Genomic DNA, 115,343 nt, shown 5'->3' on the forward strand with positions numbered 1-115,343 from the left:
AAAGTTTGGGTGATGTCTGTATTTGTAGAATGGCCTGTTTCAATTGCAATACGCTGCGGATCATTCATCATGCGTTCAGCAAGATTGATGATGCGCGGTGCAAAAGTTGCAGAGAACATTAATGTTTGCTTACGGTTTGCAGCCAAATCGCTGATGGCTTCAAGGTCTTCAGAGAAGCCAAGATCAAGCATGCGGTCTGCTTCATCGACAATTAAAGCATCCACTTTATCAAGTTTGATTTGACGGCGGTTAACAAGATCCAATAAACGGCCTGGAGTTGCAACAACAACTTGCGCGCCTTTTAATTGCTGGATTTGCTTGCCGAAAGGCATGCCGCCCATGATTGCAGCAACACGCACGCCTTTCATGTGGCGTACAAATGCAATCGCGTCTTGACATACTTGCTGTGCAAGTTCACGTGTTGGTGAAATAACCAAAATGTTTGGTTGAGTCACAGCCTTCATGCGTTCTTTGAAAGGCAGGAAGGTATCTTCGCCAGCTAAAGCATTTAAAGTTGGGAGTAAGAATGCAGCTGTTTTACCAGAACCTGTTTGGCTCGATACAAGAAGGTCTTTACCTTCCATTGCTGCAGGAATTGATTGTTCCTGCACAGGAGTTGGTGTAGTAAAACCAAGAGTCTCAAGTGCTTGTTGCAGCGACTCGTCTAAAGAAAAATCAGCAAAAGTTTTGCTCATAGAGATATTCACCCTAATGTGGGTGCTCCATTAAATATATGGTCTGATGGACATCGGCAAAAAGCGGCACAGCAATAATCGCTGAAAATATAGAATCAGCGGCGATCCGAGAACGACGATGCGTATAACGCACATTTGATAACAGCCGCAACCTGAAGGAATCGCTTAAGCGATTGGGTGGGGCGCGAAATATTGTCCTCTCTTTGGACCGGACGCGCATACACAATATAGAAGAGAAATGTTCAGGTAATGAACGTAATTTAGTGCGTGGGCGGAGTATAGCAGAATTTAAAATAATGTCACGAAGTTTTATTGTTTTTTCCTGTGACTTATTCTTTGGGCCCGTTTTGCAGGAGCAGATTCAGCTTTTAATTTTCCAAAAACAGCAAGTATCCCAAATGGCAGGCCTACCATAAGCATCAAATGAATAACAATAATTTTAGCAGGATAATGATCTAAACTGCTAACCATCCATTGCTGAATGGGCTGATATAAATAAACGGCATAGATCCCGCACCAAATCAGAAACCCGAGAAAAAATCTCCACACTTAGTCTGTGCTTGGCGCTTTATCCAGCATTTTAATCATGCCCTGTTTTTTTTTGAATTACCATCACACGGTGTGCATACATAGAAGAATTGTTCAGTCAATTATAAATATTTTCAATGCCATACATCTATTTTTAACGATGAATTGCCAACGCATGCAATCAGCTCTATATCCAGTAAGAATCGTGATTATTTTATTCATCCGCTAATGAAGACATGCAAAGCGGTGTTAAGGGAGAATTCTTTCATTCACATATCGGCATTTTCAACGCTCATCCCAGCTGCTGAACGATTTGACAAACGACAGCCTCGGAAGACTGATTGGTCAAAATTGTATAACAATTCAACTTACGGTAAATTTCAAATCTTTTTCTGACTTTCAGCTCTTCTTTTTCAGCATCTGAATTTAAATACGGCCTTGCGAGCTGTCTTTCCACAATAATTTCTATGCATTCATCCAAATTCAAAGAAGGCACCAGCAAAAAAGTGGATGGATTAACTTCAATATCTTGTTTTAGCTGCAAATAAGCAGAAATAATATTTTCAGGATAGGTCATAAAGCCTGAAGAACAGACTACTACCATCTGCGTATTTTCATCCATACCCTGCTTTAAATGCAGATACAATTCAACATTGCGCTTTGCATACGCAGCATAGCCATACAAATCAATATATTCAGCAATATCACCCGCATTTTCAATAAAACATTCATCCAGATCAATGCATGGAATATTCATTTTGATTGACAGCAATTTGCCCGCAGTGGTTTTCCCTGCACCTCCCAAACCGATGAGATGAATCATCAAATAGCACAACCTGTTTAAGTTCGCTCTGTTATTTTCAATATCGCACAAAAAAGCCTTCATTTTCATGAAGGCTTTTAAAAATCAGTCTACGAAAGCATAAATTACTTCGCAGCGTCGCCCCAGGCAGGAACAACCGCCTGCATCAACGGTTTCAGCATTTTCATAGAACATGCGATCACCTGACCGTTGTCCATAGACTCAGAACCGCCGCGTGCATCAACAACAGTACCGCCCGCTTCTTTCACAATCAGTTCGCCGGCTGCGATATCCCATGGCTTTAAACCCAGTTCAAAATATGCATCATAGCGGCCTGCCGCTACATAAGCCAAGTCCAGGGCTGCAGAGCCTGAACGGCGGAATTGCGCGCCCGCTTCAGTGACATTCAACAAGGAGTTAAAATGGTTTTTTGCGTAAGAGACAACTTCGCCATTGCGGACTTTACGGTAAGCATGGCCCACACCCATAAAGGTATTTTCTAGGCTGTCTTTGACATTCACACGAATACGGCGCTGATTCATCATTGCACCGCGGCCGCGGCTTGCAGAGAATAGTTCATCTTTTACAGGATCGTAAATCACGCCATGCTGCGTCACACCTTTGTGCTGCACTGCAAGGGAAATACAGAAATGAGGAACACCGTGAATAAAGTTTAATGTGCCATCAAGCGGATCGATAATCCAGCACCAGTCAGCATCGTGGCCATTGCCTTCTTGCAGGCCAAACTCTTCACCCAGGAAGCTGTGGTTTTTATAGCTTTTTTTCAGCGTTGCAATCGTTAATTCTTCTAAATAACGGTCTACACGTGTAACAGGGCCATCAATACCTTTTTCTTCAACTTGCAGATCGAGTTTATGACGATTTTGATGCGCTTTTAAAAGCTCTTGACCGACTAATTGAGCCGCACGCGCAGCCATCACCACCATAGGTTCCATTGAACACCCACTACAAATTTGAAGATATTGATAAAGAATAATGCATAAAAGCCCGGATATTTTAGCAAATATCCGGGCTTTTAGGGGAAAAATGTTTCTAAAATTTTTAAACGGCTTATGGCGCGATGTTTATAACTTTCAGCCACGCATGTTTAATTGAGTTTTCAATACCTTGCGCATCCAAGCCTGCCTGCTGCAGCATTTGGCTGTGTGTTGCCTGGTGCAGGAACTCATCCTCCAGCCCCAAGTTGCAGATGGGTTTGACAATGTGCGCCTTAGCCAAGTATTCATTCACCGCACTGCCCGCACCGCCCATGACAGCATGCTCTTCCACCGTCACAAACAATGCCGTATCGTCCGCAACCGCATCAATCAGCTGTTCATCCAGAGGTTTGACATAACGCATATTCACCACACGCACAGCCACATCATGCTGTTTTGCAAATGACTGCGCCGCCTGCAATGCGGCCTGCACCCGGCTGCCAAAAGCTAAAACAGAAATGCAGTCGCCGTATTGCTCATTATAAACCGCCAGAATTTCCGCCTTGCCAATCTCCATCGCAGTCAGCTTATTCTGCATTTCTACGCCTAGGCCATTGCCGCGCGGATAGCGCACCGCTGCTGGGCCATTGTATAAATAAGCGGTATGCAGCATTTGACGGCATTCATTTTCATCTTTTGGCGCCATAATCACGATATTCGGAATCGTGCGCATATAGGCATAATCATAAGCGCCCGCATGCGTTGGCCCGTCTTCACCCACTAAACCTGCACGGTCAATGCCAAAGGTCACATCTAAATTCTGCAAAGCCACATCATGCACCAGCTGGTCATAGCCGCGCTGCAGGAAAGTCGAATAAATGGCAACCACAGGCTTTAGGCCTTCACACGCCATGCCGGCGGCCAACGTCACTGCATGCTGTTCTGCAATCGCCACATCAAAATAACGTTCAGGATACTGCTGCGCAAACTTCACCATGCCAGAGCCTTCACACATGGCTGGCGTAATGGCAATCAGGCGCTCATCCTGCGCGGCCTCATCACACAGCCATTGTCCAAACACATCTGAATATTTGGGTGCCGTATTGGCCACTGCAGGCGCATTCAGTTTAGAGATCGCATGATATTTTATTTGATCGGCTTCGGCAGGCACAAAGCCTTTGCCTTTTTTGGTATAAATATGAATTAAACGCGGGCCAGAACGCTTTTTCAGCGCATCAAACACTTGCGCCAGCTGATTCACATCATGGCCGTCAAATGGGCCGAAATAGTCAAAACCCACCGCTTTAAATAAATTGTCCGCGGCATCCGTCGCTGCGCTGTGCAGGCGCGAGTTATAGGCCCATTCAGGATAAGGCTGCACAAAAGCGTCGCCGTCTTCTGAAATATTGACCGATTCGCCGCGCTCCCAGAGCGCAGCCAAATGCTTGGCAAAACCGCCCGTGCTGCATGAGATTGACATATCATTGTCATTCAGCACCACCATCAGGTCAGCATTGTGCGCAACCGCATCATTCATCGCTTCAAAAGCCATGCCTGCAGTCATCGCGCCATCACCGACAATCGCCACGACATCGCACGGATCTTTCTGGTAGCGCCGGGCCAGCGACATGCCCAATCCAGCTGAAATTGCCGTCGATGAATGGCCGACGCCAAAGGTGTCAAATTCTGATTCTTCCCGCGCCGGGAAAGCCGCCAAGCCGTCTTTAGAGCGGATGGTGACCAGCTGCTCACGGCGGCCTGTCAAAGCCTTATGCGGATAGGCTTGATGCCCCACATCCCAAATCAGGCGGTCATTCGGCGTATTAAAACAATAGTGCAGCGCAACAGTCAGCTCAATTACGCCAAGGTTTGCGCCAAAGTGTCCGCCGCTTTGCCCCGCTGCATACAAAATGAATTGACGCAGTTCGTCCGCCACCTGCTCAAGCTGGCTGCGCTCAAGCAAACGGAGCTGCTGCGGATGATCGATCGTATCCAGCAGCGGTGTATTGGGACGTTGAGACGGTATTTCTGTATACAGCATAATATGGCAAAGCCTTCTAAAGCCTGGCAAATTCTAAGCTAGGTCAAATGGATATCCGATCATATCGTCGGATTGTATCACCTGCAATCAGCCATATTTCTAGCGTTGCAATTTTGAACAGCACTCAAAAATCGGGTGTTTGTAGAATGGTGGAGATTATCCTGAATAATCTTACTATTTATCAACTATTATCGTTCGCTTTATACAAAAAAGAAAATCTTCTGCATAAATTCATAGTAGCAATTCTACCAATGTCCAAGCATTACGCTATACTTTAGCCACTTTATGAACGAAAAAACGGGTTTGACTGTGCCTATAGAATTTGTCGCAACATCGAGATTACCTACTGCATTTGGTGAATTTAAAATTACGGTATTTCAAGATCCTCAAACCGGCGAAGAACATGTGGCACTCTCTAAAGGGCTGGAAACCGCGCCGCAAGGGCCAGTTCTTGTGCGCATTCATTCAGAATGCTTAACCGGTGACGCCTTTGCCTCGTTAAAATGCGACTGCGGTCCGCAATTGCAGGCCACACAGAAACTGATTAATGAAGCCGGCCAAGGGGTAATTTTATACTTGCGCCAGGAAGGCCGCGGCATTGGCTTAACCAATAAAATCCGCGCCTATGCGCTGCAGGATCAAGGCCACGACACCGTAGACGCCAACCTCATGCTGAACCTGCCGGCAGATGCGCGCCGCTACGATATGTGCACGATCATGCTGGATCATTTGCAGGTGAAAGAAGTGCTGCTGATCACCAATAACCCGCTGAAAATTAAGGCGCTGACTGATCTGGGCATCAATGTCGTTGACCGTGTGCCGCTGACCGTCGGCCTAAACCCTTTCAATGAGCAATATTTGAAAACCAAACATGAGCGCATGTCGCATATGTACGATAAGGATGATTTTTAAAAGCCCTCTAAATTCTCCATAAATTAATCCCTCCAAATCTCCCTTTTGCAAAGGGAGGCTTTCCCCTCTTTGCTAAAGAGGGGTTAGGGGAGATTCAAATCGTCATCGAAAAAATCCGGTTCCCCGGCACTTTGCGCTTTAAATGCAAATCAAAGGCCATGCAGACATTGCGCACAAAAGGCTTGCCCTGCTCGGTCACCTGAATGCAGTCTTCTGTCATTTCCAGCAAGCCATCCTGCTGCATTTCTGCCAGCTGTGCCAAGACTTGAGGCAATTCAGCAAAATATTGTGCTGGGGCACTCCAAGACGTGTTAAAGCTACACATCAAATTTAAAATATGCTGGCGGATGATCAAATCTTCCTGCGACAGCACATGCCCGCGATAAACCGGGATTTCATCCTGTTCCAGGCGCGCATAATAATCTTCCAGTTTCTTTTCATTTTGCGCAAAACTGTACCAGCTGTCGCTGATGGAAGACATGCCAAGCCCAATCATCACTTGAGTTTTAGAGGCGGTATAGCCCATAAAATTGCGGTGCAGGCTGCCCTCTGCAAACGCTTTCGCCATTTCATCGGATGGCAGCGCAAAATGATCCATGCCGATTTCATGGTAGCCCTGCGCCAGCAATTGCTTTTTGCCTTCCTCATAGCATTGACGCTTCATGTCATCTTTCGGCACATCGGCATCTTTAAAGCCGCGCTGGCCATTGCCTTTAATCCAGGGCACATGCGCATAGCTGTAGAACGCCAGGCGGTCCGGCATCAAGCGTCGGGTCTGATGAATGGTCTGCAGCACATCTTCCAAGTTTTGGAACGGCAGGCCAAAGACCAAATCATGTGAAATGGAGGTATAGCCGATCTCACGCGCCCACTGCGTCACGCGTTCTACATTTTCATAGGGCTGAATGCGGTGAATGGCTTTTTGCACAGTTTCATTGTAGTCCTGCACGCCATAACTGACCCGGCGGAAGCCTAAGTCATACAGCGCCTGCAAATGCTCCCGTGTGGTGTTGTTCGGATGCCCCTCAAAACTGAACTCATATTCTTTGGCGATTTCCGCTTTGGACAAAATGCCGTCAATCAGCTGCGTTAAATGCGCTGGCGAGAAAAAAGTGGGCGTGCCGCCGCCCAAATGAATTTCTTTAATCACAGGCGTATCCTGCAGGAGCCGGCAATACAAGTCCCATTCTTTCAGCACGGCCTGAATATAAGGCTGCTCCATCTCATGCTTTTTAGTGACTTTTTTATGGCAGCCGCAAAAGGTGCACAGGCTTTCGCAAAACGGCAAATGGATATACAGGCTGATGCCTTCAGAGCAGTTGGATTCGTCAAAGGAGCGCTTCAGGGTCTGTTTCCAAAGCGCCAATGAAAAGGACTGCTCATCCCAATACGGCACAGTCGGATAACTGGTATAGCGCGGCCCCGGCACATTGTACTTTTGAATCAGTGATTTTAACTGCTGCATGCGCGCCGCCCCATCGCTCAAAATAAATCTTTCTCACCCTATTTTGCGGAGCTTCATTTTTGAATTCAACCTAGCCTTTTAGTCGGATTAAAGCGCCCTCATCTGTATTCCTAACCCGCGAATCGCCAAATATTCAAGCATGCGCATCAGTAAAAATTCCTTAAGTTTTTGCTGAATCTATGCTTTGATGTTTACAGTTTTTGATTTTCCTTTTGAAGGTCCAGATGCAGCATCCAACTTCCGCAGATATTCAGCGTGTCCGAGATTTCCTTACCGGCCTGCAAGCCCGCATTTGCGCTGCGCTCGAACAGCAGGAACGCGCTGGCGGCGGTTCAGCCGAGTTCATGATTGATGACTGGGAACGGCCTGAAGGCGGCGGCGGGCGCTCGCGTGTCCTGCAAAACGGCGCCGTGATTGAAAAAGGCGGGGTGATGTTCTCGCATATCAATATTTCCAAGCTGCCCGCTTCTGCGACTGAACGCCATCCGAATATTGCCGGCGCCAAAGCGCAGGCCATGGGGGTTTCATTGGTGATTCATCCGAAAAACCCCAATGTGCCGACTTCGCATGCCAATGTGCGCCTGTTTGTAGCGGAAAAAGAAGGCCAAGACCCGATTTGGTGGTTCGGCGGCGGTTTTGACTTGACGCCGTTTTACCCGAATGATGAAGATGTGCGGTCATGGCATCAAACTGCACATGACCTGTGCGCGCCTTTTGGCGAAGCGGTCTATGACGAACACAAAAAATGGTGTGATGATTATTTCTACTTAAAACACCGCGATGAACAGCGCGGCGTGGGCGGGTTATTCTTTGATGATTTAAACCAGTGGGATTTTGAAACCTGCTTCCAATATATGCAGGCTGTCGGAAACGGCTATTTAGAAGCCATCCTGCCAATCTTCCAGCGCAATCAGGACAAGCCTTATAGCGAAGCGCAGCGGGAATTCCAGCTCTACCGCCGCGGCCGCTATGTCGAATACAATCTGGTTTATGACCGCGGAACCTTGTTTGGCTTACAAACAGGCGGACGGATTGAATCCATTTTGGTCAGCATGCCGCCGCTGGCGGGCTGGTCCTACCGTCCAGAATGGGATGAACATTCTGCAGAGAAAAAACTGACTGACTATTATTTAAAACCGCAAGATTGGCTCGGCAAGCTGAAATAAACATGCGCTGCTGCTGACCCTAAAAGCAAAAGAAAAACCTCCATTTCTGGGGGTTTTTCTCTGCAGCATGCATACAAGTTTTTACACCGGCTGCCAGCCGTTCACATCTTTTATACCGGCTTTGCAAAGATTAACGCGTCAACACAAATTCCTGACTGGAACTCCTGTTAATTTTTCAACAAATTCACCCTTTATTTTTTGGCTCGTGTAGTATCAGCATAGACACAGAAATGACATGTAAAATCTGTATATTTCCTCTCAATTGCATGAGGCAAAGCATAATGAATACGAAAAAAATCAGCTCCGCTGCCCTGCTGTTTTGGGCCTTTATTGCCGCCATGATGGGGTCCATCAGCACTGCTGTTTTCTCAGAAAGCGCATTCAACGACAACTTTGCATTTACCAGCATGGCGCTTGCGCTGGCAGGCATTCTCATCAGCGCAGCATTTTTAATGGTGGATGCGGTATTAGCCGTATGCAATCCCTAGCAGCCGCAGACCGCCTTCCCTCCTAATTTCAGATGAGCGCTTTAGCGCGCCCGCAATTTGCCGTATATTGATGCACATTTCTCCACATGGATTTTGTGCGATGAGCAAGCAATTCGCCGTTATTGGCAACCCAATTGAACAATCCCGCTCACCGGAGCTGCATCATGCCTTTGCGGCTAAAACCGGTGTGGATCTGCACTACAGCAAACGCTTAGCGCCGCTGGACGGTTTTGACGCCAGCATGAAGGCATTCTTTGCGCAAGGCGGCGCCGGCATGAATGTCACAGTTCCATTTAAAGAACAGGCTTTTGCGGCCTGCGCCGTGTTAACTGAACGCGCCAAAATCGCCAAGGCCGTGAATACGCTATGGATGCAAGACGGTAAATTACATGGCGACAATACTGACGGGCAAGGCCTTGTGGATGCCATGAAGGCGCTGGGCTGGAATCTGGAACACACAGACATTTTAATTATTGGCGCAGGCGGCGCAACCCGCGGGGTGATTTATCCGCTGGTACAGGCTGGCGCGAAAAAAATTGTAATTGCCAACCGTACCCTTGCCCGTGCAGAACAGCTGGTTGCTGACTTAAAAGATGCCGTGCCTGCAGCTGAGTTAAGCGCTGCCGGCCTGGATGCGCTGCAAGGCCATTTTGATATTGCCATTAATGCGACATCTGCCAGCCTCAGCGGTGATGCCCTGATTCTGCCCGAAGCGCTGCAATTCAAGCAGGCCTACGAAATGGCCTATGGCAAACCCTCAAGCTTTTTAGATCAAGCCAAAGCGCGCGGGGTTCCTGCTTCGGAAGGCTTTGGCATGCTGGTGGGTCAAGCCATTGAATCCTTCCGCATTTGGAATGGCGTTAAACCCGACTTAAAAGATTTTTTATAAATTTTAGCCAAAAAAAGAACCTCTGCGGAGGTTCTTTTTTTCAGTGCCTTATTTTGGAAGATACGTCATCACATCGTGATACACTGCGCGGTAAATGCCATCATCAAATAAATCGAGGCTATTCTCGTCTAAATTTTGAATCGACTTTTCTGACAGCTGATGTTTCAAATCATCAGCAAACGCTTGCGCAAATACCTGCGACGCCTTGTCTAATTGGAGCTTTTGCTCAGCACTCAGTGAATATTCATCTGCAAATGTTTCTGCATAATAGCTTGCAAAAACCGCTTGCCGGGTCTTGTGCTGCTTCATCCTTTGATTCCAAAGCTGCTGTACTTTGTATTCTTCGGTCGCTTGATTGACAATTTTATTTACTGAATAGCCCAGGTCATCAAAACTGTCGGGATTTTTTAACTGATGCTTCTCTGCCAACTGGTTTAACCGCGTCAATGACGCGCCTTTAGGCTTCGGTAAATCCTCATTGAAATGATAAGCCGAAAGTTCTGCAATTTCATTCAGCTCTGCCGCAGAATAATGTTTGCTTAACTCAGACTGTTTAATGGCGGCATACAGTCCAAAAACGGCTTGATAGCTTTTCAGCCATGAACCTGTCCGCTTATACGTGTCTAACGCAATTTGGCTTAGATATTCATCTGCCGTTTTTGCATCAGCGTCATTGGCAGACGTCGACGCTTCCGCCTGGCCTGCACCTAAAGAACCCAGCAGGCCTTTGGACGCACGCTCGAGCAATGAGCCTTTAGAAACCTCCTCAATCGACTTGGCATTTTTTAATACATTGCGGTCAATCGGTTTGGCCCGGCCATAATTGGACACTTGGTTATGGCTCATAAACTTAAACTGACCCATTTTTTCATCTTTAATCAACAGGTCATAATCCAAAGCTTGCAAGCGCCCTGCCTGATCTAAAGCCACATCCATCGTGAATGCGGTTGCATCACTCTGATCCTGCTTTAAGGCCTGCTGAATTTCAGTATCATGCTTTTGCCACAGCTGCTTAAAGCGATGCACATCGGTCAGCTGTTCAGACTGGTACACCATAAATATCGGTTTTAATTGTTCTAATGCCGTCAATTTGGGATGTTCTGGCGCTGCTTGCTCTTCCGCGGCCTGTTCCAAGGCCGGCTTAAAGACATCAATGCCGTACCATTCGCGACACAAGGTAAAATAACCCGCAGGTACTTTTTCCGCCTGGGTTAAGGCCTGACAAGCGTCATCCGATAATCCAGACGCTTCTAGCGCTTCTGCATGAGCCACAGAGTCTTCACGGGATGCATCGCAGGCATCCTCAGATGCACACGCGGTTGCAGCCATCGCCGCATCGGCAGCCTCATCGCGCTCACCCGATTCTTCTTCCTCAGCTTCTGCGGCATCCGCCTGATCTGAAGCAGCCTCTTCATGCGCGAACATGGCATGGGCTTTGGCCTGTATCAGCGCTTCTACACGTGTTGCTGAATCATCGGCAGCCGCGCTCAGCTGATCTTCTGTTTCATCATCGGAGGACCGTATTTGAGCCGCATCATGAGCAGGTGCAGACACTGCCTCAGCCTGAGCAATGGCCGCATCTTTCGACAGCTGCTTTTGCCCTTTGACTTGTGTGTCGTAATAAGGCGCATTGACCCATTCAAACAGACTCATTTGCAGTGCTAATTGTTCTAAAGTACCTTGATAACGGATTTTACTGCTTAAGCCCTGCTGCTTTTCAGCTGCGCTTAAATTGATTGCCGCCACTTGGTCTGGCGTTGCCAACGCATAAGGCAATGCATTTAACTGTTTAAGATAAAGCGCTAAATTTTTAAAATTGACCTGATTGAATTCATCTTTATATTTTGAAAAATCGACATAAGCATATGACGTCTGGCTGTCACGATTGACCATAAATGGTATAAAGGCAAAGTAGTTGGTGTACAGCTTAAAATCATTCAAATCGATAATCATCGGCAGCTGCGCCTGCACCAGCAGCGTCGGCTTTTGATATTTTAGGTTTAAATTTAAATTGGCCATTTTCTGACGATAATGCACCGACCCATCATAGCTGAATTGGAGGTCATTCAAGACATTCAGCAGGCTTTCCGCCACACCGGCACCTGCGCTGCCACGCCCGCCAGTCAAGAACCCATCCTGATCCTGCTCTTTGGCAACTGCGTCATATAACTGTTTGCGCTCTTTCGAACTCAATTGCAGTTTTTGAGTTTTAATCAACTGATCTAATTGCTTTTTTAATTCCGGATTCAACCCGGACGGCTGCCGCTGCGCCGGACTCTGCTTTTTGGATGCCGCGCTGTCATTCAGCTGCGCCTGAATAGAAAACTGTCCATTCACGTCATAGCTGCTGGTTTCAAAGACGGCATTCATGCCCGCCGCGGCACGCTCACCCAAAGCCTGTTCAGTTGCTGAAGTGGACTTAATGACATGTTGTGTACAGGCGCTTAAGCTCAGGCCCAATACGCAGAAGGTTAAATATTTTAGACGCATAAATTCTTTTTAATACCCAGTTTATTTAGACTTTAATTATGAAAAATTAAACAAATGATCAATTGCTACTGTAACAGAAGCATTCTAAAGTAAAGCTAGCCTTTCATACCAAATTCGCATTTCTGACAATTTTCTCAGTCTGTGGCATCAATGTAATTTGATCATTATTGTGAATAATCAAATCATCGATTCAGATAATCCAAAACTATTTTTAAATTAGGATTAACATTATGCCTGCTTATAAAGCTCCTTTACACGACATTCGCTTCTTGATGAATGAAGTACTTGATTATCCGGCACATTACCAAACCTTATCTAACGGTGAAGCTGCGGATGCTGATACTGTAGATATGATTCTTGAAGGCGCTGCCGATTTTTGTGAAAATATTTTGTCGCCATTGAACCAAACAGGCGATGCTGAAGGCTGCCACTTTGAAAACGGTGAAGTGAAAACCCCGAAAGGCTTTAAGGAAGCCTATGACCAGTTCGTGCAAGGCGGCTGGCAAGGCCTTTCTTTTCCTGAAGAATTTGGCGGTCAAAACCTGCCTCAATCGCTGAACTTGATTAAGTCAGAAATGATGGGCACAGCCAACTGGTCATTCCAAATGTATCCTGGCTTGAGCGTCGGCTGCATTAACACCATCATGCAGTTTGGTACAGAAGAACAAAAGAATCAGTATTTGCCGCACCTTGTCGCTGGCACGTGGTCAGGCACTATGTGCTTAACCGAACCTCAATGCGGCACAGACCTCGGCCAAGTAAAATCTAAAGCCGAGCCAAATGCTGACGGCAGCTATGCAATCAGCGGCACAAAGATTTTCATCTCTGCAGGCGAGCATGACTTAACCGATAATATTGTGCATATTGTCCTTGCCCGCCTTCCAGATGCGCCTGCTGGCACCAAAGGCATTTCGCTGTTTATTGTGCCTAAGTTTATGGTGAACGCCGACGGTTCTGCGGGTGAACGCAACCCTGTGACTTGCGGTTCAATCGAACACAAGATGGGGATCCGCGCTTCAGCGACTGCGGTATTGAACTTTGACAATGCCAAAGGCTTCCTGATTGGCGAGCCTAACAAAGGCCTGCACGCAATGTTCACCTTCATGAACACCGCGCGTATCGGGACGGCGATTCAGGGCATTGCGCACGCTGAATTGGCATTCCAGGGCGCATTGCCATATGCCAAAGACCGCATGTCTATGCGCGCGTTATCGGGCAAAAAAGACCCCGATAAAGTGGCTGATGCCATTATTCACCACGCCGATGTGCGCCGCATGCTGCTGACGCAAAAAGCGGTTGCGGAAGGCGGCCGCTCGATGATTTATTACGCTGCGCAAATTGCCGACAAAATGGCCGATGCCTTAACGCGCGGCGACACCGCGGCCTTTGAAGCGCACGATGATCATCTTGGCTTCTATACCCCTATTCTTAAAGGCTTCTTGACTGAATTAGGCTATGAAGCAGCCAACCACGGCATGCAGGTTTACGGCGGCCACGGCTACATTAAAGAATGGGGCATGGAACAGATTGTCCGTGACTCACGCATCTCTACACTGTACGAAGGGACCACTGGCGTTCAGGCGCTGGATTTAATCGGCCGTAAAGTTCTTTTAACCTCAAAGGGCAAAGTGATTCGCGACTACACCGCTGAAATTTTAAAATTCTGCGGCCAGCATGCGCGCAATAAATACATGCGCCGTTTTGCCTGGGACTTGACTAAGCTTTGCGCACAATGGAATGCTTTAACCGTCCGCATTATGCTGGCGGCGCGTAAAGACCGCGATATCGTTTCTTCAGCTTCAACGGACTTCCTGATGTTCTCAGGCTATGTGATGATGGCGTATTTCTGGGCGCAGCAAGCGGCAGTCGCATCTGCAAAATTAGCGGCTGGCGAAGGCCAGGAAGTTCCTGAGTTCTATAAAGCGAAAATCAAAGTGGCTGACTTCTACTTTGAACGCATGCTGCCGCGCACGCAAGGCCATGCAGAAGCCATGGTCAATCCGTCTAAAACCATGACCTCTTTAGCTGCTGAACATTTCAGCTTTGATTACTGAGTTTTAAATTGCTGACATAAAAAAGGGCGCCTCGGCGCTCTTTTTTTCTGCAGGATCTTTCCCCTCTAAAATCTCTTCATGCACTCAAAGCGCTGTTACATCTTTATAATAGATATTTTACCTTCTTATTCATCAGCACCAATAAACAGCCTGCGGCGGCAGAACACAGTAAAACAGCAAAGCTGAATAATGTTTGCTGCCCGATAAAATAGCTTTTCAAGTGATAGATAAAGAACGGATGAATTAAAAATATCGCAGTCGATAGATTGGCGATTTCCTTATGGCTGCTGAGCATTTCCCTATTCAGGCAGTATGCGACGATAGCTGGCGCAGCAAAATACAGCGAAAACATCTGGTCTAAGCTTTCTTTTTTACTGATCAAAAAGTAATTCAATAAAGACTCAAAAATCACAAGCCCAATTAAAATAACAATATGCCAGCCTTTTATATCAAATTTATCAATGGTGAGAGCTTTATATTTATGCATTAAAAAACCTAAAGCCATAAATGGAAAGCTCACGGTTAAAAAATTTCTATGCGTGGTGTACTGATTCAGCTTCCAGTCCCAATAGCCGCTGAACCAATGCAGATTGCCGGCTTGCTGAATGGCCACACCGGCAATAAAGAATAGGCTTGCGATAATCCACAGTTTTTTTCCGCTGATGTTTCTTAAGAAATATAACAGCCCGCCGCCCCAAAGCACCCCAACCAAATACCACAAGACAAAATATCCATTGTAAATTGTTGAAATATTGTAAGATAAATTAGGAGACCACCAAATCGGACAATAAAAAGCCATCCACAGAGCATATAAAATAAAAACTCTTTTCAGCCATTTTTTAAATTTATTAAAATTATCGATATATAAAAAATAATATCCTGTAATCACCAAAAATACAGGAACGGCGATTCTAAAAAGGCCTTGCGCTAAACTATGTTCAAGCAGGCTTGAATAATCATAAAAAATATGGGTATGCAAAAAAACCACACAGACCGCTAAAGCCAATTTAAGAAGATCAATTGAAATATTACGCTGCATATTTATATGCTCTAATGACTGCATGGCAAATATGCCATTTATAACAACTCTTCCAGCACCGAATTTAAAAACACATGGCCCTGCTCTGTGCATGCAATCCGGCTCAAATCATTTAACATCAACTGGCGCTGGCGCAGCGGAACGAGCTTTTCATTCAATTCCGCTAAATCAAGGCCTGTCCGCTCTGCGTACAGGCTGGCGTCTACGCCGTCATTTAAACGCAAGGCATTCATCATGAACTCAAACGGCAGGTCTGCATCTTCAATGCGCTTAAACTGCAAATGCTCTGCCGGCACCTTGGCTAAATAATCTTTCGGCAAACGGGTTTTCTGAAAGCGGTATACGCCATCAGGCTGAGTCACTTTGCCGTGCGCGCCGGCGCCAATCGCCAGATAATCGCCAAATTGCCAGTAATTCAAATTATGCGCAGACGGTTTTTCCTTGCGCCATGCAGACACTTCATAATTGACAAAGCCTTGCGCGGTTAAATACGCTTCGCCCTGTTCTTGGATCTCTTCCAAAACATCGTCTACCGGCAAAACCGGCTGGGTTCTAAAAAAGACCGTATTCGGCTCAATCGTCAGCTGATACCAAGAGACATGGGTCGCGCCGCTTTCCACCGCCAGTTTCAGATCCAGCAGGGCCTGTTCTAAGGTCTGTTCAGGCAGGCCATGCATTAAATCGACATTGACCCGCGTAAAACCGGCTTCTTTCGCATGCTGAATGGCGGAAACAGCGTCATCGTCAGAATGAATCCGCCCCAATTTTTTCAAATGATCGGCATTAAAACTTTGCACACCGATGGATAGGCGGTTAATGCCTGCCTCTAAATAGCCAGCAAATGGATCATGCTCTACTGTGCCGGGGTTGGCTTCCAGCGTAATTTCACAATTTTCCTCAAATGCAAGCAGCGCCTTGAGCTGTGCAAACAGCCATTGATAGCCTTTGGCTGAAATTAAAGACGGCGTTCCTCCGCCAATAAATACGCTGTGAATAGCGCGGCCCTGGGCAAAATCAATCTGGGTTCTAAAGTCTGCAACCAGCGCCTGCAGATATTCCTGCTCCAAATCCAAAGACAGTTTGCCGTCTGGCACCGCATGCGAGTTAAAGTCGCAGTATGGGCATTTGCGCACGCACCACGGCATGTGAATGTATAACGACAAGGGAACCAGTGCAGGATTTAATTCAGACAAGGACAGCGCTCAAAAAAAACAATTCATATATGAATGCATTTTAACATGAGTCCATCAACACGCTTACCTATTCTGCAGCCCAATCCGTTAAACTGAATAAAATTAAATAAAAATCAGGGGCGACAGAATGAAAATAACCTCCCATCTGCTGATGCTGCTGCCGCTTGCCATGGGGGTTGGCATTGCCATGACCATTCAAACCGCCATCAACAGCCAATTGCGGGAATATTTGTATTCGCCGCTGCAAGCCGCCCTTTTATCCTTTTTGATTGGTACAATAGCGCTGGCTGTCTTGGTGTTTTTTCAATCCGCCGAAAAACCGAATGTAGACGCGCTTAGGCAAATCCCGTGGTTTTTATGGCTGGGCGGATGCTTAGGCGTTTACTCCATCAGCGTCAGTATTTATACGGCGCCGAAATTAGGCTTTTTAAGCCTGTCGGGCCTGATTATTTTCGGACAAATTGTCATGTCGATGATTGTCGATCAGTATGGCTGGCTCGGCACAGAAAAAACACCTGTTAACTGGCAGCGACTTTTAGGTGGCGTGGTGATTTTTACCGGTGTGCTTCTCACTTTACAGCGCTAAACCATCATCCTAAGCACATGATGAAATGAGTGATTTTTGTGTCAAATGCTGCATCTGCAACAACCAACTCTTATGAAATTAAAAAACTGTTTCACTTGATGCTTCCCATTTTAGTGACTCAGTTTGCGCAAGCCGGCTTTGGACTGATTGATACCATTATGGCCGGGCATTTATCCGCAAACGATTTAGCCGCCATTGCGGTCGGTGTCGGGCTGTGGATTCCGGTCATGCTGCTGTTCAGCGGCATCATGATTGCCACCACGCCGCTGGTTGCGGAAGCCAATGGCGCGCGTACGCCGGAAAAAATTGCCATTATTGCGCGCCAGTCCTTATGGGTTGCGCTGATTCTAGGGATTATCGCCTGTTTAATTTTGCAAATGGCGCCATTTCTGCTGCCTGTTTTAGGTGTGCCGGAAGCGCTGCTGCCTAAAGCCAGCTTATTTTTACATGCCATCGGCTTAGGCATGCCTGCCGTGACCATGTATGCGGCTTTGCGCGGCTATTCAGAAGCCTTGGGATTCCCCCGCCCAGTCACGGCTATCAGCCTGATTGCGCTCTTGGCGCTGATTCCGCTGAACTTTATCTTTATGTACGGCTTAGGTCCAATTCCTAAATTAGGCTCTGCCGGCTGCGGCTTTGCTACGGCGATTCTGCAATGGCTGATGTTCTTTGCATTGGCGGCCTATGTGCTCAAAGGCCAGGTTTATCAAAAAACTCAGCCCTTTGCGGTTTTTGAACGCATCGACAGCTATTGGGTAAAGCGGATTTTAAAACTGGGGCTGCCGATCGGCTTGGCGATTTTCTTTGAAGTCAGTATTTTCAGCACCGCAGCGATTATTCTCAGCCCGCTGGGCGAGATTACCGTCGCGGCGCATCAAGTAGCCATTTCAATTACTTCACAGCTGTTTATGATTCCCATGTCCTTAGCGATTGCCTTAACCATCCGCGTCGGCACCTATTATGGCGAACAGAACTGGCTGGCCATGCGCAAAGTGCAATTTTTAGGCTTAATCACTGCGACCGTACTGGCGCTGGCCACCATGAGCCTGCTGTGGCTGCTGCGCTATGAGATTGTCGCGCTGTATACCAGTGACTATGACGTGGCCAAGGTGGCCGTCTATTTAGTGCTGTTCGCTATCGCTTATCAGCTGATGGATGCATGGCAAGTCAGCGCCGCCGGCTGCCTGCGCGGCATGCAGGACACCAAAGGCCCGATGTGGATTACCATGATTGCCTATTGGATTATTGCCTTCCCTGTCGGCATTTATCTGGCGCGCTTTACCGATATGGGCGCAGCTGGCGTTTGGACTGGCCTGATTGTCGGCCTGACGGTGGCATGCGTACTGCTTCTCAGCCGCTTATTTATGAATAACAAACGGCTGATCTCCAGTTAAGCCATCCTTGACATGAAGGAGCTTGCAGCAAGCTCCTTCATCAATAATTGCATCATCTGAACAGGCATTTTTCAGAAAAAGCATAAAAACTTAAAGCTGATCAACCGCCTTTTTTAAGCCTGCCGGCATTTCAGACTCATCCTCTATCTCTTTCATAATCACCTGCCCCACTATCACATCCGCACCATTGAACGTCATGGTCGGCGAACCATACAGCTCATATCCTTCATTTAAGGCCTTGGTGACCCGGGCGCAGAAGTTCACATCATCTTTGCCAGTCAGGTATCTATACATTTTCATTCAGCATTCACTTCAATATTCCGCTTCAGCCTATTCTAAGCTGCGCTGTGCATAATGGAAAAAAGAAGCCGTTAAAATCTGTGTTTTTATGATAAAGAATCAAATAGAAACATAGATTTAACATTTTAAAGTAGGCAGCGGATGGATAAGCGCCTATGATCAGAAGCATATTTAAAAATTCAAGCTTGAGGCATCACTTATGGCAAAAACGGCAAGTACACCCGGCCGCCGCTTTATGAAACTTGCCAGCATGACAGCAAGTATTGCAAGCAAGACAGTTTCCAATTCGATTAAAAACCTAACTGCCGATGAAGAGCAGAAAAATGCATCCCGCAGCAAAATGTTTCAGGACATTGGCCTGCAAATTGCCGACACACTCGGCGAAATGAAAGGCGCGGTGATGAAAGTGGGGCAAATTGCCTCTCAATACAAAGACATTTTCCCGCCTGAAGTCGCCAAAGCCATTGGAAAACTGCAGCGTCAGGCGCCGCCCATGCCCTTTGCAGAAATTAAAGCGCAAGTAGAAAAAGAACTCGGCCAGCCGCTGCTCAGCATCTTTAAAAGCTTTGAGGAAACGCCTTTTGCAGCTGCCTCCATAGGCCAAGTGCATAAGGCGCTGCTGCCTGATGGCCAGCAAGTGGTGGTCAAAGTGCAATATCCCGGAATCGATGAAGCCTGCGACAGTGACTTAAAGCAAGTCCGTTTAGCCTTGCGCCTGATGGGTGTGCTGAAAATTGACCGCAAGCTGCAGGAGCGCTTATTTAACGAAATTCAGGAAAGCTTGGATAATGAGCTGAACTATGAAATTGAGGCGCAAAATTTAGAAGTTGCCCGCGCTTTCCATGAAAAACTCGATAGTAAAATCATTATTCCAAAAGTCTATAATGATTATTCGTCACGCCATGTGCTGACATTAAGCCTTGAACAAGGCGAAAGCATTGAAACCGCCAGCAGCTGGCCGCTGGAAACCCGCAATGCCTTAGGCCGCCGGCTCTTCCGCGCGCTGGGACAGGAAATCTTTTTCTTGAAGCGTTTTCACTGCGACCCGCATCCCGGCAACTTTGCTTTCCGGGAAGACGGCACAGTGATTATTTATGATTTTGGCGGGGTGAAAACATTGTCCAGTGACATTGTGCATCACTTTAAAGAACTGATTCAGGCTGCCCGCGACAGCAATATTGCAGAAATAGAAAACCAGCTGGATGCGCTGCATTCCCTGTCAGAAAAAGGCAAATTCCCTGCCGAGCTGTATCAGGCATGGCTGGAAGTGCTGATGCGCCCCCTGACTACGCAGTATGATTTTGCTGAAAACTCTGCGCACCATGACGGGATCAAATTGGTGAAATCGTCCTTGAAATACTGGGATGTCTTTAAGCCTTCGCCAGATACGCTGATGGTCAACCGCACTGTATCCGGCCATTACTGGAATATGATTCATTTAAAAATGCAGGACAATTTATCAGATCTGTTTGATGAGCTGGTGCCGCCGCGCGCATAGGCCTGTATGCAAGCCATGCCCGCAGCATCAGCAGGCAGCTTAAGATCGGCTAATGCCCCGTTACAGAAATTAACTGGGCATGATTTGATTTTTTAATTGTTATATTATAACATTTCATTAACTCAAAATAACCGGGAGCCTCCGCATGCGTGCCAACATTCATCCAAATTACCGTGAAGTGCTGTTCCATGACACCAATGCCAACGCGTTCTTTGTCATTGGCAGTACCTTAGAAACTGCACAGACGCGTGAGCATGAAGGCAAAACATATCCTTATGTGACTTTGGATATTTCCAGCGCATCTCATCCTTTTTATACAGGTGAACAGCGTCAAACCAGCAATGAAGGCCGTGTCGCCAGCTTTAATAAGCGCTTCGCGCGTTTCAAACGCTCACAATAAGTTCATATTCAGTTAAGGTTTTGCTTTTAAAGTAAAACTATTGAGAAGCCTAAGACCCCTCCTCCAGCTTAGGCTTCTTTTTTTATGTGCAATTTCTGATAGCCGCGCAAATTTTAAAGCCCATGCCAAAACATTTTTTGAATGCGGCGCTGTATTTTTAATTTTTCAAAATCGCCTGAAATAAGTAGAAGCCCAAGCTTAAAAGCATGACGCCAATCATTAAGCTGGAAAATGCATAGCCCAAAGCCATGCCATTTTGCCCCTGCCGCAGCAGCTGAAAAGTTTCTAAGCCAAAACTGGAAAATGTGGTGAATCCGCCCAAAATACCCACCATTAAAAATAAGCGGGCTTCCTGCTGCAATACAGGATATTTTTGCGTGAATGCGAAGAATATGCCTGCCAAAAAACAGCCCAGCAGGTTGACTCCCCATGTCGTCCAAGGAAACAGGCCATTCGGCTTAACCAGCCAAACACTCGCTGAGTAACGGCAGCACGCTCCGATAGCGCCGCCAAGGGCAACCAATAGCCAATTCATGATGATTCCAAATTTTTTATGAACAGAAATACGCCTGAACCTGCAGGCTATTCCACCACTATAACGCAAAAAATCAGCGGATTTCTAATGAATCTGAGACTGAAAACTTGCTATATTGCCCCTGTTTTTACTTATTTATTCTACGGATTGAGAAACTCATGGCTCAAGAATTATTGAACCAGCTTCAAACAGGTGAAGCTAAATTTGCAGATGTCATCGCCTTCATTGAAGCGCGCTATGCGCATACGCCAACAGCATTCAAAAATGGCCAGCAGGCCAATGGCGCCAATGAAAACCAAGGCAGCGCGAAAGTATTTTCTTTTGCCCAATTGAATGGCCTAGACCAAGCGCAAACACTGAGCCTATTTGCAGAACACTATGCTGCCGTATTGGCAACGCCAGAAGCTGCAGATCATCAGAATATCCGCCAGTTTATGCAAAATGGCTGGGATGGCATTCAATTTGAAGGCCAAGCGCTGACAGTGAAATAATCCGCCCGCCGTATTGTTGAAGTTCGACTGCTCATTGATACGAGGAAGCCAGCAGGGATGCTGGCTGTTTTTCTGTGATGCATGAATGCATCACAGAAAAACAAAAGGCTTTTGTTACTTTTGGCCGGGCAAAAAGTAAAGTCTCTTTCCTATCAGATCTCATAGCCCCAATGAGAACCAATAGCACTGACTGAAGCCAAAATAAATCTAATGATTTAAAGCAATACATTAAGAAATTCGAACTCGGCATTTCCACTCATCAATTGCTGTATTTTCCCAAGCGCGCGCATGCTTCAAATGTAGCTGCTCTTGGCCGGCCTGCAAGGCTGTAAAGCGGTAAATTTTCTGGCCGCCTTTGCCCACTGTCGGCACTTCGGTTTTCGTTTGATCTGACTCGTAAATTTCTTCCATCTTGAACAGTTTTGGATTCTCTGCCACGGTCCAAACATAGCCTGTGCTCGGGTTCTCATCCAAAATCACTTCAATGGTCTGGCCGCGGTCCATTTCCAGCAGCGCAGGACAAGACTGCTGTCCGGTAAAAATATGGGTTTTGCCATCTACAGTTGAACTCATGCTGCTGCATCCCGCTAGACCTAAGCCCAGCACTGCCGCCAGACTTAGCGCTTTTAAATTCATAACCTTAACCTTTGTTTTTCATCGCTGCTGAATTTTGATTTTTGTTTAATACGCCTTAGCTTTTGACCCGTTCAATCCATTGAATGGAATCAACACGGAACACTTCGCACGCGCCATCGCCGGTATCGGTTGGGGTCAGTGAGGAAGTCCACACCAGATCTTTATCTTTGATTTCCACCAAATTGCCTTGTAAGCGCACCAAGTCTCCGCGTTTAACAGTTTTGATTTGCTTGGCAATCTCAGGGTTGGACGGAATGATGTGCATATTGGAAACCATCATCATGGCCTGCTTTTCAGGCACAGGCACTTTGTCCATCCGCCAGTTTAAGTAGCGGTCATATTGATTGACTGTAATGTGGCGCGCAATTTCAGGTTCAGCAAACAAGCCCCAGCTCACCGCATAATCAATCGGCGAAAACTTTGCCTGCTCATCATTGGTATACTGTTTAGACCCTAAAATACGGAAATCGCCCTTAAAAGGCTGAAGTACCGAAATAGACTGGTCTTTGGCGGTCGGCGCCAAACCCTTGGCAATATTGTAATCTGCCGATGCATGCACGCCCGAATTCAGCAGCAGCGCAACAGCAGCTGCACTGAGTAAAATACGTTTAATCATCGGCTTACCTCTTCTGTCTTTGCATTTAAATTGCGCGTTCATTGCTTTAGCCTCTTCCGCTTAATAACGCTGCGGGCAGGATCAGATTCATCCACCTGACATTACATACGCCAAATTAAATACAGCTTAAATATATAGCTTGAGCATAGTTGTAACTCTATATTACGCAAGAATTCTGAAGAAACCTTAGCGTCTTGGTAACAATATGAAAGAATCCGTCAGCGCAGGCTTAAACTCAGCCGCAAGTTCAGCTAAGCTTTGGCAAACAGCAATAAAAAAGAGATTCAATGATTTATAAATTTTATCAGCAGCACATTTTCCCTCATGTGCTGAATCAAGTGATGCAAACCCCGAGCCTGATGGATAAGCGCCGCGAACTGCTGCTGCCCATTTCAGGAAAGGTTTTGGAAATTGGCTTCGGCACAGGCCTGAATCTGCCATTTTATCAGCAGGTTAATACGCTGTATGCTTTAGAGCCGAATCCGGATATTTATCATCTCGCCCTGCAGCGGCTGCATGAAACGCCTTTTCACGTGCAGCACATTCAAGCCAGCGCGGAAAAATTGCCCTTTGCAGACAACAGCCTAGATCATATTGTCAGCACATGGACGCTGTGCAGCATTGCCCATTTAGAGCAGGCGCTGGATGAGGTGTACCGTGTACTGAAAGTGGGCGGAACCTTTCATCTGGTAGAACATGTTTTGCATAATGAACGGCCGAATATTCAGCGCCTGCAAAATCTGCTGACGCCGATTCAGAAGCGCCTGGCCGATGGATGCCACCTCAACCGCGATATCGAGCGCGCATTAAAAGATGCAGAGCTGGAACTAAAAGAATGCCTGTACTTTGATGCCGCCGGCATTCCTGCCATCGGCCAGCGCATGCTGCTGGCCCGGGCCATTAAACGATAAAACATCAAACACTTATACAGCTGTTATTTTAAAATCTGGATAAACGTGATTTTCACAATAGCGCAGTGCGGTCTGGGCGGCGCAATGCTCATGCCTGTGACGAAAAGCTTCCGCGTTTTTAACTGCGTGACCTCGGCATATTGCCCTTGCAGCTCTACGCGCTGTCCCGCTTTTAAACGGCGCAGCTGTTTGGCAATATGTTCATTAGATGCTACCGCGCTGATATTCATACTGTCCGCGCGGACGTCATCCGCGGTTAAGCTGGAATTGGGCTGCAGCGTAAAGGTATAGCAGCGGCTGTGCTGGTCAAAATCAACCTGTTTCAAATGCTGAGGATTTGCCAGCGCCCCTTGAGCCAGCAGAACATCAACATTGCTGAGATAAGCTAGGTCATTGAATTCCCCTACCCATGCAGAAGCCTTATACAGCGCACGGCTATGCGGCGCATAAAAGCGCTGCGCGGCAACGGTAAAGCGCCCTGAAAATTCACGGCGCGCTTCGACGTGGAAATTTTTCAATACGCCAGGCTGCTCCAGATGTGGAATTTCCCTGAAATATTCTTTCCAGCCCCAAATCAGCGCCGCCAGTGCAGCCAATGCCCATATTAATTGCTTCATCTTGAACTTCGGCTAGTCATCAAAATTAATCCGAATCGTTTCAAAGCGGATATTCCCGGCGGCAATGGCCTGCGCAATCGCCTGCTGGCCTTTGGTTAAGCGCGCGCCGCCGCTTTTAATATCAATCAGCACGACTTCAATGTCTTCCGCCAAGCCATCGCCATCGCGGTAATCGGTATAGCCGTCAAAGACAATATAGTCCACAGGATCGCCGAGAAATTTAGCGTCACTCGGCAAATACTGAAATTCAGGCAAAATCGGCGCCAGCTGCTCGGCCATTTTGCCTTTCAATACCGCGCGGCTGGTGTTGACGCTGCGTTTCTGCGCTGCAGCCAAAGCCTGCTGATGCTCCAATTCAAGCTCTGCAATGTACTTTTCATATTCTGCCCGCACCCGCCCATTGCGTGTATTGCTTAAAATCAGCGTCGTCAGCACCACACCTATGCAGGCGCCGATCAGCATTGCCATCCATACGGACATGATCTTTTTTCCTAAATTAAAACATGCATCTTTGAATTGCGCTGCGACTTTTGTCATGACCCCTATTCAGCGCTGAAAAGAATGATATGCTAGGGCCGAGCAGAATAAAATCATTTAGGGTCATGAAAACAATTTTAGTTGCCAATCAAAAGGGCGGGTGCGGTAAAACCATCACTGCGATCAATCTTGCATCAGCATTGGCGCAAAAAGGCTATAAAGTGGCTTTGGCCGATGCCGACAATCAGAAATCCGCGCTGCAATGGCTCAAGCAGCGCCCCGATACGGCAGCGCCTATTCAAAGCTTAGACTGGCGCCATGAAAAATCGATTGGCGATACGCCTAAAAATACCGAATATTTGATTATTGATGCCCCAGGCGCGCTGTCCGGCGAACATGCGGAACAGCTGGTCAGTGAAGCGCATGCCATTATTACCCCGCTGCAGCCTTCTTTCTTTGATATCGACTCGACCCGGCGCTTCCTCAAGCATTTGCAGGAGATTAAGCGCATCCGCAAAGGCAAAGTGCAGATTCTGCTGCTGGCGAACCGCGTTAAGCCCAACTCCGCAAGCTCTAAAGACATTCAGGAGTTTTTCAATAAAATTGAGCATGAGCCGGCTGCCTGGATTTCAGAACGTACCGCCTATGGCCAGCTGGCGATGCATGGCCTGAGTATTTTTGATAAAACTCAAAAGAATTATTTAAGCATGCAGGCGCAATGGCAGCCGCTTTTAAATGCTATTATTGATGATCCAAGCAATTGGTTTTAATGCAGAATCAACGCTATAGGCATTGAACGGATCAATTCATCCAATACTTACCAAGCTCTCATATTCGAGTGCTTTTTTTTCAGTTAATATGGGTTCCCGGCCCAAGTCAGTGATCATGAATTCAGTGCACCAGTACGCGCCTACCTTACAAAAAGTCTTATTGTTTGGGCTGTTTTTTGCCCTGCTCTTCCTAAGCTTCAGTGTGCTGAAATACTTTATTGTGCCTGTCGTTTGGGCAGCCATTATTGCCTATATGACTTGGCCGCTGTATCAGCGGGTTTTGCGCACGTGCAAACAGCGTTCCACCCTCAGCGCAACACTGATGATTTTACTGGTGGTTCTGGTGGTTGGCCTGCCGGTCATTTTTGCCATTTTCCTGCTGCAGCATGAAGGGCGAAACCTGTATTATGAATTGCAGAAACAGGTCTTTTCCGGCCATGTGAATGTGCCTGACTTTATCCGCCAGCTGCCGTTTATCGGCAAAGAAGTGTCGCGTACTTTGCGTGAATTGAATAATGATCCGAACAGCATTATTCAGTCTGTACAGCTGTGGATTCAAGGCCATCTCAATTACGGCAAAATTCTGCTGAATGAAGTAAGCAAAAATATCTTCAAACTGTGCTTTGCCGTCATGTCGCTGTTCTTCTTTTACCGTGACGGTCAAACCATTTTAGGTCAAGTCAGCAAAGCCTTGGAAATGGTGATTGGGCCGCGCGTGCATCACTATCTTTCAACGATTTCCGATACCACCCGCGCTGTCGTTTACGGCGTCGGCCTAACAGCGGTCGCTCAGGCGGCTTTGGCCGGCCTCAGCTATTTTGTTGCCGGTGTGCCTAACCCCATGCTGCTGACCATTGTGACTTTTGTACTGGCGCTGATCCCTTTCGGCCCCCCAGTCGCCTATACTTCGGTTTCGCTGTGGCTGTTTTCACAAGGCCAAACCATAGAAGCGATTGGCGTCATGGCCTGGGGCGTTTGCATCGTGAGCACCGCCGACAACGTGATCCGTCCGCTGGTGATTTCTGGCGCAACACAAATTCCATTCCTGCTGATTATGTTTGGCGTACTGGGCGGACTGGCCAGTTTCGGCATGGTGGGCTTATTTGTCGGCCCTGTGATTTTGGCGGTGCTTCTGGCGATTTGGCGTGAATGGCTGCATGAGACCCACATTGAGCCAGTCATGATGCCAAAGGCAACCATGGCGCATGACTTCGATTCTGACTTGGATGACATCAATTCTCCGCCCAAAAAATAGGTGAAATTGACGATGCGCAGGCGCTCATCCGTTACAAACCTGTCACGGAAATCTCATGGCATTTCTAATTTTGATCTGTTTCAATCATTTAGTTCATATTAGAAAGGATGCCCAAAGATGACGCCATCTTTGCTGAAATTCAAACTGAGTGCAGCCTGCACACTGGCTGCCTTATTCGCCGCGGGCTGTTCAACCACTGCAACCATGCCTGCAACAGACCATGAACAAACTGTGACCATGCATGCAGTAAGCGCGCAAGGGGTTGGTGCAGAAATCGGGACGATTTCACTGCATGACAGCCCTGCTGGACTGGTGATCCGCACCAGCCTAAGCCAGCTGCCGCCTGGCCCGCATGGCTTCCACATTCATGAAAAAGGCTCTTGTGACCCTGCCATGAAAGACGGCAAAGCCGGCGCTGCTTTGGCGGCAGGCAGCCACTACAACCCCAATCACGCGCCCCATCACGGCAACCCGCTGACTGGACATTTGGGTGATTTGCCCTTGCTGAATGTGGCCGCAGACGGTACAGCCAAAGTGACTCTGCTGGCGCCGCGCATTAAAGCCGCCGATGTGCAAAATTTAGCGATTATGGTGCATGCGGGCAGTGACAACTATTCAGACTCCCCCAAACCGCTTGGCGGCGGCGGTGACCGCATCGCTTGCGGTGTGATTCAATAATTCAGGCAATATTCTTTTTTTCAGGATGTTCTGTGGATAAGTCTTCAGTTATTCACAGCCCAAACAGCGGATGATAAGTCCGCTGTTTTTTTATCATTCAGCCCCTGCGGCATAGATGCTTAACTCCAGATTTTTGATGTTTTTCTTTCGATATTAAATTGACAGTTTTTACAAATCAGTTCAGGCTTACTGCATAATAAATTTGGCCTTGATCCTTCAGCCGTGAACAGCGTCCGCCAGTGGTTTCAGCCTTTCCAATCCAATGCAATGCTTATTTATTGCCTGCAGATCTGCATTGTTTTAAGCGGGACCACCCTCGGCTTATACTTTTTAGGCCTGCATCAGCTGATTGTTCCTGTGACTTTAGGCGCGATCGCCACCGCCCTGACCGATTTTGACGACAGGCTCAGCATCCGCCTGCGCAATTTGGCTTATGTCTGCATCCTGTTTTTCAGTGTCAGCAGCATTCTAGATTTTCTGCATCCCTATAAATTCCTCTTTATTTTATACCTGTCGATGTCCAGCGCCTGCTTCATTTTAATGGGCGCGCTGGGACAGCGTTATGCAGCGATTTCCTTTGGCACCATTTTGCTGTCCATTTACACTATGTTTGGCCTGGGAGAATACACGCAGTGGTATTTCCAGCCCAGCTGCTTTGTTCTTGGCGCGCTGTGGTATGGCTTAACGGCGATTCTGTTTTACCTGATCAAGCCGACGCTGGCAGTTCAGGACAATCTATCGCGCTGCTTTGATCAAATTGCAGAGTTACTGAATGCCAAGGCCCAGCTGTTTGATCCAGATAATCAAGACAATGTTGAAGCCCTGCTCTATGGCCTATCGATTCAGAACAGCGCCGTGGTGCAAAGCTTGAACAGCACCAAAAGCTCTTTATTGACCCGCTTGAAAGCGTCCCGCGCCAACAGCAGCACCATTTATTGGCTGAATCTGTATTTTTTAGCGCAGGATATTCACGAGCAGGCAAGCTCCAACTATCTGCATTATGAACAGCTGCATCAAAACTTCAGCCGTACCGACCTGATTTTCCGCATTCAGAAAAATATCCGCCTGCAGGCCTTGGCCTGCCATGAACTGGCGCAATGCATTTTACGCAATGACATTTATCAGCCCAGCGCCAAGGCCAGTCTGGCGCTCAGCCATCTGCACAGTTCGATGCAGGATTGGGTGCGGGATAATCCGCATAATATTGAAGTTAAAAACCTGCAATTGATTTTAAATAATTTAGACAGTGTGCATGAACGCTTTCTGCATCTGAATGAATTGCAGAACCGCCAGCAGCAGCGCTATCAGCAGCATATCGACAACCTGAATTTATACGATGATGATATTCATGGCTGGCATGACCTCTGGCTGAAATTAAAACAGCATTTAACACCGCAGTCGGCGCTGTTCCGCCATGCGGTGCGCATTGCCTTTGTGTTTGCCGTCGGCTACAGCATTTCCCTGCTGCCCTTTGCTCAAAATGGCTACTGGATTTTGCTCACCAGTTTATTTGTCTGCCAAATGCGTTACTTTGCCACAAAAAGCCGCTTAAAAATGCGGACTTTAGGCACGATACTGGGCGTAATGCTGGGTGTGCCGATTTTATATTTCGTGCCCAGCATAGAGGGGCAATTGCTGCTGACGGTCATTTTTGGCGTGAGCTTCTTTTACCTGAGCGCAAAAAAATACGCCATGGCAACCCTGATGGCCACTTTAATGGTGCTGCTGATTTTCAATTTAAAGGGCGCGGGCTATGCCATTATTTTGCCCAGAATTGCAGACACGCTTTTAGGCTGCCTGACTGCCTGGTTTGCCGTCAGCTTTATTTGGCCGGACTGGAATTTCCGCAACATCTCCGCCACCATTAAAAAGAGCGCGAATGCAACCCTGAATTATTTTGATGCTGTGGTGCAGCAGTATCAGCATGGTCACGACAACAGCATTGCGTACCGCCGCGCGCGGCGCGCAGCGCATAATGCGCAGACCGAGCTGGCCAGCATGATTTCCAGTTTAAGCACCGAACCCAACCCAAATCCGGAACTGATTCATTACGCTTTCCGCTATTTGGTGTATAGCCATAGCCAGCTCAGCTATATTTCAGCGCTGGGCAGCCACCGCGAAAAAGTACAGGATGCACAAGTGCTGGACTTAATGCTGTGGTGCAAAAATACCTTAATGCATGCATTGCTGCATCAGCGCACGCTGCCTGAGCCGGAAATTCAGCAAAAACTGCTGGAAATTCAAAACTTAAACACCCAAGCGCAGCTCAGCAGCCGGCTGCAGCTGGTCTTAAAGCAAATCAGCCTGCTGCTGGAAACCTTACCAGAACTGCTCCATTTGCAGGCCGAACTGCTGCGTCAGGACATTCAATAAAGCGCGTATTCAAAATCACGTTAAATGATTTCTGAACTGAGCAGCGCCGTGATTTTTAAAAATCTGCAGCATAAAAACCCAGCGCCAAGCTTGGTTTTAATAGCTGATTCTTATCATAATCGTTCAATAAATACGGTTCTTTTTCAGCTTTAAATTCAGTACACTCAAGGTTCATCCTCATTAAAGCAGTGACCATGAATATCCAAACTTTACGCATTGTTGGCGCACTCGAAGGCATTTCTTTTCTGTTGCTGCTGTTTATTGCCATGCCCATGAAATATTGGCTGGATAATCCGATTTTGGTTAAATACATCGGCATGGGGCACGGGCTGCTGTTTATTGGATTTCTTGCTGTGCTGTTTGCCGTGTGCGAAAAGCAAAAATGGTCTTTAAAAATGTTTTTACTGGGTTTGATTGCATCTATCCTACCCTTTGGGCCTTTTGTTTTTGATGCAAAATTAAAAAAAATTGAACAGCCTCAGGCAAACGCTTGAGTCTGATCCAATAAAAAAATCCCTCATTGATTGAGGGATTTTTTATGGCGAGTGTTAAAATTCCCCCTCCGCCTTTCTTTGCTGCAAGACGCTGTTCAATACACCGCGCGGAAAACTGAACCACAGCGCAATAAGGGCAAAACATGATACCCCGTATGCCCAAATATGGAAGTGTTCATACAGCACACGCACCAGTTCGATCACGATAAAGAAGCAGAACATCATCAGCACGGAAACGGCAGCCGCAACAGTGCCTTTTGAGACTTCAGAAGACATTAAGGCAAAGCGGTACAGAACTGAAAAACTGATGCCTTCGCCAAAACTGACCAGCGTCATGCCTAAAATAGCGCTATATAAAAAGTATTGCGGAAAAACAGTTCCCAGCAGCACAGCAGCCGTGCCGATCAGCATCAGCGGCAAGCCAATCAAGACGGTTTTGCCTAAAGGCAGCTTGTCGATGATTTTAATCAGCACGATATTGCCGACAATCAATCCGCCCAGCACAGGAAACTGCGCCAAACCATATTGCATGCTGCTAAGCCCCAGCTCTTCGACCAGCATGACTGGAGACAGCGCAATCCACAGCATCAGCGGCATCGCGACCATCGGCAAGCCTAAAGTCAGGCCCAAAAAACGCTTATTTTTAAAGACCCGTTTAAAGTCATCTAAAATATAGCCTATTGGCTGCTTAGGCATGCTGCGCTGCTGTTTCGGCATTTTGGCTTTCAGGCCAAACCAGCTTAAAAAAGACAGCAAGGCAATGCCGATAAAGCCCCAATGCCATGACACATGATCAATGAGAAATGCGCCCAGCACCGGCCCCAGCAAAGGCGCCAGCAGGGAAATATTCGCCATCAGCGCCATCACTTTAATAGCATCACGCTCTTCAAAGGTTTCCTGAATAGCCGCATAGCCCACAGCGGAAATGACCGACAAGCCAAAGCCCTGCAAAAAACGCAGGGTTAAAAAGCTTTCAATGGTATGGGTCAGCAAAATGGCTAAACAGCACAGGGTAAAAAATGCCACGCCGCCCAGCAGAACCTTCTTGCGTCCAACACGGTCAGACAGCGGGCCTAAAACGGCCGCAACACAAGCGCCGCCCAGCAGATAAAAGGACATGGATGATGGCGCCCAAGAACTGCTTACGCCAAAATCTTGGGTAATGGCAAGCATTGCAGGCTGGACTAAATCGTTGCCGATATAGACGGAAAATTCAAATAAAACCAGCGCCAATGGGAACATTAAGGTGGCACGGCTTAACTTTTCAGTATGTACGTTTTGCATTGTTATCTACATATATGATGCGTACAGGATTGGACTTGGCCTATTTTCAGGGAGAGACACGTCAGCCCAATGACAAGCACTGTAATAAATAATTAAAATGTGGAGACCGCGGGAGATCCGCAATGTTTCGCGCCGTATTCACAGGACGCTTAAAAGAAATAAAAATTCAGGGTGAAAAATAAAAACTTAAGCCTGTACACCCGCAGATTTAAGTTCCTGTATTTTAGCAGTGTTTGCCCAGCTTGTATTGTAACTTTTGTTAAGCCGTCATCCGTCAAGGCCGAATAAACTGATTCTTTTTCAGGTCTTCGTAGGCCTGCAATATTTCATCAAAATGATTCATCACAAAATAGCCCCGCCCATAAATCGGTTCGTTTATTGGAGCAGCGCTTAAATATAAAATTGCGCAATCCCGCTGGGCAGTCAGTTCAACCTGTTCACCGCGGCTCGACATGACCGCCATGCCTTGATCTTCTAATTCTTGTTCTTTTGCCTGAAAAGCGGCTCGGCCGGAACGCATATAAATCAGCGTGGTGTCGCCCTCTTGCGCAGGCAGCTGAAGCGTGTGGCCTTTGCGCAGGAATATATCGTAAACCTGCATAGAGGTATGGGTTTGCGCAGGGCCAGTTTGCTTTTGATATTCCCCTGCAATCACACGGACATAGCCTGCAGCATGGGCTAAATCCACTTTGGGGATGCTGGCTTTGTCTAGGCTTTGGTAGCGCGGCGGATTCATTTTGTCTTTGGCCGGCAAGTTGACCCACAGCTGCAGCATTTCAAAGGGCCCGCCGGTTTGAGAAAAAGCTTCGCTGAATACTTCTTTATGAATGACTCCAGATGCGGCTGTCATCCATTGCACATCGCCAGCAGCAATAATTCCACCGCCGCCTGTAGAGTCGCGGTGTTCCAGTTCTCCTTTCAGCATGATCGTAACAGTTTCAAAACCGCGGTGCGGGTGTTCATCAACCCCTTTGCGCAATGCGCTGGGCTTTAATGTGCCGGGGCCTATATGGTCAAGCAATAAAAAGGGGGAAACAGTATTGCCCAATTCATAGTGGGAAAAAATCGAGGTGACTGGAGCAAAGTCACCTACCGCTGATTGAGTTGTGGTGTTATGAATAAAGGCGAGCATTTTCATTCAAAAAAATCACCTTGAGGAGGAGTATCGACTACTTCTTGTATAAATTTATTCCTATATATAGGCTCTACTGGTCGGCCAAGAAAATTAAAATTTGGAACTTCTAAATAACCAAGTACTTGAAAATCTTTACCTTCCGTTATTTCAGCTCGTAATTCCATCAATATACGCCCCAAAACATTTACTCCAATTAGTAAACCTTCATCAGTACGTTTAGCTCCCCAAAAAGAATCTCTACGAGATTCTTCGACAATATATTTTTGATTAGAGTACAAAAGGGATGCGCTAAACTTTTCATAGTTGGCTAATAATTTAGCTCTAACAGACCATTTCATAAGTTTAATTTTAATTTCCTCAAAATCAGGTCTTATATAATCTTTGTACGGTTTCCCTACCATTTTTGCGGTCATAGGACTTTTTTCAGATAATATTTTTTCTTGAATATCAGGCCTATCAGTGAATTTTAAAGCTTGATACAAAGCTTCAGAGGATCTTACTAACGTATCGTTCACAATAATAGGAAATCCAGCAGCCATATTGGAATATTCGCCCCATTGTTCGTGGGTTTTCTTAAAAATGGCTAAATCTTGAGTCTTAGGGTTATAAATCCTTTCAGCTAATTTATCCATGACTATAAGTTCTCCTAGGCATTAAGGGATACCATTGGCTACTCATTGGATGACACAAATCAATACTTCCCCACCAAAAAATTAATGGCGTATTATTTGGGCAATTCCTATAGTTAAAAACTAATCCACCAAAACCATAATCATAAAAATGACTTCCTAAAGGTCTAGTTCTAGTATTTATAGTTTGTATTTTATCCATTATTAAATAGCCATATTTCAATGATATATACTCAAAAAACTCTCTATCAGACTCATTTAAAAACATTTTTTGTGGCTCAAAAATTGCTCGGTAAGTAACATTATCAATTTTTCGGGTTGATAAATCAGGCCTATCAAAAAGTATCTCTTTGGGCCATAAATTTTCCGAATAATTTCTGTAAAACTTAGTATTTTCTAGCAACCATTTAGCATCTTTATAAATAAAACTATAAGTAATATTGATTTTTTTTATTTTTTTTATTTCTTCAATTTTTCTATTTAAGTTTTGTTCAATTCTATACTGTCCACTTTTGTACCATCCGATTACAGCAATATATAAATGGCTATCAACTGATAATCTATCTAGCCAAGGTACAACATCCTGTACAACCCTACCTCCACTAAAGATGTAATCGTCAATATACAAATATTGGTTGTTTCTTATATTTAATTTTTTAAAGACTCTTAGATTTGTTAATCTTGTTACAAGACTTTGCTGACTTTGACCATTTCCCTGTATATTTAAAAAATAAGGTACAGTTCCATCCCTAGTAAATTTATCTACCCAAAAAATTTCTTCTAAAAATTGATTTTCTGTAGTTTTAGTAATATAAAAATTAGATAAAAAGTGTGAAGTTATTCTAATAATGTCTAATCTTTCACTTTCGCTAAATTGTTGTGCCCATTTGATTACATGGTTAGTTAAAAACTCCTCTTTTCTGTGGTTTACCTCATCAAAGTATTCATAGTCCATTAATATATTAGCTATAATTTTTACGTAATTTTTCATAAGTCTCCTAAAAGTAAAAAGCGTATAATATAGATACGCTTTTAAAGACTTTCAACTTAAAAATCAAACAATATTAAGGGCATTTCGCCGTTTGGAAAGTCTTGGTATTTTTACCGCGCGCGCACTGATATTCTTTTTGTGTGCTGGTACGTTCCCAATCACCTTCTACATGTTTAAAACGGTAAATCGTGCGGACTGAACGTACAGAATCATCCATTAAGCCGGTTTCAGTCACTTTCACTTCTGCCGCCGTTGGCGATTCAACACTGTTAAAATACTGACGGATTTCGACCGTCGACAATTCTTTGCGTAAGTCTGAACGCTCTTTCAGCACTTGCGCCAGCGGCGTATCCGTATTTCCAACTTTATGCACAATTTTCTGTGTGGTCGCACACCCCGAAAGAATCCCGACACACAATGCAGATGCTGCCAATATTCGAAACATAATTCTGACCCCAACTTAAAATTTCCAACTCATGATGCCGTTTTTATTTAAAAAATACTATTTCACAAATGTAAGCCATTTTACAGCCATAAAAAAAGCGCATCATCCGATGCGCTTTTCCGCTCAATCTTAACAATTAAAGATCGAATAATTTGCCTGGATTCATAATGCCCTGCGGGTCAAACACTTTTTTCAGCGCTTTCATGTATTCAATTTCTTCTGCTGAACGGGTATAGCCCAAATACGGCTTTTTGGTCATGCCGACGCCATGCTCTGCAGAAATTGAGCCATCGTATTTTTTCACAATGTCAAATACGTACTTATTCACCACTTTGCATTTATCAAAGAATTCGTCTTTGCTTAAATCCGCAGGTTTCAAAATATTTAAATGCAGGTTGCCGTCACCGATATGGCCAAACCAGCAAATTTCGAAATCAGGGTAGTTCTGCGCCACAATTGCATCAATTTCCTGAATAAATGCAGGAACATGCGTAATCAGCACTGAAATATCATTTTTGTACGGCGTAAACGGCGCAATTGACTCAGAAATGTCTTCACGCAAGCGCCACAAGCTGTGCACTTGCTCTAGGCTTTGGCTCATGACGCCGTCCAGCACCCAGCCCTGTTCCATGCAGTGCTCAAAAATTTCCATCGCCTTGTCCATAATCGGCTCAAACGGCGCTTCAAACTCCAGCAATACATAAAATGGGCATTCTGTTTCAAATGGACGCTGCACATGGCCATTGTCCAGCACCTTTTGCATGGCCAGTTCGCCAAAGAACTCAAATGCAGTCAGGTCAATTTTAGCTTGGAAGGCGTGCAGTACAGGCATCACAGCATCAAAGTCAGGTACGCCCAATACCATCACTTGCAGGTCCTGCGGCTGGCGCTCAAGCTTAATTTCAGCTTCCGTCACCAAGCCTAAGGTGCCTTCACCGCCAATGAACAAATGCTGCAGCGCATAGCCGGTCGCGTTTTTAATCATGCCTTTGTTTAAACGCAGCACATCGCCTTTGCCCGTCACCACGGTTAAGCCCAGCACCCAATTGCGGGTCATGCCGTATTTAATCACTTTAATGCCGCCGGCATTGGTGCCGATGTTGCCGCCAATCTGCGATGAACCTGCAGATGCAAAATCAACCGGGTAGTACATGCCCTGATCGGAAGCATAGTTCTGCAGCTGTTCAGTCACCACACCCGCCTGCACGCGAACCATTCGGTCTGCTGGGAAGAACTCAAGAATCTGGTTCATCTTGTCCATGCTCACCACGATTTCGCCATTGGCTGCGACTGCGCCGGCAGATAAGCCTGTACGGCCGCCAGATGGCGTGATGGCCACATTAAATTGGTTCGCCAGTTTTACAATTGCTTGCACTTGCTCGGTCGATGATGGAAAAACGATGACCGACGGGTTTGGGTCGAAGTGCTTGGTATGGTCACGTCCCCAATTTTCGAGACTGTCTGCATCAGTTTTAATGCGGTTTTCGCCGACAATAGCGGTCAATTGGGTTAATAACTCTGGGGTTAAAGCGACTGGAGCATTCATCGTTTTCAGACCTTGCAAGAAGTAAAACAAGTTGTAAATAGCCTATAAATCATTCAGTTGTGCACAGCATGGCGCCAGCACCAGATGAGGCAGACGTGAGCAGAAAAGAAACAGAAATCTGATCCGTTTTTCACGTGCGCACATTATAAGGCATTTTTCAGCAAAACCCGCAGAAAAACCTGTTTTTACAATGACGCCTTTGAAATTACAGGCTTATTTAGAACGCGCGCGGCAATAACGGTCACATAATTTGTCAAAATACCTCACACAGCGGTCATAAAGGAAATGTATATCCCGCATTGTCCTATGCTATTATACCGCCACTAAATTTGGCCTTTGTAGCGGAGCCGTAATGAGCCAACATCTTTCACTGCCTAAAGATAAAATTCGTTTCTTGTTGTTAGAAGGCGTTCACCAAAACGCCATCGACACTTTAAATGCTGCCGGATACACCAACATCGATTACCGTAAAACAGCGCTGGAAGGCGACGCGCTGAAAGAAGCGGTAAAAGATGCGCACTTCATCGGTATCCGTTCGCGCACTCAACTCACTGAAGAAGTGTTTGAGGCGGCGAACAAACTGATTGCTGTGGGCTGTTTCTGTATCGGCACCAACCAAGTGAACTTGAATGCAGCGATGATTCGCGGTATTCCAGTCTTTAACGCGCCGTATTCAAATACCCGTTCGGTGGCTGAATTGGTGCTTGCTGAAGCAATCCTGCTGCTGCGCCGTGTGCCTGAAAAATCAACAGATACACATGCGGGCGGCTGGAACAAATCTGCAGTTGGTTCATTCGAAACACGCGGTAAAATTTTAGGGATTGTCGGTTACGGTTCAATCGGCTCTCAGCTTTCAGTTCTGGCTGAAAGTCTGGGCATGCAAGTGATTTACTATGATGCGGTAACAAAACTGCCTTTAGGCAATGCGCGTCAAGTCGGCTCTATGGGCGAATTGCTTGCCAATGCTGACGTCGTGTCTATCCATGTGCCTGACGTACCTTCTACACGCAATTTCATGGGCAAAGAACAGTTTGCGCAAATGAAAGAAGGTTCAATCTTCATCAATGCGGCGCGCGGCACTTGCGTTCTGATTGATGACCTTGCGGATGCCATCAAATCTGGCCATATTGCCGGTGCAGCAGTTGATGTGTTCCCGAAAGAGCCTAAAGCCAACGGTGAAGAATTTGTTTCTGCGCTGCGCAACTTGCCAAACGTGATTTTAACGCCTCACGTTGGCGGTTCAACCATGGAAGCGCAAGCGAACATCGGTTTAGAAGTGGCTGAGAAATTTGTGGCTTATTCAGATAAAGGCATGACTTTATCTGCAGTGAACTTCCCGGAAATTGCGCTTCCATTGACTGAAGGCAAACACCGCTTACTGCATATTCACAAAAACATTCCAGGCGTGCTGTCAAAAATCAACAACCTGTTTGCTGAACACGGCATCAACATTTCTGGCCAGTCATTAATGACTAAAGGCGATGTAGGTTACTTAGTGATGGATGTAGACGCTACTGCATCTCAAGAAGCTTTAGATACCTTGCACGAAGTTGAAGGCACAATCCGCGTCCGCGTATTGTTCTAATTCAATTGCATATAAAGCCATAGGCTGCGGCCTGTGGCTTTTTTTATTTTTAAGCTTCAGCTTTACTCTCCCGCTCCTCGAGAAATCGAACCCAATTTAGTATAGTAAGCACATGCCGAATTTAAAAAATACGCCCCATGTGCAAGCGCTGTTCCTGCTGCTGATTGCAATGATCAGCATGCAAAGCAGCGGTTCTCTGGCCAAAATCCTGTTTAATCAATTTCCAGTTTTGACTGTGTCCAGCTTGCGCCTTTTGCTGGGTTCCCTTATTTTAGCCGTGATTTTTAGGATTTGGCAGGCCAATTTCAAACAGGTGCGCTGGAAAGCCATCATCAGCTACGGCGTGGCCTTAGCTGGCATGAACGCGCTGTTTTATTTATCGATTAACCGCTTGCCGCTGGGCATTGCGGTCTCATTTGAATTTATTGGCCCGCTCAGTGTCGCGCTGTTTTATGCACGGCAGAAATTTGACTTTATTTGGGTCGGACTGGCGGTTTTAGGCTTGGCGCTGCTCTTCCCTTTTGATCAGGCTTCACAGCCTTTAGATCCAATCGGCATTGCCTTTGCACTGGGCGCAGGCGCCTGCTGGGCGCTGTATATTGTGGCAGGTCAGCGGCCTTCCGGCCTCTCTGGCAACCATACCGTATGCTTAGGGATGTTTGTCGGCATGCTCTGTCTGTTGCCCATTGCACTGTTTACAGGGATGCCAGCGTCTGTATTTGAGCCTTCCAATCTTATTTATTTTATCGCTCTTGCAATACTGGCCAGCGCGCTGCCTTTTACCTTGGAGATGATCGCGCTCAGAAATTTATCCGCGCTGAGTTTTGGCACACTGATGAGTGTAGAGCCTGCGATTGCAGCGCTGTCGGGCTTTGTCTTTTTAGGTGAACAGCTGCTGTGGACGCAATGGCTGGCGCTGGCGGTGATTATTGCTTCTTCAATTGGCTGCACAGTGACGACGCAACAGGCCAAGCAAAGAAAGTAGTCCTCCGCCGCCAATTAAATTTCTAAATGAAATAAAAACCGCGTTTCACCCTGAAGCAAAACGCGGTTTTTTGCTGCTATTCAAATGCTGCTTTAAGTTGGCACGTTACAAAAGTAGCCATCATTGTCGACTGGTGTATTGCCGCCCCATAAAGAAATCATGATCAATGGCTGCTCAGAACGCTTAAAACCCTCTCTACCTCTAGAGCCGCAGTATGTGCCCTGTAGCATACGGCCTTGAAGATATAAACTGTTGATCTTGCCTTCATCCATCCACTTAAAACCTGCATATTGGTTTGGTAAACGGATGAGTTTTTGCTCACCATAAACTGTATTGAAATGCAGTTTATGCTCAGATGAATCATTGCTGTCCGCCATCCATAGGCTGACCTCGATTTCACAAGGCTTCCCGACTAAATCTGGATTATTGATATTTAGATTGCCTGTGTTGTAATCATCGCCAGATGTACACTGTACATAGAAGCTTAAGCCCTTGTCCGATGCCACGACCTCTTTGTCTTTCAGTACAATTTTCACATCCGATTTACTTGTAGAAACGGCTGCGCCAACATATCGCACCCATTGATCGCCCTCAAGGGCAATTGCCGTTTGCGCTGACCAAACCAGTTTATCGTTGTTAGACTTTAAGCCCGTTAATACACGGACACCTTCTTTTGGCGCCGTAAATTCAGCTGCTTTATATTCTACGCCAACTAAAGCAGTGAACTCACCGCTGCATTCGACTGCTGAACCATCTTCAAGCGTGCATTGTACTTTGTTGTTGGTTGCAGGAATGCCTAAATCAATCACCACAGTTTTATCATTCGGCAATTGCGACGTCACAGAGCCAATGAGTGTGCCTGTCGTATCTTTCGCTGTCCAATGAATTGTGCCTTCAGTTGGCATATTCACAATATCCACACCTTCAGCAGGAATCGAGTTGGTTTTGGTTAAACCTGAACCATCTTTGAGTTCCACTGCCGCCGTAATATGGCAAGGCACATAGTTATTGGCTGATTTACATTTCACATTTACTGAACCTGGGTTTTCAAATTTAAAATCCCAGTTCCAAGTTGAGAAATGGCTGACGGTGGCTTGAACAGCCAAGCCCGTAGCAGAAAGCGGAGAAGCGACAACGGTTCCAGGAGTTCCCTCTTCAACCCATTTGCCTTTTGCAGCATCGAAATACCACATTGGAATACTGGTGCCCACCGTCATGGCTTGGTTATTGATGCTATTGAGCGGCAAGTCCATTTGAATGTCAGCTGTCACGCCTTGCTTCAGCTGCAGCTTTTGACCAGCGGCATTGGTAAATGTTGCCGTCATCATGCCTGCGCTAATTAAAATCGCAGGATTACCTTTGGAATCTACAGCCACACCATTGGCGGGCATGGCATTCAAATCACTGCTTTGAATATCCCAAGGGGTAAACTCAACTTTGACTGCTCCTGTAGCAGGCTGACCGTTCGGCAATACAAATGCCCCCGCAGGAATACTGATTTGGGCATTCAGAAATGCAGCCTGAATCACTTGGGCGTCTTCAATTGCAGCGACAGTCAAAGTTTGTTTGATCGGCAATAAGTTTGCAGATAACTGTGCCAGTTCTTCAACTTTCAACTCAACAGCCTGTGTAATAAAACCCGTTTTTTTAAAACTCACCACAACGGTTTTTGCAGACTGAGGAATCTTCACATTAAATTGTGCATTACCAGAAGCATCAGTGACAAAACTTTGCCCCAAAATACTGATCTCAGCGCCAGCAAGGTTCGATCCTGTTGAGGTTTGGACCAATGCCGTCACTGCTTTTTCAGCAGATACTTCATTTGCTGAAGCATCATCACCAGAGCCAGAACCACAGCCCACAAGCGGGACTCCCAAAACACACGCAACCAATACGGCGTGCAGCTGTTGTTGTAATTTCATTATTATTTCTCTTAATTCAGAAGTGCTGGATAAATAAGCATCATATTATTGATTTTATTTATATTATGTTCAAACGAACAATATTATTCACATGAACTGCCCAGCACTGCCTGCACCATCTTGCATCTTTTCATGCACCAATTGCTCTATAATCCAGCAACCTGCTCCTTCCAACCCAGCTGCTGAATTTTTATGCCAAATGCCCAATACCTTGCAGTGCTGTATATGATTTTATCGATGGTGTCGTATCAAATCAGCGCCTCGTTTGCCAAACAGCTGTTTACTGTATTGGACCCGCTGAGCGTCACCATTCTGCGCTTATGCTTTGCTGCGGTTATTGTCTGTTTGATGTTCCGGTCTTGGCGCATTCTAAAGCGGCTGCCGTTTTTAAAATGGCGTGATTTACTCTGCTACAGCGTGGCGCTTTGCATCATGAATGTTTTGTTCTATATGTCGCTCGGAAAGCTGCCGCAAGGCATTGCAGTCGGTCTGGAATTTATCGGCCCCTTGGGTTTGGCCCTGCTGTCTATTCAGCGGCGCAGCGATTATGTATGGGTTTTATTGGCCATTGCTGGCATCGCGCTTATGGTGCCTTGGGGGCAAACCGCAGGCGCCGATTTTTCTGTCACGGGCGCAGCTTGCGCGCTGGGTGCAGGATTGTGCTGGGCTTTTTATATTTATTTTGGACAAAAGGTCGTGCATCAAAATATCGGCATGCATGCCTTGACGATTGCCATCACACTATCTGCACTGACACTGCTGCCCATTGGCCTATACCGCAATGCGCCTGCGTTGCTGGAAACCCAATATTGGGGTAAAGCGCTGGCCATTGCCATTTTAGCAACGGCCATCCCCTATGCTTTGGACTTAAAAGCCTTAAAACAGCTGAATAAACTCAGCTACGGCACATTATCCAGCCTTTCGCCGGCGCTGGCAGCGCTGACAGGACTGGTGCTGCTGGGTGAACAAATTGGCCTGCTGCAGTGGGCAGCGCTGTTCTGCGTGATGATTGCATCCATCGGCGTTACGCTGAAATCTTCTAAAGATCAAAGCGCCGCAACATCATGAATATAAGTAAATCATTCATGTTCAGCACAGTTAATGCATTTCGGCGGCCAGATGCATCTTCTGATGCCTACCTTAAATTTTGTTCAGGATTGCCCCGTAATGGTCTGATAGCCCAAGCGCACAATCAGTACACTGACCAAAACCAAAAATAAAATCCGGATAAACCCGCTGCCGTATTTCAGCGCAGCCTTCACCCCAACGATTGAACCGCAAATATTCGCCACCGCCATCATGCCGCCCACAGCAAACAGCACATGCCCTGTCGGCGCAAAAAAGCTCAAAGCGGCTAGATTCGTGGTTAAATTGGCAATTTTAGACAGCGCAGATGCATGCAAAAAATCAGCTTTTAAATAGCGGATGAAAAAGAAAATAAAGAAACTGCCCGTACCCGGCCCGAAAATGCCGTCATAAAAGCCAATGGCGAGGCTGCCCGCCGCCGCCAGCAGCAGAATCTTGGGCGTCAGCTCCTGACGGATATGCACTTGGCCAAACTGCTTCTTCATCAACGTATAAATGGCGATTACGATCAGCATCACCAGCACAAAGGGCCGCAGCACTTCTTTCGGCACCATCGACACGCAGGCTGCACCGGCAAAGGAAGCGATAAAAGCACAGCTGGCAATCACCGCCAGCAATTTCCAGCGCAATTTTACTTGGCGTAAAAAAGAATAGGATGCCGATGCTGTTCCGAAAATAGAGGACAGCTTATTAGTGCCGAAAACCGTTGCAGGCGACAGCTGCGGCATGGCATTCATAATTGCTGGAATTTGAATCAGCCCGCCGCCGCCGACCGCAGCGTCTATCGCGCCGGCAAAAAAAGCAAAAAACAGCAGGCTTAAGATAATTTCAATTTCCACAATTTTTGCCTTAAATCAGATATTTAAAAATAGGTTTAGAGGTTTAATACGCGTTTTGGCACTAAGCGCTTGCGCTCGGTGATTTCCGCCAAACCAAGGCATTTTTCACCATCAAAAACCAGCGCTTCGGATACCGCTTCATGTTCAATATTGCTTTCCATGCCTCGGCTGAAATACTCCGCGCGGCCTTCCGGCACCTGCACTTTTGGAAAATGATCAATGGGAGAATACACAGGCAGCAGCAGGGCCTCACGCTCTGCTTCGGTCAATGTTTCCAAATATTCGATGGTATAGCTGGGAATCAGTTCAAAATGCCCCGTTTTAATGCGGTGCAAATATGTCAAATGGCCATACGTGCCTAGAGCTTTGGCAATATCTTCGCCTAAAACCCGGATATAAGTGCCTTTTGAACAGGTTACATCTAAACTGATGCTGTTCTCTGTGAAAGACAACAGCTGAATGGCCTCAATCGTAATCGGACGCGCTTCCCGTTCAATTTCAATGCCTTTGCGCGCCAGCTCATACAGCGGACGGCCTTCTTTTTTCAGGGCCGAATACATCGGCGGCACCTGCTGAATATCCCCAACAAACTGCGCCAAAACCTGCTGAATGAATTCTTCTGTCAGCGGCGGTACAGCCTTCTCAAGCAAGCGTTCCCCTTCCACATCGCCAGTCGTTGTGCTGTGGCCTAAAAAAACGGTGGTTTGATAGCGCTTTACAGAGTCCAGCAAATAATGCGAGAACTTGGTCGCCTCCCCCAGGCAAATCGGCAATAAACCAGAAGCCAGCGGATCAAGCGCGCCAGTATGCCCAGCTTTTTGCGCGCGGTAGAGCCAGCGCACTTTTTGTAAAGCGGCATTGGAACTGATGCCCAAAGGTTTATTAAGCAAAAAAACACCGCTGATATGGCGGCGCTGAATTTTAGCGGAAGATGATTTCATGAGAAAAACAAGCGAGAATAATCTTCGCCATGGTAACCGAATATTTACAACTTTTCTGTGATTTTCTGCTGAAGCTGTGGCATATTCAGCTCCATTGCGTAATTTATAAAACAAATAAAACGGATAAAAGGTGCATGGGATATGCAGAAACACAAACTATGGATCATAGCAGGCGCTATTATTCTTGCCGTCGGCGCATTTATTTTTTGGCTTATACCGAATGATGGTCAAGCTTCAGCCACACAAAACGCCAGCCAGCCCCCTGCCGCCGGCAGCGGCAGTACGCCTCAGGCGCAGGCGCGCAGTCCGAACGGCTTGCCTTATTTCAGCCCGAGCCAGCAAGATACTGAAATCAACTGCCAAATGAATTTGGACGCGTCCAGCCGTTTGATGGTGAATGAGCATACCCGCGACTGTTTTGAATATTTCATTACCCAGTACGGCGAAAAAACCATTGAGCAAATCAGAAAAGATTTTAAAGCTTACATCACGCAAAACTATAAAGAGCCATCTCTAACGCAAATTTTAGATTTATGGAACCGCTACATGGATTACCGTGCGCGTTTAGGCAGCCTGCAGGCGCCTAGCCTCAGTCAGGATGATCCGCAGTACTACCGTTCGATTTACAACAGTACACAAAACTTGCGAAAGCAGTTCTTTTCGGATTATGAAATTGAAGGCCTTTTTGGCATAGAAAATACTTATCACGTATACACCCTGAAACGGATGGATGTGATCAATGACAAAAAGCTCAGTGAAGCGGAAAAGGCTCAAAAACTGAAAGCATTGTTTGATGAATTGCCGGAGGACTGGAAAGAAAATCTGGAACAGATGAATAAGCTGGAAGATCTGCATAAACTGACAGCTGACATAAAAGCGCGCGGCGGTTCAGCCGAAGAAATTCATCAAATGCGCATGAATTTAGTGGGCCCGGAAGCAACACAGCGTTTAGAAACCCTAGATACGCAGCGCGCTGACTGGAAGAATACTGTCAACAGCTACTTATCCGAACGCGACAGCATTCTGAAAAGCGGCCTGAGCGACGATGCAAAGCAAAAAGCGGTACAGCAGCTGCGCGCGCAGCATTTCAGCAGCAAAGAGGAACAGCTTCGTGTCAACACTTTTGAAACTGCACATGATCAAGGCGATAAATTGCCTTATAGCGAATAGCGCAGCGGCAAAAACACCTGGATGAAATTTAAGGATGCACACGCATCCTTTTTTATTTTCGGCATGCATTGGCGCCGCACAATATTCTTTGTTTCTGTTTTTCTTCAATAAAACGGAAAAAGAAGGTCAATCTTCCTGCTTTTCTTAGCTTTTCAGGACAAATGTATAGCAAATAGATGACATTTATGGATATTTTGAGACCCCAAATGACATGGAATAAATCAAATTTCATGAAAAAATAGCGTGGCATCTGCTTTATCTTCACTCTCTAAAAATAACAACCCGGATGTTCTGCGCAACACCTTTTGAATATCCTTTTCAAGATGCATTAGAGAGCTTGCTGCACGCAATTTGCTACACATTATTAAAAACAGCAATAACAACAACTCCAAACAAAGGAATGCATATGCGTACTTTCACAACAAAAGCCAAAATGGCCTCTTTAGGCATAATGGCGGGCTTAGCGATAGGATTATCGGCAGGCGCGCAGGCGGCACCAAGCGTTTTGCAAGTCAAAGAAACAGCTAAATCTGACTATGCGAAAACCAAGTATCCGATTTTAATGGTTCACGGCTGGTTAGGCTGGTCCCGTATCGGCAATGACAGTTTCAATATTGACTACTGGTATCAAATTTTGCCGGATATGGCGCGCAACGGCTCAACCGTATTCGCTGCCCAGCTTTCACCGGCGAACACCACAGCATACCGCGGAGAACAGCTGATCACCCAAGTTGAAGATGTGCTGGCCATTACCGGCAAAGACAAAGTGAATCTGATCGGCCACTCGCATGGCGGCCCGACGGTGCTTTATGTTGCCGCGACTAAACCGCAGTATCTGGCATCAATTACCGGGGTCGCGGGCACCTATCACGGTTCTAAAGTTGCCGATGATATCCAAGGCAACAAACTGACCAAATCCGCTTTCAATATTTTAGGCGACTATATTATTGGGCCATTGATTGCCTTGGCGCAATCCAAGCCTGAACTGGGCATTGATTTTGATGCTTCCATGAAATCACTGTCGCAAACAGGATCTGCCGCCTTCAATGCAACTGTCGCAAAATCTGCCGTTGCTGCCGGCGTTTTGGCTTCTTCTGAGAACTGCAGCAAGAACTTAAATTCAGTCGATACGAAAGGCGTGCGCTACTATTCTTGGACTGGCGTAGCGCAAACCACCAATTTGCTGGATATTGATACCATCCTGATGCAGTTAGGGCCGCTATCTTACGGCAATAAGGACAATGACGGCATGGTATCGCGCTGCAGCGCGTACATCGGTCAAGTGATCCGCGATGACTACAAGCTGAACCACACCGACTTAGCCAATATGATGTTTGGCTTAACAGGCCTGTTTGCGCAGGACCCTGTCGCACTCTACCGCCAGCATGCCAACCGCTTGAAGCTTCAGGGCTTATAAGCACAGAAGCCCGCCCATGCTGAGCGGGCTTTTTATCTTTAAATGCATATAAATAAAATTTGTTACAACTATCAATACGCTTTATCTGCCGTGCTTTGCATTTCATTCAGCAGGCTGTTTTTATACTGGTGACAACTTATATTGTCAGAAAATAAAATTAAAAAACAGAGGATGCATCAATGAAATATGGAATTCTCGCGGCAGGCATACTGTCCGTCTTTATTGGAAGCACAGCCAGCGCGTCACAAGCCACTCAGGTAAAAGCTGACAAAACCGTATCGGCCTATGCCAAAACCCAATATCCAATCGTTTTTAATCACGGCATGGCTGGCTTTATACGGGTAGGCACCGATGACCTTGGCCTAGACTACTGGTATCAGATCTTGCCTGATTTAGCGCGCAATGGCGCCAGCGCCTGGGCAACCCGCGTATCCCCTTTAAACTCCACAGAAGTCCGCGGTGAGCAGCTGCTGCAGCAAGTTTTAGAAATCCGCGCGATCACAGGCGCAGACAAAGTAAATCTGGTCGGCCATTCACATGGCGGCCCGACAATCCGCTATGTGGCAGGCGTGCGCCCAGATGTTGTTGCATCCCTGACCAGTATTGGCGGGCCGCATAAAGGCTCGCCAGTTGCGGACCTCATTTTAAAAGCGGAAGGCACTGCGGTTGAAGCGCCCTTAGTCGGCGCAGTCAACTTTGTGTCTAAAGCCATCACTTGGGCACAGGGGTTAGACCCAAACAGTTATCCGCATGATGCTTTGGCAGGCGGCCGAAGTCTAACTCTGGCGGGTTCAGCCGCATATAACGCCAAATTCCCAATCGGCATTCCTGCTACAGCCTGCGGTGATGGCAAAGCTTTCGAACAAGGCATTTATAACTATTCATTCACCGGTGTTGGGCAAGTGACCAATGTGCTGGATTTAGACTCAGCACTGAAATTCACAGCCTTATTGATTGATGGCGGCAAGGATAATGATGGCCTCGTGCCCAGATGCAGCGCCAAATTCGGCAAAACCATCCGCGACAATTACAACTGGAACCATTTAGATGAAGTCAATCAGGTCTTAGGCTTAAAGGCTTTATTCGCCCCGGATCCTGTAGATGTCTACCGCCAGCATGCCAACCGCTTAAAGCTTCAGGGCTTATAAAATACAGGCATAAAAAAATGCGCCTTTGGGCGCATTTTTTAACTCGTGTGAAAACTTAAAATTAAGCTTTAACTTTACGAGCTGGCAATTTTTCACGAATACGTGCAGCTTTACCAGACAATTCGCGTAGGTAGTAAAGTTTAGCGCGGCGAACATCACCACGGCGTTTAACTTCTACTTTAGCTACGATTGGAGAATGTGTTTGGAAAACACGTTCAACACCAACACCGCTAGAAATTTTACGTACTGTGAACGCTGAGTTCAAGCCACGGTTTTTCTTCGCAATTACAACGCCTTCAAAAGCCTGAAGACGTTCACGGTCGCCCTCTTTAACTTTTACAGAAACAATCACTGTATCACCTGGTGCAAATTCAGGCAGATCAGTTCTTAGCTGTGCGTTTTCAATTACTTGAACTAAAGGATGCTTACCGCTCATGGGGTATCTCCGATATGTGCGGGTCAGAAGAGGTCTGATATCCGCTGGGTATAGAGGCTAAGGCGCATACACCCGATTATCTTTCTCTTTATTGTTGACCATCTCAGCCAATAAAGAGCCTATTAAAGAATACTTAAAATAATTTTAAGTACTGTTTTCGAAGACAGAGATGATTACTCATCCATGCCTTACAAATCTTTCAGCCATTTTTTTTGCTGCTTCGTCAGTTCGACCTGTTCCGCCAACTCTGGACGGCGTTCAAGTGTCCGCTGATAGCGCTGCAAAAACCGCCATTTTTCAATATTGGCATGATGCCCAGATTTTAAAACCTCTGGCACATCCAAACCTTCAAAATGATCTGGCTTGGTGTATTGCGGGCAGTCTAAAAGACCATCCACAAATGAGTCTTGCACATGTGACTGCTCATCAGACATCGCACCCGGAAGCCTCCGGATAATGCTGTCCAACAAAACCATCGCAGGAAGCTCTCCACCCGATAATACGTAATCTCCAATTGACCATTCCTGATCAACATATTGCTGGATCAAACGCTCATCAACACCTTCATAGCGCCCGCACAATACAATCAGGCCGTCATATTCGACAAACTGCTGTACTGCGGATTCATTTAAGGTCTTTCCTTGCGGTGACATATACACCACTGGAACGTGAACTGCACCTGCTTGCACTGCAAGCTCTTTGGCACGGTGGATTGCTTTTGCCAAAGGCTCAGCCATCATCACCATACCGGGGCCACCGCCAAATGGACGTTCATCCACTCGTTTGTAGTTGCCCTCAGCAAATTCCCGAGGATTGATGCAATGAACTTGCACAATGTCGTTTTTTGCCGCGCGCCCGCTGATACCGTAGGCTGTAATCGCTTCAAACATTTCAGGAAAAAGCGTAATGACTGCAAAAAACACCGCAGACTCCTCTATTTTCCTGCTGAGTGAATCCTAAAAGGATTAATAATCTACGCCCCAATTCACGTAAATGCGACCCGCTTCGAGATCAACCCGCTGCACCACATCTTTATGCCATGGAATCATGCGCTCTTCGCCATCGACGCTATCTGCGGTAGCGCGAACCACCATCACATCGTTGGCGCCTGTTTCAAACAGCTCGTGGATTTGACCGAGATTCACTTCCTGCTCATCATCATTCAGGCCTAACACGGTTAAGCCTTTCAAATCTGACCAGTAATACTCGTCCACGCCTGCTTGAGGCAGCTGCGATTTTGAAATCCAAACATTGGTACCTACCAAGCTGTCTGCTGCCGTGCGATCGCTCACACCTTTAAGCGAAACAACTAAGCCTTTACCATGCGGTTTCCAGCGTTTTACATCTGCTGTTTGCCAACCTGCTTTGGTCTCAATGTACCAAGGCAGGTAGTCAAAGATGTTGCTCATAGGTTCTGTATTGGAATAGACCCAGAGCCACCCATTTAATCCATATGCTGAACGTAGCTGTCCAATCTGAATACGATCTTCTGGAACATTCTGTGTTGGTGTCATGGGCAAGCTACTACCGTATTAAACAGCAGCTGCAGCTTTTTTAGCTTGAGCAGCTAAAGAAGCAACACGGTCAGAGGGTTGAGCGCCTTGAGAAACCCAATGAGCAAAACGGTCAGCATCTAAACGAAGTTTTTCTGCTTTACCTTGTGCTGTTGGGTTAAAGAAACCGATACGTTCGATGAAACGACCGTCACGTGCATTGCGGCTATCAGTCACAATGATTTGATAGAACGGACGTTTTTTAGCACCACCGCGTGCAAGACGAATAACTACCATGATACAACCTTATAGTTTTTACGGATTATCCCTGTACCGACCATCGATACACTTCAAACCCCTTTCATAGAGGGCAATATTTTACGTTATCTTTCCTTCGAAAGGAAGATCAAAATTTAGTTATCCGCAATTTTGAATTTAAGTTTAGCGACCATCCCAGTTTGAAGATGGGGAAGGCGCACAAGCGGTGCCTGAATTATCAGTTCCGCTTACCCAGCAACGCTCACCCTTATAGTTTAAGACTATGTGTCCATCTCTATATTGTGTTGATGTAGAAATTGGGGTCGCAACTAAAATCCATTTTTCAGAGCCTAAAGGTGATGTTTTATTCAATACATTTTTATTATCCAGCCACCATAGCTCCACATTGTATAAAGCCCCTCCCTGAATTGGATACGTTGCATTTATTTTAAGATCCGTAGCCGCAGCATCTTTTAGTTTAAAATTAGCAATCTTATAACGCTGTATCTGAGATGCTATCTGCAGCATATTTGCTTGCATATCTTTTCTTTTGGTTTTTTTAACATACTGAATATATGAAGGATATGCTATTGCTGCCAATATAGCGACAATAGCAACAACAATAGCCAACTCTATTAATGTAAAACCTTTCTTGCTTACCATGACTTTGCCCCAGAACAATCAAAACCAATTGTGGTTCCTTGCTTGTAACAATGCACACCTGTACTTGTCAGAACATAACTGTTATTTTTTTCATCTTTAGACGTAGCCATCATTGCCCAGCTCTGTCCTGTAGAAGAGCTACTCGTCAACGCATTCGCTGTGTTGTCACCATCTTTCAAGACAATTTCATATTTCACAGCAGAACCCGTCGCCCCACTAGGGATAACAACTGGGTTCGGTGTCGTCACAAAATTTAAATAATTAAAATTTCGAGATTTATGCTTTTCCAATTCCGTTGCAATTTGCTTCATCGACTGCTGTGCTTGAGATGCAACAGATTTACGAGCATATGATTGATAACTAGGAATAGCAATTGCAGCAAAAATTGCAACAATTACTAGAGCCACCATGAGTTCAAGTAAGCTAAAACCCAACTGTTTAGGCAACATTTTATTTCCATTCATAATTTGCCACCTACTTTAACTTTGCATACCAACGCTGTGGGATTAAGCAAATTTTACTTGCCTCACCTGTGTTGCCTAACAATCCATTATAAATTGAACGTGTGCCTGTACTTAAGCAATAATTATTTTCACTGCCGCCAGCACCAGAACCAGAACCGGAACCACCGCTGCCAGAACCACCGCTGCCAGAACCAGAGCCATCGCCAATTACTGTACCTGTATGAATACCTACACCAATATCGTCTTTGTTATACCAAGAACTGTCAAATTTGGTTTTATCACACTGACCATAAGGCAAACAAATTCGTGACAAGTAACTTTGACCTTTCACACCTGCGCCACAATCTCCTGAGATACCCGGACGCGAGCCATCAAACGTTGTGACATACAAAACTTTATTCATCGCAATTGGCGTACCAAACACCTTCTCACTTTGAAATTTATAATTACTGCATGAGGCAGGACCAGAACAGGTTTTATACTCATAATACCAACCCTTAGTCGAAGCATATGGTGCTTTCAGAATTGTATTATCTTTACGATCAGCATCAGTAATCAGCTGCAACTCAGTTTTGATAATATCTTTTGTGCTATACGCTGTTAAAGACATTAAGTTCTTATTAGCAACATCCTTATCATAAATATTATAAACGGCATCATAATCCGCACTTGCAGCATAATCCTGCAAAGGCTTGCTTCTATTCCCTGAACCAATGCTAATGAGAGCAAAGACGGTACCTTGATCACTGTATAATGAAAATGCTGGCATATCATAAAACCGTGGACTCATTCCGCCAGTTTTACTTAAATTTAGCAATCTAACAGGCGCCTTAATAATACTGCTTAACGCTGCCGCTTTATTATCAAAGTCAACTCTAAATACTTGACCACCCAAATCTCCAAAGTAAATATTATCAATGAGATCATCGCCGTCCCGATCAACTGTACGAATTTCACTAGCAACACTATTAATCATTGTTGAGACATTGGATGCTAAAGGGACCGTTGTACTGTTTGTTGCATTAGCCCCTGCCCACCATAACAGATCACCATTTTGCGCATCAAACATATAAACGCCGGCCCCTTTTGCTGGAGCTGAACTAGTCGGCGCAAATTTTGGGCATTCATAACCCACACTTTTGGAAACTGTATCAGTTCCTGTATTACAAGCCGTAGTTCCACTGCTTGCATCATAACCACCGCCCACAATCATTACTTGCTTGCGTGTTGTTACGCCTTTTGCATTTTTCCAATTAACCCATCCAATTGCGGGTTTAGACCAGCTTTGCCCCATATATTGAAGCGGAGAAACAGATTTAGAGGAATTATTATAGAAAACTTTTTGATGTTCAGGGTCTATATGAAACTTAAGCTTTGGATCACTCATATCCTGAAGGTCTAATGCATAATAGCTATACCCCCCCATGCGCAATCCGCCATAAACTGCTTGACTGCCCTTTTGAGTACCCTTCCCTGAACCCACAGTTAAGTAACCATTACTGTCCACAACATATTCAGAATAGGCTGTCCACGGACCATCAACACCGTAATAAAGATTATTTACACCGCCAGAAGTGGAATCATATTTTAAAAAAGCATTTTTTTGCTTATCAAGCATTTCATTCGGTACAAAGGTAAATACTTCATCTCCTCCAGCATCACCGGAATCAGTAATATTGCCATTAGTCAATTTATGCTTACCAGCGCGCACAACATGCAATACACCCTGTGATGTGCCAAATAAAATATAATCCTCCCGCCCTTCAGAACTGATCATTTTTGTCGTTTTATCATAAGCAATCTTACCTTTATTGGTTAAAAGCAAAGGTGTTGAATGCATTACCGCTCCAATCTGACGGAGCTCCTTATTAAAGGTTGTTGTCGTTGGATTAGATACATCATTTACGTTATAACCCAATAAACCCATAAAATAGCTGTTATTGGCATTATCATACTTATAAGTACTGTCTGTTAAATCTGTTAATGCAACTTTTCTTAAGGTTGTACTATTTCCAAATTGTGCACTGCTGCCACTGCCTGTGGTTGCAATACGGTTTGTCAATACGATTCTTTGCGCTACCCCAGACGCATTTAGACCTAATTTCAAATTAGAAAAAACACCTCCTCGCAATGCAAATTTAGTACTTCCTGCAGTAAACTCATCAGCATTTTTATCGGCTTCAACAACTGAAGCCGCCCACAAATCATAATTATCTTTAATACTGCCATCAGTATCTAATATTGTATTTTTGTTTTTATCTTTTAATACACCATCAATAATTGCATATTTTTTTAAATTACCCGCCCAAAGCTGATAGCTTTTCTCAGGCGTAGGCTTAAATTGAGGATAATATGCAAAATTTTGAATCATCGAAGTATTCAAAGAGTCTTGCGGTACTGATGGCGAGCCTGTCGTTACAGATGGAATTCCTTTATTCAAATCATTTAAAAAAGAATTCACACTATTAACAACATCCTCTGAACTACTGCCTGAATACCAACCGCCACCGCCTAAAATCCCCCAAAGCGCAGCATTCTTAGCATCATTATCATCACCACAGCCATTTGCTGTAGCAGTACAACCGCCTAAATTCGCAATATTGGCTGCCTGAGACAAATTTTTGTTATAAGAACTTACACTTTCAAAAACATCACCGAACCCTACGACTGCAGTACGCACTTCCAACCCAATCGGATTATTTTTTTCAACAAGGGAAATGGCTCCTTTATGCTGACAATCCCAATTATTACTGGTAGTACAGCTAAAACTAGTACTCAGTCCGGTCCTCATATTGCTTAATGTATCACTTGTTCGAGAGTTGGGTTCTCCATCCGTCAAAACATAAACCCCTTGACCACTGCATTTCTGTATATCATTGCTTTGAGTCAAGGAAGATGGTTTTTCATATGTTTGACTTGTTCCGCTTCCAGTTTTAGTTGAAGCATCTGAAATATTAAAGCCCGATAATTTGCTCGGCCTTTTACCCATTAAATAGTTGATTACCTCCGCATAAGCTAGTGCTGTTGGCGTTGCACTAATGCCTGTTAAGCCTTGAACACTTGCTGTCAGCAGCTGGCGTTGTGTTTGTGCTGTAGAACTCGCCTGATAACCTAATGCTTTTGCAGGCACTAAAATTGCACCTAAATTTTGATAATTACCATTAGCATCTTTAGCGCCAAGTGTAGAAAGCCCAATCACTTTAGAATCATCTAATGCATTAACCCCCTTAGCCGTACTACCATTTAGAAGCTCATATAAAGCGTCTTTCATGCGGGCTATGCGGTCACCGCAATGATAATCATTATTCGTCTGTTTATTACACGCCGTGCTAATCTTAGCAGCTTTAATTTTGTTCGCTGCATTTCCAGTACTCAATGCTGAAAATCTAGAAGCTGACACCGTACAATAGGTTCGTCTATAACCATAATTTGGCAATGATGAACTATTAGAAGATGCAGTAGAAGAGCCACTACAATCATCACTACTCAAACCCAGATCCGATCTAGCAGTACCACCGCCATTCATACTGGTTGAAATATCCATCATCATCATTAAAGTGATTTCACCCGATTTAGCTTCCTGATAAATATCAATATCACTCGCCTGAGTCACACTTGAAGCCATTAGGCCCGTATAAATTGCTGCGATACTGGTCGCAAGAATTTTTTGACGATAGGATTTTTTTATCGCATTCTGTTCAATCTTTTTCATCTTTTCTTACTCCCAAATCACGTAAAATCTTGTGCAATCACATACTCAGTAGCATGTGATGTGAACGGAACGTTTAAACCAGACAAGCATTCAGTTACACTTTTTGTTGGGTTATCTTCAACTTTTGTGCCGCTAGCCACACTAACTGTAGTCCCATCTGGAATAGTCACTTCATTCATTCGGGCACTTAAACAAGTATCTATTTTAGATCGATCAGCTGTGCTTAATGACGGCATGATAGAAACAGCAAAAACTTTGACAGGTTTACTTCTCTCAAATTTAACGCCTTTATCATCAGTACCGAATTGCATTCCATAAAATGGATCTGCATCAGAACTGCTGGAATACTTCACTGCTACTTGTGTGATGACCGCTTTACGGCCACTGGTAAAATAATTCTTATCCGCTGACGCAGTTTTACAGTAACCATCTGATCCCATTGCATCTGTCGTTGGAGTCTGTTTACTGCCTTCCCACTGCATAATACTTGCGCGATTGATGTCAAAAAAATCAGCCTCATTTCCACGATAACAAAAGACCAATTCTTTATCCTTGTTTGCAGCGCCGCTGATATAACCAAACATACCGCTTGAGGTTAAACCTTGAATTAAGTTTTCTTCACGCTCAACGCTAAAAAATGCAGAATCTGCATTTTGCAGCAACAACTGCTGCGCTTGACTATTTGTCGCGATACTTAACCCAACTAAACTGTTTTTAATAGCTAAAGTACCAATAACCGTAATAATCAATAAAAGCATTAAAACCACTATGAGGGTCGCACCATGCTGATGTTTCATTTGCCTCTCTCCCCAAACGTGTTTCGCAATGCAATAGTTTGAGAAACCACTTGTCGAACATATTTAGTTGATGCATTAGACGTTGGAGTCTTAACCACCACCGTCTGATCCAAAACTTTAAATTTTTGGTCACTCTTAAAGACAGAGTCATTGCCAACACTTTGTACAGAACGACCCAATATGCCCAATTGGATAGATAAAATCCGTGGCTTTGGATTTGCTAAAGCTTGATAGTTTTTTACAGAAATATATTGATACGAATTGCCTGTTTGAATTTCAAATAGCACTCTAAAATGATCAACCCGTTTCATAATGATTTCCCCCTGACCGCCAAAATCACTAATAGCGGTTGGTTTGATCTCAACAGACGCATTGGTCTTATAAGGTTCCCAGTACCAGCCTGCATCACAGGCAAGAGCAAGGGAACTATTTGGCTCACTGCCTTTATCAGAATCTTCTCTTAAAAAATAACGCTGTACCACAATTCTCTTTGCAGGTTCAGTTTTAAGAAATTCAATCTTATTTCCCTCACAGTCATAACCACCAAACCACATATCGTCCGCAGTAGCAGCTGTGCCCTTATCATCCGTCACATACTGAGGTCTATATTGCATTAGCAGCTGATCACTTTTAAGTTCACCTGATGTACAGCCATTATCTGGCACATTATCCGCACATTTAACATTAGATGTATTAAGTTCACCTGCAGTTAAAAAAGCAACTGCAGTATTGGCACCTGTAAGGCTAGGGTATAAATTACTAAAAATCTGTTCTGGAACAACACCTGAAGCAGCAACCTTTCGAGCATTAACAGCAGAAGTAAAAACCACTCCGCCAAACATCGTTTCATCATTAACAATTGAATTGATAGTATTCAAATTAGAATTACGAATTTCATCTGTAATATAATTCAGACCAAAAGTAGAATTATCTTGCAAATTCGCCATACCTTGCTGTAAGACATAGCTTTTCTGACCTGTAATAAACATTAATACCGCAGCTGCGGTGACAATCAGCCCCAATGCCAGAGCAATGAGCAACTCAATCAATGTAAAACCATGCTGAACTTTCATATCAGTAAACCTCCATGATTAAACAAGTTGAAGCTGGGTCATAAGAAGTAGAATTCGTACAGCCGCCAGCACCTACATCTGCTTCATTCGTTGGACTCGTTTCACCCCAAGCAGCATAAATACACGATCGGCCATCATTATTACCCTGACAGCCTATTAAATTAATCGCTATAGCTTTGTCTTGCGCTTTATTAATAATTTCAGCCACATCAAAATCAGCCATCTCATCTGCTGTACATGCCTCCTTTGTACAATTCTTATCAGAAGCGCTTTGCAAACTCGAATCCGAGATTTCGGATTTATATTTCTCCAATGCACCGCGATTTACACGAATTCTTTCAGCAAAATCCCGGGCCAAACTCATTCCTTCCACCCGATACGCGCTTTCAGCAGAAGCCTCAACAGCTCGATATTGCAGTGCAACAAATCCCAGCACTCCAATTGCTAGCACTAACAAGGCAACAAGCACCTCCATTAAGCCGACACCATTCTGCGAAGAGTAATTAATCATTAGCACGTCCCCTCAATGACACGTTGAATGGCGCCAATTCTTGAAATTGTTATTACTTTTGATTTTTTTCCTGAAGCTTCATTACATACTTCAATTTTGATGTCTGCAGTGGAACTGCTTAATTTCCCAGTCATATCAAAAACAATTGGGTTCACAGCAGCCTTTAGAGCTGACTTACCCGAAGGGCTCCAGCCAAATAATGTCTTCTGTTTCATTTTAGCAAGCTGATCAGATGTAGGAGATACTGGATCAATTGAAAGATTGACTGTCACGTCTTGACGTGTAAGAACGGCCTGTGCCCGAGCTTCATTTAAAACAGAGACCATGGTTTGGGTGCTTTTATTTAGGTTTTGACTTAAAAGCAAATTATTCATAGAAGGCGCAGCCATGGCTGCAATAATCGCTAGCACAGCCATCGTTATAATTAGCTCGATTAATGTGAATCCATTATCCCCACGCATACTGCCTCCCCAGAACAGACTTTTCCTATTTAAAATAATATCTACAATTCTTACAAAACCAGCACAAATAGAGATAAAAGGTATAAAAAAACAGATCATTGCCAAAAAGCAATAATCTGTCAATTTTTAAAAAATATCAGAATGTTAAACAGTCTGCACTTTAGGCTTGAGTTACAGGAATACGCAACTCTTTAGGCAAACTAAAGGTAATATTTTCTTCCCGTCCAGATAATTCCTGCGGGGCGGCAGCCCCCCAATCCTGCAAACGCTGAATCACCTGCTTAATTAAAATTTCCGGTGCAGATGCGCCAGCGGTGACACCAATTTTTGACTCTGCATTGAACCATGCCTGTTCCAGCTGATCCGCATTGTCCACCAAATAAGCATGCTTGCCCATGCGCTCAGCCAACTCACGCAGACGGTTAGAATTAGATGAATTTGGCGAACCCACCACCAAAACCACGTCACATTGCGCCGCCAAATCGCGGACAGCATCCTGACGGTTTTGCGTGGCATAGCAAATATCATCTTTACGCGGCCCCTGAATCATAGGGAATTTAGCACGCAATGCATCAATGACTTTGGCCGTATCATCGATAGACAAAGTCGTTTGCGTCACAAAAGCCACTTTGGCAGGGTTTCGGACAGTTAAGCCCGCTACATCAGCTTCATCTTCCACCAAATAAATCGAACCGCCATTTTTGGTGTCGTATTGCCCCATAGTGCCTTCGACTTCCGGATGGCCTTCATGCCCAATCAAAATCGCCTCTACCCCTTCGCGCGCATACTTGGTGACTTCAATATGCACCTTGGTGACTAAAGGGCAGGTTGCATCAAACACGTTCAAGCCGCGGTGCTCCGCTTCCTGCTGGACTGCTTTGGATACACCGTGCGCGCTGAAAATCACAATATTGTCATCCGGCACTTCATCCAGCTCTTCCACAAAAATAGCGCCGCGCTGACGCAGGTCATCAACCACAAATTTGTTATGCACCACCTCATGGCGCACATAAATCGGCGGATTAAAGCATTCAAGGGCGCGGTTCACAATCGCAATTGCTCGGTCGACACCTGCACAAAAACCACGGGGATTAGCCAATACAATTTCCATAGAACCCTCAATGTTCGAATCAATGCGCAAACGATTTTGAAATAAATGCCAACAAAAAGACGCTTGGCTATTTTGTTTGCGGGTCGTCTGCTCTAAAATAGAGAAGATATTTTATCATATCAGGAAAAATATCATGTCGGGTCTCTTGTTTGTCGTTTCTGCAGCGTCAGGAACAGGCAAAACATCTCTTGTTAAAGCCCTACTTGAACGTGTCAACAATCTGCATGTTTCCGTTTCCCATACGACCCGCGGCCAGCGCCCTGGCGAACTTGACGGCGTTCATTATCACTTTTCAACCAAAGAAGACTTTTTGGCATTGGTTCAAGAAGGCGGATTTATTGAATATGCTGAAGTTTTCGGCAACTATTACGGCACTGCACAGCGCACAGTAAAAGAACAGCTGGCAAAAGGCCACGATGTCCTGCTGGAAATTGACTGGCAAGGCGCCGAACAGGTCCGCAAGCTTTTTCCTGAATCCAAACAAATTTTTATTTTGCCGCCCAGCCAGTTTGATTTGCGCCAGCGCCTGTCCAACCGCGGCACAGACTCTGTCGAAGTGATTGAACACCGCCTCAGCTGCGCTGTTGAAGACATGCAGCAGTATGTAAATTTTGATTTTGTTATTATCAATGACGACTTTAATAAAGCATTGCATGATCTTGAAGCCGTGATTATTGCCAACCGCCTGGCACTGAAACAGCAGACTGAGCGCCATCAGGATTTAATTCAAAAACTGATTACCCCGACCAGTGTTTTGTGATTAAAACTTGAGTCTGCAGACAAAGCCTTTTATACTGCACAGTCTGTTCAAATTTACTATTCAAACGAGAATTCTTATGGCACGCGTAACCGTTGAAGATTGTTTAGACCATGTAGACAACCGCTTTGAGCTTGTACTAGTGGCAAGCAAACGCGCGCGTCAATTGGCACGTCAAGGCATTGAGCCGACTGTAGAATGGGATAATGACAAGCCTACAGTGGTTGCATTGCGCGAAATTGCTGAAGGCCACGTATCTAAAGACATTTTGAAACAGCGTGATCAAGATTATCAGGCATCCAGCCTAGATCTTGCGCTTTCTGCAAACAACTTGAATTTAGACGGTTTTTCTTTCCAATAAGATGATCCGGTCAAAAAGCCTAGTTTTATACTAGGCTTTTTTTATGGTTCGATCTTTTATATTTGCGCAAGAACAGTTATAAAGAAGGCCTAAATTTGGTTTTCTTGCTAATTTTTTTTCACTTTTTTAACTGAAAAAATTGACAAGTTATGCAATATGCATTTCATTAGAGGATTAACCATTTCATTTGTAATTCAGCAGTAAAAGGTGTTCTATGCCAGGCCCAGAGGTCAGCCAAGCCAAGCAGCAGCTCAAAATAATTATCGACGCTTATCTTTCAGAAAGCGATGTCGAACGTGTGCTTGAAGCTTGCGATTATGCTGATGTGGCGCATGACGGCATTACCCGCAAAAGCGGTGAACCCTATATTCTGCACCCCATTGCAGTCAGCTGTATTTTAGCGCATATGCGCTTGGATGCAGAAACGCTGATGGCGGCCCTGCTGCACGATGTCATTGAAGACACCGAATTCAATAAAGAAGATATTGCTGAACGCTTCAGCAAAACTGTCGCTGAACTGGTCGATGGCGTAACCAAACTGAGCCATTCCAGTGACAAAGAATACAATAAAGCCGCTTCTTTTCGAAAGATTCTGCAAGCCACCCTGCAAGACCCGCGTGTCATTATTATTAAACTGGCTGACCGCTATCACAACATGACCACCCTAGGCGCGCTGCGGCCTGATAAGCGCGCCCGCATCGCGCAAGAAACCTTTGAAATTTTTGTTCCAATGGCGCGTCTGGTCGGCATGAATGAAATGGCCGACAACCTTGAGCATCTCTGCTACCAAAACTTAGATTTGGATATGTATAATAATGTTCAGGATGCCCTGCTGAAAACCAAGCCCAAACGCTGTGAATATCAAACCAAATGGGAAAACAACTTAACTTCCCTTCTGCAAGAGCATAAAATTGCCGGCCGCATCAAAAAGAAAAACAACAATATTGAATTGCTGCGCCACTTCGTCAAAAATGACATTGACCTGCAAGAGCTGACTCACAGTCACGCCTTTGAGATTATCCTGCAAAGCATTGCCGACTGTGACCGGCTTGCTGAAATCTTGCGCAACAGCTTTCAAGTGCTGCACTATGAAGACCACATCCGCCGTCCGCTGCCTGGCGGCAACCAATCACTGATGATGCGATTAAAAGGCGAAAAGACCACACTGTCACTCACTATTCAAACCGAACTTATGCGCAAAGCCGCCCGCTTCGGTGTTGTTTTAGGTGAGAATGCGCCGCAGGCTTGCCGCTCCGCCATTCAGGCGTCTATGCAGAATCTGAATGTACTGGTTGACGGTGAATGCGCCAAAACCACGTTCAATGACCTGCTGGATTATCTGCATCAAGAAAAAATTTGGGTCTACACCCCGCATGGCCATTTGCATGAATTGCCTCAAGGCGCGACAGCAGTCGATTTTGCCTATTCTGCCAGCTTATTCCTCGGCAACCATGCCGTAGGCGCAAAGATCAATGGTGAAACCAAACCGCTGTCCACGCCTTTGCAAAGCGGCCAGGTAATTGAAATTATCACCGATGTGCTTGCAACGCCCAACCCAGACTGGCTGAGTTTTATCAATACGCAAAAGGCGCGCCGCGCGCTGCAAAATATTTTGCGCGATCAGGATTTAGATGAACAGCGCCTTGTCGGCCAGCAAGCGCTGAACCGCGCCTTAAAGCTGTTTAACCGCTCTATCAAAGATCTCACTCAATCCGACTGGGAAAATGTTCTGGAATGGCGGCACATTAACAGCCCAGACGACCTCTATGAGCAAATAGCCGTTGGTGATTTGCTGCCGCAGCTGGTGGCAAATCATTTATTTGCGCAAGATGCGCCACAGGAAGTCGCAGCATCTGACCGTTTGATTCAGGGCACAGAAGGCATTGACGTTAAGTATGCACACTGCTGCAACCCGGTGCTTGGCGATCCGATTCAAGGGCATTTATCCCGACGCGGGCTGATTGTGCACCGCTCCCGCTGCCATAATCTTTTGCATGAGCAGCATCTGCATCCGGAGAACATTATGCCGCTGCAGTGGAACACCGAAAATACGGATGAAATCAGTTTCAGCGCCTATCTCAGCATCAACATCAATATGAATGATGAACAGGTATCCGAGCTGATCTATCAATGCCGTAAAGAAAAAGTCGGGGTGGAATCCGTCCGCCCCCATGACGGCAAGACCTATGTCAACATCGTCGTACACAACCGCAAGCAAATTGCCGAAGTCATCCGCAATCTGCGCATGCATTTCGGATTCCCCCGCATTGCGCGCCTTGCCCAGCCCCTCAATACGGCTGAAACCTCTATTGCCAGCTAATTATTTCGATAAAGCGCACTCGATCCTGTCAGATCGGGTATGATGTCTGCATAAGATATAAGGAGAAATTAATGCCTCGCCAAGTAATCCATACTGAAAATGCCCCCGCCGCAATCGGCACTTATTCTCAAGCCATCCTGGTTGAGAATACTTTGTATCTTTCAGGGCAAATTGGCTTAGATCCATACAGCATGGAACTGGTAGACGGTATTGAGGCGCAAATCCGCCGCGTATTTGACAACCTTAAAGCCGTTTGTGAAGCCGCGGGCGGGACTTTAGCCGATATCGCCAAACTGAATATCTTCCTTACCGACTTATCCAACTTTCAGCTGGTCAACCAAATTATGGGCGAATATTTTGCTCAGCCCTACCCTGCGCGCGCGGCTCTCGGTGTAGCGAGCCTGCCCAAAGATGCGCTGGTAGAAATGGATGGTATCGTCATTATTAATCAATAAGTTACATAAGAAAATTAAAGTTCTAACTTTATATTTTCCCTATAAATTATGAGCCGCCCTTGCGCGGAAATCCGAGCAATACTCGAATTTCCGCTCAGTCGGTGTTTTTTTATTCAGGATTCCAATCAGATTCATTGCTTTTTAGAATGATTTTTATTGACAAACGATAATAATTATCAATAATATTACTTATCCTATTTAAACTATCTGGCTGTAAATCCATGTACGTTTGTTTGTGCCGCGGTATTACTGATCAAGACATTAAAGATGCGGTCGCCAATGGCGCTGAGAGCTACCGTGAAGTGCGCGATATGCTTGATTTAGGCACCTGCTGTGGCCGCTGCGCCCCAGAAGCCCGCGCAATTATCAGCGATGAAGTCTCGCAGATTGCGGCCCGTTTAGCCATCGCCGCTTAAGCACATTAACTAATATTCAAAATTCAACCCAATAATCATAATGACAACACCAATGGTCTGATGATCATTCCTCCTCCCCCGCTTTGACTCTAAGCGGGTTTTTATTTTATGCATGCCGGGCTGTGTTCCGGAGCAATCGTTTTTGATTGCGATTTTCATTTGCTGTTCAATAAATTACTCGCCAACACCCTGCTTCTTGTTTAAGATATTTCTAAGACTGAAATTTTCCAGCCCGCATATTTTATTCAGGGCCTTATGTTTGATGGAGCAAATGCAATGAAAGGCAATCGTGATGTAATTAATCAGTTAAATCAGGTGCTCTATCATCATTTAACTGCAATCAACCAGTATTTCCTGCATTCACGCATGTTTAATGACTGGGGCATTGAACAGCTGGGCTCTGCCGAATATAAAGAATCCATCCGTCAAATGAAGCATGCGGATAAAATTATTGAACGCATCCTTTTCTTGGAAGGTCTGCCGAATTTGCAGCACTTGGGCAAGCTTTATATTGGCCAGCATACTGTTGAAGTACTCAACTGCGATATACGCAAAGTCAAAGAAAATATTGAAGCCATTCAAAAAACTGTTGCCTTAGCGGAAGAACAACTGGACTATGTCACTCGCGACCTTGTTCAAGAAATTTTAGAAAAAGAAGAAGAATATTTAGACTGGACTACGACACAACTGGATCTAGCTGAAACCGTGGGTATTGAGAATTACATTCAGAGTCAGATTTAAGCCGATATAAAAAATGCCAGATGACTGATCTGGCATTTTTGTATACATAAAGCTTAATTCCACGGTCTTAAGTCGACGATTTTAATAACATCACCAGTTTCTTTATTGATTAGAACCGTCATATCAACAACATTTGCTTTTAAAGGAACAAATGCATTCGCTTGTGGGTATTTAGATAAAATACTATTCACTTTCTGTACATCATTATATTGTTGAAGTTCTTTCAAGTTTTTTGCACTTTGTTTTAGTTGCAGTTTCGCTTTAGTAAAGTCAAAATAACGCTCAGGTTTTTGTGCAATCGAAATCCCTCTAAATGCTTCAGCGAACATATCATTATTCCGAGTATTTACATCTTGGGCAAATTCAACAGCAACGTATTGTGGCTTAAACCATGAAACCTGCTGGTACTGTGGTAAAGCTTGAGCAATATGATCATCAATGATTTCATTCTTGCGCACTAACTCAAAACAATCTACATTATATGCAATCCATGCAGGTCGACCTTGCTCAATACTATAAATACCATAGCAAAGTGCCACTATTTGCAGTGCAATAATCACGCTTAAATCAAATTTAAGTGTTTTTTTACCTTCCTTATAAACTAATAAGCCTAATAATGGCCCCAATATAACATCGATGACTAAGAGCATAAGAAAAATCTGTGTTACGCCCACGGCTGTTGCAAATGGTGATGGATACCAAATAAAAAAGATCAATCCAATTGTAAACAAGGATATTAATAAAGAAATTAATATATGACCTAAAAAAAATCTAATGCGGCAACTCATTTTTTTCAAACAATCAATTTTAAAAAATCAATATTAACCATATACTGAGAATTAACCTAATATTTTTTATAATTGACATTTTTTGTCAAATACTTACATTTTTTATTAAGCCTATTTAAATATAAAACACTAATATATATTAATATTTAAACTGGAACACTTTTTGCATTAACAAAAAAATAATTCTAATATTTGAGCTCGCTATGCAAAAAGGTTTCAGTTTAATAGAACTAATTATAGTGATAGCCATTATCGGTATAATATCAACTTCAGCTGTATCAAGTTACTATTTCTTTATGATAAAAAGCAGAATAAATACAGCACTTTACGAGATTTCATCTGTAAAACCGGCATACGAAATCATTGTAACTCAAAGCTTACCAGCAACCATTACACACTCTGATTTGAATATAAAACCAGAGACCTCCTTATGCAGCATCAGCATCACCTTGCCCGACTATACCTTAAGCTCAAGCAAGGTCTTAAGCTGTACTTTAAAAAACCAATCTGCACTACAGAATAATGCAGAAATATATTTAACCCGTACACCATCAGGTCAATATCAATGCAAGACTATTGGCATACCCAATTATCTTATTCCGACAGAATGCAAATAGAAGTTTAGTGATATTGCTGCCTTAAATGCTGATAAATCTTCATTTTAGTTTGGTCATATTGCTGCTGACCTAAAGCAGCTTGGCCGCTTGATAATAAAGCCGTTACCCCCCCCTTATCATCCACTACCACCAAAGAGCTCATACCCAATAAAGTGCCATCTCGAAAGTACACTTTTAAACTATTCGAATTTTGCTGATAGGGAAACATTGCATAGCCATAACAGTCACGCAGTTTAGCTAAATCACAAGAAGTATCTGGTTGGCTCAAAATATTAGGCTGTGGCTTTTTAATCATTTTTTTTACTTGCAATGCCAGTGCACTAGCATTGCCAGATAAGCCCGCAGAAGATGCCAAAGCAGGATAATCAAAGGCAGTATAAATATCACTATAGCCTGTTAAAGAAGTTTCAATATACCGGTACTTTGCTTCATCAGCATAACGCTTATTTTTTAGAAAGTGTATATTATCTGCTGCTAAAGCATATTTTTTTTCAACCACACTTTGATATTTAGCATGATTCTGATGAGCAATAATTTCACCTAATAAACAATAGCCTAAATTTGAATAACTGAAAGTTGTATCTGGGTCAAACGTTAATTGGACTTGTGCAAGTTTTTCCAACACTGATGGACAAAATGGCACTTCTCCCGACCTAAACATCTCATCCCCCATTAAACCTGTACGATTAAAACCAGCACGATGCAACAATAGATCATTCACTGTAATTTGGGCAATGCGCGGATCTGCTAATACAGATTTTATTGGCAATAAACTCAATACAGGCGCATCTAATTCAATTTTTTGCTGCTTAACTAAATCAAGAACAGCATCACTGGTCCATAACTTCGATACGCTAGCATAACGAAAACGAGTACTTTCCGTTACTTTCTGTGAAAATAATGGAATGCCTAAGTATCCGCCTTCACAATGAAACAATTGCCTTTGAGGAGATATATAAACAATTTGGGCATTAGGCGCATTGTGCGTCAATATCGTATTGTTTAAGACCTCTTTCAACCAATATGGACTATTTTCCATACAGCTAACTGACTGTTGTTCAAGTTTCGCCTGTATCGGATACAGCTGGACATTTAATTTATTACGTTCAATTGTATTTACATAATAATAAATAGAAATACCGGCAATCATTAAGAGAGAGAAAACTATAATTAATTCTGATAATTTTAATTCCTGACGCATTTTATTCCTCTTAAAATAAAGAAACCTCCCAAGGGAGGTTTCTTACAGCTATACTTAAATAAATAAGTATTAAGGCTTGGTAGCAGCAGTTTTACAACCAGCTGGCTGGAATTTAGCATCAACATCAGTAGAACAAGTCCATTGACCAGGATTTGTCGCATCAGTAGAAGAAGCACGAGTCCAAGTCATATGCTTACCTGTTAATAAACTTCCGCCAGTAGCACCAAATAATGCTTTAACTGTAGCTTCGCCTGTATCTTTAATTGTAACAACCGCTTGTTTGTTTGCAGCCACACCAAATGTTTGATCTGCACCTAAAAGACTAGAAATAGGCGGCTTAATATTTGCACATTCAGCTGCATCTGTAATACACATATCAACGAAACCTTTAAGTTCCGATATTTCACCAAATACGCGAGTTACTTGTGATTTAGTAACATAGTTTTGGTATTGCGGAATCGCAATCGCAGCAAGAATACCGATAATTGCAACAACGATCATTAATTCGATAAGGGTAAAACCCTTTTGAACTGATTTCATAACATTCTCCACAAATGTCTTTTAATTTAATTATTAAGCGTTCAGCTTGTTTTATAAATAGCACTAATTGTGCCAAGATTGATTATAATTAAAATTTCAAAAAATACAGCACTTTAAAAAAGTATTTTGTATCTTTGTAATTTTTATATCATTTATTGTGCTTTAAAGTGACGATTTATGTCACATTTTCCCCAACTTTTACCCTACTCTAAAATGATTGGCGCATTTCCTAATTCATTTTTCACATCCAGACGGCTGTGCTGATAAAAATCAGCCAGCACTTTGCCAATTTCAAACACCCCTTGAAGCATCGCCTGACGGTATTGATGCTGTGCCATCTGTCCAATAACATCTTGACAAATACTGTCCCACACCTGCTGCTGAGTAGCATTTTTGATGCCGCGGTCAATGACGATCTCCACCTTGCGTTCACACATGTTTAGATACAGCAGCACGCCGCTATTGAACTCCGTATCCCATACGCCCAGCTCAGCAAACAGCTGCTGCGCACGTGCCCGCGTATCTTGAAAATAAGCCTGATGCGCTGGAATGTGGCCTTCTATCACCACTTGAATTTCCCCGGCATGCCCCTGTTCTGCCTGCTCAACCGCATGCGCAATTGCCTGCTGGTCTTGCTTATTGAAATAGCGTTTGGCCGCAGGCATATAAAAGAAATGCTTCAGCCAGCGTTTAACACTCGGCCTCGTGACTTCTTCCAGCTTCGGCTGCGTTAAAATTTCTGTTGTTTCTGATTTTGTTACCATGAGCCTGAAGCGCCTCCGCCGCCAAATCCGCCACCGCCGCCGCTGTAGCCTCCTCCACCGCCAAAGCCGCCTCCAGAACCTCGGCCGCCGCCGCGCCCTGCACCAGACAAAACGGCTTGAAAGATCAGTTGCGCCAATGCAGTAATCAGCAAAAAGAAAATCCCGCCGCCAATCAGCAAACTGGTGACCAGCCCCGCCCCATTCACCAACCCCGCCACCGTACCGGCAACAGCAGCTGTCGCCGCGCTTAGACGGTTGCCGACGGCGTAAGAACCGATAATCCCGGCAATTAAAATAAATAATGCTGCGCTGAAGGTCTTCTGTTTAGCCTGCTGCTCATGCAAGGCCTGCTCTTGCCGTTCTTTTAATTCCTGCGCTGCTTTGGCGGCCACTTCAGGGTCCATATTCAGCACATTTTCAATCTCGCTCAATCCAGCCTGAATCCCTTGCGCATACAGATTTTGCTTAAAATAGGGGGTGATTTGATTGCGGATAATCCGGCTGAGCACAATATCCGGCAAAACCCCTTCCAGCCCGTAACCCGAAAGGATTTGAATGCGGTGATCATTGACCGCTATCGCCATCAGCAAGCCATTGTCCTGTTTGGCAGAACCCAGTTTCCATTGCTCTGCTGCCCGCATTGCAAAGCCAAAGATATCTTCCTGCCCTGTTGTTGGCACAATGATAATGCCAATTTGCGCTTTGCCGGATTCATGCAGTTTCAAAATTTGCTGTGTAATGGACTGCTTTTCTGCCGGACTGAGTAAGTTCGCCTGATCGACCACGGGCTCATTGAGTGTCGGCAAGCCGCGAATGGATTCTCCATCCGCCATATCATTCGCGATATCCGGGGCAGGATTTGATGCTAGCGCCGCATCAGATTCCTGCACTGCTGGCTTGGCCTGCGTACTTTTTTGCTGATTTTGAATAATTTTGCCCGCTGCGGCAATTTCAGCATCATCAGCCGCGGCTGTTTCACTCCAGGCATTGAAGCTGAACGTGAGCAGACAGGCTGCAAAAAAAATATGCAGCCGCATTGCCATGGCTTTCAATGCCATGCTTCGCGGCTTAGACCATTCCAGCATCAGCATTCCTTATGACTTTATGGATGATGATTAGTTAAATGAAACCTTCGGCGCATTTTGCGCCCCTTGCTCTGCACTGAAGTTTGGCTTAGGCTCCATGCCAATCACTTTAGCGGTCATCACCTGCGGGAACTGACGGGCATAACTGTTAAAGTCCTGCACGGTGGTGATATAGCGGTTACGCGCTACAGCAATGCGGTTTTCAGTGCCTTCCAGCTGCACCTGCAAATCTTTAAACTGCTCATTGGCTTTCAAGTCAGGATAGTTTTCTGAAACAGCAATTAAACGTGACAATGCGCTGGTCATCTGCGCTTGAGCTTCTTGATATTTCTGGAATAAGGCAGGATCTTCCAGTACTTCCTTATCGACTTTCAGGCCTGCAACATTAGCGCGCGCCTGAGTCACTTCCGTTAAAACCTGCTCTTCATGTTTCGCGTAGCCTTTCACCACATTAACCAAGTTCGGCACCAAATCGGCACGGCGCTGATACTGGTTTTGCACCTCTGACCATGCAGCCGTCACGGCCTCATCTTTGACTTGCAGCGTGTTGTAGCCGCAGCCCGTCAATGTAAGCGTGCTCGCCAAAGCGATGGCCAATGCACTATTTTTAATCAAGTTCATCTGCCTAATCCTCAAGTATTTATTTGTATTTGTTTGAATATTTTTTATTCTATCGGTATTTTTCAAAAACTCTGTATCTTTTTTTTAATGATTTTTCTTTACTTTGTGGCGTCCAGCTTTATAGCGGTGCTGGCATTTGCCAATGCAGCAGCCACTTTTTAAATTTACAGCACAATATGATGGCTTTTAATCAAATTTTGAAATCGCCTATACTATATTTTTATCAATCCGCAGCATGATGCGTTTCAGCAAAACGCTTGCTGCGCCCCGCTGCATACTTCAATTGATTGCAAAACAGCGTATGCATGTTCTTCATGCGGCACACCTACACCGCAAACAAAATTCAACATTGCAACTTCACCATAGAAAGCCTGCCGACTTCAGTCCTGACAGGCTATGCCAATGGATAGAATATTCATTCAAATACGCAATCAGTTCAGCAGCGCCGGCTTTAATTCTGTTTGAAAGCTGTCTAATTGATACTCCTCCGCCATGCGTTTTTTCCAATATTGAATGATTTGGCTGTAATCAGTCTCAGCAGGGTGAAAATCTTTTTTATAATAAGACAAATACTCTGGAAACATCTGCAGCAGCATTTTTCCCAATAAATAAACGCCAAAAAGGTTGCCGCCGACTTTAGGCAAGCTTTTCTTTTGATCCTGCAAGAATAAACGGGAAGCAGAATAGAAGGTCAAGCTGGCAAAACCAGTCGTCACGCTGCGCATAATCATTTTCCGGATTTTATCATCGCCATATACCGCCTGATACACATCAAAAGCAACAGAACGGTGTTCAATTTCTTCAATCGCATGCCACACCCAGAGCTTCATGGCGTCATCATCCAAGGTGCTCAGCACTTCTGGATGCTGCAGGATATAGCCTCCCAATAACGCAGTAAAGTGCTCAAAAGCGCAGGTGATCGCCAGCTGAATTTTAGGATGCAGGTTCTTTATATAGCTGTCCTTACGCGCCAGCCATGCCTGGAAACGGTCTAAGTTGTAATCATCCCTGCGCCAGGCATCATTGAATTCGGCATGCGCTTTGGAGTGCATCGCTTCCTGACCGATGAAAGCGGCAATTTGCGCCTGAAGTGTTGGGTCCTGCACTTGATCACGCACATTGCGCACGCTGTGCACAAAAAACTGCTCGCCTATCGGAAATGTAGAAGACAGCGCAGTCAATAAGTGCGACATCACAGGGGAGTTGGCAAAATAATGCCGGCGTATCGCTTTTGGATTGAAATGCAGCCGCCGTACAGTAATGCCAATGGCTTTAGGACGATTTCGATATGATTTTTCTGCCGCCACTTGAGTCATCTGAGTATCTCTTAATCGAATACAGTGGCCCAGTATGTGCAGGAATTTACTTTTCCCATATGGCTAAAATGCTTAGCGCATAGGCAAAAATGTTCTTTTTTTGCTGTGCTGCAAGTCAATTATGGCGCATTTATCTGCATATTCCTTTTCGGTATCATTTCAGGCATTTCAGGCAGGTAGCGCAGCTTCACAATAAAAAAACCCGCCGAAGCGGGTTTTTAAAGCAATGCCTTGGACCTGAACCAAATAAACTTCATGGCATCATAAAATCGTCTTAAACATCTAAATAATCCAAGATGCCTTCAGCGGCTTGACGGCCTTCCCAAATCGCAGTCACCACCAAGTCAGAACCGCGCACCATGTCGCCGCCCGCAAAGATTTTTGGATTTGAGGTCTGGAATTTAAATTCTTGCTGTTCCGGCGCAACAACACGGCCCGAACCATCCAAGTTGATTTTCACCTCATTAAACCAGTCCGCAGGGCTGGTGCGGAAACCGAATGCCAAAAGCACAGAGTCTGCTGGCAGGATTTCTTCTGAACCGGGAATTGGCTCAGGGCTGCGGCGGCCGCGGCTGTCTGGCTCACTCAATTGCGTGGTCACAAATTTAACACCCGTCACTTTGCCGTTTTCACCGACAATTTCGATTGGCTGACGGTTGAACTGGAATTCCACCCCTTCTTCACGCGCATTTTTTACTTCACGGCGTGAACCCGGCATGTTTTCTTCATCACGGCGGTAAGCGCAGATCACTGATTCGGCGCCTTGACGGATGGAGGTGCGGTTACAGTCCATCGCCGTATCACCACCGCCCAATACAATCACTTTTTTACCTTCGACACTGATGTATTCAGAAGCGTCTTTTTCCCAGCCTTGCGTACGGTTGACGTTCGCAATCAAGAAATCCAGCGCATCTACAACACCATCCAGCTCTTCGCCGGCAAAACCGCCCTTCATGTAAGTATAGGTTCCCATACCCATGAATACAGCATCATAGTCAGCAAGCAGCTGATCAATCGTAACGTCTGTGCCGATTTCAGTATTTAAACGGAATTCCACGCCCATGCCGGCAAAAATTTCACGGCGGCGCTTCATCACATCTTTTTCCATTTTGAATTCTGGAATACCGAAAGTCAGCAGGCCGCCAATTTCAGGACGCTTGTCAAAGACAACCGGCTTAACGCCGTTGCGCACCAGAATATCTGCACAGCCTAAGCCGGCAGGGCCTGCGCCGATAATTGCGACTTTTTTATCCGTCCATTTCACTGAAGACATATCCGGACGCCAGCCTAAAGCGAAAGCGGTATCGTTGATATATTTCTCTGCATTGCCGATCGTGACTGCGCCAAAACCGTCGTTCAGGGTACAGGCGCCTTCACACAAACGGTCTTGCGGACATACACGGCCGCATACTTCCGGCAAGGTATTGGTTTGATGGCATAATTCAGCAGCTTGGAAAATACGGCCTTCAGCAATCAGTTTCAGCCAGTTCGGAATGTAGTTATGTACTGGACACTTCCATTCACAATAAGGGTTGCCGCAGCCTAAACAGCGGTGTGTCTGGTTGGCGGCAATCTCTGCTGTAAACGGCTTATAAATTTCCACAAACTCAGCTTTGCGGACAGTGAGATCTTTTTTCTCTGGATCTTGGCGTGCTACATCCAGAAATTGAAAGTCATTGTTTAGGCGTTCTGCCATGTCTCTCTCCGTGGGTGAGCGTGGATAACTTCAGCACCTTGTGCATAAATCGAAAGTTATCCACACCTACCTAATATTTGAGTAGTGGAATTATTGCGGATCTGCTTGAGTTGTTTTCAACAAAGTCTGCAAATTAGCAGCTTTGGGTTTCACCAGCCAGAATTTACGGCTGTAGAAATCAAACTCATTGCGGATCTTATACGCCCAAGCACTACCTGTTTCTTGAATATGTTCATCTAGGATGCGGCAAAGGAACTCTTGATGCTCTTCCATCGCTTCTGTAGAGATGCGGTTCAGCTCGATCAGCTCATGGTTGTAATGGTCAACGAAGTCATTATCCAAATCAAGCACATAAGCGAAACCGCCAGTCATGCCCGCACCGAAATTGTGGCCTACTTTACCAAGAACAGTCACAATACCGCCAGTCATATATTCGCAGCAATGGTCGCCTGCGCCTTCAATGACCGCAAATGCGCCGGAGTTGCGCACCGCAAAACGCTCACCCGCAGTGCCGGCAGCAAACAATTTACCGCCAGTTGCGCCATACAGGCATGTGTTGCCGATAATGGCTGTATTTTGCGTTTGGAAAGGGGAACCTTTTGGCGGGAAGATTGAAATACGGCCACCTGCCATGCCTTTGCCCACGTAATCGTTTGCATCGCCTTCAAGGCTGATATGCAAGCCGCCGGCATTCCACACGCCCAATGACTGGCCTGCTGTGCCTGTTAAGTTCATTTTAACTGGATGCGCTTCCATACTCAGGTTGCCATAGCGTTTCGCAATTTCACCTGAGATGCGCGCGCCGATTGAACGGTCACAGTTGCCGATGGTGAAGCTGTATTCACCGCTGGTGCCGGCTTCAATGGCTGGAAGCATTTCTGCCACCATTTTCTCTGCCAGCAAGCCCTTATCAAATGGCGCATTGCCTTCAACTTGGCAATATTGCGCTTTGCCCTCTGCAGATGGATGACATTCAAGCAATGCGCTCAAGTCCAGATGTGCATGCTTTTCCGTTTCACCCGGCAGGGTTTCCAGCAAATCAGTACGGCCAATCAAGTCTTTCAAGCTTGCAACGCCCAAGGCTGCCAGCCATTCGCGCGTTTCTTCCGCAATGAAGTGGAAGAAGTTGATCAGCATTTCAGGTTCACCGATGTAGTGTTCCTGGCGCAAATGATCCTGCTGCGTCGCAACGCCGGTTGCACAGTTATTCAAATGGCAGATACGCAAGTATTTACAGCCTAATGCGATCATTGGCGTAGAACCGAAACCGAAGCTTTCAGCCCCCAAGATGGCTGCTTTCACAACATCTAAGCCGGTTTTTAAGCCGCCATCAGTTTGCACGCGCACTTTACTGCGCAGGTCATTCACACGGAGCGCTTGATGCGCTTCGGACAAGCCCAGTTCCCAAGGCGAACCCGCATGATGAATAGAAGAAAGTGGAGAAGCCGCTGTACCGCCGTCATAGCCAGAAATGGTAATGAAGTCTGCATAAGCTTTCGCAACACCGGCTGCAATCGTACCGACACCTGGCTCAGAAACAAGCTTAACTGACACCATCGCCTGTGGGTTAACTTGTTTTAAGTCAAAGATTAACTGTGATAAATCTTCGATTGAGTAGATATCGTGATGCGGCGGCGGCGAAATCAATGTTACACCCGGCACAGAGTAACGCAAACGCGCAATTAAGCCGTTCACTTTACCGCCCGGCAACTGACCACCTTCACCCGGTTTTGCACCTTGCGCCACTTTAATTTGAAGCACTTCTGCTGACGTTAAGTACGCAGGAGTGACGCCAAAACGGCCAGATGCAATTTGTTTGATTTTCGAGTTACGGATAGTGCCGTAACGCGCAGGATCTTCACCGCCCTCACCCGAGTTTGAACGGCCGCCGATCGTATTCATTGCAATGGCAATCGCTTCATGCGCTTCAGGAGACAATGCGCCCAAAGACATGCCTGCGGAGTCAAAGCGCGGTAGAATCGCTTCTACAGCTTCCACTTGATCCAAGGCAATAGAATTGTCAGTTTTCAGCTTGAATAAGTCACGGATCGTCGCGATAGGACGATTGTTGACTAATTCAGCATATTCTTTAAAGTCCGCATAATTGCCAGAGCGCACCGCTTTATGCAATGCATTGATTACGTCTGGGTTAAATGCATGGTATTCCTTGCCGAATACAAACTTCAGCATCCCACCCTGATCAATTGGCTTGCGGTTTTTCCACGCAAGATCCGCCAATTTTTTCAGGTCATTTTCCAAGTCGGTGAAGGTAGCGCCTTTGATGCGGCTTGGCACGCCTGTAAAGCATTTGCCGACCACTTCATCAGACAGGCCCACAGCTTCAAATAATTGCCCGCCGCGGTAAGAGGCTACTGTCGAGATGCCCATTTTAGACAGCACTTTCAGGAGGCCTTTCTCAATGCCCTTGCGGAAATTGGCTTGTGCATGGATTGGATCGCCCAGCAGTTCACCTTTAGCAATCAAGTCATTGATCACGTCATACGCCAAGTATGGATAAATCGCTGTTGCGCCAAAGCCCAAGATCACCGCAAACTGGTGCGCGTCGCGCGCAAGGCCGGTTTCCACAATGATATTGGCGTCTGTACGCAGGCCGGCATTGATTAAATGATGGTGAACTGCGCCCGTTGCCATCAAGGCATTGGCTGGCAAATAGCCTACACGGATCTTCTTATCGGATAAGACCAGCAGTGTCTTGCCATCGCGGATCGCCTGCGCCGCTTCTTCACAGATGCGGGCAATCGCGGCCTCAAGGCCTTCTGTTTCTGCATAGTTCAGATCGATATCCGCAATTTCATAGCCCTTGCGGCCAATCGTGCGGATTTGATGCATTTTTGAATTAGACAATACTGGGCTAGACACGATTAAACGGTCTGCATGTTCAGGACTTTGCTCAAAAACGTTTTGTTCACGGCCAAAACAGGTTTCTAATGACATCACAATCGATTCACGCAATGGATCGATCGGCGGATTTGTCACTTGAGCAAACTGCTGACGGAAGTAGTCTGATACGTGGCGCACTTGACGCGACAATACCGCCATTGGCGTATCATCGCCCATAGAACCGACTGCTTCCTGACCGCTTTCTGCGATAGGGCGAAGCAACTGGTCACGTTCTTCAAAGGTCACCATGAACATTTTTTGTGATGCTTTCAGGTCATCGCCTTTTAAGCCTTGATCACACAGATATTCTTCCAGCTCTGGGCTGCCTTGAATGCGCACTGAGTTTTCACGCAGCCATTCACGGTATGGGCGCATGCGTTTCAGATGGTTGCTGACATCATTGGTGTCCAGCATTTTGCCTGTGTGCGTATCAATGACCAAAATTTGACCTGGCCCTACACGGCCTTTAGACACCACATCTTCAGGCTCATAGCCCCACACGCCAATTTCTGACGCCAAAGTGATATAGCCATTTTTAGTAATAACCCAGCGCGCTGGACGCAGGCCGTTACGGTCAAGCATACAGATTGCATGGCGGCCATCCTGAATGACCAGGCCTGCAGGGCCATCCCAAGCTTCCATGTGCTTCGAGTTGAACTCATAGAATGCACGCAAATCGGCATCTAAAGTTTCCACGTTTTGCCAAGCCGGCGGCACCAGCATGCGCAATGCGCGGAATAAATCCATACCGCCGCCAACCAAGAGCTCAAGCATATTGTCCATGCTTGACGAATCAGAACCTGTGCGGTTCACAATCGGATTCAGCTCAGTAATGCCGGGCAATAACGGGTTTTCAAATTTAGGCGTACGCGCCATTGCCCAGTTGCGGTTGGCGGTAATGGTGTTGATTTCACCGTTGTGCGCCAAATATCGGAACGGCTGCGCCAAAGGCCAGCGCGGCAGCGTATTGGTCGAGAAGCGCTGATGGAAAACCACAATATGCGATTCTAAGCGCTCATCAGCCAAGTCTGTATAGAAGTCTGCAATATAAGCAGGCATCATCAAGCCTTTGTAGCTGATCACAGTTGAGCATAAAGTCGTTACATAGAAATACGGGTCAGCAGTCAGCTGCTGTTCTGCACGGCGGCGCGCCATAACCAGCTTGCGGTTGAATTCAACCTCTGTCACACCCATTGGGCAGTTGACAATAATCTGTTCAAAGCCAGGCAAAGACTGCATCGCAATTGAGCCTAAAGCGCCATTATTGGTCGGCACAACACGCCAGCCTAAGACTTTACAGCCTTCAGCTTCAATTTCTTTAGTTAAAACTTGTTTTGAGTGTGCGGCGATCGCTGGATCCAAGTTCAGGAAAATGGTACCGACAGCGAAAACTTCGCTTAAGGTAATATCGCTGATCTTCTTTGCTTCTTCGCGGAAAAACTGCTTCGGCATCGCCAAAAGCAAACCGCAGCCATCCCCTGTCTTGCCATCAGCAGCAATACCGCCGCGATGGGTCATACAGCTTAAGCTATGAATAGCGGTCTTCAAGAGATCATGGCTTGCATCACCCTGCATATGGGCAATTAAACCGAAACCACAGTTATCTTTAAACTCATCCGGTTGGTATAAACCTTGAGCGGGAGCTACAGTATTAGGCGATGGCATGTGCATAGCGTACCCTTCTTTTCTACACTGCTCTTTCGAGCCACTAACAATAATTTCTTTTTTGCGATTTAGTCTTAATCCATTCACATGAATTGTGATGCTGCGCAAAGTAATTTCCTGCTTTCGCACACTTAAGATAAACCGAATTTACCTTTTATGCATGAACATCAGGAAACAAATTGCTTCCGACTGAGTTTAACCTGTCAGCATGACTGTTTCGCACACTCATCGAATCATTTTCGCGCCAAAATAGGGAGATTAATTCAATTCACGCACCATTAAAGCAAAAAACATGCCAATTTAAAGCAAAAAACTCTAAGCGTACTGATTTAAAACAATTTAAATTATAAAAACATTCAATAGTGCATTAATTTTGCTCTTTTTTGCACCAGAAAAGCGCATTTCAGATTTTTTAATCAATAAAATGCGCTATTTTAGAACCGCTAATTAAACGGGTCTGTCACCTCGGTCTGCGCAGGCGCATTTTTAGGATGGGCCGCATCCGCACTGCTCTGAGACTGCTGCACATTGACGACGTTGCCATCTGCATCACGGCGGGTTACTGTTGTCGTAGTGGTTGCCGTTTTCGCTTCCACTGCTTGCCGCGCTTGAACTTCAGCGCGTTTTGCCGCAATTTGCGCTTCATCTACCTGCGGCAAAGGCGCCGTCTTCAGATTCACAGCATACAGCTTGCCGCTGGCTTTCAGCTCATCCGAGCCAAGATCATTTACAAAGGGCTGATATTGCTGAATTTCAACAACTGCAGGCTTAATCGATGCCGGTAAAGCAACATTCAAATCAGCCAAAGCGGCCTTGGCATCATCCGAATTGCGGTAAACACCATAAAGCAACACATATTGCTCAGCATGATTTTCACCGAATAGCCTCAAATACGAAAAATTACTTCTATTAGATTGCTTTTTGAGGAATTTTTTTAAGATAGCTTCATCTGAAACACGAAACAATTCAAGCGTGTAAGACTTTTTCTGCTCATTCACAAACTTGGTTCCGCGGAATTCAGCTTCATGCTGGGCGGCAGATACGACACGAGCAGACATATCCAGAGGCTTGACTTCATCAAATAATGCACCAAGATGGTTCATCGCAGATACTTTTTCAGGCTGAATCTGCAGTTCGACTTCAGTTTCAGCTTTTTTTTCCACTTCAACCAGTTCTTTAGTGCCTGAAATAGCCCAAAAGACCAAGGCAAAAAACAAACAGGCTCCACCGAACACAAGCCAAATATAATTTTGTATCTGCTGCCAATGTGTACGGAGAGCCACGGTGTATTTCCTTTTAAACTATTGCTGATTTGCCAGAATGGCCTGTTTCATCAACTCTGCATCAAACTCTTTAGTGATAACCGCTTGACCTAATTGCTTCATCAATACCAGTCGAAGCTGGCCATTCATCACTTTTTTATCATGTGACATATAGGCCAAGAAATCATCCAGTGGAATTTTAGGGCATCTGATTGGCAAATTGGCGCGTAAAATGATTTTTTTTGTACGCTCTAAATCTTCCAAGCTGATCCAGCCCATACGATGCGACAAATCAGCAGCCATCACCATGCCTGTTGCAACCGCTTCACCATGCAGCCAAACCCCATAGCCCATATAGGATTCAATCGCATGGCCAAAGGTATGCCCCAAGTTCAGTAAAGCGCGCTCACCCTGCTCTTTCTCATCATTGGCAACAATTCTGGCTTTGTGTGCGCAAGACCGGTATACGGCTTCAGCCAGCAAAACCGGATCGCGCCCCACCAGGCCATCCATATTCATTTCCAGCCAACTCAAAAAATCCAGATCACCTAAAAGCGCATATTTAATCACTTCCGCCAAACCTGCAGACAGCTCTCGCTCAGGCAGCGTAATCAGCTGCGCCATATCCGCCATGACCACTTGCGGCTGCTGAAAAGCGCCAATCATATTTTTGCCCAAAGGATGATTAATGCCCGTTTTCCCGCCTACGCTGGAATCCACCTGCGAAAGCAGTGTTGTAGGCACTTGAATAAAATACACGCCGCGCTGAAAGCACGCCGAAGCAAAACCAGCCATATCGCCAATCACACCGCCGCCTAGGGCTAAAACTGTGCAATCCCGGTTAAAGCCGGCCTCCAGAAGCGCATCAAAAATTAAATTGAGATGCTCAATATTTTTATATTTTTCACCATCCGGCAGCGTACAGACAGCAACCGTTTTCCCCAAAGCTTCGATCGAAGCTTGATAATGCAAAAGATATAGAGGCGCGACTGTTTCATTGGTCACAATCATAACTTGGCGGCCATGAATAAACGGCTCTAAAAGCGCTTTTGGATCAAGCTGGCTGCCAATAAAAATAGGATAACGGCGTTCACCGAGTTCAACATGTAGGGTTTGCATGACTTTAACCAGTGTATTTAATTTACGGCATTTCGAGAAAGAATTAAATTTAAGATCTTTTGCGCTAAATCACGGGCAGCGCCTTGATTCGTTTCAATAATATGATCTGCAACTTCCCGATAAAGAGGATCTCGGATTTCAAGCAAGTCTTTCAATTTTTTTTCTGGATTTTCGACTTGAAGAAGAGGGCGGTTTTTATCTCGGTAAGTCCGCTGCAGCTGAATCTCCACCGGTGTATAAAGATAAACCACAATACCGCGCTTTTTTAAAAACTCTCGGTTGGGAGCTTGAGTCACCGCACCGCCGCCAGTCGCCAATACCAGCTGGCGCCGCGCAGTCAACTCATCAATTACAACAGTTTCACGGCTGCGAAATCCCTGCTCACCTTCTTTTTCGAAGATCCACGGAATGGTTGCACCTGTTTTACGTTCAATTTCATGATCGCTGTCAAGAAATTCACGCCCTAACAATTCGGCCAAATGCCGCCCGACTGTTGTTTTTCCTGCCCCCATTGGCCCTACCAAATAGATATTTGGTAGGGAGTCAAACTCTTTGCTTGGCAAGGAGTCACCTATTTATTTTGTTAAATTCAAAATATATTAATGATTTCTAACAACACTGTCATTAACAATTCGAGGTGTTACAAAAATTAGCAACTCGCTCTTATTATCGGTCTTCACATCTTTACGGAATAAACGCCCTAGATAAGGAAGATCTCCTAAAAATGGAACTTTTGTTTGATTATTAATTGTCTGCTGTTCAAAAATCCCCCCAAGCACAATAGTTTCACCATTGTCGACCAATACATTAGTATTAATTTCATTTTTATTAATTGTGTACTGTCCTGTTGGAGTCACACCGCCGATTGAATTATTTTTAATCTGCAGATTCATTTGAACTCGGCCTTCCGGCGTAATGCTTGGTGTTACATCTAGGCTCAAAGTTGCATCAATAAACTCTGTTTTTGACACAGCATTTTGACCGCCACCTTCAGCCGACTGATACGGAATTTGTGTGCCAGATGCCACTTTTGCTTGCTGTTTGTCAGCTGTCAAAACTTTCGGAGTAGAAATTACCTCTCCGTAACCGTCTGCCTGTAATGCAGAAAGCTCAAGATCCAGCATAAAATCAGATAAGCTAATTAGCCCGAATGCAATCTTGCTTGCTCCTGTTGCTGTTACACCCAGATCTACATTTAAATTATCTGGCCGTTGAATTGTATACTTGCCTTCATCATCAGGATCACGCAGATCCCATAGCGTTGTATCACTGCCGCCAACCAACAGATTATTATTGTTGGTTATGCCTTGTGAAAGGATACCCCACTTCACCCCCATTTGCTTACTGAATTCAGTTGATGCTCGGACAATTCTAGCCTCAACCATAACTTGCTTAACAGAAACATCCAGCAGATCGATCATTTTACGGACTTTATCAATATTCTGCGCAGTATCGTTAACAATCAATGTATTTGTTCGAGTATCCGCGACTGCACTGCCACGGGGGCTCAATAGGCTTTCTAATGCTAATGAGTTTGTGCCTGCCGTACCATTAGTTTCAGCACCTTTACTATTGCGAGAATCTTCAAGCAATTTTAAAACATCAGCAGCTTTTGCATAACTCAATTGAATATATTCAGTTTGAATCGGCGCCAATTTAATACTTTGCGCAATTGCTTTCGCCTCTTCATCTTCAGATTTAATTAATTCTGATACAGGAGCAATCCAAATCACATTGCCATTACGGCGCTTATCCAGGTTTTTTGTTTTTAACACAATGTCTAGAGCTTGATCCCATGGCACATCCTTCATACGCAAGGTTATATTGCCTTGCACCGAATCAGAAGCAACCATATTGATTCCAGTAAAATCAGCCAGCAATTGAAGTACACGGCGCACTTCAATATCTTGAAAATCTAGAGAAATCTTTTTACCCGTATAATGATTTGACGCTTTAGGGCGTAAAGGATTCTTATCTTCAGGACGTTTAAGGCTAACTGTCAGCTTATTGTCAGTTTGATATGCCATATACTCAAAATTACCCGATGATTGAATGGTAATAACGCCATTGCTACCATCATTATGCGCATCAACAATCGAAACAGGCGTAGCAAAATCATTCACATTCAAGCGGCGGGTTAAATGTGCAGGCACTTTATTACCCAATGTACGAATAACAATTTTACTGCCTTGCTGCTGTACATCTACTGGCGTATTCCCCCCCAGCAAATCTACGACAATCTGGCCTTCGCCATTCGCTCCGCGATTAAAGCCAATATTAGAAATACCCTGCGCTTGAGCCTTTATTGCCGGCTGTACTTGGGCATCTGTTGCTGAATTGATTTTCAGAATAAAGGTATTGCCTTCAACTCGAGTTGTGAAAGCGCCAGCATTGGCCAAATTCACCGTTAAGCGTGAACGCTGTGCATCCGAACTAATATCAACCGAATCCGCTTCACTGGTTGCAACCGGAATTGAATTTTGCTTTAGCTTCTGATCCGCTTTATCAAAATCTAAAATCAGGCGTGAAGGCTGTTCAAGCTGATAAGCCTGAGGCTGCGGAGGCAAACCATTAAACATCACACGAATTTCAGTGCCCTGACCTGGAATCTGCATTGGCACGATATTCGTCATACTGACTTGAGCGCTGGCAGCCTGCATGACCGCTATTGCAACTGCACCCATTGAAAACTGACGAAACACTTGATTCATTGTATTGCCATCCCCAAAAATAAAATCTTTAACACTATTTTTCATTTTTATTCCTTTAAACTTAAGGTGCTGGTCCAATTAATATAAGACTTCTAGGACGTTCAACATAACCTTCTCGCCCATCTGGAATAATTTCCATTACATCAATCTGAGTTGGTGTGATTTTTATAATACGGCCATGATTAAGCCCCATATAGCTGCCTACCTGCACTCGTTCAACTTGACCATCAGGCGTTTGGATTAATGCCATAATTTGCCCTGATTGATTCCGCAAGCTTCCTTTTAAATTTAAATTTTCAATCGGATAGCTTTCCAGCGGCTGCAACTGACGGTTTAAATTTGGATAAACCCGCTTTCCTGCCATTATTTTCAATTCAGACGCCAATGAACCAGGCATGAAAGGGCTTCTCAATTGCTGCGCTGCATAATTAAAGCTTTCAGCAGGCACGAAATCAGGTGCAGGTTCGATTGGGATTGGCTGCTGATTGCGGATATTCGCCATCTCTTGATTAACCACATCAATCCGAGACTCACAACCTGAAAGCGCAACACCCAGCATTACAAACATAGAAATTTTTTGAATTTTCATTAGTTTGCTTCTCCTGCTGGCGCCGCTTGATTTTCTTTAGCATCACCGGCTTCATCGCTATTACCAATATAGCGGTAAGTTTTCGCTTTTAAGCTGTAATCAACCTTTGGAATATCCGTTCTTTTTTCTTTATTTTCCGTTGCCGTTATCTCAAAATCATGCAAAGTGACAATCCGAGACAATCCCGCAATGCCGCTGACAAATGCGCCAAATGAATGGTAATCGCCCGTCGCATCAATCGCGATCGGCTGCTCAATAAAGAACTCTTGCTTCACTTCAGGCTCAAGACGGATATTTTTAAACTTCAAGCCAGAGTTCACGCCAGTTAAGTTAATATCCTCAACCAAACCAGGAATTTCAGTTTCTTTGGGCAATTGCTCCAATTGCTGATTAAAGCGCGCTTCCATCTCCTGCAGCTGCATTTGATACTGCTGCAAATTGCGGAGTTTAGAGTCCTTTTCCCTAAATTCATTCAGCAAGTTTTGCTCTTGTGCATTCGCATTAGAGATATCATCCATCTTGCCTTTAATCGCTAAGAAATAGCCTAAAACGAACACCAGCAGAATGATAAAAATCCAGCAGGTGATCTTTACAGATAAAGGCCAGCTGCCATAATTATTAGTATCCAGTGTATTGAATTGCTGTAAAAATTTATCCAAAGTCAGTTTTTTCTTTGGCGCAAGCACAGCTTCTTGACTTAATTCTTCAAATTCTTCACGGCTCATTTGGCAGCCTCCGGTGTAGAAGCTGCAGTGGTGCCTTGACTGACAGCATTGCCTGGTTGTGCCGCAGCCACAGAATCAACTCCAGACAATTCAGGCTGTGCAATAGCGTCCAAATCAGCAGTTACAGTAAATGTTCCATAGCTATCTTCAATACGGGGCACAATAGAGCTAGCCGCCTGATCTTTTTTATCTTCTGTTGCTAAGAAAGAACTCATGAATGCATTGCGGTACCATGAGGAAGCCTCAAGATTACGGAGCAGTTCCGCAACTGTATTTGGACTTTCCGCCTTGCCTTCCAATGTGAATTTATCACCCAAACGGCTAAATTTCGTAATATACACATTGCTTGGGGTAACACGAACCAGTTCATCAACCAGATGAACTGCAATTGGCCGCTGGCCTTGCAGGCCTTGAATCAGCTTCATCCGTTCAACAATCGCGTTGCGCTGTTCCTGCAAGCCTTCCAGCGACTTCAGCTGGATATCCAAATTTTGATTGGTGCTGACAATAAGCTGATTCGCTTGTTCCTGATCCTGCAAGCGGTTATCAAAATACAGCCAAGTTGAACCAACCCCTAAAACCCCAATAAAAAACGCCCCAATGCAAATCGCAATAAATTCTTTTTTTCGTTTCTCTCTGAGCGCATCGCGCCAAGGGAGCAGGTTAATTTTTGCCATCAATCAAAACTCCTCAATGCTAAACCACATGCCACCAAGAGCGATGAAGCGTCATTTTCAATTTTTTTAATATCAATTTGAGGTGAAAAACCCATTTGCAAAAATGGATTGGCAATCGTGACCCGGTAACCCAGCTTCTGCTGCAGCAATTTTGCTAATCCCGGAATATTGGCATTCCCGCCAGCCAGCAAAATATGGTCAATTTCATTAAACTGTGAAGATGAAAAGAAAAACTGCAATGAGCGCGCCGCCTGCTGCACAACCGCTTCTAAAAACGGCTCCAGAACTTCAATATCATAATCATCCGGCAATGCGCGGGTTTTTTTTGCGCGCCCTGCTTCTTCAAAAGATAGGCCATAGCGGTTTTGAATTTCTTGAGTTAACTGCTTGCCGCCAAAAACCTGTTCACGGGTATAAATGACTTTATTATTCTGCATCACAGACAAAGTCGTCATGCTGTGCCCAATATCCAAGATCCCAACAGTTTTCACCCCCATTGGCAATGTATCAGCAAATACTTTAAATGCATTTTCCAAAGCAAAGCTTTCTACATCGGCGATTTTAGGCGACAAGCCTGCCAGCTCCAGCACTTCAGAACGCGCTTCAATATTTTCAATTCGAGTGGCTACCAGCAGAACATTGACACGGTTTGGGTTGGATAAACGGTCTGGAATAACTTCAAAGTCAAGGCTCGCTTCATCCAAAGGGAAAGGAATATACTGCTCCGCATCCATACGAATTTGAACTTCACGCTCATCACTCGTCATATCAGCATCCATCTCAATGATTTTTGTAATCACCATTGAAGTTGGTATGGCCAAGGCGGCATTCACTGTTTGAGTATTGGCTAAATTAATCGCACGCTCTAGTGAATCGCCCACAGCTTCTGGATTTAAGATGTTTTTTTCAACAACGCTTCCTTCCGACAAAGGTACCAAAGCATAGCTTTCTACCCAATACCGTCCACTTTTTACAGAAAGTTCCAAAACCTTAACAGAAGTCGAACTAATATCGACTCCCATCAACCCCTTATTTGGCTTACGATATAACCTGAGCACAATATAATTCCTATTATTTTTTTATCCCCAAAAAATTAACTCACTAATTAGATTTGGTCTATAATTTTATGCAGATACAATATCTCATATAACAATCTGCACGGCTTAAGGATATACTGACCGCTAATTAGTTTGCCATTAGCTCTTATTAAAACTTACTTGTTATGAAAAAGCTATCTTGTTCAGGCCTTGTTCATCCATTTTTTTTGATCCTAATTATTGTATTGGTCTCAATTCCGATGGGTTTCTATGGCATGTATCTCTATATTGCCCCATCTTTACCTGAAATGTCTATCTTAAAAAAGGCGCCGTTACTAAAGCCTTTGCAAGTGTATAGTGCAGATAATGAGCTGATTGCCGAGTATGGGGGCAAACTGTCCGTGCCAGTGGAATACAATCAAATTCCGCCCACTTTTATCCATGCCTTTTTAGCAGCCGAAGATTCGTCATTTTTTGAGCACAGCGGCATCAGCTTTAAAGGCATTGGCCGCGCGGTCAGTGAAAGCGTCACCGGCTCTGATGTACAGACCGGCGGGTCCACCATTACCATGCAGGTTGCCAAAAACTACTATTTAAGCCCTGAACGCACCCTAAAGCGCAAACTGACTGAAATCTTTTTAGCGCGGAAAATTGAAGAGAACCTCAGTAAAGAAGAAATTTTAACGCTGTATGTCAATAAAATCTTTTTAGGCAAAAATGCCTATGGCATTGCAGCTGCCGCTAAGATCTATTACAACAAAAATTTAGACGAGCTTACTACCGCGCAGATGGCGATGATTTCCGGCCTGCCAAAAGCGCCGTCAAAGTACAATCCTGTCGCCAATCCCAAACGTGCCCTTGAACGCCGCAACTGGATTTTAGGCCGCATGCTTCAGCTTGGCTATATCAATCAGCCCGAATACCAAAAAGCCATTGCTGAACCCATCAGTCTGGATATGCCTGAACGGGGCGTCAGCAACCGCTTCCCGTATGTCGGCGAAATGGTCCGCTCCGAACTCGTGCAGACGCTGGGTGAACAGGCAACTGATTCAGGCTATAAGGTGTATACGACTATCAACAGCAAGCGCCAAGCCTATGCTGAAGAAGCGGTGCAAAACGGTTTGGAGGATTATGACCGCCGTCACGGCTGGCGCGGCGCGGAAGCGCATGACAAACCGCTGTCGGAGTTTATGGCTTATGCCAATACCTTTCCCGCAGAAGTGATAAAAGTCGGATCATCGACTTTTGACGCTTTAATGCAGGATGGCTCTACGGTAACCGTGCCGTGGTCAGGCATGTCATGGGCGCGTCCCTACCGCAATGCCAACAGCGTAGGCAATGCGCCAAGCAATGCTTCGCAAATTGTGAAAGTAAAAGATATTATCCGTTTGCGCCCCAATCAGGACAAAACCTCTTGGTCCTTAGTGCAGATTCCCAAAGCGCAAGGCCAGCTGATCGCGCTGAATCCTAATAATGGCGCGATTGAAGCCATTGCTGGCGGCTACAATTTCTATCAGTCCAAATTCAACCGCGCATTACAAGGCTGGCGCCAGCCCGGCTCAACCATCAAGCCTTTCGTCTACGCCTTGGCTTTAGAACGCGGCATGACGCCCTACAGCATGGTCAATGACAGCCCAATCACCATTGGCAAATGGACGCCGAAAAACTCGGATGGCCGCTATTTAGGCATGATTCCTTTGCGCCGCGCGCTGTACTTGTCGCGCAATACCGTATCTGTGCGCCTGCTGCAAATAGTGGGCATTGAACGCACGCGCCAGTTATTTATGGATTTCGGCCTGCAGGAAAACCAAATTCCGCGCAACTACACGATTGCCCTCGGCACACCGCAGGTCTTGCCTGTGCAGATGGCGACAGGCTATGCGACTTTCGCCAATGGCGGTTACCGCATTCAGCCGCATTTTATTGACCGGATTGAAGATGCATACGGCAAGGTCATTTACCAATCCAACCCTGAATATGCTTGCATTCAATGCATCAATGAAAAAGATCAGCCTCTGGATGCGAATGAACCGGTTACGCCTGATGATGAAGCCTTCCAAGTCGCTGGCGCTGCCCAAATGCAGCCTGAAAATGAAATTGATACTGCAGACTACCGCCAGGCGACACGGATTCTCAAATCCAGCTCAGCTTTTGATATGGCCAACATCTTGCGGGATGTCATTCAGCACGGTACTGGACGCGCTGCGCTGAAAATTGGCAGGAATGACATTGGCGGCAAAACAGGAACCACCAATGATGCTAAAGATGCCTGGTTCGCAGGCTTTAACAGCAAATTAGTCGCGATTGCATGGGTTGGCTTTGACCAGCCCGCCACGCTCGGACGCCGTGAGTATGGCGGTGTCGCCGCATTGCCTGTTTGGACAAACTTTATGGCAAATGCATTGAAAGATACGCCTGAGTCTTGGGTGCGCTTAGATAAAAATGCCAAAGCGCCAATCAACCGCAATCAAGCAGCCAGCAATGACCCTGCTGCGGATCAGGCGCGTGACCGCGCGGCACCGCCATTAGCGCAGCCAATTTACCGTCCGGCGCCCGCACCTGCCGCCCGCAGCCCATCTCAAAATGATTTTGCAGATTTGCCCGGTGAAGAAATGTTAGTGCCGAATAATAGCGCACCGCCTGCAATGCAAAACCGCCCTGCTCCGTCTGCGCCTAAAGCGCATTCAGATGCACTGGGAGAACTCATCGAACAGGTTGAGTAAAAACCATTGAAATTTAAAAAGCCCTCTTATGAGGGCTTTTTAAATTTCAATGCAGCCTTATTTTTTCTGGAAAATAAATATTTGAAATTGTGCTGTTAGTTCAATTTCCGCTTGAGCTTCCAGAGCAAGTCTGCGTTCAGGCTTCGCCTTATAGGCATATGGCGTCATGGCAATCAGATTTTTAAGATCCTGCTGCGGCAAGACCATTGGGGCATCGATGATCAGCTCTTCCGTCAGCTCAAAAGCATCTTCCAGCTGATGCGCAAATTTATGCGGATCATGCGCCTGCACCTCTTCAAACAGCGCCTCACGCAGCGCATACAAATGCTGCGGCCCAGGGGTGACCACCATCAAATAGCCCTGAGGCTTCAGCACCCGCAAGATTTCATCTTTGGGAATCGGGCTGAACAAACTGGTGCACAAATCAACAGAATGCTCCAGCACCGGCAGCGTTGAACCCGTCCCCACCACCCATGTGATATTTTTATTCAATTTGGCGGCGGCCTGTACTGCATTTTTAGCAATATCCACCCCTACACACTGCATCACTTCGCTATGCATCGCATTGGTGTAATAGCCTTCGCCGCAGCCGATATCCAATAAATTTTCAATGCGCAATGCCTTAATTTTTTCAACGGCTGCCTGCTGCAGCGGCGCATAATGGCCTGCGCTTAAAAATGCACGGCGCGCCTGTACAGATTCAGGCGTATCCCCTGGATTTTTACTGTGCTTATGCTGTACCACATGTAAATTGACATAGCCCTGCTTTGCCACATCATAACTGTGATTGTTGTCACAGCGCCATGTCTTGTCTGTCAGCTTTAATTGCTTATGGCAAACTGGACACATCAGCAGATTCATCATTTTCTCCAAAGCCATTCAGGCATAAAAAAAGCCGGCAAATGCCGGCTTTTCAGATTCAATTCGCTTAACGCAATTTTAAAGTCATTAGACCCAAAACTACCAGCATAATTGTAATAATCCAAAAACGGATCACGACTTGGGTTTCACGCCAGCCTTTTTTCTCATAATGGTGATGCAGCGGCGCCATCAAAAATACCCGCTTGTTGCGCATGCGCAGCGAGCCGATTTGCAGAAAGACTGAAATTGCCTCGACCACAAATACACCGCCCATAATGGCGAATACGATTTCCTGACGCACCATCACTGCGATGGTGCCCAGCATTGCGCCTAAAGACAATGCGCCGACGTCACCCATGAAGACTTGAGCTGGATGCGCATTATACCAAAGGAAGGCCAAGCCTGCGCCGATCATGGCGGCGCAGATCACCACCAATTCAGAGGCATACTTCACATAAGGAATATGCAGATAATTTGCAAAGCGCGCATCGCCGCCTAAATAAGCAAATACGCCTAAGCCTGCAGCCACCAGCACAATCGGCATGATCGCCAGGCCATCCAAGCCATCGGTCAGGTTGACCGCATTGGATGCGCCGTTAATCACTAAATAGGTGAAAAGAATAAAGCCAATGCCCAGTGGAATCGCAGACAGCGGAATGCTGATTTCTTTAAAGAATGGAATCAGCACATCCAGCATATCTGCCGTATGCACAGGATTCGCCTGATGTGTGGCAATCACATACAGCGCAATACCCGCCCCCAAAGAACCCACAGAAGTCCAGAAGAACTTTTTCTTCGCCGGCAGGCCGGCATTATCTTTATAGCGGACTTTAATCCAGTCATCAGCCCAGCCGACTGCGCCAAATATCACCATCACAGCCAGTACAATCCAGACATATGGATTGGATAAATCCGCCCACAGCAAAGTTGAGATGCCGATGGAGAGCAGCACCAGTATGCCGCCCATGGTTGGCGTGCCCATTTTCTTTGCATGGTTTTCAGGCGCAAATGAGCTTACCGCTTGGCCGTATTTCAAAGCCTGCAGCTTGCGGATCATGACTGGCCCTAAAGCCAATCCAATCGTCAGCGCAGTCAGTACGCTCAGCAGTGAACGCAATGTCAAATAACGAACAACCTGAAACGAGCTGTGATAGCCCGCAAGATGTTCAAATAACCATAACAACATTTAGAGTTTCTCCATCAAGTCAGCCATCAATGTTTCCATGTGGGTATAGCGGGAACCTTTAAACAGGAAACTCATGGACTGAGGCTGATGTGTTTCAACGAGACTTAATAAAAGAGGCAGCGCCTGCGCTTGCGTTAAAAACGCCTGCAATTTTTTGCCGTACTGGGTGCTGCGTGCGCCTTCCTGCACCGCAGGTGAAAATTCACCGACAGCAATCACAAAGTTTACACCTTTGACAGAGACCAGGTCACGCCCCAGCATGTAATGCTGCTGCGCGGCGCTGCTTCCCAGTTCGCCAATATCGCCCATCACCATCACTTTAATGCCGCCCTGCTGCGCTAAGACCTCCGCGGCGGCGCGCATAGAGGTTGGATTGGCATTGTAAGTATCATCAATAAACAAATGATTTTTATGCTGAATAAAATTCAGGCGGCCCTTCGCCCCTGTGGCGTTCTCCAGGCCGGCAGCAATATCATCCAAGCCGATGCCGATAGACAAGGCAAAAGCCGCAGCCGCCGAGGCATTTTGCACATTATGCTCGCCAGCAAATGGCAAATCCACATGGCGCGCGCCTGCAGGCGTATTTAAAGTAAAACTTGAGGATTGAGAATGCAGCTCGATCTCTGTGGCAAAGACATCACCGCCTGCGCCAAAACTCATGACTTTTTCTGTCTGCACAGCACTGTGGATTTTATCGCTGAAATCATCCGCTGCCGGCACAATCGATGTGCCGGTTTTGGCAATATGGCTGTAAATTTCCGATTTGGCGCGGCAAATGCCGTCCCGGCCGCCAAATTCGCCCATATGCGCTGTGCCGATATTGATAATCCCTGCGGCCTGAGGCTGAACCAGATTAGAGGTATAGTCAATTTCGCCCTGATGGCTGGCGCCCAGCTCCATCACCGCATACTGATGCTCTGGACGCAGCTCCAGCAGCATCATCGGCACGCCTAAGTCATTGTTCAGATTGCCGCGGGTGATCAGTGTCGGCGCAAGGCGGGACAAAATGCTGCCCAGCATTTCCTTCGTGGTGGTCTTGCCGCTGCTGCCTGTCAATGCAATTACTTTCAACTGCGGATTGCGCGCGCGGCGGTAAGCGCCCAGCCGGCCAAGAGCCGAACGGGTATCCTCAACCACCAGCTGGCAAATCTCAGCATCTACAGGATGGCTGACGATGGCCACTGCGCAACCATTGCCCGCCACTTGCGCAATAAAATCATGCGCGTCAAAACGCTCGCCTTTCAGCGCCAAAAAGGCATCGCCCTGTTCTGCATGGCGCGAGTCTGTCAGGATGCGCTTGATGTCACCTTGCGGCGCTCTGCCTTGATGCCATTGACCTTGAGCGGCCTCTGCCAATTGTTCCGCTGTCCAAGGCTCTAAAGGCACGGTACTTGTTGTTGAGGTATGCATCTTATTTCCTATTGCGCTGGATATGCTGAATCTGCGGTGTGATGCTGTGAGTCAATTGCAGATTGCACCTCAACCACGTCATCAAACCAATGGCGGACGCCATCAATTTCCTGATAATTTTCATGACCTTTGCCTGCTATGACCACAATATCGCCATTTTTGGCATTGGCCACGGCAAATTTAATGGCTTCACGGCGGTCACGGATTTCATGCACTTGCTTTTGGCCAAAATCAATGCCGGCTTTCATATCGGCAAAAATCTGTTCAGGGTTCTCAGTACGCGGGTTATCCGAAGTAATCAATGCAATATCGGCATGATCCAATGCCGCCTGTGTCATCAATGGGCGCTTGCCGCGGTCACGGTCGCCGCCGCAGCCGAAAACAGCCCACAGGTCATTGGTGACATGGCGCTTTAGAGTCTGCAGCACTTGAATCAATGCATCCGGCGTATGCGCATAATCGACGATAAATAAACGCTCCGCATCACGGATCACCTGCATGCGCCCCGGCGCGCCTTGCAGCTGCGGCGCAGACTGAATTAAATCCTGCAACGCATAACCGGCCTGTTCAGCAGCAATGAGGCTTGCCACAAGATTTTCGACATTGAAATGCCCCAGCAGCGGGCTGTGAACATCAAACTCACCTTGTGCAGTCAGCAGCTTAAACTGAGCGCCATTCAGGCTGTATTGAATAGCTTCAACCCGGTAATCCGCGGGCCGCGCAGTCGAATAGGTCAGAATTTTCGGCTGTGCAGGATTATGCTGAGCTGCCTGCAGCATGACATCAGCATGCGCATCATCAATATTAATAATCGCTGCTTTGAGCGATTCAAATTTGAATAAGCCGGACTTCGCCTCTGCATATGCTTCCAGCGTCTTGTGATAATCCAAATGATCACGGCTTAAGTTGCTGTACGCCGCAATTTCAATATCACAGCCATTTAAACGGCCCTGCTCCAAACCGTGCGAACTGGCTTCAATAGAAGCAAATCCAGCACCTTGCTGAGCATAGCGGTGTAAAGCATTCTGCATCTGCAGCGCATCTAATGTGGTATGCGATGAAGCTTCCAAGTTTGGCAATATGCCGTTGCCTGTCGTCCCCATCACCGCGCATTTTTGCCCCTGCAGCATCAGCAATTCCGCAATTAAGCGGGAGATCGTGGTTTTGCCGTTGGTGCCTGTCACGGCAATAATCCGCGCAGGCTGTACCGGTTCTGCCGACTGCAAATACTGTTTCTGCCATTGCCCCATCAAATGGCGCACATGCGCAATAGTGCAGCTTTTTTCCAGGCCTAAATCGGTTTCCGAAATCACACCCAGCGCGCCTTGATCTAAAGCGGCCTGCGCAAACTGCACGGTTTTTTCCGGCTGCGAAAATGAAGTCAGGGCAATAAAAATTTGCCCTGCTGTAACGTTCCGGCTATCCAGATTGAATCCGCTGAAGGATTCTTTCATCCATGCAGCGGGTTCATTGACGGTGTAGAGATCTTGAAATGTAATGGACATTCATCACCTATTTACTGGATTGGGGAGTATCTAAAGGTTTATCTAAAGGCACGTTCATTAAGCGTAAAGATTCCTGCATGACCCGTGCAAAAACAGGCGCAGAAACCGTACCGCCAAAATAGCTGCCTTTCGGGTTTTCAACCACAACCACCATCGCAATGCGCGGATCGCTCACTGGCGCAACGCCGGCAAACAGCGCGCGGTATTCTGTGGTCGAGTAGCCTTTACGGTCTGGGCGCAATTTATGCGCTGTGCCTGTTTTACCGCCAACACGGTAACCGGACACGTTCGCGCGGGTTGCCGTACCGCCCGGCATGGTGGCAGATTCCATCATCGCCAGCACTTGATCCGCAATGACAGGGCTAATCATCTGCTCACCTTGAGGCTGATCTTCCAGCTTATACAGGCTCAGCGGCATTTTAACGCCTTTGTTGGCCATCATGGCATAAGCATCCGCAATTTGCAGGACTGTCGCATTCAAGCCATAGCCATAAGCCATGGTCGCCACTTCTGAGACATTCCATTTGCTTTTCGGCAGAATCAAGCCCGCGCTTTCACCTGGAAATTTAACTGCGGAACGCTGACCGAAGCCTAAACGCTGATAGAAGGTCGGCAAAGTTGAATACGGCAATGACAGCGCAATTTTTGCCACACCGACGTTAGATGATTTTTGAATAATGCCGCCCAGCGTTAAGGCGCCATAGTTATGGGTATCGCGGATGGTATGGTTGCCTACACGCATTGAGCCAGGCGACGTATTCACCACCGTATTCGGCATGTATTTGCCGCTTTCCAGCGCCATAGAAACCGTTATCGGCTTCATGGTTGATCCCGGCTCAAAAGAGTCCACTGCGCCGCGGTTACGCATGGCGTCTTTATTGCCTAAACTGCTTTTATCATTCGGGTTGTAAGACGGCCAGCTGGTCATCGCTAAAATTTCACCGGTTTTGACATCGACCGCAATCGCAGTTGCTGAACGGGCATTATTGGCCACACCGGCTGCGGTTAATTCACGGTACATAATATACTGCAGGCGTGAATCAATGCTGAGGGTAATATTTTCCCCCGGCTCAACCCCTTTCACCACTTCCGGGTCTTTCACACGGTTGCCTTTTTTGTCGCGGACAATCTGCTGTTCGCCGTCAATGCCTGCCAAGCGCTCATTCAGCTGCATTTCCAAGCCTTCGATCCCAGCGCCTTCACTGTTGGTCAAGCCAATAATCTGCGAATTCGGCTGCGGCTGCGGATAATAGCGCTTATAGTTTTTCTCCATATACACGCCCTGAAAATCCCGCTTCATAATCAGCTCGGCCTGCTGCGGCGGAATTTCTTTTTGCAGCACCAAATAGCGCGAACGCGGGCGTTCATTGAGCTTTTTGCGCAGGTCTTTGCGGTCTATGCCGACGGCATCCGCCAGCTCATCCAAATTCAGGTTTTTATCCGGCAACTGGCGCTTCAGCTTGCGGTTATTCGGTTCTTTTTCCAGCTGCGCCATCGTGTCTTCATACAGCTTTTTATTGTCAAAATAGTCACGCGGATCCATAACCACTTTCATCACCGGCGTGCTGATGGCCAAAGGCACACCATGACGGTCATAAATTACGCCGCGCATGGCTTTGACTTTTTCAGTTCTTAAAATATTGGCATTGGCTTTGTTTTGCAAAAAGTCTTTATTAATCACCTGCACATAAAAAGCGCGCCCAACCAAGGCAATAAAGCACAGCAGCACCACACCCCACATCAGGTAAAACCGCCACATTTCAACACTAATGACATTGCGGCCTGTCACAGACTGCTGCTTTTTCCGTACAGTTTGCTTAATTTTCTTATCCACCATGGTACAGCTAGCCTTATTTTTTCTCGTCTGAAGTCTGCGGTAAAGAGATAACAACGGTTTGCGCCACTGGCGGAGAATACATCCGCAGCTGTGTCACAGCCCGCGTGCCAATTTGCGCGGTCGCGCCGAAAGTCTGCTGTTCAATCAACAGCCGGCCCCATTCTGCATTTAAATCATCCCGCTCACGCATATACGTGCTGAGCTTACGGTAATCCTGACGGTATTCAAAAACTTGAAACACCACAAATACAGCGCTCAAAAAGACCAAAGCCAGTAAAATGGCATAGGCAACCGCTTTTTTCAGCTTTAAATTATCCGCTATTTTTTCTATTGCTTCAGTTTTCATTATTCGCCTTATTAAGCTAAACGCTCTGCCACACGAAGCCAGGCGCTACGTGAACGCGGATTCGCTTTAACTTCCTCATCACTGGCGCGGACGCGGGCAATTTTTTTCAAACGGCGGGTATCTTCCCGTTCCTGAGGCATGCCCCAGCCCGTATCTTCGGCCAAGGTCGATTCTTTTTGAATAAACTGCTTAATCAGGCGGTCTTCCAATGAATGGAAACTGATGACCGCCAAAATCGCTTCAGGTTTTAATACATTTACTGCTTGAGGCAGGAAAGCTTCAATATCATCTAATTCTTTATTAATGGCAATACGGATCGCCTGAAATGTGCGGGTTGCCGCGTGTTTATTTTTTTCCCACTTCGGATGCGCCACTTTAACAATTTCCGCCAGCTGCCCTGTGGTTTCAATATAGCCTGCATTTTTAATGGCTTTGGCAATGCGGCGGCTGTAGCGCTCTTCACCGTATTTGAAAATGATATTGGCCAGATCTTCTTCAGCAATATCCACCAGCCACTGCGCTGCTGTCGGCCCTTGTGAATTGTCCATGCGCATATCCAGCGGGCCGTCTTTCATAAAGCTGAAGCCGCGCTCCGCCTGATCCAGCTGCGGCGATGACACGCCTAAATCCGCCATGACGCCATCAACTGCTTCAATGCCGCGCGCCGCCATTTCCTGCTGCAGATCTGCAAAGCTGGCATGAATGATGGTAAAGCGCGGATCTTCCGCCGCCAGAACCGCCGCTGTTTCTAACGCTTGCGGGTCTTTATCGAAGGCATAAACATGTGAATTTTCATCTAATTTCGACAATAATAAACGGGTATGGCCGCCGCGTCCAAAAGTACCGTCTATATAAATTCCTGTACTCCGCCCTGCAAGCAAAGCATCAACGGTTTCATGAAGTAATACAGAAATATGCGACATATAGATGGTTTCAGCACGTAAAAAAGTAACTGCACATTATTACCTTGTTTTATTAAAGCTCCAAACGTCTTTTTGTAGGAAAATATTACTTTTCATGGGGAAAACCGTTTTTCAGCTGAGATCCTGCCGAATAAATGCGCCATTCCAATTCCTGCTGCAGCTTAAGCAGCGCAACTGATTAAAATCATGACCCTTTTCATCCGTTAACAGTTCTTAGGCATAAGCGGCGGCTGTAAAGCGCATTCGGCTTGTAAATGAAGCAAAGTCTTTTTAAATTTCAATCACTTTACGCATCCGCTTTCAGGCCTTTGATCCATGTTTTGGCGTCCATCCCTTTTCCGTGCTAATTTAAAAAATTGAAGCTTAACATTTGGAAAGTCCCCATATGCAAGAGTCTCCACACGCAGCAAACAGCGGCAATCCGATCAACTACATCGAATTCAATGTCGCCAGCATTCCATCCAGCAAAGCCTTTTATGCACAGCTCGGATGGACCTTCACTGATTTTGGCAGCGCATACTGCGAGTTTGATTCAGGGCAGCTCAAAGGCGGATTCAGCCAGTCGGATGATGTGCAGCCGCATGGCGGCGCGCTGGTGATCCTTTACAGCGCCAATCTGCAAGAAAGTTTGCAGGCGGTTCAAAGGGCTGGCGGAACAATCACACAGGAGATCTTCCGTTTTCCGGGCGGGCGCCGCTTTCATTTTAAAGACGTGGACGGCTATGAACTTGGCATATGGTCAGAAGATTCCTGAAACTGCGCAAACTGCCGCATAAGCCATAAATATTGATCGATTTAAAGCATTCTAAAATTATTGAAATTAAAAAACCGGACACAAAAAAGCCAATCCGCGGATTGGCTTTGAAACTAAAACGTCACCTTGCACATCTTACAGCGTGCAGATCCAACGCTTTCGATCAGCGTTTTGAGCTGTAAATCTGATCAAAGACCGCGCCATTCACAAAATGGGTTTGCTGCGCTTTGGCCCAGCCGCCGAACACTTCATCAATGGTAAAGGTCTTCAAAGGCGGGAATTGCGCTTTATATTTCGCTAAAACTTCAGCATTTCGCGGACGGTAGAAATGACGCGCCGCCATGTCCTGGCCTAGAGGCGAATATAAATAGTTGATGTAGCCTTTGGCCAGCCATTTATTGCCATTTTTTTCCACGGTTTTATCAACAATCGCGACCGAAGGTTCAGTTAAGATTGAAATAGAAGGATAAACAATATCAAACTTGCCTTTGCCCAGTGTTTTCTGGGTCACTAAAGCTTCATTTTCCCAAGTCAGCAATACATCGCCAATGCCGCGTTCAGCAAAAGTCGTCATCGATGCGCGGGCTGCAGAATCCATGACTTTGACATTGCGGTACATTTTACCGACGAAGTCTTTGGCTTTGGCATCATTGCCGCCCGGCTGCTTCAGCGCATAGCCCCACGCAGACAGGTATACCCAGCGCGGCAGGCCGCCTGTTTTCGGATTTGGCGTAATAATCTGTACACCCGGTTTCGTCAAATCAGACCAATCCTTAATGTGTTTCGGGTTGCCTTTGCGCACCATAAAGACAATGGTTGAGGTATAAGGCGCGGAATTATGAGGGAATTCTTTTTGCCAGCCGGGCTGAATCTGACCGGATTTCACAATTTCTTCGATGTCATTGGCTAAAGCCAATGTCACTACATCGCCTTTTAAACCATCCACCACTGACCGCGCCTGCTTGCCTGAACCGCCATGCGACTGCTTGAAATTTACAGTGTTGCCTGTGCGCTCTTTCCAATATGCGCCAAACGATTTATTGAATTCGTCATAAAATTCACGGGTCGCATCATAGGATACATTCAGAAATTCGCGGTCAGCTGCCTGTGCTGAGCCCGCGCTGAGTGCAAGACCAGCAGACAGCAAGGCTGCGCTGAATAAAGCTTTTAATTGAATTTTCATAGCCGTACAAAAAATATCGTTAATAGTGCTAAATATATGAAATAAAATCATTAACTTCAATGCATTCAGACGCTGAACTCTCAAATACAGAGGCGGCGCGGTTATTTAATTCTTTGTTTTAGATGATAAAAAATCAAAACACATTACTTATTCATCATATATACCATTTTATTCTTTAGATATAAAAAAAATGGATAACCAAGGCTATCCATTTTTTAACTTTTATTTTAAGTGTGAATGCCTTAATTCTTCTCACTGTAAATTTGATCAAAAACCGCGCCATTCACAAAATGGGTTTGCTGCGCTTTGGCCCAGCCGCCAAAGACTTTATCAATGGTAAACGTCTTTACTTTCGGGAATTGGGCTGCATATTTCGCTGCCGCTTTGCTGTCGCGCGGGCGGAAATAATGCTTCGCTGCCAGCTCCTGCCCACGAGGGGAGTAAAGATAATTTAAATAGCCTTTGGCCAAATTGCGGTTGCCATTTTTATCGACTGTTTTATCCACAATCGCGACAGACGGTTCCGCCAAAATTGAAACAGAGGGATAAACCACATCAAACTTATCCTTGCCTAAGCCTTGAGTCGCCAGCAGCGCTTCATTTTCCCAAGACAGCAGCACATCGCCAATGCCGCGTTCAGCAAAAGTCGTCAGCGAGCCGCGTGCGCCTGAATCCAGTACTTTGACATTGCCGTAGAGCTTTCGTACCAGCTCTTTGGCCTTGGCATCATTGCCGCCCGGCTGTTTCAGTGCGTAGCCCCATGCAGACAGGTAAATCCAGCGCGGCGCCCCGCCTGTTTTCGGATTTGGCGTGATGATTTCAACGCCCTGCCTAGTCAAGTCATTCCAATCTTTAATCTGTTTGGGATTACCTTTGCGCACCAGAAATACAATGGTTGAAGTATATGGCGCAGAGTTATTGGGGAATTCTTTTTGCCAGTTTTTATCAATCTGCCCCGTATTTACAATTTCATCAATATCATTGGCCAGGGCCAAGGTCACGACGTCTGCCTGCAGGCCTGTCGCTACAGCGCGCGCCTGCTTACCGGAACCGCCATGCGACTGCTTGAAATTCACCTCTTGACCGGTGCGCTTTTTCCAGTAGGCGCCAAATTCCTGATTATATTCTTGGTAAAATTCACGGGTCGGATCATAAGACACGTTCAAAAAATCTTTGGCCGCATACACTTGCGCGCCCGCGCCTGCTAAAAAAGCCAAAACTCCCGCCGCGATTATTTTTTTCATGCCATTTGCTCATTTATTTGATTAAATGCACTATATAAATAAAAAATAATACGAACAATCAGCTGTTTATATTATTAAATCACTTTTATTTCTGTTTAAAATATATCCAAAATACTGCTGTTATTTGCGCTTTTTTTGCTAAATCAGTCGCGGTCAGGCTTTTTCTCCACGTTATCTCCATAGTTGTTTGTTACAAATACAGACAGGCAAGGATAAACCTCACCAATTTGGTATCTTTACAGCGAAGATTATTTGTCTTTTTGTAAAAAAGCGACTCTACTCTGCTTTTCAGTGCTAAAGATGGTTAAATCGCAGTACTGCGGTACTAATATTAAGAAAAGCCAATTACAATGGTTCCTAGATCAGCTCATGGGGGAAGTTTAAAATGAGATCACCTTTAATTCACGCTTTATGCCTAAGCTTAGGACTGACATTAGCCGTTCAGGCTGGACATGCCGCTGCCATCAGCAAAACGGCAAACAGCAAAGCGCCCATTCCGGCTGAAAAAAAATCGCCTATTGAAAAAGCGCTGAATCAGCAGAAAGCAGAAGGCAAACAGCAGTCCGATGACAATTTAAAAGTTTTAACTGCGCTTAAATCAGCGCCGACACAAAATTTCTTTGCTTCTCAAAACCAAAGCTTTACCCGCTTTGTACAGTCGCTGTTCCTGCAAAACAACTCTTGATGAATTGACGGCTTCCCCCCAATTTGAAGCCTGAATATCAGCCTAATCACGGAATGTTGAATTTAACATTAAGTGATTAGGCTTTTTCGCTATAATAGCCCTAATTTACATTCTGAATAATATCCAGTTATGACAGTCCGCACCCGTATTGCACCTTCTCCTACCGGTTTTCCGCACGTAGGTACAGCTTATATCGCCTTATTCAACCTGTGTTTTGCGAAACAGCATGGCGGCGAGTTTATTCTTCGCATTGAAGATACCGACCAGCTGCGCTCAACGCCAGAATCTGAAAAAATGATTTTGGATTCATTGCGCTGGTTAGGCTTAAACTGGTCTGAAGGTCCAGATATCGGCGGCCCGCATGCACCCTACCGTCAATCTGAGCGCATGGGCATTTATAAGCAATATGCATTGGAACTAGTTGAAAAGGGTCATGCCTTCTACTGTTTTGCAACAGCGGAAGAGTTAGACCAAATGCGTGCGGAACAGCAGGCGCGCGGTGAAACACCTCGCTACGATGGCCGCGGCTTATTGCTGTCAGAAGAAGAAGTTGCACGCCGCCTGGCTGCGGGTGAAGCGCATGTGATCCGCATGAAAGTGCCGACTGAAGGCATTTGTCAATTTGATGACTTATTGCGCGGCGAAGTGGAGATTCCATGGGCGCAAGTGGATATGCAGATTCTGCTGAAAACCGACGGCTTGCCAACTTATCATTTGGCAAACGTGGTCGATGACCATTTAATGGAAATTACGCATGTGATCCGCGGTGAAGAATGGATTCCCTCTGCGCCGAAACATCAGCTGCTGTACAAATACTTCGGCTGGGACATGCCTGTGCTCTGCCACATGCCGCTGCTCCGCAACCCAGACAAATCGAAGCTGTCTAAGCGCAAAAATCCAACATCAATCAACTACTACAAAGACATTGGCGTACTGCCAGAAGCCTTGCTGAACTATTTAGGCCGTATGGGCTGGTCTATGCCGGATGAAAGTGAAAAATTCACTTTGGCGGAAATGATTGAACATTTTGACATCAAGCGCGTATCACTCGGCGGTCCAATTTTTGATGTTGAAAAACTCAACTGGCTGAATGGCCAATGGATTAAAGGCTTAACCCCTGCCGAACTGCTGAATACCCTGCTGGCTTGGAAATCTGACCGCCAAACGCTGGAAGAAATCGCTGCTGCGATTCAGCCACGTATCAACTTATTGTCTGAAGCTGTTAACTGGGCTGGATTCTATTTCAATCAGTTCCCTACGCTAAGCAAAGAACAGTTTGAAAGCAAGAAACTGTCTGAAGAGCAAGTCCGTCAAAGCCTGCAGTTCGCGATTTGGCGCCTTGAAAGCCTGTTTACGTGGAATAATGATACGGTAAGCCAAACTTTAATGGACTTAGCAAGTCAAATGGAGATTAAACTCCGTGACTTTATGCCAACATTCTTTATTGCTATTGCCGGTTCAACATCATCAACGCCAGTCATGCAGTCTATGGTCACCATTGGCCCTGACTTGACCTTTGCCCGCCTGCGCCATGCCCTTGAAATTGTCGGCGGTCCGAGCAAAAAAGAAGCAAAAGCATGGGAAAAACTCAATGAAAGCTTAAAATTGCCGAAAAATGATGCAGTTGATGAATCTTAATTGATTTTTTAGTTGACGCGTGAGTGTTATATCCATAATATAGCGCTCACACAGACTGGGGTCATAGCTCAGTTGGTAGAGCGCTACAATGGCATTGTAGAGGTCAGGAGTTCGATCCTCCTTGACTCCACCAAACAACCGTTTTACCTGTGTACGCCTCACTTGTCCCTATCGTCTAGAGGCCTAGGACATCGCCCTTTCACGGCGGTAACCGGGGTTCGAATCCCCGTAGGGACGCCATATTCAAGATGGCGACATCTTAATAAAAAACCCAAGCATTGCGACTTGGGTTTTTTATTGCCTGCTGTTTAACAGCGCCCAGCCAGCCAAAGTGTTTTAATCAGGTGTTTTTGCATTCTTCGCCATTCTGATTAAAATAGACGATACATTAAAATTATGGAGTTGCAATGCAATACCGCTGCCCAAAATGTCAGAGCCCTAAAATCATGCCTGTTGCACAAGCAGGCGAGCCAGCAGCGCGTCCTGTGGTGCCTAAAAGCTTAGTCTTTTTAATTCCGGCTATTTTTGTATTGCTGCTTCTGGTCATTATCAGCATTGCCATGTGGCTTTTTGGCGATGGCGCCGGCACCATTTTACAGGCAGCGACCGTTGCTGTATTTATTATCTGCGCGATTGCCGGTTTCTTATTTTACCGCGATTTGCCTGATTTTAAAATTTCCATGCAGGCATTCATGCAGTCGCAAAAGAAATGGAAATGCCGCGAATGCAATCACGAATGGGAAAGCTGATCACAGCTTCCCCTAAAAGCCGCATTACAGCTTAATGCTGATGCGGCTCTGCATGCTGCTGTTCATCATGCATTGCGGCTGGCTCGTCATACTGATGCCCATGCGCCGCACAGACATCATCTTCAATCTGCAGCGTTATTTCTGTAATGCCGTGTTCATGGCTCAACAGCTCCAAAGCGTCGCGGTATAATGCATTGCGGTCTGCACACGGCGCCAGCAAATGCACCGTCAAATGCACATTTTTAGAGGTAATGGCCCAGACTTTCAGCTGGTGGATGCTCTCCACTCCTTTTAAGCTCAATAAATCCTTGCGAAGCTGTTCAATATCAATTTCTTCAGGCACGCCTTCCAGCAAAATATTGACGCTTTGCTTCAGCAAAATCCATGTCCGCGGCAGCACCCAAAAACCGATGAGCACCGCAATAACGCTATCCACCCACATCCAGCCGGTGAAATAAATCACTGCCGCGCCAATAATGACGCCAATTGAACCCAAAGCATCGCTCAGCACCTCCAAATACGCCCCTTTCACATTCAGGCTGTCTTTCGAGCTGGAAAACAAAATCCGCATGGATATTAAATTAATGGCCAGCCCGATCACCGCGACAATCATCATGCCCATGCTTTGAATTTCAGGCGGGTGGCTGAAACGCTGATAAGCTTCAAATAAGATGTAAATGGCAACCATAAACAGCATTGATGCATTAAACAGCGCCGCTAAAATTTCAAAACGCTGATAGCCAAAAGTGCGCTTATTATCCGCAGGCAGCTTTCCGATCTTAATGGCCGCCAGTGCAATCGCCAGCGCGGCGGCATCGGTAAACATATGCGCCGCATCCGACAGCAGCGCCAAGCTTTGCGTCATAAAACCGGCAATCACTTCTATGACTAAAAAAATAGAAGTCAAAATAAGTGCAAAAGTTAACTTTTTGGCATTTCCTTCGGCAACGGCCGCATGTGAATGGTCATGATCATGGCTCATTATTGTCAACTTTATTCGCAGATAATTAACTATAAGATTAACAAGAGCTGAATAAGTAATAACATTACACTCAGGCAACTATTTGCAGGATTTATACAAATTCAATTTTTAATGAAGCCGTCAATTCGAATTTTAATTTCGCCGAATCTCAGATAAAAAATTGACTTAAATAAGAGCAAGAGCGGAACCCGCAGTTGAGTTAGCGCGTAAGGCACACAACTCAGGCCCTCATATTCGACGGCGCCCCAATGATGGAAACACCGGATTCAGCAGGTTTGGGGTTAATTACAAAACAAGAACATACAGTATTTTTAAAAATTAACTGATATCTAAATGAGTTCAAACTGTTAAGTTTTTGAAGAAATACCCGTGATGGCAACTAAGCATCAGAATTTACAGAATATTAAGTGATAAAAAAAACTGCGCAGTCACTTACTTAGTCTATTTATTCATGTTAAATTTCAACCAGTACAGTTATAAATTTCAACAAAAAGTAACGTGATATATAACTTTACGCATTATAAATTAAACAACAGCTAGCCAGAAAATGTAACATTTATAAAGGAGTTCAGCATGATCAAATACGTTATAAAAATGATCAGTTCTGCTTTGTTACACTCTTCAAATGAAGAAATGCAAGGAATGCATTCACTGATTTTGGAAGCCAACAAGAATTATGTTCAAGGTGAGTATTTTGAACATCTCGCCATTCAACACCATCAAGAATTTTTATTGCATCATGCCGACAGTCAAACTGACCCCTCTAACATTGACTGCCGCAATGCAATTTGGAGTTTTTTAAATGCCGCCTTAAGAGGGCATAAAGAAGCTCAATATAAATTAGGAATTTGCTATCTCAATGGAGAATTAGGCTTAGAACGGAATTTCAGTCTTGCCGAATTATGGCTGAAAAAAGCAGCCGATCAAGGATACGCCCCTGCGAATAATGCGCTTATCCATGCATACGAAAAAATCGTATTCAGCTGAATCCTGCGCAACAAAAAACCAGCCCGAAGGCTGGTTTTTTGTTGAATTAACGGAAGGATTAACCGCCAATTTTCTTGTATTTGGTCCGTTTTTGAACCGCAGCATCACCTAAACGCGCTAAACGATAGGCTTCATACTCAGCATAGTTGCCTTCGTAGAATTCAGGCTGTTCGTTCTCAAACGACAAGATGTGCGTTGCAATACGGTCAAGGAACCAACGGTCATGCGACACCACCATTACCGTACCTGGGAATACAAGAATTGCATCCTCAAGCGCACGCAAGGTTTCGATATCCAAGTCGTTCGATGGCTCATCCAGCAAGATCACGTTTGCGCCCATTTGCAGGATTTTCGCCAGCTGCAAACGGTTACGCTCACCGCCTGACAACTCGCCTACACGCTTCTGCTGGTCTTGACCTTTAAAGTTAAAGCGGCCGATATAAGCACGCGATGCAATTTCATAATCGCCAATTCTTAAGATATCCAAACCGCCAGAAACTTCTTCCCAAACAGTTTTGTTGTTATCTAAGGTGTCACGAATCTGACCCACATACGCTACTTTAACCGATTCACCCAACGTCACCGTACCTGTGTCTGGCTGTTGTTCACCAGTCATCATACGGAACAGTGTGGTTTTACCCGCACCGTTTGGACCCACGATACCCACAATTGCTGTAGGCGGTACGGTAAAGCTCAGGTTTTCGTACAGTACGCGGCCATCAAATGATTTGCTGATGCCTTCAACTTCTACGACTTTATTGCCTAGACGTGGGCCAGGTGGAATATAGATTTCAGAAGTTTCGTTACGCTGTTGGAATTCGCGTGAGTTAAGCTCTTCAAAACGCTCCATACGCGCTTTGTTTTTCTTTTGCTGACCTTTGGCATTTGAACGAACCCATTCAAGTTCTTTCTTCAATGCTTTAGCAAAAGACTCTTCTTGCTTGTTCTCTTGTTCTAGACGCGCATTCTTCTGCTCTAACCAAGAAGAATAGTTGCCTTGATATGGAATACCCATACCGCGGTCAAGCTCAAGAATCCATTCTGCTACGTTATCCAAGAAATAACGGTCGTGCGTAATCGCCACAATCGTGCCGGCAAAGTCTTTCAAGAAACGCTCTAACCAAGACACAGATTCTGCATCCAAGTGGTTCGTCGGTTCGTCTAGAAGCAACATGTCTGGCTTAGATAAAAGCAAACGGCACAATGCAACACGGCGGCGTTCACCACCTGAAAGTAGTGTGACATCCGCATCCCAAGCTGGCAGGTTCAAGGCAGCTGCAGCTTGATCCATTTGGTTGCTCAGATTATGCGCATCCCATGAATGGATAATCGCTTCAAGTTTTTCCTGCTCTTTTGCCAGTGCATCAAAGTCTGCATCTTCTGCTGCATATTCAGCAAATACTTCGTCCAAACGCGCCAAAGCATCCAATGGTTCACGCAAACCATCTTCTACGTTGCCACGGACATCTTTATTTGGATCCAGCGGCGGCTCTTGCTCTAGGTAACCGATTTTGATACCCGGCTGCGCACGCGCTTCACCAGAGAAATCTTTGTCTACGCCCGCCATAATACGAAGCAAGGTCGATTTACCTGCACCGTTTAAACCAAGTACACCAATTTTTGCACCCGGGAAAAATGACAAAGAGATGTCTTTTAAGATTTCGCGCTTCGGCGGAACCATCTTAGACACTCGGTTCATCGTATAAATATATTGGGCCACGCAGGACTCCTCAATAGAAAACCAGATTGGGGGACAGCAAAAAGCGCCCCCTGCTCAAATGAGCGAAAAAATAATCGGCACATTATACGATAAAAGCGCTGAAAACATAAGAAATGCCGAACAACTTCCATAGTTTGTTACAACTAAAGGTGTGTTTATTTTTTAAACGCGCTATTGCACACTTAAATCCATTGGATTTAATGCATTTTAAAATCACATATATGAATAAAACAGATTTTCTTTCCTATAATGTTCACTTTTACTCATATTCAAAAATGATAGACTGATTAAATAACCGACTTAATAAATAACCCACTTAGATGACGCAATCATGACTTATAAAGATGAAACTTTAGCAATTCACGCAGGATACAGCCCAGAAGCCACCACTAAAGCTGTAGCCGTGCCCATTTATCAAACCACGTCTTATGCCTTTGACGATACTCAGCATGGCGCTGATTTATTTGATTTAAAAGTTCAGGGAAATATTTACACCCGCATCATGAACCCGACCACTGCGGTGCTGGAACAGCGTTTGGCCGCGCTCGAAGGCGGAATTGGGGCACTTGCTTTAGCTTCGGGCATGGCGGCCATTACTTATGCCATCCAAACCATTACCGAAGCAGGCGACAACATTGCATCAGTATCCACCTTGTATGGCGGCAGCTATAACCTGTTTGCCCATACCCTGCCGAAACAAGGCATTGAAGTCCGCTTCTTTGATTATCAAGACCCTGAAGCCCTGCGCGGTTTAATTGATGAAAAAACCAAGCTGGTCTTTGTTGAATCGATTGGCAACCCATTGGGCAACATCATTGACCTCGAAGCGATTGCCAAAATCGCGCATGAATATGGCGTGCCTGTGGTGGTCGATAATACCGTCGCCACCCCTGCGCTGCTGAAGCCCTTTGAATACGGGGCTGATATTGTGGTGCATTCACTGACCAAATATATTGGCGGGCATGGCAACTCGATTGGCGGCGCCATTGTCGACAGCGGCAAATTCCCTTGGGGCAAATATCCTGAGCGCTTTAAAGTGCTGAATACGCCAGACCCAAGCTATCACGGCGTGAACTATGTCGAAGCTCTAGGCGAAGCAGCTTATATCGCGCGTGCCCGCGTGGTGCCATTACGCAATACCGGCGCGGCCATTAGCCCTTTAAGCGTGTTTTTGATTCTGCAAGGCTTAGAAACCCTGAACCTGCGTATGGAGCGTCATACTGAAAATGCACAGAAAGTCGCGGAATATTTACAAGCCCATCCCAAAGTGAAATGGGTCAACTATGCCGGGCTGAAAGATCACCCGCAGCATGGCTTGGCGCAAAAGTACGTTAAAGGGAAGCCTTCCGCGATTTTATCCTTTGGGGTAGAAGATGGCCGTGAAGGCGGCACCCGCTTTATTGATGCTCTGCAACTCTTCACCCGTCTGGTCAATATTGGCGATGCCAAAAGCCTAGCCTGCCACCCTGCCACCACCACACACCGCCAGCTGAATGAAGCGGAATTAAAGTCTGCTGGAGTAAGCATTGATATGGTGCGCCTGTCGGTAGGCATTGAACATATTGACGATTTAATTGCAGACCTAGAGCAGGCCTTGTCCAAAGTTTAATCCCCGAAAGGGCCGCACCCTTAATCTTAAAAGTGCGGCTCTTTTTATGCAGAGTTTAAAAAAAAGCAGCCTGCATTCATCCCCCGCCGCCAGTACTTTAGATGCTGCAAAATACACACTCAGTTTTGTCAGTTCCTGTCCTGCATCATGACGGAAGAGACGAACGGGTTATGAAAGGACACCGTATCGGGTTTAAAAGCGCGCATGATTTTCAATAAACGCCCACTCAATGACTTTTACTCAAAATCAAAAAACAGTGGCAAAATTGAATAAAAAGGCATTTTTCAGAGTTATTTCAGCACGCCTTTCTTGCTGAAAATCATTTAAAAAATCATCGGCATAACGAATTCTAAAAAAGGCTTTTCTTTCCTTTTTTTATGTGGTAAAAATCCACTAACAGTGCAGATAAAAATAGAGTTTTTACTCTAAATTTATTTTTAAATTCAATAAGTTAATTTATAGCTTTTCAAGTTAAATACGCTATCATAGCCGCATGGAATACTGCTGACTTCATAAAGAAGCAAGTGCAGTCAGGCAATAAAAACAAATGCACTGAATCACATTTATTCAAATAAGGGAACTAAGCGTGAAACAAAGATTAGAAAAACTCTTTCAAGAAAAAGTGAATGGAAAAACTGTCCTCATTACTGGCGCATCAAGCGGCATCGGCCTAACTGCGGCCCACCGCTTAGCGGATGCCGGCGCACATGTTCTGCTGGTCGCCCGCACCAAAGAAACATTGGACGAAGTTAAAGCCGAGATTGAAGCCAAAGGCGGTCAAGCCTCTGTGTTCCCATGCGATTTGAACGACATGGACTCCATTGATGAGGTTTCTAAGCAGATTCTGGCATCTGTTGATCATATTGATATCCTCATCAATAATGCGGGCCGCTCTATCCGCCGTGCAGTCCATGAATCCACTGACCGTTTTCATGACTTTGAACGCACCATGCAGCTGAATTATTTCGGCGCCATCCGCCTGGTCATGAATATCCTGCCGCAAATGATGATCCGCCGCGAAGGCCATATCATCAATATCAGCTCGATTGGCGTTTTGGCGAATGCGACACGCTTCTCCGCTTATGTCGCCTCTAAAGCGGCTCTGGATGCATTCAGCCGCTGCCTTTCTGCCGAAGTGCATTCGCATAAAATTGCCATTACGTCTATTTATATGCCGCTGGTGCGCACGCCAATGATCGCGCCGACGAAAATCTATAAATACGTGCCGACACTGTCTCCTGAACAGGCTTCAGATTTAATCGCCTACGCCATTGTGAAGCGTCCGAAGAAAGTGGCGACCAATTTAGGCCGTTTAGCGTCAATCACCTATTCTATTGCGCCAGACATCAACAATAAATTAATGTCTATTGGCTATAACTTATTCCCAAGCTCATCCGCATCTGTGGGCAAACAGGAAAAGCTGAATTTTGTGCAGAAAGCCTATGCCCGCTTATTCCCAGGCGAACACTGGTAAGCCGCTTTTGATTTAAGCATCACGGATTTTTTAAATAAGCCCAGCCTTGGGCTTATTTTTTTATGGGCTGCCCAGCAAACGCAGCAAACCGACAAACAGCAGCCGCCTTTCGAAAATTGCTTAAGTTTTAGTTCCTCTATTCAAGCCGGATGCCGTACACTATGCCTTGCAGCTGAAACTGCAATTTATTTATTTGAACAAAATTTGGGTGTAATCCACATGAACAATCTGCAATGGCTCGATGAAGTAAAATTTAACGAACAAGGCTTAGTGCCTGCTATTGCACAGCATCATCAAACTGGCCGTATTTTGATGGTGGCGTGGATGAACCGTGAAGCTTTAGCGCTGACCGCAGAAAAAAATCAAGCGGTGTATTTTTCGCGTTCACGTCAAAAACTTTGGCACAAAGGTGAAGAGTCCGGCCATTTTCAAACCGTGCATGAAATCCGCCTAGACTGCGACGCAGATGTGATTGTGCTGCAGATTGAACAGCACGGCGGCATTGCCTGCCATACTGGCCGGGAATCTTGCTTCTACCGCAAGTTGACTGTAAGCGGCTGGGAAACAGTCGATGCGCAGCTGAAAGACCCGAGCCAAATTTACGGTGAAAAGTCTGCAAACCCGCACACGCTGGCAATGAATGCCTCAAATGCCCAGTCTGAACAAGTCGAAGTTCTAAACTACCTTGGGCAGATGATGGCGGAACGCAAACAAGCAGATCCGGACTCCTCTTATGTGGCGAAGCTGTATCACAAAGGCCTGAACAAGATCTTAGAAAAAATCGGCGAAGAAGGCGTTGAAACGATTATTGCAGCGAAAGATTTTAAATCTGAGGCCAATGAAGACAACAAAAACGACCTGATCTACGAAGTGGCAGATTTATGGTTCCATACCATTGTCATGCTGGGCTACTTTGACCTTGAACCGCAATTGGTGCTGAACGAACTGGCGCGCCGCCAAGGCTTGTCAGGCTTGGTTGAAAAAGCCAGCCGCTCTCACTGAAACGTTACGGCATCCTCCATTGACTGATCAGAAAAAACCGAGCGCGACCTATGAGCAGGCCACTGCCATTGATAACGCTCGCCTGGGCAAATCCTTTAAAGTCATTGCCTATGCCGGCACAGGAAAAACCACCACCCTGCAAATGATCAGTGATGCCATGCCGCAGCGCCGCGGCATGTATCTGGCCTTCAACAAAGCGATTGCCAGCGAAGCGCAGCAGAAATTTCATGGCAACGTCGACTGCCGCACCTTTCACTCCTTGGCTTACCGAAGCGTTCCACGTGGAGTCACTGACAAGCTGCGCCTGCCGCGTTTAAGCCCCAGCTTTATGGCCAAAGAATACCGCTTAACGCCGATTACGCTGCGCCGCATGATGGGCGGGCGCTATGAACAGTATGTGCTGATGCCCTCCCGCTTAGCCAGCCTAGTGGCCAATGCGGTCAGCTATTTCTGCTCGACCAATTCGCAATACCCTGCCCCGCGCCATCTGCAGGCGCCAAGCTGGCTTCATCCTGACGACATTAGCGCCTTGCAGACACATTTATACCCCGCTATTGAACGGCGCTGGCTGGAGTCTATAGACCCGCGTCATGAAGCAGGCATCAGCCATGACATTTACCTGAAACTCTGGGCATTGTCCGAGCCGAATATTCCCGCCGATTATGTGCTGTTTGATGAAGCGCAGGATGCTGATCCACTGATGCTTGGCATCCTGCTGAAGCAGCGCAGCACGCAAGTCATTTATGTCGGCGATGCGCATCAGCAGATTTATGCCTGGCGCGGCGCTGTCAATGCCATGCAGCAGCTGCCTTTGCCGGAATCCCGCCTGACAACCTCATTCCGTTTTGGTGAAGAAATCGCCCTGAATGCCAATGCTATTTTAGGCGCTCTCAATGAAACAGTGCCGCTGCTGGGCAACCCGCTGATGAACTCAAAAGTCGTCAATAAGCCGCATACCAAACAGCGCGATGCGATTTTATGCCGCACCAATGCCCGCGCCATGGAACTGCTGCTGGCCGGCCTGGTGCACGGTGAAAAAGTCAGCCTGCAGGCTGACCATGCCAAGCTCAACCGTTTTGTCGATGCCGCCTCTATGCTGAAACAGGGCAAGCGCGTGACCGATGTGCCTGAACTGGCATGGTTCAATTCATGGCATGACGTGCATGAATACTGTGAAACCAATGATGGCAGCGACATCAAGCCGCTGGTGAAACTGGTAGATGATCACGGCACCGACCCTTTAAAACGCGCGCTGGCCAAAATCACTCCCATTGATCAGGCGGATTACATTATCTCAACGGCGCACAAAGCCAAAGGCTTGGAATGGGAACGCGTGCATATTGAAGATGACTATCAATTCAGGCTGAACGAGAAAGACTATAAAATTAGTGACGAAGAGTTACGATTGCTGTACGTGGCCTGCACACGTGCTAAAGTAAGTTTAAACATTCACCATATTTATGACCTGATGCAGATGCTCAAGCGAGAGATGCCGCAGTCATTGCGCCGTGCGGTAAGCTAAGCATTCCAGAGAACCCCAAATCAGCTGAAGGTGTGTTATGAAAATTGAATCCATCCAGCTCAAGCACACCTTGCACTTCACCGACCTGCAGGCAAAATTCAACTGCCATGAGCAGCCGGTCGCCTTAATTTTAGGCGATCAAGGTTCCGGAAAAACCTCTATCCTGCGCTTCACCTATCAGGCGCTGACCTGGTTTGCCGCCCGCTATAAAGACCTGCGCACCGCGGGTGTGGTGATGCTGGATCAGGACATCATGCTGAACCGCCTGCAGGCTAAAATTGATGTGCGGATCAGTTATCCTGCTGAAATGGGGAAATTATCCAGCAACCATGACCTGCCTTTAAACGAACCAGAAAGCCAGCAGGCTGCGTCAGACACCGATCATTTTCATTGTTCTTGGCAACTGTATAAAACCTTAAACAGCCAAGGCATGGGCATCAGCAAAGCAGAAACGCCGCAGCTGGAAGAATTGGCAGCCCGCTATCAGCGCGCGTTAAAAGACGACCCTTTGCTTGGCTTGCCGCTCATCGCCTATTATCCTGCGGAACGCTTTGTCAATGAAGTGAATTTGCTGAATAAAAATAACCCTGCCATTTTTCAGCCCGCGCATGCTTACGAAATTTCTGCCATTCCTTTCACCACCTTCAGCCGGTTTTTTGAATGGTTCCGCGAAATCTGCGACATCGAAAATGCGCAAAGCGCTCAGATGGTGCAAGACATTCTGCATAAAAATAAATCAGGCGCAGCTGCGGAAATAAAATCCGACAGCTTCTTCGCCAGCCGCATTACCCAAGCCCTTGCAGAAATGCACGCGCCTGCATTGCAGTCGCTTAGACGCGCCTTGGCCATTGTTCTGCCTGAATTCAGCAACATCTATCTGCAATATCATCCCAAATTGCAGCTGATGGTGACTTATCAAGGCCAAACCATGCTGTTTCAGCAGCTGTCCAACAGCATCCGCAATTTAACGGCTTTGGTTGGTGATATTGTGCGGCGCATGTGCCTGCTTAATCCAGCCAGCCTCTATCCTTGTGAAGAAGGTGAAGGCATTCTGCTGATTGACGCGATTGACCATCAGCTGGATCAGAACATGGCGCAAGCCATTTTACCCGCTTTGCATCAAGCCTTCCCGCGCCTGCAGATCATTGCCACAGGCAATCGTCCGGAACTGCTGGAGCAGGCATCGGCCTTTCAATGCTTCAAACTTGACAATAAACAGCTGTCGCCAATTCAAACAGAGCCGCAGCAGCTTGAAGAGATTTATGCGCAGCTTTATTCAGAGGGCGCTCTTTTACCTGCAGAAACTGACAGCCAGCCTTCCCTCTTGCAAGAACCGCCAGCAGATATGCCGACAGCAGAATCGCTGCTGCTGCAAATTCAGCAGCAGCTGGACGGTGAACAGCAGCAGGAATTAATCCGCCTCTTGAATGGCAGCGGCCCCAGCCTCAGCAGCGGCCCCCTGCTTTAAAGCATGTTGCAGCGCTCAATAAACTGCTGGGCAAATTCATATTTGGCAGAAAATGCAGACTGTTCAGCCCATCACCCCACAGACAATTGCAGCAGGCGTATAATGTTGAACGGATGCAGAAAAAAGATTGAAGTTGAGGCTGTGCTGTAATATGATCGGTTTTACTTGCAATTTCTATATTAAAATCGGAATTTGCAATCATTTACATGCTGCGCAATACAGCTGCTTTAATTTTCAATACATTGGCTTTCAAGATTAAACACTTTGGATCGCTCCTTGCTGTCCTGAAACGCTTGAAAGATGAAGATTCACTCTAGGTGCATAACCTAATCACGACAATGGATACGAGTGTGCTGCCGATTATTATATTGTTACCGCTAGTGCTGGGTACATGCCTTGTTTCCTGGCTCAAGCAGTTCTCCCGCGGAGCAACAGCCTTTGGGGCTATTGGGGTCAGCATCAGCAGTTTAGCGCTGCTCCTGACTCAGGCAAAAGACGTCTTTAATGGCCAAGTGCTCATTCAAACATGGTCATGGCTTCCCCAGCTGGGCCTGGATTTCAGCTTCCGCTTAGATTCACTGGGCCTGCTGTTCTCCCTGCTGATCACCGGCATCGGCACACTGATTTATATCTACGCGTATTATTACCTCAGCCCTAAAAACTCCCTCAGCAAGCTGTATATGATGCTCATGCTGTTCATGGCAGCCATGCTGGGCATTTCACTGTCAAACAACTTAATGCTGCTGCTGGTCTTCTGGGAGTTGACCAGTATTTCATCTTTCCTGCTGGTCGGTTACTGGAGCAATTACGAAGCCGCCCAGCGCGGTTCACGCATGGCGCTCACCATTACCGGCATGGGCGGGCTGTGCATGCTGGGGGCCTTTGTTTTACTCGGCCAAGTGACTGGCACGTATCAAATTGACCAAATTCTCGGCATGCGGGAACTCATTCAAAACCATGCGTTGTTTGTGCCGATTCTGCTGCTGACCTTAATCGGCGCATTTACCAAAAGCGCGCAGTTTCCGTTCCACTTTTGGCTGCCGAATGCCATGGCCGCGCCCACACCGGTCTCTGCATACCTGCACTCTGCAACCATGGTCAAAGCCGGAATTTTCCTGCTGGCTCGCTTGCTGCCGATTTTTGCCGGCGCAGCGCTCTATCATAATATTGTGACCTTTGTCGGCCTGTTTACTTTATGCATGGCGGCATTCTTTGCGATTTTCAAAGAAGATTTAAAAGGCTTACTGGCCTACTCGACCATCAGCCATTTGGGCCTGATCGTCTGCCTGCTGGGCATCGGTTCGCCGCTGGCCGTAGCCGCAGCCATTTTCCATATCATTAACCACGCGACATTTAAAGCGGCCCTGTTCATGCTTGCCGGCATCATCGACCATGAATCCGGCACCCGTGACCTGCGCAAGCTCAGCGGCTTATGGCAGCTGCTGCCCTTTACCGCCACCCTGACCATGATCACCGCCGCCTCTATGGCTGGCGTACCGCTGACCAACGGCTTCCTGTCTAAAGAGATGTTCTTTACCGAACTGCTGCGTGAACTGTCCGGGCCTATTCTGATTGGCTCCGCAATTACCGCAACACTGGCGGGGATCTTTGCCGTCGCCTACTCTATCCGCCTGGTGCATGGGGTCTTTTTTGACGGCCCGGTCGGCAAAGATGTGCCCAACAAAAATGCGCATGAACCGCCATTCGGAATGCGTGCGCCTGCAACGCTTTTAGCTGTTCTCTGCATTTTAGTGGGCCTGCTCCCTGCCCTGCTGATAGAGCAAATTGTGAATAGCACGGCACAGGCCAGCACCCAGAATTTTGCCTTTGAAGGCGTGCATATCGCCCTCTGGCATGGCTTCAACATTCCGCTGGTCATGAGCCTGATCGCGCTATTCGGCGGCATCATCTTCTATTTTTCTTTGGCCAAAGGCGGGCGTATCCGCTCAATTGACCTTGATCCGGCGCTGGGCAAGTTTCAGGGCAGAATTCTATTTGACCTTTTTTTAAAGCATCTTTTGCTGCAGTCACGCAAATTCAAGCGGGCAACAGAAAACGGATCACTGCAAAGCTACTTGATATGGATTATCCTGTTCAGCATCGCGGTTGTTGCCGTGCCGCTGACCTCGCAAGGCATTAGCACAGGCACCCGTGAACTGACTCATGCGCCTGCCATCGCCATTGTTTTATGGATGCTGCTGTTCTCTGCCTGCTGGATGATGCTGTGGTTCCATCATGAACGCATTAAAGCGGTTCTGATCAGCGGCGCTGTAGGTCTAGTGGTGACCATGGTCTTTATTTGCTTCTCTGCGCCGGACTTGGCCTTAACGCAAATTAC

General features: G+C 45.9%; 105 protein-coding genes and 2 tRNA genes (2 of these 107 cut by a window edge). 43 read left to right on the forward strand and 64 right to left on the reverse strand.

Annotation, left to right across the window (positions count from 1 at the left end):
- The 4 genes from F941_RS15020 to dxs all read right to left on the reverse strand — a co-directional run.
- On the reverse strand, positions 1 to 695 hold the 5' end (the start) of the coding sequence (locus F941_RS15020; RefSeq protein ID WP_005013051.1) for a DEAD/DEAH box helicase. 1,153 nt of this gene lie to the left of the window's left edge; 695 of the gene's 1,848 nt are visible here — the first part of the coding sequence; the start codon lies at positions 693 to 695; its stop codon lies beyond the left edge, outside the window.
- Between the two features lie 820 nt (positions 696 to 1,515).
- Positions 1,516 to 2,046 (reverse strand): shikimate kinase, encoded by a 531-nt coding sequence (locus F941_RS15030; RefSeq protein WP_005013052.1) that lies wholly within the window; start codon positions 2,044 to 2,046, stop codon positions 1,516 to 1,518.
- Between the two features lie 104 nt (positions 2,047 to 2,150).
- Positions 2,151 to 2,981 carry an inositol monophosphatase family protein gene (locus F941_RS15035; protein ID WP_026253394.1) on the reverse strand — a complete coding sequence of 277 codons (831 nt, stop codon included), beginning with the start codon at positions 2,979 to 2,981 and terminating at the stop codon, positions 2,151 to 2,153.
- 115 nt (positions 2,982 to 3,096) lie between these two features.
- Complete coding sequence (gene dxs, locus F941_RS15040; protein ID WP_005013058.1) at positions 3,097 to 5,004, reverse strand: 1-deoxy-D-xylulose-5-phosphate synthase; 1,908 nt, start codon at positions 5,002 to 5,004, stop codon at positions 3,097 to 3,099.
- A gap of 309 nt (positions 5,005 to 5,313) precedes the next feature.
- Here dxs and ribA point away from each other — a divergent pair, with 309 nt between their 5' ends.
- Positions 5,314 to 5,916 (forward strand): GTP cyclohydrolase II, encoded by a 603-nt coding sequence (ribA, locus tag F941_RS15045; protein WP_026253395.1) that lies wholly within the window; start codon positions 5,314 to 5,316, stop codon positions 5,914 to 5,916.
- Positions 5,917 to 6,010: 94 nt separating this feature from the next.
- Here the strand turns inward: ribA and hemN are convergent, their stop codons facing one another.
- Positions 6,011 to 7,381 carry an oxygen-independent coproporphyrinogen III oxidase gene (gene hemN / locus F941_RS15050; RefSeq protein ID WP_026253396.1) on the reverse strand — a complete coding sequence of 457 codons (1,371 nt, stop codon included), beginning with the start codon at positions 7,379 to 7,381 and terminating at the stop codon, positions 6,011 to 6,013.
- Between the two features lie 224 nt (positions 7,382 to 7,605).
- On the opposite strand from hemN, the gene hemF reads away from it, so the two are divergent.
- From hemF to aroE, 3 genes are all read left to right on the forward strand, one after another.
- On the forward strand, positions 7,606 to 8,547 hold the full coding sequence (gene hemF / locus F941_RS15055; protein ID WP_005013062.1) for an oxygen-dependent coproporphyrinogen oxidase: 942 nt from the start codon (positions 7,606 to 7,608) through the stop codon (positions 8,545 to 8,547).
- A gap of 281 nt (positions 8,548 to 8,828) precedes the next feature.
- Positions 8,829 to 9,035 (forward strand): hypothetical protein, encoded by a 207-nt coding sequence (locus F941_RS15060; protein ID WP_005013063.1) that lies wholly within the window; start codon positions 8,829 to 8,831, stop codon positions 9,033 to 9,035.
- 100 nt (positions 9,036 to 9,135) lie between these two features.
- Positions 9,136 to 9,924, forward strand: coding sequence for a shikimate dehydrogenase (aroE, locus tag F941_RS15065; protein WP_005013064.1), 789 nt, complete (start codon positions 9,136 to 9,138; stop codon positions 9,922 to 9,924).
- Between the two features lie 48 nt (positions 9,925 to 9,972).
- Here the strand turns inward: aroE and F941_RS15070 are convergent, their stop codons facing one another.
- The gene (locus F941_RS15070; protein WP_005013066.1) at positions 9,973 to 12,414 is read right to left on the reverse strand and encodes a hypothetical protein; all 2,442 of its coding nucleotides are present in this window, start codon (positions 12,412 to 12,414) and stop codon (positions 9,973 to 9,975) included.
- Between the two features lie 230 nt (positions 12,415 to 12,644).
- On the opposite strand from F941_RS15070, the gene F941_RS15075 reads away from it, so the two are divergent.
- Positions 12,645 to 14,468 (forward strand): acyl-CoA dehydrogenase C-terminal domain-containing protein, encoded by a 1,824-nt coding sequence (locus tag F941_RS15075; RefSeq protein ID WP_005013068.1) that lies wholly within the window; start codon positions 12,645 to 12,647, stop codon positions 14,466 to 14,468.
- A gap of 103 nt (positions 14,469 to 14,571) precedes the next feature.
- On the opposite strand, the gene F941_RS15080 is transcribed toward F941_RS15075, so the two are convergent.
- Both F941_RS15080 and hemW read right to left on the reverse strand, forming a co-directional pair.
- Complete coding sequence (locus F941_RS15080; RefSeq protein WP_005013071.1) at positions 14,572 to 15,507, reverse strand: acyltransferase family protein; 936 nt, start codon at positions 15,505 to 15,507, stop codon at positions 14,572 to 14,574.
- Positions 15,508 to 15,545: 38 nt separating this feature from the next.
- Positions 15,546 to 16,700, reverse strand: a complete 1,155-nt coding sequence (gene hemW, locus F941_RS15085; protein WP_005013072.1) for a radical SAM family heme chaperone HemW — start codon at positions 16,698 to 16,700, stop codon at positions 15,546 to 15,548.
- A gap of 127 nt (positions 16,701 to 16,827) precedes the next feature.
- On the opposite strand from hemW, the gene F941_RS15090 reads away from it, so the two are divergent.
- Positions 16,828 to 17,286 carry a DMT family transporter gene (locus tag F941_RS15090; protein ID WP_005013074.1) on the forward strand — a complete coding sequence of 153 codons (459 nt, stop codon included), beginning with the start codon at positions 16,828 to 16,830 and terminating at the stop codon, positions 17,284 to 17,286.
- Positions 17,287 to 17,324: 38 nt separating this feature from the next.
- On the forward strand, positions 17,325 to 18,680 hold the full coding sequence (locus F941_RS15095; protein WP_005013078.1) for an MATE family efflux transporter: 1,356 nt from the start codon (positions 17,325 to 17,327) through the stop codon (positions 18,678 to 18,680).
- 90 nt (positions 18,681 to 18,770) lie between these two features.
- On the opposite strand, the gene F941_RS15100 is transcribed toward F941_RS15095, so the two are convergent.
- Positions 18,771 to 18,980, reverse strand: a complete 210-nt coding sequence (locus F941_RS15100) for a DUF1737 domain-containing protein (RefSeq protein ID WP_005013079.1) — start codon at positions 18,978 to 18,980, stop codon at positions 18,771 to 18,773.
- Between the two features lie 199 nt (positions 18,981 to 19,179).
- Between F941_RS15100 and F941_RS15105 the strand changes: the two genes are divergently transcribed.
- Both F941_RS15105 and F941_RS15110 read left to right on the forward strand, forming a co-directional pair.
- The gene (locus F941_RS15105) at positions 19,180 to 20,478 is read left to right on the forward strand and encodes an ABC1 kinase family protein (RefSeq protein ID WP_005013080.1); all 1,299 of its coding nucleotides are present in this window, start codon (positions 19,180 to 19,182) and stop codon (positions 20,476 to 20,478) included.
- A 145-nt stretch (positions 20,479 to 20,623) separates the two neighbouring features.
- Positions 20,624 to 20,878, forward strand: coding sequence for a type B 50S ribosomal protein L31 (locus tag F941_RS15110; RefSeq protein WP_005013081.1), 255 nt, complete (start codon positions 20,624 to 20,626; stop codon positions 20,876 to 20,878).
- Between the two features lie 157 nt (positions 20,879 to 21,035).
- Here F941_RS15110 and crcB read toward each other — a convergent pair whose 3' ends face one another.
- The gene (crcB, locus tag F941_RS15115; protein ID WP_005013083.1) at positions 21,036 to 21,413 is read right to left on the reverse strand and encodes a fluoride efflux transporter CrcB; all 378 of its coding nucleotides are present in this window, start codon (positions 21,411 to 21,413) and stop codon (positions 21,036 to 21,038) included.
- Positions 21,414 to 21,571: 158 nt separating this feature from the next.
- Here crcB and F941_RS15120 point away from each other — a divergent pair, with 158 nt between their 5' ends.
- Positions 21,572 to 21,904, forward strand: a complete 333-nt coding sequence (locus F941_RS15120) for a HopJ type III effector protein (protein ID WP_005013084.1) — start codon at positions 21,572 to 21,574, stop codon at positions 21,902 to 21,904.
- A 228-nt stretch (positions 21,905 to 22,132) separates the two neighbouring features.
- Here the strand turns inward: F941_RS15120 and F941_RS15125 are convergent, their stop codons facing one another.
- The gene (locus F941_RS15125) at positions 22,133 to 22,540 is read right to left on the reverse strand and encodes a protease inhibitor I42 family protein (protein WP_005013085.1); all 408 of its coding nucleotides are present in this window, start codon (positions 22,538 to 22,540) and stop codon (positions 22,133 to 22,135) included.
- Positions 22,541 to 22,595: 55 nt separating this feature from the next.
- Positions 22,596 to 23,156 (reverse strand): hypothetical protein, encoded by a 561-nt coding sequence (locus tag F941_RS15130; protein ID WP_005013087.1) that lies wholly within the window; start codon positions 23,154 to 23,156, stop codon positions 22,596 to 22,598.
- 287 nt (positions 23,157 to 23,443) lie between these two features.
- Between F941_RS15130 and F941_RS15135 the strand changes: the two genes are divergently transcribed.
- Positions 23,444 to 24,067: a class I SAM-dependent methyltransferase gene (locus F941_RS15135; RefSeq protein WP_005013090.1), complete on the forward strand. Its 624-nt coding sequence runs from the start codon at positions 23,444 to 23,446 to the stop codon at positions 24,065 to 24,067.
- 23 nt (positions 24,068 to 24,090) lie between these two features.
- Here the strand turns inward: F941_RS15135 and F941_RS15140 are convergent, their stop codons facing one another.
- Positions 24,091 to 24,684: a hypothetical protein gene (locus F941_RS15140; RefSeq protein ID WP_005013091.1), complete on the reverse strand. Its 594-nt coding sequence runs from the start codon at positions 24,682 to 24,684 to the stop codon at positions 24,091 to 24,093.
- Between the two features lie 12 nt (positions 24,685 to 24,696).
- Entirely contained in the window at positions 24,697 to 25,164 is a 468-nt protein-coding gene (locus F941_RS15145; protein ID WP_005013093.1) for a Holliday junction resolvase-like protein, read from the reverse strand.
- A 122-nt stretch (positions 25,165 to 25,286) separates the two neighbouring features.
- Here F941_RS15145 and F941_RS15150 point away from each other — a divergent pair, with 122 nt between their 5' ends.
- The 4 genes from F941_RS15150 (at position 25,287) to yccS (ending at position 30,237) form a co-directional block, all read left to right on the forward strand.
- On the forward strand, positions 25,287 to 25,931 hold the full coding sequence (locus tag F941_RS15150; RefSeq protein ID WP_005013095.1) for a ParA family protein: 645 nt from the start codon (positions 25,287 to 25,289) through the stop codon (positions 25,929 to 25,931).
- Between the two features lie 124 nt (positions 25,932 to 26,055).
- On the forward strand, positions 26,056 to 27,186 hold the full coding sequence (locus tag F941_RS15155; RefSeq protein ID WP_171065543.1) for an AI-2E family transporter: 1,131 nt from the start codon (positions 26,056 to 26,058) through the stop codon (positions 27,184 to 27,186).
- 117 nt (positions 27,187 to 27,303) lie between these two features.
- Positions 27,304 to 27,864, forward strand: coding sequence for a superoxide dismutase family protein (gene sodC / locus F941_RS15160; RefSeq protein WP_005013097.1), 561 nt, complete (start codon positions 27,304 to 27,306; stop codon positions 27,862 to 27,864).
- 222 nt (positions 27,865 to 28,086) lie between these two features.
- Entirely contained in the window at positions 28,087 to 30,237 is a 2,151-nt protein-coding gene (yccS, locus tag F941_RS15165) for a YccS family putative transporter (RefSeq protein WP_018572833.1), read from the forward strand.
- Between the two features lie 55 nt (positions 30,238 to 30,292).
- On the opposite strand, the gene F941_RS16585 is transcribed toward yccS, so the two are convergent.
- Positions 30,293 to 30,433, reverse strand: a complete 141-nt coding sequence (locus tag F941_RS16585) for a hypothetical protein (protein ID WP_018572834.1) — start codon at positions 30,431 to 30,433, stop codon at positions 30,293 to 30,295.
- Between F941_RS16585 and F941_RS15170 the strand changes: the two genes are divergently transcribed.
- Positions 30,432 to 30,731, forward strand: a complete 300-nt coding sequence (locus tag F941_RS15170) for a DUF3817 domain-containing protein (protein WP_005013102.1) — start codon at positions 30,432 to 30,434, stop codon at positions 30,729 to 30,731. The two genes, F941_RS16585 and F941_RS15170, sit on opposite strands and share 2 nt — an antisense overlap.
- Before the next feature lie 54 nt (positions 30,732 to 30,785).
- On the opposite strand, the gene craA is transcribed toward F941_RS15170, so the two are convergent.
- The 6 genes from craA to F941_RS15200 form a co-directional block, all read right to left on the reverse strand.
- Positions 30,786 to 32,015 (reverse strand): chloramphenicol efflux MFS transporter CraA, encoded by a 1,230-nt coding sequence (craA, locus tag F941_RS15175; protein ID WP_005013104.1) that lies wholly within the window; start codon positions 32,013 to 32,015, stop codon positions 30,786 to 30,788.
- Between the two features lie 274 nt (positions 32,016 to 32,289).
- Positions 32,290 to 33,153 (reverse strand): pirin family protein, encoded by an 864-nt coding sequence (locus tag F941_RS15180; RefSeq protein WP_005013107.1) that lies wholly within the window; start codon positions 33,151 to 33,153, stop codon positions 32,290 to 32,292.
- Positions 33,150 to 33,782, reverse strand: coding sequence for an NADAR family protein (locus tag F941_RS15185; protein WP_005013112.1), 633 nt, complete (start codon positions 33,780 to 33,782; stop codon positions 33,150 to 33,152). Before F941_RS15185 ends, F941_RS15180 begins: the two co-directional genes overlap by 4 nt.
- The gene (locus F941_RS15190; protein ID WP_005013115.1) at positions 33,775 to 34,770 is read right to left on the reverse strand and encodes a phosphoribosyltransferase-like protein; all 996 of its coding nucleotides are present in this window, start codon (positions 34,768 to 34,770) and stop codon (positions 33,775 to 33,777) included. The genes F941_RS15185 and F941_RS15190 overlap by 8 nt, the downstream gene beginning before the upstream one ends.
- A 73-nt stretch (positions 34,771 to 34,843) precedes the next feature.
- The gene (locus tag F941_RS15195) at positions 34,844 to 35,215 is read right to left on the reverse strand and encodes a hypothetical protein (RefSeq protein WP_005013118.1); all 372 of its coding nucleotides are present in this window, start codon (positions 35,213 to 35,215) and stop codon (positions 34,844 to 34,846) included.
- Between the two features lie 136 nt (positions 35,216 to 35,351).
- Positions 35,352 to 36,761: an FAD-binding oxidoreductase gene (locus F941_RS15200; protein ID WP_005013121.1), complete on the reverse strand. Its 1,410-nt coding sequence runs from the start codon at positions 36,759 to 36,761 to the stop codon at positions 35,352 to 35,354.
- 352 nt (positions 36,762 to 37,113) lie between these two features.
- Between F941_RS15200 and serA the strand changes: the two genes are divergently transcribed.
- The gene (gene serA / locus F941_RS15205) at positions 37,114 to 38,346 is read left to right on the forward strand and encodes a phosphoglycerate dehydrogenase (protein WP_005013123.1); all 1,233 of its coding nucleotides are present in this window, start codon (positions 37,114 to 37,116) and stop codon (positions 38,344 to 38,346) included.
- A 112-nt stretch (positions 38,347 to 38,458) separates the two neighbouring features.
- On the forward strand, positions 38,459 to 39,331 hold the full coding sequence (locus tag F941_RS15210; RefSeq protein WP_005013124.1) for an EamA family transporter: 873 nt from the start codon (positions 38,459 to 38,461) through the stop codon (positions 39,329 to 39,331).
- Positions 39,332 to 39,423: 92 nt separating this feature from the next.
- Here the strand turns inward: F941_RS15210 and F941_RS15215 are convergent, their stop codons facing one another.
- The gene (locus tag F941_RS15215) at positions 39,424 to 41,253 is read right to left on the reverse strand and encodes a hypothetical protein (RefSeq protein ID WP_005013126.1); all 1,830 of its coding nucleotides are present in this window, start codon (positions 41,251 to 41,253) and stop codon (positions 39,424 to 39,426) included.
- A 192-nt stretch (positions 41,254 to 41,445) separates the two neighbouring features.
- Between F941_RS15215 and F941_RS15220 the strand changes: the two genes are divergently transcribed.
- Positions 41,446 to 42,321, forward strand: a complete 876-nt coding sequence (locus tag F941_RS15220; protein ID WP_005013129.1) for an EamA family transporter — start codon at positions 41,446 to 41,448, stop codon at positions 42,319 to 42,321.
- Between the two features lie 83 nt (positions 42,322 to 42,404).
- Here the strand turns inward: F941_RS15220 and F941_RS15225 are convergent, their stop codons facing one another.
- Positions 42,405 to 43,178, reverse strand: coding sequence for a sulfite exporter TauE/SafE family protein (locus F941_RS15225; protein WP_005013130.1), 774 nt, complete (start codon positions 43,176 to 43,178; stop codon positions 42,405 to 42,407).
- A 35-nt stretch (positions 43,179 to 43,213) separates the two neighbouring features.
- Positions 43,214 to 44,119 (reverse strand): tRNA pseudouridine(55) synthase TruB, encoded by a 906-nt coding sequence (truB, locus tag F941_RS15230; protein WP_005013133.1) that lies wholly within the window; start codon positions 44,117 to 44,119, stop codon positions 43,214 to 43,216.
- Between the two features lie 141 nt (positions 44,120 to 44,260).
- On the opposite strand from truB, the gene F941_RS15235 reads away from it, so the two are divergent.
- The 3 genes from F941_RS15235 to F941_RS15245 all read left to right on the forward strand — a co-directional run bounded on the left by F941_RS15235 (position 44,261) and on the right by F941_RS15245 (position 47,854).
- Positions 44,261 to 45,289 carry a lipase secretion chaperone gene (locus tag F941_RS15235; protein WP_005013134.1) on the forward strand — a complete coding sequence of 343 codons (1,029 nt, stop codon included), beginning with the start codon at positions 44,261 to 44,263 and terminating at the stop codon, positions 45,287 to 45,289.
- Positions 45,290 to 45,740: 451 nt separating this feature from the next.
- Positions 45,741 to 46,706 carry an esterase/lipase family protein gene (locus tag F941_RS15240; protein ID WP_420829157.1) on the forward strand — a complete coding sequence of 322 codons (966 nt, stop codon included), beginning with the start codon at positions 45,741 to 45,743 and terminating at the stop codon, positions 46,704 to 46,706.
- 179 nt (positions 46,707 to 46,885) lie between these two features.
- Positions 46,886 to 47,854, forward strand: a complete 969-nt coding sequence (locus F941_RS15245; protein WP_005013136.1) for a lipase family alpha/beta hydrolase — start codon at positions 46,886 to 46,888, stop codon at positions 47,852 to 47,854.
- 61 nt (positions 47,855 to 47,915) lie between these two features.
- Here the strand turns inward: F941_RS15245 and rplS are convergent, their stop codons facing one another.
- The 12 genes from rplS to ispH all read right to left on the reverse strand — a co-directional run bounded on the left by rplS (position 47,916) and on the right by ispH (position 58,833).
- Positions 47,916 to 48,290 (reverse strand): 50S ribosomal protein L19, encoded by a 375-nt coding sequence (rplS, locus tag F941_RS15250; protein WP_005013144.1) that lies wholly within the window; start codon positions 48,288 to 48,290, stop codon positions 47,916 to 47,918.
- A 188-nt stretch (positions 48,291 to 48,478) separates the two neighbouring features.
- Positions 48,479 to 49,213 (reverse strand): tRNA (guanosine(37)-N1)-methyltransferase TrmD, encoded by a 735-nt coding sequence (gene trmD, locus F941_RS15255; RefSeq protein WP_005013146.1) that lies wholly within the window; start codon positions 49,211 to 49,213, stop codon positions 48,479 to 48,481.
- A 42-nt stretch (positions 49,214 to 49,255) separates the two neighbouring features.
- Entirely contained in the window at positions 49,256 to 49,804 is a 549-nt protein-coding gene (gene rimM / locus F941_RS15260) for a ribosome maturation factor RimM (protein ID WP_005013148.1), read from the reverse strand.
- Positions 49,805 to 49,822: 18 nt separating this feature from the next.
- Positions 49,823 to 50,080, reverse strand: a complete 258-nt coding sequence (gene rpsP / locus F941_RS15265; RefSeq protein ID WP_005013161.1) for a 30S ribosomal protein S16 — start codon at positions 50,078 to 50,080, stop codon at positions 49,823 to 49,825.
- 144 nt (positions 50,081 to 50,224) lie between these two features.
- A complete protein-coding gene (locus F941_RS15270; RefSeq protein ID WP_005013163.1) occupies positions 50,225 to 50,704 on the reverse strand; it encodes a type IV pilin protein in 480 nt (159 codons plus the stop codon).
- On the reverse strand, positions 50,698 to 51,168 hold the full coding sequence (locus F941_RS15275; protein ID WP_005013164.1) for a type IV pilin protein: 471 nt from the start codon (positions 51,166 to 51,168) through the stop codon (positions 50,698 to 50,700). The genes F941_RS15270 and F941_RS15275 overlap by 7 nt, the downstream gene beginning before the upstream one ends.
- A 10-nt stretch (positions 51,169 to 51,178) precedes the next feature.
- The gene (locus tag F941_RS15280; RefSeq protein ID WP_005013165.1) at positions 51,179 to 54,880 is read right to left on the reverse strand and encodes a pilus assembly protein; all 3,702 of its coding nucleotides are present in this window, start codon (positions 54,878 to 54,880) and stop codon (positions 51,179 to 51,181) included.
- A gap of 17 nt (positions 54,881 to 54,897) precedes the next feature.
- Complete coding sequence (locus F941_RS15285) at positions 54,898 to 55,677, reverse strand: PilX N-terminal domain-containing pilus assembly protein (protein ID WP_005013166.1); 780 nt, start codon at positions 55,675 to 55,677, stop codon at positions 54,898 to 54,900.
- Complete coding sequence (locus tag F941_RS15290; RefSeq protein ID WP_005013167.1) at positions 55,674 to 56,750, reverse strand: PilW family protein; 1,077 nt, start codon at positions 56,748 to 56,750, stop codon at positions 55,674 to 55,676. The genes F941_RS15285 and F941_RS15290 overlap by 4 nt, the downstream gene beginning before the upstream one ends.
- Before the next feature lies 1 nt (position 56,751).
- Positions 56,752 to 57,261 carry a type IV pilus modification protein PilV gene (gene pilV, locus F941_RS15295; protein WP_005013168.1) on the reverse strand — a complete coding sequence of 170 codons (510 nt, stop codon included), beginning with the start codon at positions 57,259 to 57,261 and terminating at the stop codon, positions 56,752 to 56,754.
- Positions 57,261 to 57,722: a GspH/FimT family pseudopilin gene (locus tag F941_RS15300; protein ID WP_005013170.1), complete on the reverse strand. Its 462-nt coding sequence runs from the start codon at positions 57,720 to 57,722 to the stop codon at positions 57,261 to 57,263. Before F941_RS15300 ends, pilV begins: the two co-directional genes overlap by 1 nt.
- Before the next feature lie 160 nt (positions 57,723 to 57,882).
- Positions 57,883 to 58,833 (reverse strand): 4-hydroxy-3-methylbut-2-enyl diphosphate reductase, encoded by a 951-nt coding sequence (gene ispH / locus F941_RS15305; RefSeq protein ID WP_005013172.1) that lies wholly within the window; start codon positions 58,831 to 58,833, stop codon positions 57,883 to 57,885.
- A 133-nt stretch (positions 58,834 to 58,966) separates the two neighbouring features.
- Here ispH and gmk point away from each other — a divergent pair, with 133 nt between their 5' ends.
- The 6 genes from gmk to bfr all read left to right on the forward strand — a co-directional run bounded on the left by gmk (position 58,967) and on the right by bfr (position 63,883).
- The gene (gmk, locus tag F941_RS15310; RefSeq protein ID WP_005013173.1) at positions 58,967 to 59,593 is read left to right on the forward strand and encodes a guanylate kinase; all 627 of its coding nucleotides are present in this window, start codon (positions 58,967 to 58,969) and stop codon (positions 59,591 to 59,593) included.
- A 76-nt stretch (positions 59,594 to 59,669) separates the two neighbouring features.
- Positions 59,670 to 59,951 (forward strand): DNA-directed RNA polymerase subunit omega, encoded by a 282-nt coding sequence (rpoZ, locus tag F941_RS15315; RefSeq protein ID WP_005013174.1) that lies wholly within the window; start codon positions 59,670 to 59,672, stop codon positions 59,949 to 59,951.
- A gap of 214 nt (positions 59,952 to 60,165) precedes the next feature.
- Positions 60,166 to 62,271 carry a RelA/SpoT family protein gene (locus tag F941_RS15320; protein ID WP_005013175.1) on the forward strand — a complete coding sequence of 702 codons (2,106 nt, stop codon included), beginning with the start codon at positions 60,166 to 60,168 and terminating at the stop codon, positions 62,269 to 62,271.
- A gap of 71 nt (positions 62,272 to 62,342) precedes the next feature.
- Positions 62,343 to 62,726, forward strand: coding sequence for a RidA family protein (locus tag F941_RS15325; protein ID WP_005013176.1), 384 nt, complete (start codon positions 62,343 to 62,345; stop codon positions 62,724 to 62,726).
- A gap of 221 nt (positions 62,727 to 62,947) precedes the next feature.
- Positions 62,948 to 63,142 carry a bacterioferritin-associated ferredoxin gene (locus F941_RS15330; RefSeq protein WP_005013177.1) on the forward strand — a complete coding sequence of 65 codons (195 nt, stop codon included), beginning with the start codon at positions 62,948 to 62,950 and terminating at the stop codon, positions 63,140 to 63,142.
- A gap of 276 nt (positions 63,143 to 63,418) precedes the next feature.
- On the forward strand, positions 63,419 to 63,883 hold the full coding sequence (gene bfr, locus F941_RS15335) for a heteropolymeric bacterioferritin subunit Bfr (RefSeq protein WP_005013178.1): 465 nt from the start codon (positions 63,419 to 63,421) through the stop codon (positions 63,881 to 63,883).
- Between the two features lie 53 nt (positions 63,884 to 63,936).
- On the opposite strand, the gene tfpZ is transcribed toward bfr, so the two are convergent.
- Complete coding sequence (gene tfpZ / locus F941_RS15340) at positions 63,937 to 64,671, reverse strand: TfpX/TfpZ family type IV pilin accessory protein (RefSeq protein WP_005013180.1); 735 nt, start codon at positions 64,669 to 64,671, stop codon at positions 63,937 to 63,939.
- A gap of 203 nt (positions 64,672 to 64,874) precedes the next feature.
- Here tfpZ and F941_RS16335 point away from each other — a divergent pair, with 203 nt between their 5' ends.
- Positions 64,875 to 65,288 (forward strand): pilin, encoded by a 414-nt coding sequence (locus F941_RS16335; protein ID WP_005013181.1) that lies wholly within the window; start codon positions 64,875 to 64,877, stop codon positions 65,286 to 65,288.
- Positions 65,289 to 65,292: 4 nt separating this feature from the next.
- On the opposite strand, the gene F941_RS15345 is transcribed toward F941_RS16335, so the two are convergent.
- The 16 genes from F941_RS15345 to F941_RS15420 form a co-directional block, all read right to left on the reverse strand.
- Entirely contained in the window at positions 65,293 to 66,489 is a 1,197-nt protein-coding gene (locus F941_RS15345; protein ID WP_005013182.1) for a serine hydrolase domain-containing protein, read from the reverse strand.
- Positions 66,490 to 66,558: 69 nt separating this feature from the next.
- Complete coding sequence (locus F941_RS15350) at positions 66,559 to 67,029, reverse strand: pilin (protein WP_005013183.1); 471 nt, start codon at positions 67,027 to 67,029, stop codon at positions 66,559 to 66,561.
- A 203-nt stretch (positions 67,030 to 67,232) separates the two neighbouring features.
- Complete coding sequence (locus F941_RS15355; protein WP_005013184.1) at positions 67,233 to 67,793, reverse strand: TPM domain-containing protein; 561 nt, start codon at positions 67,791 to 67,793, stop codon at positions 67,233 to 67,235.
- Positions 67,787 to 68,878: a TPM domain-containing protein gene (locus F941_RS15360; RefSeq protein ID WP_005013185.1), complete on the reverse strand. Its 1,092-nt coding sequence runs from the start codon at positions 68,876 to 68,878 to the stop codon at positions 67,787 to 67,789. Before F941_RS15360 ends, F941_RS15355 begins: the two co-directional genes overlap by 7 nt.
- Before the next feature lie 30 nt (positions 68,879 to 68,908).
- Positions 68,909 to 69,499: a LemA family protein gene (locus tag F941_RS15365; RefSeq protein WP_005013186.1), complete on the reverse strand. Its 591-nt coding sequence runs from the start codon at positions 69,497 to 69,499 to the stop codon at positions 68,909 to 68,911.
- A gap of 431 nt (positions 69,500 to 69,930) precedes the next feature.
- A complete protein-coding gene (locus tag F941_RS15370) occupies positions 69,931 to 70,815 on the reverse strand; it encodes a metal-dependent hydrolase (RefSeq protein WP_005013187.1) in 885 nt (294 codons plus the stop codon).
- 274 nt (positions 70,816 to 71,089) lie between these two features.
- Complete coding sequence (locus tag F941_RS15375; protein WP_005013188.1) at positions 71,090 to 72,511, reverse strand: FAD-dependent oxidoreductase; 1,422 nt, start codon at positions 72,509 to 72,511, stop codon at positions 71,090 to 71,092.
- Positions 72,512 to 72,601: 90 nt separating this feature from the next.
- Positions 72,602 to 77,077, reverse strand: a complete 4,476-nt coding sequence (gltB, locus tag F941_RS15380; RefSeq protein WP_018572850.1) for a glutamate synthase large subunit — start codon at positions 77,075 to 77,077, stop codon at positions 72,602 to 72,604.
- A gap of 443 nt (positions 77,078 to 77,520) precedes the next feature.
- Positions 77,521 to 78,360 carry a hypothetical protein gene (locus tag F941_RS15385; RefSeq protein ID WP_005013193.1) on the reverse strand — a complete coding sequence of 280 codons (840 nt, stop codon included), beginning with the start codon at positions 78,358 to 78,360 and terminating at the stop codon, positions 77,521 to 77,523.
- Positions 78,361 to 78,378: 18 nt separating this feature from the next.
- Positions 78,379 to 79,458 (reverse strand): 3-dehydroquinate synthase, encoded by a 1,080-nt coding sequence (aroB, locus tag F941_RS15390; protein ID WP_005013196.1) that lies wholly within the window; start codon positions 79,456 to 79,458, stop codon positions 78,379 to 78,381.
- Between the two features lie 17 nt (positions 79,459 to 79,475).
- The gene (gene aroK, locus F941_RS15395) at positions 79,476 to 80,021 is read right to left on the reverse strand and encodes a shikimate kinase AroK (protein WP_005013198.1); all 546 of its coding nucleotides are present in this window, start codon (positions 80,019 to 80,021) and stop codon (positions 79,476 to 79,478) included.
- Positions 80,022 to 80,057: 36 nt separating this feature from the next.
- Positions 80,058 to 82,214 carry a type IV pilus secretin PilQ gene (locus F941_RS15400; RefSeq protein WP_005013200.1) on the reverse strand — a complete coding sequence of 719 codons (2,157 nt, stop codon included), beginning with the start codon at positions 82,212 to 82,214 and terminating at the stop codon, positions 80,058 to 80,060.
- A 16-nt stretch (positions 82,215 to 82,230) separates the two neighbouring features.
- A complete protein-coding gene (locus tag F941_RS15405) occupies positions 82,231 to 82,758 on the reverse strand; it encodes a pilus assembly protein PilP (RefSeq protein WP_005013202.1) in 528 nt (175 codons plus the stop codon).
- Entirely contained in the window at positions 82,758 to 83,483 is a 726-nt protein-coding gene (locus F941_RS15410) for a type IV pilus inner membrane component PilO (RefSeq protein ID WP_005013205.1), read from the reverse strand. The genes F941_RS15405 and F941_RS15410 overlap by 1 nt, the downstream gene beginning before the upstream one ends.
- Positions 83,480 to 84,160: a PilN domain-containing protein gene (locus F941_RS15415; protein WP_005013206.1), complete on the reverse strand. Its 681-nt coding sequence runs from the start codon at positions 84,158 to 84,160 to the stop codon at positions 83,480 to 83,482. Before F941_RS15415 ends, F941_RS15410 begins: the two co-directional genes overlap by 4 nt.
- Entirely contained in the window at positions 84,160 to 85,218 is a 1,059-nt protein-coding gene (locus tag F941_RS15420; RefSeq protein ID WP_005013208.1) for a pilus assembly protein PilM, read from the reverse strand. Before F941_RS15420 ends, F941_RS15415 begins: the two co-directional genes overlap by 1 nt.
- A gap of 164 nt (positions 85,219 to 85,382) precedes the next feature.
- On the opposite strand from F941_RS15420, the gene ponA reads away from it, so the two are divergent.
- Positions 85,383 to 87,920: a penicillin-binding protein PBP1a gene (gene ponA / locus F941_RS15425; protein ID WP_005013209.1), complete on the forward strand. Its 2,538-nt coding sequence runs from the start codon at positions 85,383 to 85,385 to the stop codon at positions 87,918 to 87,920.
- A 57-nt stretch (positions 87,921 to 87,977) separates the two neighbouring features.
- Here the strand turns inward: ponA and F941_RS15430 are convergent, their stop codons facing one another.
- The 7 genes from F941_RS15430 to rsmH form a co-directional block, all read right to left on the reverse strand.
- Positions 87,978 to 88,781, reverse strand: coding sequence for a putative RNA methyltransferase (locus tag F941_RS15430; RefSeq protein WP_005013212.1), 804 nt, complete (start codon positions 88,779 to 88,781; stop codon positions 87,978 to 87,980).
- Between the two features lie 67 nt (positions 88,782 to 88,848).
- Complete coding sequence (gene mraY, locus F941_RS15435; protein WP_005013216.1) at positions 88,849 to 89,967, reverse strand: phospho-N-acetylmuramoyl-pentapeptide-transferase; 1,119 nt, start codon at positions 89,965 to 89,967, stop codon at positions 88,849 to 88,851.
- Positions 89,968 to 91,377 (reverse strand): UDP-N-acetylmuramoyl-tripeptide--D-alanyl-D-alanine ligase, encoded by a 1,410-nt coding sequence (locus F941_RS15440; RefSeq protein ID WP_005013218.1) that lies wholly within the window; start codon positions 91,375 to 91,377, stop codon positions 89,968 to 89,970. It abuts the gene before it with no gap.
- Positions 91,378 to 91,385: 8 nt separating this feature from the next.
- Positions 91,386 to 92,882: a UDP-N-acetylmuramoyl-L-alanyl-D-glutamate--2,6-diaminopimelate ligase gene (locus F941_RS15445; protein ID WP_005013219.1), complete on the reverse strand. Its 1,497-nt coding sequence runs from the start codon at positions 92,880 to 92,882 to the stop codon at positions 91,386 to 91,388.
- Positions 92,883 to 92,889: 7 nt separating this feature from the next.
- A complete protein-coding gene (ftsI, locus tag F941_RS15450; RefSeq protein ID WP_005013221.1) occupies positions 92,890 to 94,719 on the reverse strand; it encodes a penicillin-binding protein PBP3 in 1,830 nt (609 codons plus the stop codon).
- 13 nt (positions 94,720 to 94,732) lie between these two features.
- Positions 94,733 to 95,065, reverse strand: a complete 333-nt coding sequence (gene ftsL, locus F941_RS15455) for a cell division protein FtsL (RefSeq protein WP_005013222.1) — start codon at positions 95,063 to 95,065, stop codon at positions 94,733 to 94,735.
- 11 nt (positions 95,066 to 95,076) lie between these two features.
- A complete protein-coding gene (gene rsmH, locus F941_RS15460; protein ID WP_005013224.1) occupies positions 95,077 to 95,988 on the reverse strand; it encodes a 16S rRNA (cytosine(1402)-N(4))-methyltransferase RsmH in 912 nt (303 codons plus the stop codon).
- A gap of 385 nt (positions 95,989 to 96,373) precedes the next feature.
- Here rsmH and F941_RS15465 point away from each other — a divergent pair, with 385 nt between their 5' ends.
- On the forward strand, positions 96,374 to 96,742 hold the full coding sequence (locus F941_RS15465; RefSeq protein WP_005013227.1) for a VOC family protein: 369 nt from the start codon (positions 96,374 to 96,376) through the stop codon (positions 96,740 to 96,742).
- Between the two features lie 163 nt (positions 96,743 to 96,905).
- Here F941_RS15465 and F941_RS15470 read toward each other — a convergent pair whose 3' ends face one another.
- Both F941_RS15470 and F941_RS15475 read right to left on the reverse strand, forming a co-directional pair.
- On the reverse strand, positions 96,906 to 97,925 hold the full coding sequence (locus F941_RS15470) for a sulfate ABC transporter substrate-binding protein (RefSeq protein WP_005013229.1): 1,020 nt from the start codon (positions 97,923 to 97,925) through the stop codon (positions 96,906 to 96,908).
- 242 nt (positions 97,926 to 98,167) lie between these two features.
- Positions 98,168 to 99,169, reverse strand: coding sequence for a sulfate ABC transporter substrate-binding protein (locus tag F941_RS15475; RefSeq protein ID WP_005013231.1), 1,002 nt, complete (start codon positions 99,167 to 99,169; stop codon positions 98,168 to 98,170).
- Positions 99,170 to 99,554: 385 nt separating this feature from the next.
- Here F941_RS15475 and F941_RS15480 point away from each other — a divergent pair, with 385 nt between their 5' ends.
- The 5 genes from F941_RS15480 (at position 99,555) to F941_RS15500 (ending at position 102,241) form a co-directional block, all read left to right on the forward strand.
- Positions 99,555 to 99,854 carry a hypothetical protein gene (locus F941_RS15480; RefSeq protein ID WP_005013233.1) on the forward strand — a complete coding sequence of 100 codons (300 nt, stop codon included), beginning with the start codon at positions 99,555 to 99,557 and terminating at the stop codon, positions 99,852 to 99,854.
- Between the two features lie 129 nt (positions 99,855 to 99,983).
- Complete coding sequence (gltX, locus tag F941_RS15485; protein ID WP_005013234.1) at positions 99,984 to 101,492, forward strand: glutamate--tRNA ligase; 1,509 nt, start codon at positions 99,984 to 99,986, stop codon at positions 101,490 to 101,492.
- 57 nt (positions 101,493 to 101,549) lie between these two features.
- Positions 101,550 to 101,625, forward strand: a tRNA-Ala gene (locus tag F941_RS15490).
- Between the two features lie 31 nt (positions 101,626 to 101,656).
- Positions 101,657 to 101,732, forward strand: a tRNA-Glu gene (locus F941_RS15495).
- Between the two features lie 167 nt (positions 101,733 to 101,899).
- The gene (locus F941_RS15500) at positions 101,900 to 102,241 is read left to right on the forward strand and encodes a zinc-ribbon domain-containing protein (protein ID WP_005013235.1); all 342 of its coding nucleotides are present in this window, start codon (positions 101,900 to 101,902) and stop codon (positions 102,239 to 102,241) included.
- Positions 102,242 to 102,272: 31 nt separating this feature from the next.
- Here the strand turns inward: F941_RS15500 and F941_RS15505 are convergent, their stop codons facing one another.
- Positions 102,273 to 103,223: a cation diffusion facilitator family transporter gene (locus F941_RS15505; protein WP_005013236.1), complete on the reverse strand. Its 951-nt coding sequence runs from the start codon at positions 103,221 to 103,223 to the stop codon at positions 102,273 to 102,275.
- A 573-nt stretch (positions 103,224 to 103,796) separates the two neighbouring features.
- On the opposite strand from F941_RS15505, the gene F941_RS15510 reads away from it, so the two are divergent.
- Positions 103,797 to 104,210, forward strand: coding sequence for a tetratricopeptide repeat protein (locus F941_RS15510; protein ID WP_005013237.1), 414 nt, complete (start codon positions 103,797 to 103,799; stop codon positions 104,208 to 104,210).
- A 58-nt stretch (positions 104,211 to 104,268) separates the two neighbouring features.
- On the opposite strand, the gene ettA is transcribed toward F941_RS15510, so the two are convergent.
- Positions 104,269 to 105,930: an energy-dependent translational throttle protein EttA gene (ettA, locus tag F941_RS15515; protein WP_004691537.1), complete on the reverse strand. Its 1,662-nt coding sequence runs from the start codon at positions 105,928 to 105,930 to the stop codon at positions 104,269 to 104,271.
- Between the two features lie 331 nt (positions 105,931 to 106,261).
- Here ettA and F941_RS15520 point away from each other — a divergent pair, with 331 nt between their 5' ends.
- The 6 genes from F941_RS15520 to F941_RS15550 form a co-directional block, all read left to right on the forward strand.
- Positions 106,262 to 107,539, forward strand: coding sequence for an O-acetylhomoserine aminocarboxypropyltransferase/cysteine synthase family protein (locus tag F941_RS15520; protein WP_005013239.1), 1,278 nt, complete (start codon positions 106,262 to 106,264; stop codon positions 107,537 to 107,539).
- A 586-nt stretch (positions 107,540 to 108,125) separates the two neighbouring features.
- Entirely contained in the window at positions 108,126 to 109,013 is an 888-nt protein-coding gene (locus tag F941_RS15525) for an SDR family NAD(P)-dependent oxidoreductase (protein ID WP_005013241.1), read from the forward strand.
- Between the two features lie 219 nt (positions 109,014 to 109,232).
- Positions 109,233 to 110,015 carry a bifunctional phosphoribosyl-AMP cyclohydrolase/phosphoribosyl-ATP diphosphatase HisIE gene (gene hisIE, locus F941_RS15530; RefSeq protein ID WP_005013250.1) on the forward strand — a complete coding sequence of 261 codons (783 nt, stop codon included), beginning with the start codon at positions 109,233 to 109,235 and terminating at the stop codon, positions 110,013 to 110,015.
- A 19-nt stretch (positions 110,016 to 110,034) separates the two neighbouring features.
- Complete coding sequence (locus F941_RS15535) at positions 110,035 to 111,537, forward strand: UvrD-helicase domain-containing protein (RefSeq protein WP_018572855.1); 1,503 nt, start codon at positions 110,035 to 110,037, stop codon at positions 111,535 to 111,537.
- Between the two features lie 37 nt (positions 111,538 to 111,574).
- Positions 111,575 to 113,005 carry an AAA family ATPase gene (locus F941_RS15540; RefSeq protein ID WP_005013256.1) on the forward strand — a complete coding sequence of 477 codons (1,431 nt, stop codon included), beginning with the start codon at positions 111,575 to 111,577 and terminating at the stop codon, positions 113,003 to 113,005.
- Between the two features lie 338 nt (positions 113,006 to 113,343).
- Positions 113,344 to 115,343 carry the 5' portion of a monovalent cation/H+ antiporter subunit A gene (locus F941_RS15550; protein ID WP_005013257.1) on the forward strand. It continues 838 nt past the right edge of the window, so only the first 2,000 of its 2,838 coding nucleotides appear in the window; it begins with the start codon at positions 113,344 to 113,346; its stop codon lies beyond the right edge, outside the window.

It is taken from the genome of Acinetobacter bouvetii DSM 14964 = CIP 107468 (assembly GCF_000368865.1).
In the GTDB taxonomy this organism is placed as follows: Bacteria; Pseudomonadota; Gammaproteobacteria; order Pseudomonadales; family Moraxellaceae; genus Acinetobacter; species Acinetobacter bouvetii.

Bases quoted from the DNA above. Each gene is read 5' to 3' on its own strand.
- F941_RS15510 (WP_005013237.1), top strand. From the start codon at position 103,797: ATGATCAAATACGTTATAAAAATGATCAGTTCTGCTTTGTTACACTCT.
- F941_RS15245 (WP_005013136.1), top strand. From the start codon at position 46,886: ATGAAATATGGAATTCTCGCGGCAGGCATACTGTCCGTCTTTATTGGA.
- F941_RS15090 (WP_005013074.1), top strand. From the start codon at position 16,828: ATGAAAATAACCTCCCATCTGCTGATGCTGCTGCCGCTTGCCATGGGG.
- truB (WP_005013133.1), bottom strand. From the start codon at position 44,119: ATGAAATCATCTTCCGCTAAAATTCAGCGCCGCCATATCAGCGGTGTT.
- F941_RS15345 (WP_005013182.1), bottom strand. From the start codon at position 66,489: ATGCGTCAGGAATTAAAATTATCAGAATTAATTATAGTTTTCTCTCTC.
- F941_RS15300 (WP_005013170.1), bottom strand. From the start codon at position 57,722: ATGCGTGGGGATAATGGATTCACATTAATCGAGCTAATTATAACGATG.
- gltX (WP_005013234.1), top strand. From the start codon at position 99,984: ATGACAGTCCGCACCCGTATTGCACCTTCTCCTACCGGTTTTCCGCAC.
- F941_RS15190 (WP_005013115.1), bottom strand. From the start codon at position 34,770: ATGAAAAATTACGTAAAAATTATAGCTAATATATTAATGGACTATGAA.
- hisIE (WP_005013250.1), top strand. From the start codon at position 109,233: ATGAACAATCTGCAATGGCTCGATGAAGTAAAATTTAACGAACAAGGC.
- gltB (WP_018572850.1), bottom strand. From the start codon at position 77,077: ATGCCATCGCCTAATACTGTAGCTCCCGCTCAAGGTTTATACCAACCG.
- F941_RS15170 (WP_005013102.1), top strand. From the start codon at position 30,432: ATGAATATCCAAACTTTACGCATTGTTGGCGCACTCGAAGGCATTTCT.
- aroE (WP_005013064.1), top strand. From the start codon at position 9,136: ATGAGCAAGCAATTCGCCGTTATTGGCAACCCAATTGAACAATCCCGC.
- rplS (WP_005013144.1), bottom strand. From the start codon at position 48,290: ATGAGCGGTAAGCATCCTTTAGTTCAAGTAATTGAAAACGCACAGCTA.
- F941_RS15200 (WP_005013121.1), bottom strand. From the start codon at position 36,761: ATGAATGCTCCAGTCGCTTTAACCCCAGAGTTATTAACCCAATTGACC.
- F941_RS15480 (WP_005013233.1), top strand. From the start codon at position 99,555: ATGAGATCACCTTTAATTCACGCTTTATGCCTAAGCTTAGGACTGACA.
- F941_RS15540 (WP_005013256.1), top strand. From the start codon at position 111,575: ATGAAAATTGAATCCATCCAGCTCAAGCACACCTTGCACTTCACCGAC.
- ispH (WP_005013172.1), bottom strand. From the start codon at position 58,833: ATGGAAATTGTATTGGCTAATCCCCGTGGTTTTTGTGCAGGTGTCGAC.
- ponA (WP_005013209.1), top strand. From the start codon at position 85,383: ATGAAAAAGCTATCTTGTTCAGGCCTTGTTCATCCATTTTTTTTGATC.
- dxs (WP_005013058.1), bottom strand. From the start codon at position 5,004: ATGCTGTATACAGAAATACCGTCTCAACGTCCCAATACACCGCTGCTG.
- F941_RS15060 (WP_005013063.1), top strand. From the start codon at position 8,829: ATGAATACGAAAAAAATCAGCTCCGCTGCCCTGCTGTTTTGGGCCTTT.
- F941_RS15080 (WP_005013071.1), bottom strand. From the start codon at position 15,507: ATGCAGCGTAATATTTCAATTGATCTTCTTAAATTGGCTTTAGCGGTC.
- craA (WP_005013104.1), bottom strand. From the start codon at position 32,015: ATGCAAAACGTACATACTGAAAAGTTAAGCCGTGCCACCTTAATGTTC.
- hemF (WP_005013062.1), top strand. From the start codon at position 7,606: ATGCAGCATCCAACTTCCGCAGATATTCAGCGTGTCCGAGATTTCCTT.
- pilV (WP_005013168.1), bottom strand. From the start codon at position 57,261: ATGATTAATTACTCTTCGCAGAATGGTGTCGGCTTAATGGAGGTGCTT.
- F941_RS15030 (WP_005013052.1), bottom strand. From the start codon at position 2,046: ATGATTCATCTCATCGGTTTGGGAGGTGCAGGGAAAACCACTGCGGGC.
- F941_RS15140 (WP_005013091.1), bottom strand. From the start codon at position 24,684: ATGAAGCAATTAATATGGGCATTGGCTGCACTGGCGGCGCTGATTTGG.
- F941_RS15370 (WP_005013187.1), bottom strand. From the start codon at position 70,815: ATGACTCAAGTGGCGGCAGAAAAATCATATCGAAATCGTCCTAAAGCC.
- F941_RS15100 (WP_005013079.1), bottom strand. From the start codon at position 18,980: ATGAAAATGTATAGATACCTGACTGGCAAAGATGATGTGAACTTCTGC.
- F941_RS15070 (WP_005013066.1), bottom strand. From the start codon at position 12,414: ATGCGTCTAAAATATTTAACCTTCTGCGTATTGGGCCTGAGCTTAAGC.
- F941_RS15210 (WP_005013124.1), top strand. From the start codon at position 38,459: ATGCCGAATTTAAAAAATACGCCCCATGTGCAAGCGCTGTTCCTGCTG.
- F941_RS15035 (WP_026253394.1), bottom strand. From the start codon at position 2,981: ATGGAACCTATGGTGGTGATGGCTGCGCGTGCGGCTCAATTAGTCGGT.
- F941_RS15355 (WP_005013184.1), bottom strand. From the start codon at position 67,793: ATGGTAACAAAATCAGAAACAACAGAAATTTTAACGCAGCCGAAGCTG.
- F941_RS15235 (WP_005013134.1), top strand. From the start codon at position 44,261: ATGCAGAAACACAAACTATGGATCATAGCAGGCGCTATTATTCTTGCC.
- F941_RS15465 (WP_005013227.1), top strand. From the start codon at position 96,374: ATGCAAGAGTCTCCACACGCAGCAAACAGCGGCAATCCGATCAACTAC.
- F941_RS15105 (WP_005013080.1), top strand. From the start codon at position 19,180: ATGGCAAAAACGGCAAGTACACCCGGCCGCCGCTTTATGAAACTTGCC.
- F941_RS15130 (WP_005013087.1), bottom strand. From the start codon at position 23,156: ATGATTAAACGTATTTTACTCAGTGCAGCTGCTGTTGCGCTGCTGCTG.
- F941_RS15330 (WP_005013177.1), top strand. From the start codon at position 62,948: ATGTACGTTTGTTTGTGCCGCGGTATTACTGATCAAGACATTAAAGAT.
- F941_RS15320 (WP_005013175.1), top strand. From the start codon at position 60,166: ATGCCAGGCCCAGAGGTCAGCCAAGCCAAGCAGCAGCTCAAAATAATT.
- F941_RS15135 (WP_005013090.1), top strand. From the start codon at position 23,444: ATGATTTATAAATTTTATCAGCAGCACATTTTCCCTCATGTGCTGAAT.
- rsmH (WP_005013224.1), bottom strand. From the start codon at position 95,988: ATGTCGCATATTTCTGTATTACTTCATGAAACCGTTGATGCTTTGCTT.
- F941_RS15475 (WP_005013231.1), bottom strand. From the start codon at position 99,169: ATGAAAAAAATAATCGCGGCGGGAGTTTTGGCTTTTTTAGCAGGCGCG.
- F941_RS15415 (WP_005013206.1), bottom strand. From the start codon at position 84,160: ATGGCAAAAATTAACCTGCTCCCTTGGCGCGATGCGCTCAGAGAGAAA.
- F941_RS16335 (WP_005013181.1), top strand. From the start codon at position 64,875: ATGCAAAAAGGTTTCAGTTTAATAGAACTAATTATAGTGATAGCCATT.
- rpoZ (WP_005013174.1), top strand. From the start codon at position 59,670: ATGGCACGCGTAACCGTTGAAGATTGTTTAGACCATGTAGACAACCGC.
- aroB (WP_005013196.1), bottom strand. From the start codon at position 79,458: ATGCAAACCCTACATGTTGAACTCGGTGAACGCCGTTATCCTATTTTT.
- F941_RS15445 (WP_005013219.1), bottom strand. From the start codon at position 92,882: ATGTCCATTACATTTCAAGATCTCTACACCGTCAATGAACCCGCTGCA.
- F941_RS15125 (WP_005013085.1), bottom strand. From the start codon at position 22,540: ATGAATTTAAAAGCGCTAAGTCTGGCGGCAGTGCTGGGCTTAGGTCTA.
- hemN (WP_026253396.1), bottom strand. From the start codon at position 7,381: ATGCAGCAGTTAAAATCACTGATTCAAAAGTACAATGTGCCGGGGCCG.
- F941_RS15110 (WP_005013081.1), top strand. From the start codon at position 20,624: ATGCGTGCCAACATTCATCCAAATTACCGTGAAGTGCTGTTCCATGAC.
- gmk (WP_005013173.1), top strand. From the start codon at position 58,967: ATGTCGGGTCTCTTGTTTGTCGTTTCTGCAGCGTCAGGAACAGGCAAA.
- F941_RS15325 (WP_005013176.1), top strand. From the start codon at position 62,343: ATGCCTCGCCAAGTAATCCATACTGAAAATGCCCCCGCCGCAATCGGC.
- rimM (WP_005013148.1), bottom strand. From the start codon at position 49,804: ATGACACCAACACAGAATGTTCCAGAAGATCGTATTCAGATTGGACAG.
- F941_RS15150 (WP_005013095.1), top strand. From the start codon at position 25,287: ATGAAAACAATTTTAGTTGCCAATCAAAAGGGCGGGTGCGGTAAAACC.
- F941_RS15350 (WP_005013183.1), bottom strand. From the start codon at position 67,029: ATGAAATCAGTTCAAAAGGGTTTTACCCTTATCGAATTAATGATCGTT.
- F941_RS15290 (WP_005013167.1), bottom strand. From the start codon at position 56,750: ATGAAAGTTCAGCATGGTTTTACATTGATTGAGTTGCTCATTGCTCTG.
- rpsP (WP_005013161.1), bottom strand. From the start codon at position 50,080: ATGGTAGTTATTCGTCTTGCACGCGGTGGTGCTAAAAAACGTCCGTTC.
- F941_RS15280 (WP_005013165.1), bottom strand. From the start codon at position 54,880: ATGAAAAAGATTGAACAGAATGCGATAAAAAAATCCTATCGTCAAAAA.
- F941_RS15405 (WP_005013202.1), bottom strand. From the start codon at position 82,758: ATGAAAATTCAAAAAATTTCTATGTTTGTAATGCTGGGTGTTGCGCTT.
- F941_RS15410 (WP_005013205.1), bottom strand. From the start codon at position 83,483: ATGAGCCGTGAAGAATTTGAAGAATTAAGTCAAGAAGCTGTGCTTGCG.
- ftsL (WP_005013222.1), bottom strand. From the start codon at position 95,065: ATGAAAACTGAAGCAATAGAAAAAATAGCGGATAATTTAAAGCTGAAA.
- F941_RS15215 (WP_005013126.1), bottom strand. From the start codon at position 41,253: ATGAAATTACAACAACAGCTGCACGCCGTATTGGTTGCGTGTGTTTTG.
- F941_RS15185 (WP_005013112.1), bottom strand. From the start codon at position 33,782: ATGGATAAATTAGCTGAAAGGATTTATAACCCTAAGACTCAAGATTTA.
- F941_RS15430 (WP_005013212.1), bottom strand. From the start codon at position 88,781: ATGAATCTGCTGATGTGTCCAGTTTGCCATAAGCAATTAAAGCTGACA.
- tfpZ (WP_005013180.1), bottom strand. From the start codon at position 64,671: ATGAGTTGCCGCATTAGATTTTTTTTAGGTCATATATTAATTTCTTTA.
- F941_RS15075 (WP_005013068.1), top strand. From the start codon at position 12,645: ATGCCTGCTTATAAAGCTCCTTTACACGACATTCGCTTCTTGATGAAT.
- mraY (WP_005013216.1), bottom strand. From the start codon at position 89,967: ATGTTGTTATGGTTATTTGAACATCTTGCGGGCTATCACAGCTCGTTT.
- F941_RS15240 (WP_420829157.1), top strand. From the start codon at position 45,741: ATGGCGGGCTTAGCGATAGGATTATCGGCAGGCGCGCAGGCGGCACCA.
- F941_RS15195 (WP_005013118.1), bottom strand. From the start codon at position 35,215: ATGTTTCGAATATTGGCAGCATCTGCATTGTGTGTCGGGATTCTTTCG.
- ftsI (WP_005013221.1), bottom strand. From the start codon at position 94,719: ATGGTGGATAAGAAAATTAAGCAAACTGTACGGAAAAAGCAGCAGTCT.
- F941_RS15520 (WP_005013239.1), top strand. From the start codon at position 106,262: ATGACTTATAAAGATGAAACTTTAGCAATTCACGCAGGATACAGCCCA.
- F941_RS15440 (WP_005013218.1), bottom strand. From the start codon at position 91,377: ATGCATACCTCAACAACAAGTACCGTGCCTTTAGAGCCTTGGACAGCG.
- F941_RS15285 (WP_005013166.1), bottom strand. From the start codon at position 55,677: ATGAAACATCAGCATGGTGCGACCCTCATAGTGGTTTTAATGCTTTTA.
- F941_RS15120 (WP_005013084.1), top strand. From the start codon at position 21,572: ATGGCTCAAGAATTATTGAACCAGCTTCAAACAGGTGAAGCTAAATTT.
- F941_RS15500 (WP_005013235.1), top strand. From the start codon at position 101,900: ATGCAATACCGCTGCCCAAAATGTCAGAGCCCTAAAATCATGCCTGTT.
- crcB (WP_005013083.1), bottom strand. From the start codon at position 21,413: ATGAATTGGCTATTGGTTGCCCTTGGCGGCGCTATCGGAGCGTGCTGC.
- F941_RS16585 (WP_018572834.1), bottom strand. From the start codon at position 30,433: ATGGTCACTGCTTTAATGAGGATGAACCTTGAGTGTACTGAATTTAAA.
- F941_RS15275 (WP_005013164.1), bottom strand. From the start codon at position 51,168: ATGAATGGAAATAAAATGTTGCCTAAACAGTTGGGTTTTAGCTTACTT.
- bfr (WP_005013178.1), top strand. From the start codon at position 63,419: ATGAAAGGCAATCGTGATGTAATTAATCAGTTAAATCAGGTGCTCTAT.
- F941_RS15220 (WP_005013129.1), top strand. From the start codon at position 41,446: ATGCCAAATGCCCAATACCTTGCAGTGCTGTATATGATTTTATCGATG.
- F941_RS15375 (WP_005013188.1), bottom strand. From the start codon at position 72,511: ATGGCAGAACGCCTAAACAATGACTTTCAATTTCTGGATGTAGCACGC.
- F941_RS15180 (WP_005013107.1), bottom strand. From the start codon at position 33,153: ATGAAAATGCTCGCCTTTATTCATAACACCACAACTCAATCAGCGGTA.
- F941_RS15145 (WP_005013093.1), bottom strand. From the start codon at position 25,164: ATGTCCGTATGGATGGCAATGCTGATCGGCGCCTGCATAGGTGTGGTG.
- F941_RS15270 (WP_005013163.1), bottom strand. From the start codon at position 50,704: ATGGTAAGCAAGAAAGGTTTTACATTAATAGAGTTGGCTATTGTTGTT.
- F941_RS15470 (WP_005013229.1), bottom strand. From the start codon at position 97,925: ATGAAAATTCAATTAAAAGCTTTATTCAGCGCAGCCTTGCTGTCTGCT.
- F941_RS15505 (WP_005013236.1), bottom strand. From the start codon at position 103,223: ATGAGCCATGATCATGACCATTCACATGCGGCCGTTGCCGAAGGAAAT.
- F941_RS15365 (WP_005013186.1), bottom strand. From the start codon at position 69,499: ATGAACTTGATTAAAAATAGTGCATTGGCCATCGCTTTGGCGAGCACG.
- serA (WP_005013123.1), top strand. From the start codon at position 37,114: ATGAGCCAACATCTTTCACTGCCTAAAGATAAAATTCGTTTCTTGTTG.
- F941_RS15400 (WP_005013200.1), bottom strand. From the start codon at position 82,214: ATGAAAAATAGTGTTAAAGATTTTATTTTTGGGGATGGCAATACAATG.
- sodC (WP_005013097.1), top strand. From the start codon at position 27,304: ATGACGCCATCTTTGCTGAAATTCAAACTGAGTGCAGCCTGCACACTG.
- F941_RS15360 (WP_005013185.1), bottom strand. From the start codon at position 68,878: ATGCTGGAATGGTCTAAGCCGCGAAGCATGGCATTGAAAGCCATGGCA.